Raw genomic sequence first — 112785 nt, forward strand, 5'->3', positions numbered from 1 at the left:
GCACCTCGACACGCGCGTCGTCGACGGCAAGACGTACCTGATGTTCGGCCCGTACGCCGGGTTCAGCCCCAAGTACCTCAAGAAGGGTTCGCTGCTGGACCTCTTCACCTCGCTGCGGACCCACAACATCGGCTCGATGCTCGGTGCGGGCCTCAAGAACATCGACCTCACGCAGTACCTGATCGGCCAGCTCGTCGCGAGCCCCGAGGCCAAGTTCACCGCGCTCCAGGCGTTCATGCCCACGGCGCACCCCAAGGACTGGGAGAAGATCACCGCGGGCCAGCGCGTCCAGGTCATCAAGAAGGACCCCAAGAAGGGCGGCGTGCTCGAGTTCGGCACCGAGGTCATCGCGGCCGCCGACGGCTCGATCGCCGGGCTCCTGGGTGCCTCGCCGGGCGCCTCGACCGCGGTCCCCGCGATGATCGACGTGCTCGAGCGCTGCTTCCCGCAGCAGTTCGCCACGTGGCGCCCCGCGCTCGGCGCCATGATCCCGAGCCTCGGCCAGGCCGCGTGGGAGGCCACCGAGCTCGACGCGCTCTCCGCGACCGCCGGCCCCTCGGAGGAGGCGGTCGGCGCCCGCTGACCCCGACGTCGCAGGACGCACCGGCGCCCCGGCCTCCGCACGGAGACCGGGGCGTCGTGCTGTGCGGGACGCACCGACCGGGGGGTCGTCGCGCCCGGGCACCGCCGGGCCCTCGCGCCCGGGCCGCAGCTACTGCCTCGCCTCCGCGAGCACCGCGTCGACCGCGTCCCAGAAGTCGACGCGGGCCTGGTGCGTGGCGCCCGGCGTCGCCCCCGGTTCGTCGAGGCCGAGCGGCCGGTAGGGCGCGACCACGAGGAAGTGCCCGGCATCCTCCTGCTCGACCGCCGTGACCAGCCCCTGGTCGTCGAAGCGCGGCCTCACGTCCCGCAGGAGCCCGCACGCGTCCCACTGCGGACCCGCCGTCCCGCAGGCCAGCACGACCGGGCCCTCGACAGCCTCGACCGGCACCTGGGTCTCGGGCGGCGTGCCGACCGCGCTGCCCGGCTCGCACGGCAGACCCACCCCGTCGAGCGTCCAGGCCGACACCCTCCAGTTCGGGTAGCCGCAGTACAGGCTGCCCGCACCAGTCGGTGCGAACGCGCCATGGACCTGGTCCGGATGGTTGGCCGCCAACCACAGGGCCATCTCCCCACCTCGTGAGACGCCGAACGTGAAGACCCGGTCGGTGTCGACCCCCGGCTGCTCGCGCAACCAGGAGAGCCCGGTGAGGAAGGCCTCGACCGGCACCTCCGCGAGCTCGGTCGGCTGTCCCGGGCTCTTGAAGTAGCTGATCGCCAGCGCGGGGTAGCCGAGCGCCGCGATCGACACGGCCGCCGTCCGGGCGCCGTCGAGGCCACCCTCCGACCCGCCGAACACGAGCACGGCGGGTGTGCGGGCCTGCGTGGCGAGACCGTCCGGAACCGCGTACGCGGCGACCATGCCGTCGTCGGTCACGTCGCGGACCTCGACGTCCGTCCTGTGCCCCGTCCGCTCGACGACCGTCTCGGCGAGGGGCTCGCCGTCGGCGCTCAACGACAGGGTCACCGAGTGGTCCGCACCTGCTGCCTCGACTCCGAGCCTGCTGCCCGTCATGGACCAGAACGGTCCCATGGCGTCGGCCGTCGTCCACGACCCCTCGGTCGGGGCGGTCGTCGCGAGGTCGACCCGACCGTCCTCGTCGGCCACGAACGTCGCCCGCGACGACATCGCCGACCCGTCGATCTCCGTCGTCGCGACCAGCCGCACCTCGCGCCCCGCCCCGAGCCCGGCCAGCGTGATCGCCAGGGGGTCGAAGGCACCGTCCTGAGGGACGACCTCGATCGCCGGGTCCCGTTCGGGAGGCGCCGAGCACGCCGCGAGGGTCACCAGCGAGGCAGTCAGCAGGAGGGCAACGGCAGGGACATGGTCACGTCGTCGGCAGGCCATGCGCAAATGTCCCGTACCGCACCGATCGTGCACAACCCACCGCGCCGGGGCGGCCCGCCCGACCGACGCCTCACCCCCCGCGTCACCCCCGACGAGCCCGCGCGCCGACGACGTCGACCTGCCGGCGCGGGTCGCCCCGTCCGCCTGGCGGCAGGGTCCATCCGTCGTCCGTCCCTGCCGGGAACCGTCCCCCGACCGGCGGGCGCCGCACCGCCAGCACCACGAGCGGCGCCACGAGCGCCGCGATCACGACCAGCCTCATCACCAGCTCCACGATGTCCATGTCTCCACCCTGGTCCGGCGCCGCGCCCTCCACGAGTGGCAGGAGAGACAGGTGTCGACAAGATCCTGCCACGGGCGTAGCGTCGAAGGATGTTGCGCACAGTGGCGGCCGTCGTCGCCGACGGAGTGGCCCCGTTCGAGCTCGGCGTCGTGTGCGAGGTCTTCGGCCTCGACCGCACGGACGACGGCGTGCCCGCGATCGACTTCCGCGTGTGCGGACCCGTCGCGGGCGAACCCGTCCGCACGAGCATCGGTGCGTCCCTGGTCCCCGACCACGGCCTCGACGCGCTCGAGGACGCCGACCTGGTCGCGGTCCCCGCGCTCCGCATCCGGGACGAGTACCCGCAGGAGATCGTCGACGCCCTGCGTGCGGCCCATGCCCGCGGCGCGGTCCTGCTGAGCGTCTGCTCGGGCGCCTTCCTCCTCGCCGCGGCGGGGCTCGTGGACGGGCGTCGCATCACGACGCACTGGCGCCACACGGACGAGCTCACGGCACGGTTCCCGCAGGTCGAGGTGGACCCGGACGTCCTGTTCGTCGACGACGGCGACATCGTCACGAGCGCGGGCACGGCCGCAGGGATCGACGCGTGCCTGCACATCGTGCGCAAGGAGTTCGGCAGCGCGGCGGCCAACGCGATCGCGCGCCGCATGGTCGTCCCTCCCCAGCGCGACGGCGGCCAGCGCCAGTACATCGACCGCCCCGTGCCGCAGTGCGAGGAGCAGAGCATCCGCGACGTGCTCGCCTGGATGGACGAGCACCTCGACGAGCCCCAGACCGTCGAGGACCTCGCACGCCGCGCCCACCTCTCGACGCGCACGTTCGCGCGGACGTTCGTCGCCGAGACCGGGACCACCCCCATGCAGTGGCTCGCGACCCAGCGCGTCCAGCACGCGCGCACGCTGCTGGAGGAGTCGGGCCTCGACCTCGAGGAGATCGCGCGCCTGAGCGGGTTCGGTTCGGCCGCCCTGCTGCGTCACCACTTCCGACGGGCGGTCGGCGTCCCGCCCACGGACTACCGCCAGACGTTCCGCCACGCGTCCTGAGTCTCTCCCTGGGCGAGGCGCGCACCCGGGGGCGCGGCGCCGTCGGGCACGGTTCTCCACGTTGCACGACGGCGTCACCCGCCTAGGGTCGAGAGGGTCCGGTCCCGTCCGACGTGAGGCGCGCTCCATGACCATCCCCACCACCCTGCTGTCCTCCGGCCACCCCATGCCCCTGCTGGGCCTGGGCACGTGGCCGCTCGACGACCACGCCTCGGCGCGGGCGGTCGAGAGCGCGATCGGGCTCGGGTACCGGCTCGTCGACACCGCGTCCCGGTACGAGAACGAGGTGGGCGTAGGGCAGGGCCTCGCCGCGTCGGGCGTGGACCGCGCCGAGCTGTTCGTCACGACCAAGCTCCGCGGGTCCGACCAGGGGTACGACGCCACCCGGGACGCGCTGCACGCGAGCCTCGACCGGCTGGGGCTCGACTACGTCGACCTGTTCCTGATCCACTGGCCGCTCCCCCGCCTCGACCGGTACGTCGAGTCCTACCGCGCGATGATCGACCTCGCCGCAGAGGGCCTGGTCCGCAGCATCGGCGTCTCGAACTTCCGTGAGCACCACCTGGACCGGCTCATCGCCGAGACGAGCCACGTCCCGGCCGTGAACCAGATCCAGCTCTCGCCCGCGCTCGCACGCACGGACCTGCGGCGGTACCTCACCGAGCGCGGCATCACCGTCGAGGGCTGGAGCCCGCTCGGGCTGGAGGAGGGCGTGCTGACCGAACCCGTGATCCAGGAGATCGCCGCGGCCCACGGCCGGTCCGCCGGGCAGGTCGTGCTGCGCTGGCACGTCCAGCAGGGCATCGTGACGATCCCCAAGTCCGCGAGCGCCGAGCGCCAGCGCTCCAACGCCGAGATCTTCGACTTCGCCCTCACCGAGGACGACATGGCCCGGATCGCCGGGCTCGACCGCGGCGAGGACGCCGCGCGCGACTCCGACGAGCACGAGGAGTTCTGATGAGCGACCTGTCGACCGTCACGGTGCTGGGCACCGGGACCATGGGGACCGCGGTGGCGCACTCGCTGCTGCGCGAGGGCTTCGACGTCACGGTGTGGAACCGCACGGCGTCGCGCGCCGCTCCGCTCGCCGACGCGGGGGCGCTCGTGGCCCCCACGGCCGCGCAGGCGGCCCACGGGGCCGACGTCGTGCTGAGCATCCTGTTCGACGCGGCCGCGGTCCTCGAGGTCCTCGACGCCGCAGGGCCCTCGGTCGGCACGGGAGCCGTGTGGGTCCAGGCGTCGACGGTCGGGCGCGACGGCACGGCGCGGATCGTCGAGCGCGCGCGACAGCTCGGGGTGACCCTGGTCGAGGCCAACCTGCTCGGCACCAGGCAGCCCGCCGAGGAGGGACGGCTGGCCGTGCTCGCGGCGGGGGACCCCGACGTCCTGGCCGGCATCGCCCCGGTGCTCGACGCGATCTCGGCCAAGGTCGTGATCGCGGGCACCGAGGTGGGCCAGGGCACCGCGCTCAAGCTCGCGTGCAACGCGTGGCTCGCGACGATCACCGCAGGCACGGCACAGTCGATCGCCCTGGCGCGCGCCGAGGGGATCGACCCCCACCTGTTCCTGGAAGCCATCGCCGGCGGCGCGTCCGACTCCCCCTACGCCCACCTCAAGGGGGCCGAGATGATCGCGGGCGAGTTCGCGCCGCAGTTCGCGCTCGACGGGCTCCGCAAGGACATCGGTCTCATCTCCGAGGCAGCGGCCCAGGCGCACCTCGACCCCGCGCTGCTCGACGCGCTGGCAGACCTCTACGCGAGCGCGGCCGCGCGCGGGCACGGCGGCGACGACATCGCGGCCGTGTACACGGCATTCGGCACGGCCCGCGCGACGCCGGCGCCTCACGCCTGACGGGCCCGGTCTGCAGCGCGTCGGCGTGCCGACCGGGCCGCACGACGCCTCCGGTCCGGTGCAGACCTGGTCGGGTCCGCACCGGACCTTCGTCCTTTCTCCACGCGGATCGTGAAGTCGCACGTAGACTCGGTCCATCTGTACAACGGGCAACTCGCTCACCTCCGCGGCTGGGAAGTCGAACCCGGCCCCTGTGAGGGACTATGACCGACACTGCCGTCCGCCCCGGATTCCGCCCGACCAAGCCACGTACCGGCGACGGGACCAGCGTCACCAGCACCTACACCGAGCTGTCCAAGCGCATCCGTGAGGCGGGTCTGCTCGAGCGCACGCACGGCTACTACGGCTGGGTCGCGGCGATCCTGACGGTCGCGCTGGGCGGGGCCGTCGCCGGGTTCGTCCTGCTGGGCGACTCGTGGTTCCAGCTCCTCATTGCGGGCGCGCTGGGCCTGATCCTCACGCAGTTCGCGTTCCTCTCGCACGAGGCCGCGCACCGCACCATCCTCACGTCGGGTCCTGCGAACGACCGCGTGGGGCGGTTCCTGGCCAACGGCGTCGTCGGCATCAGCTACTCGTGGTGGATGAACAAGCACACGCGTCACCACGCGAACCCGAACCGGGTCGGCAAGGACCCGGACATCGAGACCGACACCATCTCCTTCCTCGAGGAGAGCGCGGCCGAGCAGAAGGGCTTCCTCGCCCTCATCACCCGCCACCAGGGCTGGTTGTTCTTCCCGCTGCTCACGCTCGAGGGCATCAACCTGCACATGATCTCGATCCGCTCGCTGCTCGCGTCGGCGAAGAGCCGCGCCCGGACCCTGGAGCTCGTCACGATCGCGCTGCGCCTCACGCTCTATGTGGGAGTCGTCTTCTGGTTCCTGCCGATCGGCATGGCGTTCGCGTTCCTCGGTGTACAGCTCGCAGTGTTCGGTGTGTACATGGGGGCGTCGTTCGCGCCCAACCACAAGGGCATGGCGATCATCCCCGCCGACAGCAAGCTCGACTTCCTGTCCAAGCAGGTCCTGACCTCGCGCAACATCACGGGCGGGCGCGTCATGAACGTCCTCATGGGCGGGCTCAACTACCAGATCGAGCACCACCTGTTCCCGAGCATGCCCCGGCCCCACCTCGCCAAGGCCCGGCTCATGGTCCGCGAGCACTGCGCACGCCTGGGCATGCCGTACACCGAGACCAACCTCGTCGCGTCCTACGCGATCGTGGTCCGCTACCTCAACCGGGTGGGCCTCGCGGCGCGCGACCCGTTCGACTGCCCCATGTTCAACCAGCTCCGCAAGGTCTGAGCACTCCCCCGGTCCGCGCCAGGACGAGCGGGGCACGGGGCTCGTGCCTCCTGACGCGACCCGTCATGCCCCGTCGAGCGCACGCACCGGTTGCCGCAGCACCGTCCTGAGCTTCTCGGGTGCAGTCCTGCGCACGTCGCTCAGGTAGATCTCGTGGTGCGGCCCGTTGAACGTCAGCCCGTGCGCCGGCAGGTATTCGTCGTGCAGCCGCGCGAGCGTCGGCGCCTCGTCGTCGTACGAGCCGACGTGCAGGACCTGCACCGAGTCGCCCTCGTCGTACGTCACGAACCGGACCCGGTCGAGCGCGGGCAGCCCCTTCTTGCGACGCGTCGCCCGGGCCACGTCCGCGACGAACGCGTCGGTGAGCCAGTCCGGCTGCAGGATCATGAGCGTCCAGGACCACGCGTCCTTCTCGCGACGCACGAACGTCCCGGGATCCTCCGCGGTCCACAGCCCCTCGAGCGGCCCGACGACGTAGTCCCTGCCCAGGTCCTTCTTGCTCGCGAACTTCACGGCGTACGCGAGCGGGAACAACGCCTCGACCGCCTCCGTGTGCGCCGGAGCCGTGTTGGGATCCCCCTCGCCGTCGATCTGCAGGTAGCGCAGCGGCGGGACCACGACCCGCACGAACTCGCGCGGCGGTGAGTACAGCTCGCGGTGCACCGCGCGCAGGTCGACCTTGTCCATGGGGTCCTCCGGGCTGTCGGGCTGTCGGGACCATGCTCACCCCGTGCGGACGGCACGGCGAGCGGACGGCCCGCGGTGGGCGCCGCCGTCGGGCCGTGGACTCCCGGAGGACGTCGAAGAGGTGAGCCACGTCGCCCTGCCTGACGACGTCGCTCACCTCCTCCCCCTTGCGTCCGGCGCGGGTTCGCACTCCCGCGCCGGACCTCAGAGCGCCTGGATGATGTGGTCGACCTGATCCTTGGCGTCTCCGAAGAGCATCGCGGTGTTGTCCTTGAAGAACAGCGGGTTCTGCACGCCCGCGTACCCCGTGGCCATCGACCGCTTGAACACGATGACCTGCTTCGCGTGCCAGACCTCCAGCACGGGCATGCCCGCGATGGGCGAGCCCGGATCGTCGAGCGCGGCCGGGTTGACCGTGTCGTTGGCCCCGATGACCAGGACGACGTCGGTGTCCGACAGGTCGTCGTTGATCTCGTCCATCTCGAGGACGATGTCGTACGGCACCTTGGCCTCGGCCAGCAGCACGTTCATGTGCCCGGGCAGGCGCCCCGCGACGGGGTGCACCCCGAAGCGCACGTCGATGCCGCGCTCACGGAGACGACGCACCAGGTCCGCGACCGGGTACTGCGCCTTCGCGACAGCCATGCCGTAGCCCGGCGTGATGACCACGGAGCGCGCGTGCTTGAGCAGGTCCGCGACCTCGGCCGCCTGCACCTCGCGGTGCTCGCCGTAGTCCTGGTCCGAGGCGACGACCTGCCCGCCCTCGGCCCCGAACCCGCCCAGGATCACGCTGATGAACGACCGGTTCATGGCCTTGCACATGATGTAGGACAGGATCGCGCCGGACGAGCCCACCAGGGCGCCCGTGATGATGAGCAGGTCGTTGCTGAGCATGAAGCCTGCCGCGGCCGCGGCCCACCCGGAATACGAGTTGAGCATCGACACGACGACCGGCATGTCGCCGCCGCCGATCGAGGCGACCAGGTGCCAGCCGAGCGCGAGCGCGACCACCGTCATGAGGATCAGCGGCAGCAGGCCGTGGCCCGCGATGAACCAGGCCATGAGGCCGCCCGAGGCGACGAGCGCCCCGAGGTTCCACCAGTTGCGCCCCGGCAGCATGAGCGGGTTGGAGCGGATGCGCGCCGACAGCTTGAGGTACGCCACGATCGAGCCCGTGAACGTCACCGCGCCGATGAGCACACCGAGGTAGACCTCCACGAGGTGCACCACGTCGCCCTGCTCGGTCAGGTACGAGTTGAAACCCACGAGCACCGCGGCGAGGCCTACGAAGCTGTGCAGGAGCGCGATCATCTCGGGCATCTGCGTCATCTCGACGCTGCGAGCCCGCCACGTCCCGACGACCGCGCCGATAACGAACACCATGGCGATGAGCAGCAGCGTCACCATGACCTGCCGCTCGCTGTCCTGGAGCGCGAGGGCGACCGTGGCCACGAGGGCGAGCCCCATGCCGGTCATGCCGAGCAGCGACCCGCGACGGGCCGTCTCCTGCTTGGACAGGCCCGCGAGGCTGAGGATGAACAGGACGGCCGCGATGACGTACGCGGCCTGGACCAGGGAGGTCAGCACCGGTCAGGCCTCCTTCCGGAACATGCCGATCATGCGGTAGGCCACGAGGAACCCACCGAAGATGTTGATGGAGGCCAGCGCCGCCGCCACGAAGGCGATCGACGTGACGACCCAGCTCGAGTCGCCGATCTGCAGGAGCGCGCCGACCAGGATGATCCCGGAGATCGCGTTCGTCTGGGCCATGAGGGGCGTGTGCAGCGAGTGGCTCACGTTCGAGATGACGTAGTAGCCCACGACCACCGCGAGCGCGAACACCGTGAAGTGCCCGACGAACGCCGGGGGCGAGAACGTGATGGCCAGCGCGGCCAGGACCGCGGCGAGGGCGTACCCGACCGCCCGGCGCGTGCCTCGCCGTCGGGCGTCGTCGAGGGCGGTGGCCGCGTCCCGCGCGGCCTGGGCCTCGTCGACCACTGGAGCGGCCGGGGCCGCGGGGGCCGCGGCCGAGACCGCGACCGGGGGCGGCGGCCACAGGACCTCGCCCGCGCGCGCGACCGTCATGCCGCGCAGCACCTCGTCGTCCAGGTCGAGGACGACCTGGCCGTCCTTGCCCGGCGTGAGGAGCTTGAGGAGGTTGACGATGTTCGTGCCCACGAGCTGCGAGGTGTGCTTGGGCATGCGGCTCGTGAGGTCCGTGTACCCGAGGATCACGACGCCGTTGTCCGTCACGACGCGCTCGCCCGGGACCGTGAGCTCGCAGTTCCCACCGCCCGAGGCCGCGAGATCCACGATCACGCTGCCGGGCCGCATCGCGGCCACCATGTCGGCGCTGATCGTGCGCGGCGCACGGCCCCGCACGAGGGCGGTGGTGATGACGATGTCGGCGCGCACGCTCTCCGCCGCGTACATCTCGGCAGTGAGGCGCTCCTGCTCGGCGGTCAGCTCGCTCGCGTACCCGTCGGTGCTGACCTCCTGGCGTGCGCCCTCGGCCTGGACGAACTCCGCGCCCATGGACTCGATCTGCTCGCCGACCTCGGGCCGCACGTCGAACGCGCGCACCTGCGCGCCCAGGCTCGCGGCCGTGCCGATCGCCGCGAGACCCGCGACGCCCGCACCGATCACGAACACGTTCGCGGGCGCCGTCTTCCCGGCCGCGGTGACCTGCCCGGCGAACATGCCGCCGTACTCCTCCGCGGACTCGATCACCGCGCGGTACCCGGCGACGTTCGACATCGCGCTGAGCACGTCGAGCGACTGCGCGCGCGAGATGCGCGGCACCGCGTCGAGCGCCAGGGCCGTCACGCCGCGCTCCGCGAGCTGGCGGACCAGGTCCTCGTTCGAGCCGGGGGCCAGCATCGCGATCAGCATCTGGCCTTCGGTCAGCGCCGCGGCCTGCTCGGCCGACGGGGCGTTGACGACCGTGACGACGTCCGCGCCCCACGCCTGCGCCGCGTCCCCGAGGGTCGCGCCCGCCTCGACGTACGCGTCGTCGGGACAGCTCGACCGCTCCCCCGCACCGCGCTCGACCACGACGTCGTACCCCAGGCCCACGAGCTGGGCCACGGTCCTGGGCGTCGCGGCCACGAGCCGCTCACCCGGACGGGTCTCTCTGGGCACGCCGATGCGCATGCTGACCTCCTTGCTCGGATGGGTGCACGGTATCGGCACGGCAAAGAAAACGCCGCGAGGCACGCATCGTGGACGAATGTCGTCCACGCGGATCACGGTCCGGCGGGCGAGACGGGCGGCCCCGCGCCCGCTGCCCGACGACGTCAATCACCTCGCGTCTCCCGCTCGCCCCTGGCTAGGGTCGCCGCATGAGTAGATCCGGCCCGCCCGACGCGCGCGGGCGACTCGTCGAGGACCCGTTCGACCACCGCGTCACGGCGTCCGGGACCGTCCTCGCCTACCGGGGCGGGCGGCTCGTCGCGACCATCTCCGGCGCCCGGGCCGCACGGCTGGTCGCGGCTCTCGAGACCGCCGACGAGGACCGGGTGCAGCATCTGCTGGCGCGGGCGACGGGGAACTACCGTCGGGGGAACGAGCGGCGGTGACGTCGGCGGTGCTGCCCCGACCGCCACGGCACCACACGGCAGGTGTCCGGTCGACGAGGGTCAGGCCAGCGCCGCGAGCACCTCGTTGAACCCCTCGGTCGAGGACGGGTGGGTATAGATCGCGTCGCGCAGCTCGGCGGCGCTGACGCCGTGCCGCATCGCGAGCGCGACCGTGTTGATCAGCTCCTGGGAGTCCACGCACAGGAGCGCGGCGCCCAGCACGAGGCCGCTCCCTGCGTCCACGACGAACTTCATGAGCCCGTCGGTCTGCTCGACGATCCGAGCCCGAGGCATCGCCGCGAGGGAGGCGACCGCCTTGCTCGCCACGAGCACGTCGTGGCCCGCCGCGCGTGCCGCCTGCTCCGTGAGGCCCACGCGCGCGAGCGGCGGCGAGATGAACACTGTGTAGGGCACGGCGTCCCGGTCGGCGGTCGAGCGCTCCCCCGTCCCGTAGAGCTGGTCGAGCACGATCCGTGAGTCGTCGAGCGAGATGTACGTGAATTGCGGGCCGCCGTTGACGTCCCCGACGGCGTACACCCCGGGGACGCTCGCCCGCAGGTGCTCGTCGACCTCGACCGCACCCCGGTCCGTGGTGCGGATCCCCGCGACGTCGAGCCCCAGCCCTGCGGTGACGGGACGCCGCCCCGCGGCGAGCAGGACCAGGTCGCCGGTCACCGCGCCGCCCGCCGTCGCACTCGGCGTGCCCGACGACGGCGCCGCCTCGTACGTGACCGTCGCTCCGTCGTCGGCGTCGTGGATCGAGGTCGCCCGTGCGCCGGTGAGGAACGTGACGCCCTGGCGTTCCAGGATGGCGCGCGCGGCATCAGCGACGTCGTCGTCCTCCCGGCCGAAGAGCCGGCCCGCCGACTCGAGGACCGTGACCTGCGAACCGAACTGGGCGTACATACCTGCCAGCTCGATCCCCACGTACCCGCCGCCGACGACGACAAGCCGCGCCGGGAGGTCCTCGGTCGCGATGAGCTCGGTGCTCGTCACCACCCGCGAGCTCCCCTCGACCCCCGGGATGTCGGGGATCACGGGCTCGGAGCCCGTGTCGATCACGACGGTCTCAGCGTCGATCCGCAGGACGTCGCCGCCCGCTCGGACCTCGGCCTCACGCGGCCCGACGAACACGGCCCGCCCGGTCACGACGGTCACGGAGTCGATCACGTCGAGCATGTCGAAGTTCTTGCCCCGCAGCAGCGCGGTCAGGTCGGCCTTGCGGGTGACCGCGCGCGCATACCAGTCCGCCGGAGAGTCACCCGGTCGGCGAGACTCGGCGTCGTGGACCAGCGCCTTGGTCGGCACGCACCCGACGTTGATGCACGTCCCGCCGCACATCTGCTCGGACTGCTCGACCATCGCCACGCGCAGCCCGCGCCGACCCGCCGCGGCGGCGATCGTCTTGCCACCCTTGCCGAAACCGATGACGAGCAGGTCGACGTGCACGGTGTCCATGAGGCTGCCTCCTTGGCGAACGCTCGGTGGCGAACGCTCGGTGGCGAACGCTCGGTGCCGTGTCCACGGCCCCGTCCACCCGAGTCAACCAGGAAGCCCGTGAGCGGGCAGCCTCTACCCGAACCCTTCTCGATGAAGCCCCGAGATCGCGCCTTCCTCAAGGTTGATCGTGCCGGCGTCTGCCATCTTCAGGAGGTCTGCCCGGACGGATGCGTAATTGACGTGGGCGGGCACATCGATCGCCCAGAGGAAGATTCCTTGCGGGCCAACCTCCCACCCGCAGTCCGCAGCACGCAGCATGGCACCAACCTCCCCTTCTGGCTGCGCCCCCCTGAGGATGATGCGCATCGTCGAGTTCCCGGACTCGGCGAGGAGCTCCTCGAAGACGAACTCCCTGCGCTCATGGTCGGGCCTGACGCGCACGACATCACCGAAGGCGATGCCCCTCACGTAGAAGGGGACGTTCAGGACGCGCATCTCTAGCCTGCCTGACTTCTCGGCCCAGAGCCGCTCCACGCCGATCCCGGTACTGCACGCAATCCGTTCCTGCAGGTCGAAAACCACGCGGTACAGGCGCTCGCTCATCCGATTCCCCTACTCTCCAGCCGTCGTCCGCTCGCACCGCTCAGAGCCAACTCAAGCGTTTCCGGTCGGTGGGACCCATCACTTCTAGCCCGTCGGGCCCGGACTCCAGGATCATTGGATGGCGCCGCGACGCCGCGGGAGCGTTTGGTCAGCACGACGTCACGCCCACGGGTCGTCGCTGGTGAGCGAGGCCGGCGGGCGAGGCTCGTCCATCCGGCTTCCGTCGAGCTGTCCAGCCACCCACGAGACGGATCGTGGGCGCTCCCCGGAGTCCTCCATAACGAACTCGGCCAGCACCTCCCGTACCTGGCTGATCGGCAGGACGCTTCGTTCGGAGAAGAACGTCGGGACGTGCGGGTCCGCCACGACGGCCGTGCGCACAGGACCCGGCGCACCACCGTCCGGCACCCAGACCTGACCAGTCGTGGCGCCGTGCCGCTCATGCGCCGTACCTGCCATCCACACGATCCCGCCCGACAGAGTCTCGCAGTTGGCACCCACGCGCAGCAGGCCAAGATCGACACCGAGAGGCATCTCCGGGGAGTCCGCCCGCGGCGCTGGTGAGGGGGCCGCTGCCACCCACAGCCACGCGTCGGACCACAGCTCGAACCCTCGACCACGACGAACGGGCGGCCTCATCACGTGCGCCAGAGCAACATCAGCCAACCGACGCCGGCCGCTCCACGTCACCGCCGAGCGCCAGACGTCTCCGCACAGCAGGTAGATCACCGCCCCCCCTCTTCCACCGCTTCAACGCACTACTGCCGCCAAGACTCCTCATACCCCTCCTCGGAGGGGTTCCAGGGCAGTCTATGAGACGTCAACCTGCTCACACTCTGACGCGGACTCCAGGGTTCAGATCGCCTCCTAAAGTTCCCAGCCGCCAAGTTTGGCAAACACCTCTATGGAAGGAACCAGCTGTTCGGCAAATACGCGTGCAGAATCCCGTGCTCGGTTTGCCACCAAGCGCCTGGCCCTGCCCTGGGTGGAACTTTCTGCCCCCCGAGACAAGAGAGCAAGCACCGCCAGCTCAGCGTCAATCTCCATGTGAACCAGCTGCCCCGGAGGAGGAGGACCCTCTCCACGCCTCACAATTACTGGGACTTCTCCTGACAACTTGAAGTCGACCATGGAGAGCAATGACCTGAGGGTATTAATGGACATCTCCGCCTTCGAGACTGAAGGCCTCAAGGAGACAGCAAGAGCATTGCCCACGAGCCCTACCGCCTGAGTCACATGGAACTCCGGCCGAGAGGAGTCATCCTCGCCATCCTGAGGTTCCATCTCCAGCTCATCCAGTGCTTCGAAACACTCGTCCTGGACAGGCTCGCCAGCAGCCGCCGCCCAAGCAAGCTCAAGTGACGAATCAACCCACGCCAGATGCCCCGCAACCAAAACCTGACAGAAAGCCACCCCCCGTTCCGCGACAGCAGCACAGATCAGCATCAGATCAGAATCCGAAGCGTTTGCAATTGCCTGAAGTTCTGACGAAGTCTCCATGTCCCCCTAGCCTCAAGTGGCCCAAAGGTCTGCAAATAGGAAGTCCTGTGCGCCCTAACCGCGGATCCCCGCGCCACCCGACGCCAGCGACTGGGGTGGAGTGCAATCAGTCAAGGCGAGGATGCAAGTTCCAGAATTGAGGGGTCCACCAGTAGAGAACAACTCTGTCCTTCGGCCAGGGGCGCCAGCTTTCAAGCGTCGCTTCGAAGATGTCCCGAGACAAATCGATGACCCGCCAGCCCGGAGAGCGGGACTCGCATTTCTCGGCAATTCTAACCTTCGTCAGAAACCTCTCCTCCGAGGCCCCGAGAAGCTGATAGTTCGCCTGAGCCTCCACCAGCGAGACCTTATTAGAACAGCCTGCAAGTAGCGGCCAGCGGAGCTGCATTTCGTCATCTTCCCAGAAGCACACCGGGCAGATCGACTGGGAGCCCGGCCTACTCTCGAAGACTAGGTATCCGCAGCACGGGCAGGGGAAATTCTCAGGACGAGCGGACCCGACAGTCATTCCATCACTCCATGAACGCGAGATCGACAGCACGCCCGCACGTCGGTGGAACACCGGTTCGCCAGTGTCCGAAACCACTCGCGAGTCCTCGGTCGGTGGACTGGGGTTGTCCGAGACCCACACAGAGTCGAACACGTCACCGGACTCAGGATGAGCATCGCACACGAACCAGATCAACGCACCATATCCGGTCTCCCGATTGGCGGAAACTCGCAGAAAGCTGTTCGGCACCGCTCCCTCGCCACCGAGCCTCACGTCGGAAAGCACCAGCCAAACATCGCTTCCCGGGTCACAGAAGCGGCTACGCCCTCCAGCCACCCACGAGACAGACTGCGGTCGTTCCCCGGAGTCCTCCATGACGAACTCGTCAGCACCTCCCGCACCTGGCTGATCGGCAGGATGCTTCGTTCGGAGAAGAACGTCGGGACGTGCGGGTCCGCCACGACGTCCGCACGCAGAGGACCCGGCCCACCACCGTCCGGCACCCAGACCTGGCCAGCCAGGGCGCAGTGCCGCTCGTGCGCCGTGCCGGCGATCCACACGACCCCGCCCGACGGCGGCACCGAAGCCATGAACGGCCTCTTCGAGCTCTGCTGCCGCGTCGCCCGCGACTTCCGCAACCGCGACCACTACCTGCCACACACGTCCGCTCATCGGCGACGGACTGACCCACCCCACCTCAGACAGGAAGAGCCGCGTTAGCGTGGGGCATGGGGTGGGTACTTCGCACGGACGGTTGTAGAGGTACGTCCATCCTGCGCCCCAAGGCCTACCCGTCACCAGCGCCACGCCAGTCAGTTCGCATGCCCAGCAACACTGCGAGCGCCTCCAAAGGACGTTCATCCAGGGCAGCCGCCTCAAGATGAATCAGGATCGAGATTTGAGGAAGTTCCCCTAGCTCGGTCACGAGCGCGTTCAGGGAAGTTCGGACTGCCCACTCCACCCACTCCCCGTAGCCAACTTCCTCCGCGATCAGGTTCCCCTCCGCGTCAATCTCGCGAGGGGGGACGGCGACAATTACAGGAGGCGCCCCGTCCCCGCGATCATTCACCAGCACTTGAGCAACGTGCCGCGCAGGGTCAGCACCGTATCGCTCACACGACAAGGGGAAATTGACCAGAGCAACGTCACACCCCCTCGCAGTTTCAGCGAGCCCCCCGAAACGAAGTTCGAGTGGAAACTTCGAGTCAATCGCCGCGCGAACCTGCTGAAAGCGCCTCGCGTCACCAATAGCAATCACAAAATCCATCAGCAAACTCCCGCACCCTGGATCCCACCTGGCATGATTGACGGACGCCCGAGCACTTTGAGCTGGTCGTTACTGAGCGCAACACCTCCCCCCTTCACATCGGTGGTGTATGCCATACGAGCATCGTCGGGCAGATCGCTCATCCTGACAGTGGTGCGGATCATTGTATACGCACCTTCGTGCGGGTAGGCGCTGTACGCCCTTCGGGCATACTCAGCGGCCGACGCCTCCGAGAATGCGAAGTACTTGACCCCTTGCGGGCTGTGCCACTGACGAGTGCTGGAGATGTCAGACAGCTCGGCGCCCGTGACCGCGCGCCAGAGGTACGCGTCCTCGGGTCCTGGCCGCCCGCTATTGTGAACCAGCACCCCGGTGAGTCCGACATGGTCGGAATGCGCACCCGCAACCGTCAGATTGTAGGCTGAGCCCCTCTCGTGCGCCCGAAGATCCACAGGGCGCGTTACGGGCAGAACATTGCCATCCGCCCCAAGGACAAGCTCACCTCGTCCAAGCGACTGCGTCCCCTCCCACGTCTGGTCAGTTACCGACCAGAAGGGGTGGTCCTCAGTGGTGACGATCAGCTCACCATTCACCTCGAACTCGAACAGGTCATCCTCGTGGACCCAGACGTGCGTAACTGGCATCGCAGCCTGCTTGGCGGTCAGAGGATCGGTCGCGATGACTTGGTCACCAACCTCGATGTCCTCGATGGCCTTGTGCTCTCCGCTGGCCATGAGAACTGGCGTGGCACCGGCAAACGAACACTGTCCTGTCGTCTGCCCCTTGGTGTGGGCCGTTTGTGGGTTCTTGACCGGGGCAGTCGGCCGCGCGTTCGATGTACCAGATGGTGCCGTCGGCGGCTTCGGCTTGTTGGCTGGGATCGGCTTCGTCCCCGCGACCTGTGCCGCGCTGTTACGCGACTGGCTCACGGTGCCGCGCGCCGAGGACGCGACGGCCTGCCCACCACGCGAGGTGCTCGCCCGGACTGCCGACACGGCTCCTTGTACCGCACGGTTCGCCACCGGTGCGATCCACCGTGAGGCGACCGCCCCCACCCCTAGGACCACGGCGCCGAACACACCACCGATCACGGTTTCGGTCGCGAACGACCTCCACGAGAACGGTTTGCCGGAACTCGACTGGCGGACTGCGTTCGTGATCGCTCCGGCCAACGCCCCACCAGCCACGGCACAGGCCACAGAGCCCAACCCGGCAGTAAAGACGGCACACCCGACCCCCACGACAGTGCCCACGACACCGCCGATGATCTCGGCCTTGTTCTTGCTGATCCACTTCCCGGCGGCCGACGCCCCCTTCTTGATGCCCGACCACGCGCCCTTCCAGGACAGCAGCCCCGTCGGGTCCGACCACGTCACCGGGTTGTTGTTCGCGTAGGTGTAGGCCGACCACTGCTGCGGGTCACCCAGGTCCATCACCGGGTCGACCGACACGAACCGGCCCACTCCCGAGTCGTAGTACCGCGCCCCCACGCTCGTCAGCCCCGTGGTGTCCTCGACCTTGCCCAGGAACCCGCGGTCCCCGGGGGTGTCCAGCACCTCGCCACGGCGACCGCCGAACGGGTCGGCGAAGTTGCGGGTCAGCGTGTACTTCGTGTTGTGCACCACGGCGAGCGCCGTGCCGTGCACGTCGTTGACCAGGCTGGACACCCCGCCCAGGCCCCTGCCGTCACGCACGGCGACCGTCTGGCCGCCGAACCCGTAGTACCGGGTCGCGGTCGTCGTGCCCGCAGCCGAGCCGGCCGTGTGGTTCGTCAGCTCCTGCCCGCCAGGCAGGTACAGCGTCGTCCCCGACGCGTCCTTGCGGACGAGCCGCTCGCCGTCGGCAGAGTAGACGAACGACGCCTCACCGGCGGTCAGCTGGTTCTCCCCGGCGCCTCCGGTACCGGACGTGACGATCTGGGCCAGACGCCCCTCACCGTCCCACCCGAGCACCTGGGTGCCTGTGCCGAACGGCCGGTTGACGGTGTTGCCCGCGGCGTCGTAGACGTACGACGCCGTGGTCGACGCACCGCCCGCCGTCGTGGTCGCGACCCCTGTCAGGGCGTGGACCCCGGCGTCGGGGTCCGCCGTCGACGGTCCGTAGGTGTAGGCGGCCGTGACGTCACCGCTCGCCCGGTGCGACGTCATCGACGTCCGGTTGCCGACCGTGTCGTACGCGTAGTCGGTCCAGTACGCTGCCGGACCGCCCAGCGCTCGGGTCGAGGGCGCCGCGGAGCACGATCCCGTGGACGGTGTCCACGCCGACGTCAGCCGTCGCAGCGCGTCGTACGTGAAGCACTGGTTGTCGTCGGCGGTGCCGGCAGCGGTCGGGTCGTCCTTCGCGGAGAGGATGTTCCCCGCGACGTCGTACCCGTAGCGCACGTCCAGCTCGGTGCCGTTGACCCGCTCACGGTCGAGGCCGATCCGCACCAGGCGGTGCGTCGCCTGCTGGTACTCGTAGGAGACGACCGTCCCGAACGTGTTGCCCAGGTCGAGGACCGACTTCTCGCCGAACGCGGTGTACCGCGCGTCGGCGACGTACGCGCCCCAGCCGAACCCGGACCCCATCCACTCGGGCATCCCCCGCTCGTCGTACCGGGTCGTGACCTCCTCCGCGCCGAGACCACCCGCCGCGGGCAGGGTCACCGTCTCCGGGAAGCCACCTGCGGTGTAGGAGTACGCGGTCGTGAACGACGACGTCCCGGCCGCGCCCCCGAGCACCGAGGCCGGGACCGTGACCGTCTGGCCCAAGGGCCGGTAGGCGACGTCGTACCCCGTGACCGCGGTCGTGTACCGCGCGCCGTCGAGGACCCGCGTCGAGGACGTGGCCAGGCCCGAGCAGATGAGGGAGCGGCGATCATGACCTACGTCACACCTGCTCCGTCGCAGGGCGAACCTCGTCGCTCGAGAACGACGAAAGCCGCCTCCCTGAGGGAGACGGCCTTCGTGTCGGGTGGAGCTGAGGGGACTCGAACCCCTGACCCCCTGCATGCCATGCAGGTGCGCTACCAGCTGCGCCACAGCCCCGAGAACCATTGCTGGTCCCGCACTTCCTTGAGGTTTTCCCCCTCGGAAGCATCGCTAGTTTATGCCGAAGTCGGCTGGAAAATCCAATCGGGTCCGGAGCTCCACTCATCGAGCGAAAAGTCCGCCCCGACGTTGTGCGCGACGAGCCTCCACGCGGGGTGGGCGTTCGCTCCCGAGCGCTGCAGCTGGGACCAGTGGACGTTGTTCAGTCCCGAGATCCCCCGCCAGCCCGTCGGGTCCAGACCGAGCATGGCCGTGATGGCCAACGTGATCGCCGCACCGTGCGAGACGACGACGAGCGTGTCCTTCTCGTCCAGTGCGTCGGCGTGCTCGGTGACGGCCGCGACCATGCGCGCCGCGACGTCGGCCCGCGACTCGGCGCCCGCACGAGCGGGCTCCTCGCCACGGCGCCACGCCGCGTACTCGTCGGGCCAGCGCTCGGAGAGCTCCTCGCCCGTCATGCCCTCCCACTCGCCGAACCCGCGCTCGCGCAGACGCTCGTCGAGGGAGACGGGCATGCCCGTCGCCTTCCCGTAGTACCCGGCCGTCTCGGCCGCACGCGTCAGGTCCGACGCGACGACGAGCGTCGGGGAGTGCGCGGCCGCGAGCGACCGTGCCCCCTGCTCGGCCTGCCAGTGCCCGACGGCGTCCAGCGGGATGTCGACCTGCCCCTGGAGGCGCATGGCCGCGTTGTACTCGGTGCGCCCGTGGCGCAGGAAGACGACGGTGCGCGCGCTCACGCCTGCGAGTCCTCCGCGAGGTAGATGGCGCCGTCGTCCGCGGCGTCGGTGACGTCGGTGCTCGACGTCCCCTCTCCGCCCCGTGCGTCCTCGGGGAGCTCGATGACCGGGCAGTCCTTCCAGAGGCGCTCGAGCGCGTAGTAGACCCGGTCCTCGGCGTGCTGGACGTGCACGACGATGTCGCCGAAGTCGAGCAGGACCCAGCGGGCCTCCGACTTTCCCTCGCGGCGGATGGGCTTGACCCCGACCTTGTGCAGCTCTTCCTCGACGGCGTCCACGATCGCGGACACCTGCCGTTCGCTCGTTCCCGAGGCGATCAGGAAGACGTCCGTGAGCACGAGCTGCTCACTGACGTCCAGGGCGATGATCTCTTCGGCCTTGCGGTCCGATGCGGCGCGGGCCGCGATCACCGCAAGCTCGACAGCGCGTTCCGTTGCAGTCACGACTCTCCGTGGGGTTGTCTCGAGGCCTGTCAGAAGGACAGGCCGTGGTGGTTCGTGGGGCTCGAGGTCAGGGCCTCGAGACCGACCGGTGCGAGCGCCTCGGCGACGCTCGCACTGTCACCCAGCAGCAACCGCCAGATCAGCAGCCCGAGCACGAAGGCCACGGCGATGAGGATCAGGTAGTGCAGCCAGGTGTACGCGTGCCCGGGCGGGCGCTCGTCGTACGCGTCGTCCTCGTCGTCGTCGGCCGTCCGCGACGCGGGGCCAGGACGCGTGGCACCCGCGACGGGGAAGGGTGAGTCCTCGACGGCCCCGGGGAAGGGTGACGCCTGGGCGGCCGCCGGGGTCGCGGCCGGCGGCTGCGTCTCCCACGGGAGGGCAGGGCGCGCGGACTCCGGGGCCTGCTGGGCGAGGGAGCTCGGCGCGGTGCCCTGCTCCCACGGCAGCGGCGCGGGGGCCGGTGCCGGGGTCGCGGCGGCCCGCGGGGTGTCCGGGGCGGGGGTCCGCGACGACACGGACTCTCGCGCCGGTGCCGACTGCGCGGGCGGGAAGGGTGAGGGCTGCGCCGGGGGGAACGGCGCCGGCGCGCTCTGGGGCGCGGGCTCGGGAGATGCGGGACGAGGGGCCGCGCCGAACGGCGAGGGCGCCGTCGACGGGGCGCGCATGCTCTGCCGCACGGGCGGGGTCGTCCCTGGGGGCGGCGACTGCGCGGGGCGGAGCGGGACGCGCTCGGCGGTCTCCTGGATCGGGGTGAGGCGGCCGGTCTCGTCGACACCGCGCATGCCCCCCGTCATCGACGGAGGCCGGACGACGGGCGCCTGGTTCGAGTACCCCTCGGAAGGGGTCGGGGCGGAGACGTCCCGCATCGATCGCCGTGACGGCGGCGGGGCAGCAGGAGCTGCGGGTGCGGGCGGGGTGTACCCGCCCGGGGCGGACGGTGCCGCGCCTGCGGCCTGCTCGGCTGCGGCGGCCTCACGCTCCCGGATCTCCCGGCGCGTCAAGGGGCGGACGGGCTGCATGCTCCCGTGCTGATCACTCATGATGCTGATCCTCTGTACAGGCCGTGCTTCGCGATGTACTGGACGACGCCGTCCGGCACCAGGTACCAGACCGGTTGGCCGGTCTCCGCCCGTTGTCGACAGTCGGTCGACGAGATGGCGAGGGCCGGGATCTCCAGCGTGGAGACGACTCCGGGCGGCAGACCGTCGACGTTGAGCCGGTGTCCCGGACGGGAGACCGCCACGAAGTGTGCCATCTTCCAGAGGTCGTCGGCATCCTTCCACGTCAGCATCTGCTCGATCGCGTCGGCGCCGGAGATGAAGTAGAGGTCCGCCTCGGGGCGTTGCTCACGCAGGTCGCGCAGCGTGTCGACCGTGTAGGTGAGCCCCGGCCGGTCCACGTCGACCCTGCTCACCGTGAAGCGCGGGTTCGAGGCCGTCGCGATGACCGTCATGAGATAACGGTGCTCGGGCGCGGTGACCTTCTGGTGCTGCTTGAAGCTGGGCTTCCCGGTGGGGACGAAGATGACCTCGTCGAGACCGAAGCGGGCCGCAGCCTCGCTCGCCGCGACGAGGTGCCCGTGGTGGATGGGGTCGAACGTGCCACCCATCACCCCGAGCCGGGGGCGTCTGCTCGCCGTCATCTCCGCAGGATCCACCAGGGCCGGGGTCAGTGGCGGGTACCGACGCTACGGAAGGCGTAGGTCACGAGGAGGAGGCCGACGAGCACCCCGAAGGCGACGATGCCGAACCCGACGGGCGGGATCGGGAGGTGGGTGACGGCTTCGGTGTTCTCCTGGGCGACCTGGACGGCAGCAGCGAGCACGATGTCCTCCTACGAGTTCTTGAGCGTGGTGCGTGGGACGGCGGGTGATCAGGCCGGGCGCTGATCGTCGTCCAGTCTCTCACGGTCGTGCTGGACGACGAGCAGCATGTGATCAGGGACGCACGTGGCCGTCGCCGTGCACGACCCACTTGGTCGTCGTCAGCTCCGCGAGCCCCATGGGGCCTCGCGCGTGGAGCTTCTGGGTCGAGATGCCGATCTCCGCGCCGAGCCCGAACTGGGCCCCGTCGGTGAAACGGGTCGACGCGTTGACCATGATCGCGGCGGAGTCGAGCTCGGCGACGAAGCGCTCGGAGGCGGCCAGGTCGCGCGTCACGATGGCCTCGGTGTGCCCCGAGGTCCAGGTGCGGATGTGCTCGATCGCGGCGTCCAGGTCCGGGACGACGCGCACCGCGATCTCGGGAGCGAGGTACTCGCGTGCCCAGTCGTCGTCGGTCGCGTCGAGGACGGGGACCCCCTCGGGCGCGAGCGCGGCGGTCCGGGGGTCGCCGTGCAGCACGACGCCGGCCGCGTCGAGGGCCGCGAGGGCCGCCGGCAGGAACTCGGCTGCCGCGTCGGTGTGAACGAGCAGCGTCTCGGCCGCGTTGCAGACCCCGACGCGCTGCGTCTTGGAGTTGAGCAGGATCTCGAGGGCGCTCGTCAGGTCTGCCGAGGCGTCGACGTAGACGTGGCAGTTGCCGACGCCGGTCTCGATCACGGGCACCGTGGACTCGCGCACGACGGTCTGGATGAGGTCGGCTCCCCCGCGCGGGACGAGCACGTCGACCAGGCCGCGTGCGTGCATGAGCGCGACGGCGCCGGGACGGCCGTGGCGGTCGATCGACTGGACGAGGTCGGCGGGCAGCCCCTGAGCGGCGAGCGCCCGGCCCAGCACGTCCACGATGACCTCGTTGGAGGCTGCGGCGGCCGAGCCGCCGCGCAGGATCACGGCGTTTCCGCTCTTGAGCGCCAGGCCGGCCGCGTCCACGGTCACGTTGGGGCGCGCCTCGTAGATCATGCCGACGACCCCCATGGGCACGCGCACCTGGCGCAGGCGCAGGCCGTTGGGGAGCGTCGAGCCGCGCACGACCTCGCCGACGGGGTCCGGGAGCGTCGCGAGCTCGCGCAGCGCGTCGGCGATCGCGACGATCCGCTCAGGAGTGAGGGCGAGCCGGTCGAGGAGCCCGGCCGAGGTCCCGTTCTCCCGGCCGCGCTCGAGGTCGACCGCGTTGGCCGCGACGATCTCCGCGGTGGCCTCGACCAGGGCGTCGGCCAGCGCGTGGAGCGCGGCGTCCTTGGTGGCCCGCGTCGCGGTCGCGAGGGTGCGCGAGGCCTTCTTGGCGCGCCGCGCGGTCGCCTCGACATCCTGCGCGACCGAGCCGTCCGCGGCGGACGACGCGACGGTGGGCGCGGCGGGCGGCGTCTGCGGGCCGCCGGTCGCGGTCGTCGCGGTCGGGTCGAGGTCGGAGGCGTGGCTGAGCGCAGTCATGCGACGAGCCTACGTCGCACGGGTGGCGTGTGTCTGCGGCGTCCGAGGACCGAGGCGGGCCCGACGGCGTCACGCACGTTCCGGCGTCGGGCCCGCCCTGAGCGACCCGCCGGGCGTGCTCGCGGGGTCCCCTCAGGACGCCTTGCGGCGGCGCCCCACGAGCACGAGGTCGTCGCGGTGCACGATCTCGCGGTCGTACCCCTCGCCCAGCCGGTCGCGGAGCTCGTGCGTCGAGCGGCCCAGCAGGTCCGGGATGTCGCTCGAGTCGAACGCGACGAGGCCCCGGGCGACGACGCGTCCGTCGGGGGCGACGAGCTCGACGGGGTCGCCCGCGTCGAAGTCCCCGGTGACACCGACCACGCCCGCGGGCAGCAGGGACGCGCGTCCGCCGAGGACCGCGGCGACCGCGCCCTCGTCGAGCTCGAGCCGGCCCCGGGTGCGCGCGGCGTGCGCGAGCCACAGGCGTCGGCGCGTGGTGCGCTTGCCCGTCACGGCGAACCACGTCCCGACCTCACGACCCGCGAGGGCGCCCTCGGCGTTCGCTGCCTTGGTCAGGACGACCGGGATGCCCGAGCCCGTCGCGATGCGCACGGACTCGAGCTTGGTGAGCATGCCGCCGGTCCCGATCGAGCTGCCGCGTCCCGTGACCTCGATGCCCTCGAGGTCCAGCGCGGACCGCACCTCGCGGATGCGCTGGGTGCCGGGGCGCGAGGGCGGTCCGTCGTAGAGGCCGTCGACGTCGGTCAGCAGGACCATGACGTCGGCGCGGACCAGGTGCGAGACGAGCGCGGCGAGGCGGTCGTTGTCGCCGAACCGGATCTCGTCCGTGGCGACCGCGTCGTTCTCGTTGACGACGGGCACGATCCCCAGGTCGAGGAGGCGTTCGAGCGAGCGCTGCGCGTTGCGGTAGTGCCCGCGGCGGATGGTGTCCTCGGCCGTGAGGAGCACCTGGCCCACCCGGATGCCGTACTCGGCGAAGGCCTGCGCGTACCGGGCGACCAGGAGTCCTTGCCCCACGGAGGCCGCTGCCTGGGCCGTCGCGAGGTCGCGCGGTCGCGCGCTGAGGCCCAGGGGGCCGATCCCCGCGGCGATGGCCCCCGACGTCACGAGGACGACCTGCCCGCCCGCGGCGTGCCGCGCAGCGATGACCTGCACGAGCGCCTGGAGGGCCGGGACGCTGAGGTGCCCGTCCGGTCCGGTCAGGGACGAGGAGCCGATCTTGACGACGACCCGGTGAGCCGTGGCGACCTGGGAGCGTGCGGAGAGCGCATTCACGGTGCCATCATCCCGCGGGGAGCCCTCGGAGGGCGTGTCGTTCCACCGTGTGACACCTCACGGTGGGACGCGGCGACCGGCCGGTGACGGGTCCCCCGGCCCGACGACGTCGCTCCCCTTCCCGCCCGGCTCGCCCCGGCGCCGGGTCGGCACCGTCCGGGGACGCCGCAGGGCGGGCACGACCCGAGGGCCGTACCCGCCCTGCGGGCGGAGCACGCTTCTCCGACGGAGGTGGTCCGCCGGTCGTCCGGCGGGCCGTCGGCCGTGCGCGGGTGGTCAGTCCTGGTCGGGGTCCGTCCAGTGCCCGGACTCGCGCTCGGTCCAGAGCTCGGCGCGGGCCTCGGCCTTGGCGTCCATGCGCTCGGTGTACTCGCGGCGCTTGTCCGAGCGCGTGGGGCGCGAGGTGTCCTCGAGCCGCAGGTCGGACCCGCGCGGTCCACCGAGGAGCTCGGAGCCCGTGATGAGCGTGGGCTCCCAGTCGAACACGACGGCGTTCTTGTCCGAGCCGATGCGCACCTCGTCCCCTGCGACGGCGCCGGCCTTGAAGAGCCTCTCCTCGACACCCAGGCGGGCGAGGCGGTCGGCGAGGTAGCCGACGGCCTCGTCGTTCGAGAAGTCGGTCTGGCGGACCCAGCGCTCGGGCTTGGAGCCACGCACCTCGAAGTAGAAGCCGGTCTCTGCGCCACCCTTGCGGGTCACGGTGAAGCCTGCGTCGTCGACCGCCTTGGGGCGCAGGATCGTGCGGGCCGGGGCCGGAGCCGGGGCGTCGCGGCGGGCCTTGTCGACGAGCTCGGCGAGCGCGAACGTCAGGGGGCGCAGGCCTTCGTGGCTCGCGGTCGAGATCTCGAAGACCTTGAGGCCGCGGGCCTCGAGGTCGGGCCGTACGAGCTCGGCGAGCTCGCGGGCCTCCGGGACGTCGATCTTGTTGAGGACCACGAGGCGCGGGCGCTCGTTGAGCGGCACCCGGGCGCCCTCGATGTCGAGGTCGCCCGCGTAGGCGTCGAGCTCGGCCTCGAGCGCCTCGAGGTCGGAGATCGGGTCGCGGCCGGGCTCGAGCGTCGCGCAGTCGAGGACGTGCACGATCACGGCGGTGCGCTCGATGTGGCGCAGGAACTCGAGCCCGAGCCCCTTGCCCTCGCTCGCGCCGGGGATGAGCCCGGGGACGTCGGCGACGGTGAAGCGTGAGTCGCCTGCCTGGACCACGCCGAGGTTGGGGACGAGCGTCGTGAACGGGTAGTCCGCGATCTTGGGCCGAGCAGCGGAGATCGCGGCGACGAGCGAGGACTTGCCCGCGCTCGGGAAGCCCACGAGCGCGACGTCGGCGATGGACTTCACCTCGAGGACGAAGTCGGCCTCCTCGCCGGGCTCACCGAGCAGCGCGAAGCCGGGGGCCTTGCGGCGCTGGGACGCGAGGGCGGCGTTGCCGAGCCCTCCGCGGCCGCCCGCCGCGGCGACGAACTCGGCGCCGTCACCGACGAGGTCCGCGAGGACGTTGCCGTCGAGGTCCTTGATCACGGTGCCGTCGGGCACGCGCAGGACGAGGTCGCCACCGTTGGCGCCCGCGCGGTGGTCGCCCATGCCCTGGGTGCCGGAGGTCGCGTGGCGGTGCGGCGAGTGGTGGTAGTCGAGGAGCGTCGTGGTCTGTGCGTCCACGACGATCCGGACGCTCCCGCCATCACCCCCGTTGCCGCCGTCGGGGCCGGCGAGCGGCTTGAACTTCTCCCGGCGGATGGAGGCGCAACCGTTGCCGCCGTCACCGCCGGAGGCGTGCAGGACGACGCGGTCGACGAACGTGGCCATGGAAATGGTCCTCTCAAGCAGGGGGGAAGAACACCAGGAGGGGCGCACCGCGTCGGTGCGCCCCTCCTGTCAAGCGTGCTGCGTCGTGGATCAGGCCTCGGCCGAGACGATGTCGACGACCTTGCGTCCGCGGCGCGTACCGAACTGGACGGCACCGGCGGTCAGGGCGAACAGCGTGTCGTCGCCACCGCGACCGACGTTGTTGCCCGGGTGGAAGTGGGTGCCGCGCTGGCGGACGATGATCTCGCCGGCGCTGACGACCTGGCCACCGAAGCGCTTCACACCGAGGCGCTGGGCGTTGGAGTCACGACCGTTGCGCGAGGAGCTCGCGCCCTTCTTGTGTGCCATGTCGAACCTGCTTTCGTGCTGGAAGAAGAGGGGGTGGGATCACCTGCGGCGACTCTCACGAGCCGCCGAGGGAGGTCACTTGATGCCGGTGACCTTGAGGCGCGTCAGCTGCTGACGGTGCCCCTGGCGCTTGCGGTAACCGGTCTTGTTCTTGTACTTGAGGATCGTGATCTTCGGGCCCTTTTCGTCCCGGACGACCTCAGCAGTGACCTTGACCTTCGCGAGCGCCGCAGCGTCGTGGGTCACCTTCTCCCCGTCCACCAGCAGGATCGCAGGAAGCTCGACGGACTGTCCGGCACCGGCCGACAGACGGTCGACGACGACGATATCGCCGACGGACACCTTCTCCTGGCGGCCACCGGCCTTGACGATCGCGTACACCACGTTGTTGCTCATCTCTTCTAGTCTTGGCGTGCTCGCCATGTCCGGTCGTCTTGGCAGGACTCAACACACCGTGGCGTGCGAGTGCGACCTGACCATGGGCACACGGGACCAGTGCGCACCGAGCGCACCGACGTTCAAGGTTACGGAATCCCTGACGCAGGGTCAAATAGCCGCCCGCCGGGCCGGGGGTCAAGTCGGCGCGCGGTGCGGGGCCCCCGTCAGTCGAGGACGAACGTGACCTCGAGCGCCACCTGCCAGGCGACGATCTTCCCGTCCCTGACCTCGACCTTCTGCTCCTTGACCCACGCTCCGGTGAGGTTGCGCAGCGTCGCGCTCGCCCTCTCGATCCCGGTCTTGACCGCGTCGTCGAAGCTCACGTCGGACCGCGCGCTGATCTGCGTGATACGTGCCACCGAGCCGCTCATGGCGTCCTCCGCCGTCCAGGGCGGACGCCTCGTCGCGTCCGCGCACCCCTCCACGATCCCCCGTGGGGTGCTGGTCCGCCAGCCCTGCGCCGCCGGTCGACGGTCTCGTCCGCCGACGCCGTCGGCCGCACGGCAGGACGTCCGGCAGCGCCGCGGAGGGACCACCCGCCCGGCACGAAGAAGGACCCCGGCCGGGGCCGGGGTCCTTCGGTGAGGCTGCGCGGTCGATGCGTCAGGCGTTGGCCTGACCGTTCGAGCCGGCGGCCGTCGCCTTCGCGATCTGTGCGCGGACGTCGTCCATGTCGAGGCCCTTGACGGCCTCGACGACCTGCTCGAGCGCGGGTGCGGGCAGCGCACCGGGCTGCGAGAAGACGAGCACGCCCTCACGGAACGCCATGAGCGTCGGGATCGAGGTGATGTTCGCCGCGGCCGCGAGGCCCTGCTCCGCCTCGGTGTCGATCTTGCCGTGGACGACGTCGGGGTGGTTCTCCGAGGACGCCTCGAACACCGGGGCGAACTGGCGGCACGGCCCGCACCACGATGCCCAGAAGTCCACCAGGACGATGTCGTTGTCCTTGATGGTCTGCTCGAACGTGGCGCCGGTGAGTTCCTGGGTTGCCATGAAGGTCCTTCCTGAGGGGTTCACCAGGTGCAGCAACGGGTCCCCGGGAGGTATTCCCGGCCCGCGGGCGAACATACGCCCGGTCCCCGGGCGGCGCCTCCCGAGCGCAGGTCTCCTCGACCTCCCCGACGGTGACGGAGGTCACCTCTAGGCTGTGGCGCGTGGAACGCCTCAGGCCGCGCACGATCGCGGGATATGCCATCGGCTCGGTCGGCACGGGTGGGTTCGGCACCCTGCCCGGCCTCATGCTGCTCTACTACCTGACGGACGCCCTCGCGGTCCCGGCCGCGGTCGCGGGCCTGGTCGTCACGGGCGCCAAGGTGTGGGACGTCGTGATCGACCCGTTCATCGGGTACGGCAGCGACCGCGACCTGGTCCGGACGGGCTCGCGGCGGCGTTTCATGACGATCGGCGCGGTCGCGATCCCGGTGTTCTTCGCGCTGACGTTCGCCGTGCCGGCAGGGGCGTCGACCGTGGCCGCCTCGATCTGGGTCCTGGTCGCGTTCCTGCTCGCGGCCACGGCGTTCTCGATGTTCCAGGTCCCGTACATCGCGCTGCCCGCGGAGATCGCCCCGACGTACGACGAGCGCACGCGCCTGATCAGCTGGCGCGTGGCGACGCTCGCGTTCGCGATCCTGCTGTTCGGGGCCGGGGGCCCGGTGCTGCGCGGCGAGACGAGCTCGCTGTCGGGCTACCTGACGCTCGGCGTGGTCGCGGGCCTGGTCATCGGGGCGGGCATGCTCGTCGCCTCGCGGGTGGCGCCGCGCGGTGCGCGGGGTGCGAGCCCGACGGCGGCGCTCCCCCCGGGTGCGCACGCCGCGGCTCCTGCTGCGGCGGGCTCCGCGCTCGGTGCGTTCCGTCTGGCTGTCGCCGAGGCCGTCGCGACGCTGCGCCGCAGCCAGCCCTTCCGCGTCCTGCTCACGGCCTTCGTCCTCCAGGCCCTCGCGACGGGTCTCATGCTCGCGGCCGCGAACTACGTCGCGACGTACGTGCTCGAGTCGGACCTCGCGGTGAGCCTGCTGTTCGCGGCCCTCATCGCCCCGGCCCTGCTCGTGATGCCGCTCTGGAACCGGCTCGCGCGGCGGGTCGGCAAGGAGCGCAGCTTCGTCCTGGCGAGCTCGCTGTTCGCGCTCGCGACGCTGTGCATGGTGCCTCTCGCGTGGGCACCGGGCGCGTGGGTGTACCTGCCGACCGCGCTCGCGGGCATCGGGTACGCGGGTATGCAGGCGCTGCCGCTCGCCATGCTGCCCGACGTGATCGCGCACGACGCCCGCACGACGCCCGTGACGGGCCAGGGCGCGTCCGATCGCGGCGGGGCGTTCAGCGGGGTGTGGACCGCGGGCGAGACGACGGGCATGGCGTTCGGCGCCGGGCTGCTGAGCCTCGTGCAGTGGGCCACGGGCTACCGGTCGTCGAGCGCGGGCGTCACGCCCGAGCAGTCCGCGGCCGCCGTCGACGGCATCGCGCTGTCGTTCTCGCTGGTCCCCGCGCTCCTGGTCGCGCTGAGCCTGCTCGCCCTCGTACGCTATCGACTGCGCAGGGGCGACATCGACGTGCCCACCGAGGAGCCCGCTGCGCATGAGCGCCCATGACGTCACCCCCCTGCCCGCTTCCCCCGTCCTGCGGACCGAGGGCATCCTCGACCGCCTCGCAGCGCTGCGTGCGGCCGACGCCCCGACGCACGGCGGCCGTGTCCTGTCCTACGTCTACGACCCGGACCTCAGCGAGCTCGACGTGCTCGCGGGCGAGGCCATCCGCGCGGTGCAGCCGCTCAACGGCCTCGACCCGACCACGTTCTCGTCGGTCGCGGTCATGGAGCGCGAGCTCGTGGCCTTCGCCCGCGACGTCCTGCACGGGAGCGGTGCGCAGGACGCGAGCGGCGTCGTCGGGACCGTGACGTCCGGCGGGACGGAGAGCTGCGTGCTCGCCGTGAAGACGGCCCGTGACGCGTTCCTCGCGGCGCAGCCGCCGCTGCCGGACGGCGCGCCGCGCACGCTCGCGACGCTCGGGTTCGTGCCGAGGGTCGTGGCCCCCGCCACGGTGCACCCCGCGTTCCACAAGGCCGCGGCCTACCTGGGGCTCGACCTCGTCCTGGTCCCCGTGGACCCGACGACGTGCCGGGCGGTCCCCGCCGCCATGGCCGCGGCCGTCGGCGACGGGCACGACGTCGCGCTCGTCGTCGTCTCCGCGCCGTCGTACCCGCACGGGGTCGTGGACCCGGTCGAGGAGGTCGCGGCGTCCGCGAGCGCCGCAGGCGTCCCGGTCCACGTGGACGCGTGCGTGGGCGGGTGGGTGCTGCCCTTCTGGCCCGACGACGCCGGGAAGGTCCCGCTGTTCGACTTCCGCGTCCCGGGGGTCACCTCGATCTCGGCCGACGTCCACAAGTACGGCTACTCCCCCAAGGGCGCCTCGCTGCTCCTGACGCGTGACCGCGACCGGCAGCGTCACCAGCTCTTCGCGACGACGCGCTGGCCGGGCTACCCGGTCGTGAACTCGACGATCATGGGGTCCAAGTCCGCGGGCCCGCTCGCCGCGGCCTGGGCCGTGACGCAGGCGCTGGGCGTGTCGGGGTACGGGGCGGTGACCGCGCGCTGCGCGGCCGCGACGGGCAGGTTGCGCGCGGTGCTCGACTCGGTCGAGGGTCTGCGCGTGGTCGGGACGCCGGTGGGACCGCTCGTCGCGGTCGCCGCCGACGAGTCGTTGCCCGCCGACCGGCAGGTCGACCCGCACGTGTGGTCGGACGCGGTGCGCGCGAGCGGGTTCGTGCTCCAGCCGCAGCCGGGGTACACGCAGCCGGACGGCTCGCGCCTGCCGCACACGACGCACCTCACGGTGACCCCGGTGACGGCGGGCGTGGTCGAGGAGCTCGGTGCGGCGCTCGTCGCGGCGGCCGACGCCGTGCGCGGGGTGCCGCGTCCGGACCCGCACGAGGTCCTGGGCGCCCTGGTCGCGACGCTGGCCCCGGGCGTACCGACCGGGGAGGTGCTCGCAGCCCTCGGGTCGCTCGACTCCCGGGCGGCCTGGGACCTCGTGCAGGCGGCGGTGCTCGGCGGAGAGGACCGGCGCGGCGGCGGTGCCCCCGAGCCGGGGACGGGGCCCATGGCGCCGCTGCTGGCCCTGGTCGAGGCGCTGCCCGCGACCGTGAGCGAGCGTCTGCTGGTCGAGCTCATCGCGCGGCTCGCCGAGCCCGTGGACCAGGCGCCGAGCCTGCCCGGGGAGCGGTCGGCCACCCCCTGACCTCGTCGTCGGCCGGGACGCGGGGCAGGCGGCGGGTGCGCTGCGGGGTGAGGGCGGGCGGGCCGCGGGCGGGGCGACGTCCCGCGCACCGCCGCGCCCGCCGGTCGGGCGCGAGTCCGGGCCGTGGGTGGTAGAACAGTCAGGTGACGGACACCGCCGACTTCCCGCCCGACGACTACTCCCGCGAGATCCCCCAGCCGGCCGGGTGGCTGAGCGCGGAGGACCTCGCGGCCGCCAGGTCTCAGCTGCCGCTCGTCTACGTGGACGCGGTCCCGGTCCGGGTCGACGACTCGGGCGACGTGGTCGCCGTCGGGCTGCTGCTGCGGGTGACGCCCGAGGGGCAGATGACGCGGGCGCTCGTGTCCGGCCGCGTGATGTACCACGAGCGCATCCGTGACGCCCTGCTCCGCCACATCGAGAAGGACCTGGGCCCGGTGGCGCTCCCCCGCATCCCCGCGTCCCCGCAGCCCTTCACGGTCGCCGAGTACCTGCCGACCCCCGGCATCACGGGGTACCACGACCCTCGCCAGCACGCGGTCTCGCTCGCGTACGTCGTGCCGGTCGCGGGCGACTGCCAGCCTCAGCAGCAGGCGCTCGAGCTCGCGTGGCTCACGCCCGAGCAGGCGTGCAGCGACCAGGTGCAGCTCGAGATGCACGGCGGGCAGGGCACGCTCCTGCGCCAGGCCATGGCGTACGTCGGCCGCCTCTCGTGACCCCGGACGCCCCGACCTCGCGGGCAGCGACCGGACGGGGCGGACGTCTGCGCGGGACGGTCGCGGCCCGCTGGTGGCACGGCGTCGTGGCCGCCATGGCGCTCACGGGGGTCGTGTGGGAGCTGTTCGGGACCCTCGGGCGCGGGCCGCTCCCGGGAGGCACGACCACGGACGTCGTCGTGCACTTCTTCAGCTACTTCACGATCCTGTCGAACATCCTGGTCGGGGTCACGTGCCTCCTCCTGCTCGTGGATCCCCGGCGGGACGGACGCGTCTTCCGCGTCGCGCGGCTCGACGCGCTCCTGTGCATCGCCGTGACCGGCATCGTCTACAACACCGTCCTCGCGGGACTCCAGGAGCTCAGCGCCGCCGGGCTCGTCACGAACCTCCTGCTGCACCAGGCCGGTCCCCTGCTGGCCGTGCTCGGGTGGCTGGTCGTGGGGCCGCGACCGCGCATCGACGCCGCGACGATCTGGTGGTCGGTCGTCGCGCCGCTCGCGTGGATCGTCTACGTGTTCGCCCAGGGCGCGTTCACCCGCTGGTACCCGTACCCCTTCATGGACGTGACCGAGATCGGCTACCCGCAGGCGTTCCTCAACACGGGCGTCGTGGCCGTCGTGTTCCTGCTGCTCGCCGCGGCCCTGGGGTGGGTCGACCGGCGCCTGCCGCCCGCCCCGGCCTCGCCTCCCGTCCGGGGCTGAGCCCCGGCCCGCGGTTCGTCGCACCTGCCGCGCCCGCCACCGAGGCGGTAGCGTGACGCCATGTCGCAGACGACGAAGAAGAAGTCGAAGAAGACGAAGAAGGGCCAGCAGCCCTCCCTCCCCCGCGCAGTCTACGAGGCCGAGCTGTTCCGGCTGCAGGCCGAGCTGGTCAAGCTCCAGCAGTGGACCCAGGCCACCGGGGCCCGTGTGGTCGTGATCTTCGAAGGGCGTGACGCGGCCGGCAAGGGGGGCGTGATCAAGCGCATCACGCAGTACCTGAGCCCTCGCGTCGTCCGGATCGCAGCGCTGCCCACGCCGACCGACCGCGAACGGTCCGAGTGGTACTACCAGCGCTACATCGCCCACCTGCCCGCCGCGGGCGAGATCGTGCTGTTCGACCGCTCCTGGTACAACCGGGCCGGGGTCGAGCGGGTCATGGGCTTCTGCACGCCCGAGGAGTACGACCTCTTCATGCGGCAGACCCCGGCCTTCGAGCAGATGCTGATCGACGACGGGATCCTGCTGCGCAAGTACTGGTTCTCCGTCTCCGACGCCGAGCAGCTCAAGCGCTTCCGCTCCCGCCTCTCGGACCCCGTGCGCCAGTGGAAGCTGAGCCCCATGGACCTCGAGTCGATCCACCGGTGGGAGGACTACTCGCGCGCCAAGGACGACATGATGGCGCACACCGACGTTCCGGAGAGCCCCTGGTTCGTCGTCGAGTCGGACTCCAAGAAGAACGCGCGGCTCAACATGATCTCGCACCTGCTCTCGACCATCCCGTACGTCGAGGTGCCGCACGACAAGGTCGTGCTGCCCGAGCGCCCACCGGCGTCGGGCGGCTACGTGCGCCCTCCGCGCGAGCTCGCGAACTACGTGCCGGACCACGTGGCCCAGCTCCTGGGCGACCCCGAGAACGGGTTCTGAGCGGCGCCGACCGTCCGCCGACGGCTCGAGCTCCCCGCGGCAGAGCCGGTCGACCTCCCGGAGCGCGACCGGGATCCGATGGTCGCCCGCCATGCCTTCGCGCTAGAGCTCGAGCGTGGGCCAGTCCGCGAAGTCCTCGCGCATCCGGCGGTCGTGGGTCGCGACGACCACGGCCGCAGGGGTGACACGCAGCGCCTGGGTCAGCTCGTCGACCAGGTCGATCGAGAGGTGGTTGGTCGGCTCGTCGAGCAGCAGGACGTGCGGCACGGCGAGCAGCGCGCGGGCCAGGTCGAAGCGACGCCGCTGCCCGGCGGACAGCTCGCGCAGCGGCCGGTCCAGGTCCTCCTCGGTCAGCAGCCCGAGGAACGCGACGGGCACCAGGTGGTCCGGGTCGAGCGTGCCCGCCGAGAGCAGGTCGAGCGCCTCCTGCGCGTACTCCTCGAACCCTGTGCGCTCCTCGGCGCCCGCGGGGAGCGCGGGCCCTTCCTGCGCGACGATCCCGACCCGCACGCCCTCGGCGACGGTCCGCGTGCCGCGGTCGAGCCGGACCGTGCCGGCGAGCGCCGCCAGCAGGGTCGACTTGCCCGAGCCGTTCGGCCCGGTGATCAGCAGCCGGCCCGACGGCGGTATCGCGATGCGCGTCCCGGGCAGGTCGAGCCGTGCCCCGGTGACGGGTGCGCCCGCGGGAGCGACGTCGTCGGGCAGGTCTCCTGGTGCGTCTCCCGGGGTGGCGGCGACGCGCGGGCTGCGCACCTCGAGCAGCGGATGGTCGGGTGACCACCCTGGCGACATGGCCAGCAGGTCCGGGAAGCGCAGCTCGAGCGGCGGGACGGGGACCTCGATGGCCTCGGCCTCGAGCTTCTGCACGAGCCGGTCGGCGGCCTTGACGTGGATGCGCGCGTGCGTCGCGCGACGGTGCTTCTGGCTGCCCTTGGCGGGACGCCACTCGTCGGACAGACCCTCGTAGGACGCGTCGAGGCGCTCGGCGAGCTTCTCGGCGCGCTTGCGCTCGGCCCGGTAGCGCTGGCGCCACCGGTGCAGGGCCTGGTTCTTGGCGAAGCGGTAGGCGAGGTAGCCCGGCTGCCCGTACAGGACGGGCTTGCCGTCCATCGCGGGGTCGAGGTCGAGGATCTCGGTCGCGACGTCGTCGAGCAGCTGGCGGTCGTGCGTGACCATGACGATCCCGCCGCCCCACGCCACGATCTCGCCCGTGAGGAAGTCGATGCCGCTCGTGTCGAGGTGGTTGGTCGGCTCGTCGAGGAGCAGCAGGTCGCTGCGCTCGGCCAGGCGGCACGCGAGGCGAACGCGATAGCGCTCGCCGACCGAGAGCGTCGCGAGCTCACGGTGCGGGTCGCGGCAGGCGCCCAACCGGGACAGCGCGACCTCGACGCGACGGTCGGCGTCCCACACGGCCAGGTGCTCGGCTCGCGCCAGCACGTCCGAGAGCTCGGCGAGGCTGCCGTGCTCGTGGTCGAAGTCGCGCGTCACGGCGTCGAGCTCGGCGCCCACGGCCCGCACGGTCGCGAGGCTCTCGCGGACCAGGTCGCCCACGGTCTGACCGGGCAGCGGGACGAGCTCCTGCTCGACGACGGCGAGCGAGCCCTGACGACGCACCTCGCCCCCGCTCGGGGTCAGCGTCCCGGCCAGGACGCCCAGGAGCGTCGACTTGCCCGTGCCGTTCTCGCCGACCACACCCAGGCGCGTGCCGGCGCCCACGCGCAGCGAGACCCCCGAGAGGACGGGGCGTCCGGGGTAGGAGAAGGAGAGGTCGTCGACAGCCAGGTGCACAGGTCAACCCTAAAGGGAGCGGGTGGACGGGCGCCCCACCCCGCTCCGAGCCCTGCGTCCCGTTCCCCGGACGCGGTACGCGCACCACCTGGCCCGCGCGGGCTCGGGGGCCGTGCTCCGGTAGCGTCGTGGCCATGACCTCGACGCCCGCCACCGCCCCGAGCCCGCCCCGCCCGACCGTCCGGACGGGCGTCGTCGCCCTGGCCGTCGTGCTCGACGTCGTCGCGGTCCTCGCGTTCGCGACCGGCGGGCGGGCGACGCACTCCGCCGACAGCCCCCTGACCGCGATCCTGACGATCGCGTGGCCCTTCCTCGTGGGGCTCGCGGTCGGGTGGGTCCTGCTGCGCGCCTGGCGGTGGCCGCTCGCGGCCTGGCCGACCGGGGTCGTGCTGTGGGTCACGACGTGGGTCGTGGGGATGGCGCTGCGCTGGGCCACGGGCGAGGGGCTCGCGACCGCGTTCCTCGTGGTGTCCGCGGCGTTCCTGCTCGCGACGCTCGTGGGTTGGCGGCTCGTCGCCCTCCTGGTGCTCAAGGTGCGCGGGCGTCTCTCGACGTCCTGAGCCCCCCTGGTGCCGAGAACGAGGTTGAGGTCGTTCTGCCCGCCTTGGCGACCGCAACCTCGTGGTCGAGCGCACGGAACGTCGTTCTCGACGTGCGGCGCGACGCCCGGGCGAGCGCGACCCGGAGGTCACGCTCGCTCGGACGTCCTCGGCCGATCCGTCCAGGGGTCTGGCACGGGCCACCACCTGGATCAGGCCGGACCCGGCCGGGAACCGCTCAGGCGAGCGGCTGGGCCTGGGGTTCGTCGACCGTCGTCCCGGTGAGCACCGCGACGACCTGCGGCGCGATCGCACGGAACGCCTTGCCGCGGTGGCTGATGGCGTTCTTCTCCGCGGCCGACAGCTCGGCGGCCGAGCGGGTCTCGCCGTCGGGCAGGAGGATCGGGTCGTAGCCGAACCCGCCCTCGCCGCGCGGAGCGGTCAGGAGCGTGCCGCGCATCTCGCCCGTCCGCACCCACTCCTCCCCGTCCGGCGTCACGAGCGCGGCCGCGCACACGAAGCCCGCGGCGCGGTGCCCCGCGGGGACGTCGCCCAGCTGTGCGAGCAGCAGGTCGAGGTTCGCCTGGTCGTCGCCGTGACGACCGCACCAGCGCGCCGAGAAGATGCCCGGTGCACCGCCCAGGACGTCGACCGCGAGCCCGGAGTCGTCGGCCACGGCAGGCAGACCGGTCGCCGCGGCGAGGGCCCGGGCCTTGATGAGCGCGTTCTCCGCGAACGTCACGCCGTCCTCGACCGGCTCCGGGGCGCCGACGTCGCGCGCCGAGACCACGGCCTCGGGCGGCAGGTCCAGACCGGGCTGGGCCGAGAGGATCGCGCGCAGCTCGGCGAGCTTGCCCACGTTGTGGGTCGCGAGGACGAGCCGTGCCCCCGCGGGGACGGTCACACCGGGCGCGGCGCTCATCGCGACGCCTCGTCGAGCGCGAGCTGCTGGATGATCGCGAGCTCGGAGGTCCCGTGGAGCGCGAGGTCCAGCAGGACGTCGAGCTCGGTGCGGTTGAACGGCGCGTGCTCGGCCGTCCCCTGCACCTCGACGAAGTCGCCCGAGCCCGTGACCACGACGTTCATGTCGGTGTCCGCGCGCACGTCCTCGACGTAGGGCAGGTCCAGCATGGGCGTGCCGTCGATGATGCCGACACTCACCGCCGAGACCGAGTCCGTGAGGACCTTCTTGCCGCCCTTGATCGCGCCGTGCTTCTTGCCCCAGGTCACGGCGTCCGCGAGCGCGACGTACGCGCCCGTGATGGCCGCGGTGCGCGTGCCGCCGTCGGCCTGCAGGACGTCGCAGTCGAGCACGATCGTGTTCTCACCGAGCGCGGAGACGTCGATCACCGCGCGCAGCGACCGGCCGATGAGGCGCGAGATCTCGTGCGTGCGCCCGCCGATGCGGCCCTTGACCGACTCGCGGTCGCTGCGTGTGCTGGTCGCGCGCGGCAGCATCGAGTACTCGGCCGTGACCCAGCCCTGGCCCGAGCCCTTGCGCCAGCGCGGCACGCCCTCGGTGAACGAGGCGGCGCACAGGACGCGCGTGCGCCCGAACTCGACGAGCACGCTGCCCTCGGCGGCGTCGAGCCAGTTCCGGGTGATCGTGACGGGACGGAGCTCGTCGGGCGCGCGGCCGTCCGCGCGGACGGTCTGGGAGGTGGAGGCTGAAGTCATGGAGCCAGCCTATCCGGGGCTCAGAGCGTGAAGACCCGACCCGTCGCGGCGAGGTCGACCGGGCCGGCGTAGACCGCGGTGGCCTCGTCGCGGGCCGCCTGCCGGTCGTTCCAGGCCGGCAGGTGCGTCAGGACCAGCCGCCGGGCACCGGCTGCGGTCGCGACCTCGCCCGCCCGCTTGCCCGTCAGGTGGATCCCGCGGTCGACCGCGTCGTCCCGGCCCTCCTGGAACGCCGCCTCGGCCAGCAGCAGGTCCGCGTCGCGCGCGAGATCGACGACCCCGTCGCACGCGTCGGTGTCCCCCGTGTAGGCGAGCGTGACGCGCTCGCCCGGGACCAGGCTCGACGGTCCCGTGACCCGCATGCCGTACGCCTCGACCGGGTGGTAGACCCGGTACGGCTCGATCTCGAGCGGGCCCACGGTCACGACCTGCCCCGGCTGCCACGTCCGGAAGTCGAACTGGGAGTCCATGGACTCACCGGCCTCCAGGCCGTACGTGGCACCGATGCGGTCGGCCGTCCCGGACGGCCCCCAGACGGGCAGCACGCCGTGGGCTGCGTGGGCCGCCGGGTGGTCCGGGCCGCGCGCGGGGTCGGCCGCTCGGTCGGGGTGGTACTTGAGGTAGACGTACAGGCCGCACACGTCGACGAAGTGGTCGGGGTGCAGGTGCGACAGACCGATCGCGTCGAGACGGCGCGGGTCGACGACCCGCTGCAGCGCACCCAGCGCGCCGTTGCCCATGTCGAGCAGGAGGTTCCACTCCCGCCCGTCCGGTGAGACGCCGTCGGGCACCTGGACGAGGTACGAGGACGCCGGGGACTCGGGGCCCGCGAACGAGCCCGACGAACCGACGACGACCAGGCGCATCAGCGGGCCTCCACGAGCGAGACCTCGGGTCCGAGGAAGCGGCGCGCGAGGCGGTCGAACGGCTGGGCGCTGCCCGTCGCGCGGAAGCGGTGCTGCGGCGCCCCCGCCTCGCGCGACCGTTCCAGGCCGTGCGCGACGAGCGTGCGGTACACGTCCTTCGCGGTCTCCTCGGCGCTCGAGACGAGCGTGACCTCGTCACCCATGACGTAGGAGATCGCTCCCGCGAGCAGGGGGTAGTGGGTGCAGCCGAGCACGAGGGTGTCGACCCCCGCCGCCCGGACCGGCGCGAGGTACTCGTGCGCGATCTCGAGGACCTCCGGCCCCGACGTCACCCCGGCCTCGACGAGGCGCACGAACTCGGGGCACGCCTGGGACGTCAGACGCAGTCCGGGCGCGACCGCGAACGCGTCGTCGTACGCGCGCGACTCGATGGTCCCCCGCGTCCCGATGACACCGATGTTCCCCGTGCGGGTCGCGGCCACGGCGCGCCGTGCCGCGGGCAGGATCACCTCGATCACCGGCATCCCGTAACGGGCCGTGTACCGCTCCCTGGCGTCGCGCAGCACCGCGGACGACGCCGTGTTGCAGGCGATGACCAGCATCTTGACGCCCTCGTCGACCAGCTGGTCCATGATCGAGAGCGCCATGGCTCGCACGGCGGCGAGCGGCTTGGGCCCGTACGGGCTGTTCGCCGTGTCCCCGATGTACAGCAGCGACTCGTTCGGCAGCTGGTCGAGGATCGAGCGGGCGACGGTGAGTCCCCCGACTCCCGAGTCGAAGATGCCGATGGGTGCGTCGTTCACGGGACCGAGCCTAGTGCGGGTCGCCCGGATCGGGTGGCCCGACCACCCCGCCGGACCTGTGCGTCCCACCACAGCACACCGCCCAGGTCCCCGCAGCGTGCGTGCCCGGACACGACGAAGGGCGCCGCACCTGCGTGCGACGCCCTCGGTCCGGACCACCGGGCCGCCAGCCGTGAGGCGGCGGCCCGGAGACCTAGACCCTCGCCTTGCCCCGCCCGATCAGCCCCAGCACGAGGCTGACGACGAGCACGATGATGCCGATCCAGATCAGGAACTTCGCTGCTTCGACTGCCACACCGAACACGAGCAGCACGACTCCGACGAGCAGGATGATGAGCCACGTAGGCATGGTGTTCCTCTTTCTCTCGGCCAGGACGCGGACGTCCCGGTTCAACCAGGACAATCGTGGCACTACTTCACCCCGCGCGCATCTTGACACAAAACGAGCGAGAGACGTATAAGCGTGATATCCGGGCTGCGGGCGAGGTCGGGACGCCTCACCGAGGGGCGCGACGCACCTCCGCGAGCATCAGCTCGACCAACGACTCCTGCAGCCACCCGGACATGAGGAACACGCTCGCCAGGAAGCGACGCGCAGCGTCCGGAGCCTCCTCGTCAGGCTCGGAGCCCTGCTCCTCGCGGGACAGGACCTCGTCGTGCAGCTCTTCGACCTGGTCGTCCGTGCGCAGGTCCAGACGTTCCGCGAGGACGACGCGCACGTCCGTCAACGCGCCCGCGACCCGGCGCGCGTCGTCGTGCCGGACGATCAGAGGAGTGAGCGCCTCCGCGTCCTGGGGGTCGCCCGCGAGCAGCAGGTCCGCCAGGAGCAGCAGTCGTTGTGCCTTCTCGGCCGCGAGGTCCCCCTGCGTGAACCGCCGGAACTCCGTCGAGACCTCGGCGTCCTCGCGTGACGCGTCCGGCAGGAGCCGACGCACCGCCGGGTCCGCGGGCACGCGCACCTCGTCCGGAGGAGCCGACAGCGGGGCGACGCCCTCGATCCGGCAGGCGTCCGAGCCCTCCGGCGGGACCGTCGCGGTCTGCTCCTGCAAGAGCTCGACGACGTCGCCCACCACGTGCGCGAGCACGAGCCGCTCCGAGGCGCTCAGCTCCGCCACGTACCCGCGCCGCGCCCGGCGGAACGGCCGCACTACTCCCCGCTCCGCTGCATCGTGGCCCACAGCCCGAACTCGTGCATCGCCTGGACGTCCACCTCGACCTTCTCCCTGCCGCCCGAGGAGACGACCGCACGCCCCTCCTGGTGCACCTGCAGCATGAGCGTCCTCGCCTTCTGCTGCGAGTACCCGAAATAGCTCTCGAAGACGTACGTCACATAGCTCATGAGATTCACCGGGTCGTTCCACACGAGAGTCACCCAGGTGTCCGCGAGGGAGAGCGCCTCCCGCGTGTCGATCTCCTCGTCGAGGCGGGGCCCCGCGGTCGCCGTTCCAGTCACTCCCCCACTCTATGGGGTGGGTGAAGTCCGGCCACGCCGTGTCCACCGCCTGGTGGCCCGGGCCGCGTCCACCAGCGGCCTTCCGCCCGCCGCAGCGTCGCCCTCTGCCCTAGGTTGGGCACATGAGTTCCGCAGACCACCCGGGCACGGGCGCCCCGGCTGCCCCGCACGCCCAGCCCGCCCCGTTCGCCCCTTCCGCGCAGACGTCGCTGCTCACGGACCGCTACGAGCTCACGATGCTCCAGGCAGCCCTCGCCGACGGGACCGCGGACCGCCACTGCCTGTTCGAGGTCTTCACGCGCCGCCTGCCCGCCGGCCGGCGCTACGGGGTCCTCGCCGGGACCGGCCGCGTCCTGGAGTCGCTCGCCACGTTCCGCTTCACGGACCTCGAGCTCGACTGGCTCCGTGAGGCCCGGGTCGTCGACGAGCGCACGCTCGACTACCTCGCCGGCTACCGGTTCACCGGATCGATCACCGGCTACGCCGAGGGGGACGTCTTCTTCCCCCAGTCCCCCGTGATGGTCGTCGAGGGCACGTTCGCCGAGGCCGTGCTGCTCGAGACACTGATCCTGTCGATCCTCAACTACGACTCCGCGGTCGCGTCGGCCGCCTCCCGCATGACGAGCGCAGCCGTCGACCGGCCGTGCCTCGAGATGGGGTCGCGCCGGGCGAGCGAGACGGCGGCCGTCGCCGCAGCCCGGGCGGCCGCGGTCGCGGGCTTCGCCGGCACGTCGAACCTCGAGGCCGGGCGCCGGTACGGCATCGACACGATCGGCACCGCCGCGCACGCCTTCACCCTCCTGCACGACGACGAACCGTCCGCCTTCGCGGCACAGGTCGCCTCGCTCGGGGTGGGCACGACCCTGCTCGTCGACACGTACGACGTGCGCCAAGGAGTGCGGAACGCCGTCGCCGCCGCCGGGACCGACCTCGGCGCCGTCCGCCTCGACTCGGGGGACCTCGGCATCCAGGCCGTCGAGGTCCGCAAGCAGCTCGACGGGCTCGGGGCGACCGGCACCCGCATCACGGTCACCTCCGACCTCGACGAGTACGCCATCGCCGCGCTCGCGGCCGCGCCCGTCGACTCCTACGGCGTGGGCACCTCGCTCGTCACGGGATCGGGCGCACCGACGTGCGGCATGGTCTACAAGCTCGTCGCACGCTCCGACGCCGACGGCGTGCTGCAGCCGGTCGCCAAGGCGTCGACGCTCAAGACCAGCACGGGCGGCCGCAAGTCCGCGGCGCGGCTGTTCGGCGACGACGGACGGGCCGTCGCGGAGGTCCTCGTGACCGGGGCCGACGACGTCGTGTCCGCCTGGGAGCCGGGCGACGACGAGGACCTGCGCCCCCTGCACGTCCCGCTCGTCGTCGACGGCGCGGTCGACTCCCGCTGGATCGGCGCCTACGGGGTGCACAACGCCACGCAGCGGCACGCCGAGGCACGGGCCGAGCTGCCCCGCGGAGCGCGCCGGCTCTCCGCCGGGGACCCCGCCCTGCCGACCGTGACCCGCCGGGTCGACTGACCTCCGTGCGGCTGCCGCCCCCGCAGGGCAGGGACGGTGTCGCCCGTGGAGGTACGCGTGAGGCCTGCACCCTCGTCGAGGGTGCAGGCCTCACGCGTACCTGCGGGTGTCGGGCCGACCTGCCCCGGCTACTTCTTGCCGACGAACCAGCCGCGCAGCACGGCGACGCGCGCGTCGAGCTGGGCCACGGTCGCGAGCGGCACCTCCGGGCCCCCGCACCGACGCCGGAGCTCGGTGTGCACCGTGCCGTGGGGCTGCCCGCTGCGTCGCGCCCACGCGCCCACGAGCTGCGACAGCTCCTTGCGCAGCTCGGCGGCACGACGGTGGTCGAGCTCGCTGCGGTCCACCTCCGCCCCCCTGGCCTTCTTGGACCGGGCCGACATCTGGTCCGCCTGACGCTGGCGCAGCAGGCTCGTCACCTGGTCCGCATCGAGCAGCCCCGGCAGTCCCAGGAAGTCCTGCTCCTCGTCCGAGCCGACGTCCGCCTCGGTACCGAACTCGCCCCCGTCGAAGAGCACGCGGTCGAAGGACGCCTGCGCCTCGAGCGCCTGGAACGTCCCCTGCATCCCGTCCGCGAGGCCGTCGGACGCCTTGTCCTCCCGGTTCGCCGCGGCCATGAGCGCGTCCTCGGGGTTGTACATGTCCCCCTGCTCCTCGGCCGTGAGCGGCCGGTCGAGCGCGTGGTCACGCTCGAGCTCCAGGCCGTTCGCGAGCGCGAGCAGGTGCGGCACGCTGGGCAGGAAGACCGACGCCGTCTCTCCCCGACGCCGGGCGCGGACGAACCGCCCCACGGCCTGCGCGAAGAACAGGGGCGTCGCGGTCGACGTCGCGTAGACACCGACGGCGAGCCGGGGCACGTCGACCCCCTCCGAGACCATCCTCACCGCGACCATCCACCGACCGTCGCCGTCGGAGAACTCGTCGATGCGACCGCTCGCACCGTCGTCGTCCGACAGCACGACCGTCGGCGACCTGCCCGTGATGCGGGCCAGGTGCCCGGCGTAGGCGCGCGCGTCGGTCTGGTCGGTCGCGATGACCAGGCCACCCGCGTCCGGGATCGCCCGGCGGACCTCGGTCAGGCGCTTGTCCGCCGCAGCGAGCACCGACGGGATCCACTCGCCGTCCGGATCGAGGGCCGTGCGCCAGGCCTGGCCCGTCATGTCCTTGGTCAACGCCTCGCCGAGCCGAGCGCTGACCTCGTCGCCCGACTTGGTGCGCCAGCGCATCTGGCCCGAGTACGACAGGAAGATCACCGGACGCACGACATGGTCGCGCAGCGCGTCACCGTACCCGTAGGTGTAGTCCGCGGCCGAACGACGGATGCCGTCGGCACCGCGCTCGTAGGTCACGAACGGGATCGCGGCGGTGTCCGAGCGGAACGGCGTACCGGTCAGCGCGAGACGCCGCGTCGCGGGCTCGAACGCGTCTCGCACGGCTTCACCCCAGGACAGCGCGTCACCACCGTGGTGGACCTCGTCGAGGATGACCAGGGTCCGCTCGGCCTCCGTGCGCGCCGTGTGGAGCGCTGGCTTGGCCGCGACCTGGGCGTACGTCAGGGCGACCCCGTCGTAGCTGGAGCCGTGCCGCCCCTGGCTGTTGCGGAAGTTCGGGTCGATCCGGATACCGACGCGCGCCGCCGCATCGGCCCACTGGTGCTTGAGGTGCTCCGTGGGGGCGACGACCGTCACACGCCGGACGACCCCCTGCTCGAGGAGCTCGGTCGCGACACGCAGGGCGAACGTCGTCTTGCCCGCGCCCGGGGTCGCGACGGCCAGGAAGTCACGAGGGGCGCGGACCCGGTAGAGCTCGAGCGCCTCGGCCTGCCAGGCGCGCAGCTTGGAGGCCGTACCCCACGGGGCACGGCGCGGGAAGGCGGGCGACAGGTGCGAGGCAGCGGCCGAGGAGGCCCCCAGCGGGGCCGAGGGTGGGAGGTTCGAGGACGGGCGAGCGGACGAGTTCGAGAGAGGCTGCCCACTCACTTGCCGGAATCACCCTCGCCGTCCTGCGGGGCACGAAGGCCGTCGTAGATCTCCTTGCAGGTGGGGCACACCGGGAACTTGTTGGGGTCACGGCCCGGAACCCAGACCTTGCCGCACAGCGCGATCACCGGCTTGCCGGACAGGGCCGACTGCATGATCTTCTCCTTGCGCACGTAGTGCGCGAACCGCTCGTGGTCCCCGGGCTCGACCTCTGCCGTGGTCTCCGTGCGCTCGAGGACGCTCGTCGACGTCCCGCCGTTCGGGTCGGTGTCCGGGACGATCGGTTCCGGTCCCGACGGGCTGCCTGCCGCGGGTCCGTCGGTGGGGAGGGTCAAGGGTTCGATCATGAACTCGAGTCTACGTCGGGGAACGCGAAACCCGTCGGCTCCGACCAGGGGCGTGGTCGGAACCGACGGGCGGCTGAGTGCTCGCACGGGCCGGTCGGCCCGTCGAACGAAAGGGCTACAGGCCCTGCCACTCCGGCTTGGAGAGGAAGGTCTGACGGTAGTAGTCGCCGAGCTGCAGGCGAGACGCCGCGGCGTCGTCCACCAGGACCGTCGCGTGCGGGTGCATCTGCATGATCGTCGCGGGCCACATCGCCGACACGGGGCCCTCGACGAGCTGGTGGACCGCCTCGGCCTTGCCCTTGCCCGAGGCGAGGAGCACGAGGTGCTTGGCAGACATGATGGTCGCCAGCCCCTGCGTGAGGCAGTGCTGAGGCACCTGGGCGAGGTCGTCGCCGAAGAAGCGGGCGTTGTCCTCACGGGTCTGCGCGGTCAGCGTCTTGATGCGCGTCCGCGAGGCGAGCGACGAGCCGGGCTCGTTGAACGCGATGTGCCCGTCGGTGCCGATGCCGAGGATCTGCAGGTCGACGCCACCGGCGTCGACGATCTTGCGCTCGTAGTCGGCGCACGCGGCGACCAGGTCCTCGGCGTTGCCGTCGGGCCCCTGCACCGCACCGGGGGCGAAGTCGACGCGCGAGGCGATCTCCTTCTCGATGACGTTGCGATAGCGCTCCGGGTGGTCCTCCGCGATGCCGACGTACTCGTCGAGCATGAAGGCCCTGGCCTGCGCGAACGAGAGACCTTCCTCGGTGTGGCGCCGGACCAGCTCGTCGTAGACCTTCAGCGGGCTCGAGCCGGTGGCCAGGCCGACGACCGCGGTCGGGGTCGCGCGGACCAGCTTGTCGATCGCTTCTGCGGCGAGCACCGCGAGCTGATCGGCGGGGGCAATGACAACTTCCATCAGGACACCTTCCTACGGCCGGCGATGGCTGCTCCCACCGCGGCAACGGGCACATCACTCGGAGCCAGAGAGACACGCTTCTCGAGCTCCAGGGAGGACAAGAACGGCGACGTGCTCGACTGCGCGACGAGCGCGCTGCGCACCACGTCGAGGAGAGGCTGGCCGAGACCGGTGACCCCTCCCCCGAGGACGACGTGCCGGACGTCGACCGTCAGCTCGAGGATGCGGATCGCGCTCGCCACCGCTGCGGCGAACTCGTCCCTGATCCTCAGCGCTTCCGAGTCTCCGGCCGCTGCCGCCTCGAAGAGCTCCGCGGGGGCCGGGCGACCGAACCTCGAGGGCCACCGCGCACTGAGCGCGGTCCCCGAAGCATAGGTCTCGACGCAGCCCCGCTGACCGCACGCGCACAGGGGACCCTCTGGATTGATCGGGATGTGTCCGATCTCACCAGCAGCCCCGCTCACGCCTCGTCGGAGCTCACCCCCCAGGACGATGCCTGCCGCGAGCCCCGTCCCCAGCGCGAGGAACGCCAGGTCCTGACCTTCGGGGCCCATGGCGTGCGAGGCACCCAGCGCGGCGACGTTCAGGTCGTTGTCCACGTCCACCGGGATCCCGCCGAAGAGCGCCGAGAGCTCGCGGGCCAGCCCGAACGGCTCGCCCTCGATCCCGAGGTTCACCGCGTGCATCACCGATCCGCTCTGCGGGTCGACCAGCCCGGGCACGCCCAGGCCGAGGCCCGCGAGCGCGGCGGGCGCGAGGCCCGCCGCGTCCGTCAAGGACCTGACGGCCTGGGCCGCGCTCGAGACCACGCCCTGCGGGCCGCGGACGGTCGGCAGCTTGACCGACCCCTCGATCGCTCCGTCCGGTCCGAGCAGCACGCCCAGGACCTTGGTCCCGCCGACGTCCAGCCCGACCGAATGGCCGCCCGGCAGTGCGGCTGCCTCGCCGAGCGACGAGGCAGCCGTGCTCACCTCGCTCACGTCAGCCCTTCACCGCACCTGAGACGAGACCGCCGGTCATCCGCCCCTGGACGATGAGGAAGAAGATGACGACCGGGATCGCGATCAGCACCGAGCCAGCCATCAGGCCGCCCCAGTTGGTGGCCTGCGTGGCCTGCTGGAACGTGCGCAGCCAGAGCGGCAACGTCATGGACTCCGGACGGGTCATGATGATCAGCGCCATCACGAACTCGTTCCAGGCCTGGATGAACGCGAAGACGCCGGTCGCCACGAGGCCCGGTGCCAGCAGCGGGAACGTGATCCGCCAGAAGGCCTTGGCGCGCGAGCAGCCGTCGATCATGGCTGCCTCCTCGAGCTCGGCCGGGACCCCGGCGACGAACCCGCGCAGCGTCCAGATCGTGAAGGGCAGGACGCCCGACAGGTAGACGATGCCCAGGCCGATGATCGAGTTGAGGAGCTGCCACCCGTCGATGATCCGGAAGATCGAGATCATCATGGCCTCGCCCGGGATCATCTGGACCGCGAGGATCGCGATGATGAACGCCTTGCGGCCCTTGAAGTTGAACCGGGTCACGGCGAGCGACGCCAGGAACGCCAGGACCATGGACACGATCAGCACGAAGAACGTGACCAAGACCGAGTTGCCCAGGGCGGGCAGGAACGGCGCGCGCTCCTGGTTGAAGATCGCGTTCTTGTAGTTGTCGATCGTGAACGAGGAGCCGGGGAAGAACGTCAGGTCCGTGCTGCGGATCATGTTCGTCGGCAGGAAGGACGAGTTGATCATCCAGTAGACCGGGAACGCCGAGGCCGCGAAGACGATCACGGCGATCACGCTGTAGACGACGTTCGAGACCTTCTTGCGCTGTCCCTCACGGGTCTTGCGCGGGCCGCTCCCCGAGGACCGAGGTGCCGTCGTGGCGGTCCCCGCGACGGTCGGGTTGAGGGTGCTCACAGCTCTTCCTCCTTGACGGTCTGGCGCACGTAGTAGTACGAGATCCCCATCATGATGAACACCAGGATGACCGCGATGGCGCTCGCGGTGCCGTAGTGCCCCTGGGCCATGCCCATCTGGTAGATGTACACGCCGATGGTGTTGGTCTTCTCGGCGATGCCACCGATGCCCTGGAGCACGAAGATCTGGGTGAAGACGCGCAGGTCCCAGATGATCGACAGGATGATGAGGACGACGATGATGCTGCGCACGTAGGGGACCATGATCAGTCGGAAGCGCTGGGCCGGCGTCGCACCGTCGAGCGAAGCGGCCTCGAGGACCTCACCGGGAACCTGGGTCAGGCCGGCGTACATCGTGAACGCCACGAACGGCACGCTCTGCCAGACGATGATCAAGGCAGCCACGATGTAGAACATCAGGGGGTTGATGAGCCACGAGTGGCCCATCCAGTTGTCCCCCGTGATCTTCGTCAGCACGTTGTTGACCACGCCGTACTGGGTGTCGAAGATCCAGCCCCACACGATCACCGCGGCGAGGGCGGGCATGGCCCAGGCCAGCAGCAGGCCGATCGAGACGAGCAGACGGAAGAACTTGTTGAGGCGCATCATCAGCAGGGCGAGCAGGATGCCGATCGCCATGGTGAGGAACACGCAGACCACCATGAAGGCGAAGCTGCGGGCGAGGACCGTCCAGAACACCGGGTCGGTGAGCGTGTCGGTGTAGTTCTGGAAACCCACCCATTCGGCGGGGACTCCCATGAGCTGGGCGCGCTCGTACTTCTGGAACGACATGATGAAGAGGTTGACCAACGGGTACCCGACCATGATGGCCAGGACCAGGAGGCTAGGGGCCAGCAAGAGCCAGGGCAGCTTGGATGACCGCTTCTTCGGGGGCTTGAGAGTGTCCTTCAGCTCGACCGCTGGGGACGACTCGAGGGTGGATGAGCTCATTTTCTCACTCCGTCGAGGGCTTGCACGGTTCGAGCAGGACCGTGCGGAGGCAGGTGGTGCGAGGGTGTCCAGTCATGCCGAGGGGTGGGAGCTCCGCGGAACTCCCACCCCTGCGGCACCTGGTCGGTGATCCTCCCTCACGGAGGATCACCTGGGATCAGCTGTTGAGCGTCGACTCGATCTGCTCGTCGAGCTTCGTGGCGATCGCCTGGACGTCCCCACCCTGAGCGAGCTGGACGAACGCGTCCTGGAGGTAGCGCTTGGCCTCGACGTCGGCCCACTTCGGGGAAGCCGGGGTCAGCTTGGCAGCGGCCGCGGCAGCAGCACCCGCCTGCGTGATCTCGTCGTCCGGCAGGAACTTGGCCTGCGAGACCTTGGCCGGGATCAGGCCGTTGGTGGCCATGATCTCCTGGTAGCCGTCGCTCAGCATGATCTCGAGAGCGCTGAGGGCGAGCTCCTGGTTCTGGGACTTGGTCGCGACGGCGATGTTCGAGCCACCGGCCATGACCTGGGCGGCCGTGCCGGCCTCCTTGCCCGGGAGGGCGAAGGCGTGCAGGTCCGAGCCGTAGGTCGTGGCGCAGCCAGGCGCCTCGGCCGTCTCCTCAGCCTTGATGGACCACTGAACCCACGTCGGCGCGGAGAGGAAGCCGATGTTGCCCTCGCAGAAGGGGATCTGCTGGTCGGTCTCCTGGCCGTCCTTCGGAGCCTTCGAGGCCGTCAGCATGACGTCCTGGATCTGCTCGAGGCCCTTGATGCCGCCCTCGGAGGAGAAGCCGGCCTCCCACTTGTCGCCCTTCTTCTCGGCGATGAAGCCACCGTTCTCCCAGATGTAGGGGAGACCGTTGTACCAGTCCTGGCCGGGCCAGTAGATGCCCGAGCGCGTGTCGGTCGTGAGGGCCTTGCCCTGCGCGACGTAGTCGTCGAGGGTCTCGGGGGCGACGAAGCCGTCGCCGACGATCTGCTGCGAGTAGAAGACTGCACGCGCACCGGAGTAGTACGGGGCCGCGTAGAACTTCTCGTCGTACGTGCCGGCCTCGACGAAGCCGGGGAGCAGGTCGTCGCCGCCGAGCGCCTCGTACTTGTCCGTCAGGTCGGTGAAGAAGCCGGCCGAGGTGAAGGCGGCGGCCTGCGTGTTACCGACCTCGACGACGTCGGGGCTGTCGGAGCTGGCGAGCGAGGTCGTGAGCTTGTCGACCAGACCGGTCCAGGACTGCTCCTCGATCGTGAGGGTAGAACCGGGGTTCTCCTTCTCGAAGGTCGTCTTGAGGTACTCGCGAGCGTCCGCGGGCGTGTCGGTGCCGACGAGCCAGACGCGGATGTCGCCCGTCTTGGCAGCGTCGCCAGAGGCGCCGTCGGAGCCGGAGTCGCCGGAGCCACACGCGGTGAGCGCGAGCGCCAGGGTGATCGTCGAAGCCACCGTGGTGGCGACGAGGCGGTTCCTCTTCACTGGGGTACTTCCTCTCGGTAATTCGAAGTGGCGGCGTCGATGACACCACCTGAGGTGATACGGGAGGTACTGCGGTACTGCTACTGGGATTACTGCAGGACCGGGTCGGCCGGGCGACGACCGTGAGCCGAGCTCACGAGACGCCCAGCTGGCCGGACAGGATGAGGACGGCTGCCCCCGCGAGGACGACGTCCTCGTCGAGCGAAGCCATCCGGAGCTCGAGACCGGCGTTGATCGCCGGCATGGTCCGAGCGTTGATGGTGTCGATCGCCGCATCACGGAGAGGACCGTCGAGCAGGTCCGCGGGACCGCTGATGAGGATCTCGCCGAGGTTGAGCGCTGAGACAACAGGAGCGAGGGCGATGCCCAGGAGCCTGCCGACCGACGCCAGGACGGCATCGGAAGCTTCTTTGTCGAGCCCTTCGACCGCACGGCGGAGAGCCGGCACGGACAGGACGGTCTCGAGGCAGCCCGTGCGTCCACAGGCGCAGGGCAGTCCGTCGTCGACGACGGTGACGTGCCCGAGCTCACCGGCTGCGTCGACCGCGCCGCGCACCCTGGACCCGTCGAGCATGATGCCGGCCCCGACGCCCTCGCCGACCGTGAGGACCATGAGTCCCGTGCCGTCCGCGCCACCGAAGGTGAACTCGCCGAGCGCGGCGATGTTCGCGTCGTTCGCGACGTGGACGGGAAGTGCGAGGCTCTCCGCGAGCTGCTCGGCGAGGGGCACGTCGTACCAGCGGCGGTTCGGGGCCTCGATGACACGGCCCGCGGTGTCGACGACACCGGGCGAACCGATGCCCACGCCGAGGACCGGTCGCGTCGCGACCGCGATGAGCCCGCGGCAGAAGCGCGTGAGGAGGTCGACCAGCTCGGTGCCGGCACGGCCCTCGATCGCGAGGCTCTGGCGGACCACGAAGTCGCCTGTGAGCGACATGACCGCGCCGCGCATGAGCGCGTCGTCCGTCAGGTCGACCGAGACGATCTGGTAGGCGCTCGTCCGCATCCCGATGAGGATCGCGGGCTTGCCCACACGCTGGCCGGGACGGATGCCCAGCTCCTCGACCAGGCCCTCGGCGATGAGCACCGAGACCAGGTCGGAGATGGTCACCCTCGTCAGCGAGGTGGCGCGGGCGAGGTCTGCGCGCGAGGTGGGGCCCTCGTGGAACAGGTGCTGGAGGACCAACGACCGGTTGTGCGCACGAGCGTGCTCGGGGAGCACCTTGGAGGTGGGTCGGAGGCCTGTGCTCAGCCCCCTCCGTGCTGCTGCACTTCTCGTGACTGCCGTTGTCATGTTTGTTAGTAGACCTCCTTTACTAAGCGCATGTCAACCCGCCCGGGGCGTCGTGTCCAAACCGTTGTACTTCACCCCCGGAGGGGCCCGCCCAGGGTCGGACGACTTGAGGTCAGGCCACACGGGATCAGCACGATCCTGCCGATCACGGCACGCCAGGAGCCCCTCACGCCCCGATCCAGCCCCGCGCTCCCTCGTACGTCACCGAGCGCGACGCGACGACAGCGGCCGCCGACAGGGCGCTCGCAAACGACCTCCCCCGAGCCACCTCGGCCGCGAAGGCGCCGTGGAGCACGTCGCCCGCGCCCAGCGTGTCCACGACGGCCGCGGCATCCACCGTCGGCGCACCGACGCTCGACCGGCGCCCGGCGTCGAGCACCTCCAGGGGAGCCGGCCCGCGCGAGCGGGCGACGAACGAGGGGCCGAGGCGGGCGACGGCCTCGAGCGTGCCGTCGGCCGCCACCCCCAGCATGCGGAAGTCGGCCGAGAGCACGACCGCGTCGCACAGCGCGACGAGGTCGGCGCTGCCGGCCTTCCAGGAGCCGCCGTCGAGCACGACGAGGAAGCCCGCCTCGCGCGCGCTGGACGCCAGGGCGAGCGCGAGCGGGGCGTGATGACCGTCGAGCAGGAGGACGTCGCGCCCGGACTCGCCACCGGTGCCCGCGTCCACCCCCGCGCGGGACCGGGACGGCCCGGACGGCCCGAGCGCGCGGTCGACCACGGTCCGGTCCGTCACGGCAGCGGGCCGGTCGGTGGCGTTGGTGCTCACCACGGCCCGCTCCCCCGTCCCCGCTGTCACCAGGACGGTCGAGACCGCAGGTCCGGTCGCCCGCGAGCCGTCCCCCGCGCTCCGCGCGGTCGTCACGTCGAGCAGCTCGACCCCGGCGTCCGCGATCTCTGCACGGACCACGTCGGCGAGGACCCCCGCTCCGACCGCCGTGACGAGCCGGGTCTGCACACCGAGCGCGACGGCCGTCGCGGCCGCGTTCGCCGCGGGCCCGCCGAAGGTCGCCCGCTGCGAGGTCGCGACGACCTTCTGGTCGGGCCCCGGCAGGGCGTCGACCACCTGGGTGATGTCGAGGGTCGTGAGGCCGCAGCAGATCAGCACGCCTCATCCTCGCGCACCGGACGAGGAATATCTCCCCGCTCCATGCGTTTGCATCTACATGCGACTCGGCTTCTACACCTTCGGCGACAACGCCCCCGACCCGACGACCGGCGAGCAGATGCCGGTCTCCCGACGCCTGCGTGACGTGCTCGAGCGGATCCGCCTCGCGGACGAGGTGGGGCTCGACTACGCCGGCATCGGTGAGCACCACCGACCCGACTACGCGATCTCCTCCCCGTCCACGATGATCGCCGCAGCGCTCGCGCAGACCGAGCGGATCACCGTGGGCAGCGCGGTGACTGTCCTCTCGACCGAGGACCCCGTCCGCGTCTACCAGCAGTTCGCGACCATGGACCAGCTCTCGGGCGGGCGCATCGAGCTGCTCGCCGGGCGCGGCTCCTTCATCGAGTCCTACCCCCTCTTCGGCGCCGACCTGGACGACTACGACGCGCTCTACGACGAGAAGATCGTCCTGCTGCGCCTGCTCGACGAGGGCAACCCCGTGACCTGGTCGGGGAAGTTCCGCCCGCCGCTCGAGGACGCCGTGATCCTCCCCCGGCCGTTCGACAAGCCCGGGCGGGGAGAGCACCTCGACATCGCGATCGCCACCGGTGGCAACCCGCAGTCGTCGGTGCGCGCGGGCGTCCTCGGCCTGCCCGTCAACTACGCGATCATCGGCGGCAAGCCTGCGCAGTTCGCGCCTCTGGTCGATCTCTACCGTCGAGCCGCCACGCAGTCCGGGCACGACGCCGCGGGCCTCGAGGTCTCGGTGTCGACCATGGGCTTCCTCGCCGACGACGGCAAGAAGGCCCGCGACTTCTTCTACCCCTACTACCTGCAGAACATGAAGAAGATCTCGGCCGAACGCGGCTTCCCGATGCCCAACCGCGTCTCCTACGAAGCGACCGCCGCACGCGGCGGGGCCTACTTCATCGGCGCGCCCGAGGAGATCGCCGAGCGGGTCGTCGAGCTGCACGGAGCCCTCGGCCACGACCGTCAGATCTTCCAGATGGACCTCTCGGGGGTGCCGCAGAAGGAGTCGTTGCGCGCGATCGAGCTCCTCGGGACCGAAGTCGCCCCTCTGGTCCGCGAGGCGCTCGGCTGACGGCCCCGTAGGTCGTGCCCTGCGGGAGCACCACAGCCCGACTCTGACATGGGAGCGTTCCCGCAGGTCAGGGGCGTCCCGACGCCCCTGGCCCGCGGCGCGCACGGAACCCGGTCCCGTGTCTCGGTGCGGTGACGGCGAGTTCACAACACGGTCACGATCCGCACGAACCCTCCCTCTTCGGACGGCGCCCCACCTAGGGTCGGTGCATGCGCTCCTCGCCCCGCACACCGACGATCGTCGCGATCGCCCTCCTCGGCAGCCTTCTGCTCGCGGGGTGCTCCTCCACCGACGGCGAGGCCGAGGTCTCCGACGCCGCAGGCTCGGCCGACCGTGCGAGCCTCGCGATCGAGGCCGAGGACTCCGCAGCGGGCGCGTCCGGTCTGCAGGTCGGCTCGTCCGCCCCGGGCGAGGACCGGGAGATCATCACGACCGGCGCGCTGACCGTCGTGGCTGCCGACCCGCGGGCGGCCGTCCAGTCGATCAGCGAGCTCGTCGAGGCGGCGGGCGGCCGCGTCGAGAGCCGTGCGGAACGGGTCGGCGAGGACGAGCGTGCCGTCGGGAGCCTCACCGTCCGGGTCCCCGCCGACAAGGTGACGGCGACCGTCGACGCCCTGGACGGGATCGGCGAGGTCCGGGACGTCTCGCTCGACGCCGAGGACGTGACGGCGACGGCGATCGACCTGGACGCTCGCATCCAGGCGCTCGGCACGTCGGTCGGGCGCCTGCAGACCCTCATGGCGGAGGCGTCGACAACGGCCGACCTGCTCGCCGCCGAGAAGGAGCTCACGGTCCGGCAGGCCGAGCTCGAGAGCCTCCAGTCGCAGCGCGCATCGATCAGCGACAAGGTCGACATGTCGACCCTCACGATCGAGGTGCTCTCGCAGGCGCCCGCCGCCCAGATTCGTCCTGGGGGATTCCTCGGGGGGCTCTCGGCGGGCTGGGGGGCGCTCCTCGTCGCCCTCAACGCCGTCGTGGTCGCCGCCGGCGCCCTGCTCCCCTGGCTCGTGGCCGCCACCCTCGTCCTGCTCGTCGTGCGGGCCGTGCTCCGCGTGCTGCGTCCGGGCTCGAGCGGGGCTCCCCGCAGCGGCCCCGGGTCCCCGCCGTCCTCCGACGGCCCCGCCGGGCCGGACGGCCCCGGCGACGACTCGGGCCCGCAGGAGACCGCCCCCCTCGTCGGGTCGGGTGGCCGCCGTGGATGAGCCGGGCGCACGCCTGGACCCGCGGCTGGAGCCCTACCGGCGGCGCATCGGTCGCCTGTACGACGACCACGGCGCCGTGGGCCACCTCGTCACCCGGGTCTGCACGCACTGGGAGACGGTGGGACCGCACTCCTTCCCGTCGTACGTCAATCCCGAGGAGCGCCTGCAGTGGAGGGTCCACTTCGACGACCCGGACCGTGCGGACGCTTTCAGCGACGACGGCGACCAGGACACCACCGTGATCCGGGGCCGCGAGACCGACACCTGGGAGGACGAGCGCCTCGAGATCGCGGGTCGTTCCCTGCGCATCGAGTGGCTCGACGGCGACGACGCGGCGGTGGCCTGGCGGACGAACGGCTGGTGACGGCCCCACCCGAGGGCGCCCGCGACCGGAGGGCCTGCGGCGTGGCTCCGGCGTAGCCTGGGGATGGAGACCCGGGACGGACCCGAGGAGGACACTCATGCGTCGACGAGACGCACGACCGGAACGGTCCGTCGAGTTCGACCTGACGCGGGCGCTCGACGACGGCGGAGAGGTCCTCCTCCCCGCCACCGGACCGTCCTCGGTCCCCGGGACCACGGCACCGGTCACGGGCTGGCGCGCTCGCACCGCCGTGGTCCTCGCAGCGGTCGGTGGCGCCCTCGCCGGTGCGGTCGTCACCTGGGGCGTCGTCCACCTGGCGTCCGGCTCGCCGGTCGTGACCGAGTCCGCGGAGGTCACCGCCCTGCGCCAGATCGAGCGCGCGCGGCTCGAGGACCTGGTCGGCGCCGACGAGGACGCGACAGGGTTCGCGGGCCGCCTCGCCGAGGACTTCGTCCTGGTCGACGTGTCGGGCACCGACATGAGCAAGAGCCAGCTGGTCGAGGCGGTCGCCGCCGGCGAGCTCGACTTCAGGTCCTACGATCCCGCCGAGGGTGTCGACGTCCGGCTCCACGGGCCGACCGCAGTCGTCCAGCACCGGTCCGACGTCGAGATCGCGCTCGAGGGGGTCGGCACGTTCCGTCACCCGATCGTCACGACCGTCTTCTACGAGCAGCAGGACGGACGGTGGCTCGTGGTCCGCGAGAGCAGCACCTCGGTCGGCCCGCTGCCCGAGCCGGTCCAGGACTAGGCCCCCCGCCGGCGCCGCGACTGGCCGACCGCCATCCCCGACGGGTCGACCGGGCACGACGAAGGGCCGCCCCGGTGGGGCGGCCCTTCGTCGTGACAACTGGGGTGATGCGCCGTCCGAGGACGGCGTGGTGGAGGTGCGGGGAATCGAACCCCGGTCCGGTGACGCAAATCCAGGTCTTCTCCGGGCGCAGTCTGCTGTTGATTTTCTCGGCCCCAGCACTCACGCAGACGAGGTGCTGACGGGCTCAGTCATCTAAGAGTCCCTACGCCGCCAATGACGAGCGTCGTAAGCAGTGGCTCTCTGTCTGACGCCAGGAACCGGGGCGAGAGCAACCCCGGGCTGACGGACTTCGAAGACTCGCTCAGGCGGCGAGTGCGAAGTCGGTGCGCTTGGAATCGGCACCTATTGGTTTGCAGACGTCGTTTACGAGATAAGTCTGCATCCTCGGCCCGCTTCTCCTCGAAGCACGACCACCGTCGAAACCGATCACCCCCTGTGCAGTTGTCAATCACCGACCCAGCCCGCCACCCGTCCGCCGAGGCGTCCGGCCGTGCACCGGGTCAGTGGTACCAGCCTACGGGATCAACACCGCAGCGGGCGAACCTATTTCCTGGGCTACTTCTTGCGGGTCAGCGCGTCGACCAGCAGGCCGCCGGCGATCCCCAGCAGGAAGACGTCCTTGGCGAGGCCGACTCCCTGAGGAGTCGGTCGGATCCCGTCCTTCTCGGTCATCCCCGGCGTCTTGAGGTACATCGCGACGAGGCCCGCCGAGAAGGTGCCGAGCCCGAGCGCGACCACGCCCGTCGGGACGAACGGGACGAGCAGGGCCGTGCCCAGGGCGATCTCGGTCGTGGAGAGCGTCTTGGTGAACTGCACCGGGTCCTGGTCCTCGAGGAAGGGGAACGTCCCGGCGGCCATCCCGTGGATCCCCTGCGCGGTCGCCTCGTCGGCGCCCCGCTTCGTGAGGCCTGAGTTGAGGATGAACGCGCCTGCTGCGACGCGCGGGATGTACTGACGGAGCTTGACCACGGTGCCTCCTCGGGAAGGTGACGACGACTACCCTGCGACGCTACGTCGTCGGGCAGGAGCTTGCATCCTCATCCGGCGTGTCCCCGGCCACGTCCTCGTCGCACGGCGCTCCCTGCCCGACGGCGTCGCTCACCTCGCCGGGCAGGTCACCTGTTCTGGCGGTGACGCATGGCGCGCTGCGCCTCACGGTTGTCCTGCTGCTCGCGCAGCGCCTGACGCTTGTCGTACTCCCGCTTGCCCTGTGCGAGGGCGATCTCGACCTTCGCGCGACCGTCGAGGAAGTAGAGCGAGAGCGGCACGATCGTGTAGCCCTTCTCGCGAGACTTCGCCTCGAGCCGCAGGATCTCCTCCTTGTGCAGCAAGAGCTTGCGCTTGCGGCGAGGGGCGTGGTTGTTCCACGTCCCCTGCGAGTACTCCTGGATGTGGACGTTCTCGAGCCACGCCTCACCGCCGTCGACCGCCACGTAGCCGTCCAGCAACGACGCACGGCCCTGACGCAGGGCCTTGACCTCGGTGCCGCTCAGGACGAGCCCGGCCTCGAACACGTCGACGATGAGATAGTCATGGCGGGCCTTGCGGTTGCTGGCGATGATCTTGCGGCCAGTCTCCTTCGCCATGAGGGCAACATCCGATCTGCTCGTGCTCCGTGGTGCACCCATTCCGGGCCCACCCGCGCCGTGGGGCGCGACGTCCCAGGTTACGCGATGTCGTCCCACGACCAGAAGGTGATTACTATCCCAGCCACTTCGCCGGGTCGGCCGGCGTGCCGTTCTCGTAGACCTCGAAGTGCAGGTGGCAGACCTGGCTCGTGCCTGTCGTGCCCGAGTAGCCGACGAGGGTCCCCTTCGAGACGCTCTGCCCGGAGGACACCGCGAACCGCGAGAGGTGGTTGTAGCTCGACATGAGGTTCTTCCCCCCCACAGTGCCGTGGTTGAGCACGACCTGGTTGCCGAGCCCCGCGATGAAGCGGGAGAACTGGACCGTGCCGCCCGCCGCAGCGTAGATCGGGGTCCCGCAGTAGGCACGCAGGTCCATGCCGGCGTGCAGCCGGGTCACGGGGAGGAAGGGGTGCTTGCGCATCCCGAACCTCGAGGTGATGTGCGGGACCGCGGTCGGGTAGGACAGGAAGCCGTTCGCGACGGCGCCACCTCCACCACCACCAGCGGAACCACCGCCACCGCCACCGCCCGACCCTCCGGACCCGCCGCCCGTCGCGGGCGGCGGAAGCTTCGCCGCTTCCTCCGCGGCCTTGCGGTCACGCTCCGTCTGGGCCGCGATGATGCCCTGGAGCTCGCTCGTCAGGTCCGTCTGGGCCTTCTCGTTGACGGCGATCTGGGCGAGGGCCGCTTCCTTGCGCGACTCGATCGTGACCTTCTTCGCCTCCTGCTCGACGATCAGACTCTCGATCTCCGCCTTGCGCTCCGCAGCAGCGGCGCGGGCGGCGTCCGCCGCGACGACGTTCTGGTCTGCCTGGACCTTGAGGTCTGCGATCGTCTCGCGGATCGCGGTGAGGCGGGCCTCCCGGTTGCGCGCGATCGACTCCGCCTCCTGCAGGTCCGTCAGCGCGCGGGCCTGTGTCCGGGCCGCGGTCGAGGTCATGGCGTACTGCTCGATGAAGTCCTCGGTGCTCTGCGCACCGGTCACGATGCCGAGCCCGCTGACCTCGCCCTGGCCTCGGTACGCCTGCCGGGCCATCTCCGCGATGCTGGACTTCGCCGAGCTGACCTTGCCCGCGGACTTCTCGATGTCCTCGTTGATCGCGGCCTCCTCGGCCTGCGCGTCCTCGAGGCGGACCTCCAGCTGGGCGGCCTCGCGCTGCGTGCGCTCGAGCTCTGCCTCCGCCGTGTCGAGCTCTGCCTGGGCCACCGGCAGCCGCCCCTCGATGACCTGCAGGTCGAGGATCGCCTGGGCCAGCTCCGCGTCCGTGCCCTCGAGCTCGGACTCGAGCCCTTCCCGGGCCGCCCGCGCCTCGCTCTGCCGACGCTCGGCGGCCGCACGCTGGTCGTCGAGGTCGTCGGCCGTCGCGGCGACACCGGTCCCCAGGAGGAGCAGGAGCGCGGTACCGCCCGCGGCGAGGCGTCTGGTCAGCTGGGACATGTCACACCCTCGTGTATCGGCTGAGCGTCACGACCGACGAGATCGCCGCCAGGAAGAACGCGATGAGGAGCAGGAGCGGGGCGATCCGCAGGACGTCCGCCTCCGAGATGTACGCGATCCAGCTCACCGAGCTCTGGAGCCAGTCCGTCACGAGGTACTTGACCCCGAGCCAGAGCCCCCCGACCGCGAGGAACGCTCCGACCACCGCGGCGATCGCCCCCTCCAGGATGAAGGGGAGCTGGATGAAGAGCTTGGACGCCCCGACGAGCTTCATGATCTCGGTCTCGCGCTGACGGCTCATGGCGGACAGCCGGATCGTGGTCGTGATGAGGAGCACCGCGGCGAGCATCATCACGACCGCGAGCCCGCCGGACATGAGCGAGGCGCGGTTCAGGGCCAGGAACAGCGAGTCGAAGATCCGCCGCTGGTCCTCGACGGCCTCCACGCCGGGTCGACCGGTCACGACGTCGTTGACGACCTCGTAGTTCTCCGGGTTGGTCAGCTTGAGGCGGAACGAGGACTGCATGTCGTCGACCGTGAGCTGGGTTCCGTTGTACCCGTCGGGGAACCGCTCCTCGAAGGAGGCGAACGCGTCCTCCTTCGACTCGAAGTACACCGTCTCGACCTCGTCGCCGAGCTCGCTCGCGAAGAGCGTCTCGAGCGCCTCGACCTGCTCGGGCGAGGCCTCGCCACCCGCGCACGTCGGGTTGGGAGAGTCAATGGGGCACAGGAAGACCGAGACCTCGACGCGGTCGTACCAGTCGTCCTTGAGCTTGCCGATCTGGAGCTGCAGGAGCGCGGACGCACCGACGAAGGTCAGGGACACGAAGGTCACGAGGATGACGGAGATCGTCATCGCGAGGTTGCGGCGCAGGCCGGAACCGATCTCGGCCAGGATGAACTGGGCGCGCACCAGCTACCACTCCCCCTGGCTCGACGGCTGCACCCGCACCGTGCCGGTGACGCCCTGGGCGTGCGCCGGCGACTCGAGAGCCGGCACCGGCCGAACCTCGACGGGCGGCGACCACGGCCGTTCCGCGAGGTGACCCGACGGCTCACGGAGAGCGTCGTCGTCGGGCATCGGGACCCCCGCACCGTAGACGCCGTCCTTCTGGTCGCGGAGCACGACGCCGTTCGAGAGCTCGATGACCCGCTGGCGCATCTGGTTGACGAACCCCGAGTCGTGCGTGGCCATGACGACCGTGGTCCCCGTGGCGTTGATCCGCGACAGCAGGTTCATGATCCCGAGCGAGGTGTTCGGGTCGAGGTTTCCCGTGGGCTCGTCCGCGAGGAGGATCGACGGTCGGTTGACGAACGCGCGCGCGATCGCGACGCGCTGCTGCTCACCGCCCGAGAGCTCGTGCGGGCGCCTCTTCTCCTTGCCCTGCAGACCGACCGTCTCGAGGACCTCGGGGACCGTCACGGCGATCATGTGGCGTGGCTTGCCCGTGACCTGGAGCGCGAACGCGACGTTCTCGAAGACCGTCTTGTTCTGCAGCAGCCGGAAGTCCTGGAAGACCACACCGATCTGTCGCCGCAGCGACGGTACCTTCCAGCTCGACAGGGTCGACAGGTCACGGCCGGCCACGAAGACCTTGCCCTGGGTGGGCCGCTCCTCGCGCAGCGCGAGGCGCAGGCAGGTCGACTTCCCGGAACCGGACGCGCCGACGAGGAAGACGAACTCGCCACGCTCGATCTCGGCGGACATGCCGTTCAGGGCAGGTCTGGCGCCACGGGCGTAGACCTTCGAGACGTTCTCAAAACGGATCACAAGGCTTGACCAGTCTCTCGTTGGGGGAAGCGAAAATCGTTCGCTGGTCGCCCACGAGAGTAGGCACGTCCGAAACCCCTGACCCCGCTGACACGCCGGGTGCGGCCGGATCGGACGTGCCGGTCGACCGATTCACCCCGGGACCCGTGACCGCCGGGGAACGCAGTCCCCGGAGGCGCCGTCAGGCCTGGTCAGCGCTGCGACGCCACCGGATCCCGGCCTCGATGAAGCCGTCGATGTCGCCGTCGAAGACGCCCGAGGTGTTGCCGACCTCGTACTCCGTGCGCAGGTCCTTGACCATCTGGTACGGGTGCAGGACGTACGAGCGCATCTGGTCGCCCCAGCTGGCCTTGATGTCACCGGCCATGGCCTTCTTCGCCGCGCTCTCCTCGGCCTGACGCTGCAGGAGCAGGCGCGACTGGAGCACGCGCAGGGCGGCCGCACGGTTCTGGATCTGCGACTTCTCGTTCTGCATCGACACGACGATCCCCGTGGGGATGTGCGTCATGCGCACGGCCGAGTCGGTCGTGTTGACGGACTGGCCGCCGGGGCCCGACGACCGGAACACGTCGACCTTGATCTCCGACTCCGGGATCTCGACCGAGTCCGTCTGCTCGATGAGCGGGATGACCTCGACCGCCGCGAACGACGTCTGGCGGCGCCCCTGGTTGTCGAACGGCGAGATGCGCACCAGGCGGTGCGTGCCGGCCTCGACCGACAGGTGCCCGAAGGCGTACGGCGCCTTGACCTCGAACGTCGCCGACTTGAGCCCCGCCTCCTCGGCGTAGGACGTGTCGAGGACCTGCGTCGGGTAGCCGTGGCGCTCGGCCCAGCGCAGGTACATGCGCATGAGCATCTCCGCGAAGTCGGCCGCGTCGACGCCGCCCGCGCCCGCGCGGATGGTCACGACCGCCTCGCGCGCGTCGTACTCGCCCGAGAGCAGGGTCTTGACCTCGAGCACCCCCAGGTCCTTGCGGATCTGCTCGAGCTCGGAGGCCGCCTCGGCGAGGGTCTCGGCGTCGCCGTTGTCCTCCGTGGCCATCTCGACCAGCGTCTCGAGGTCGTCGATCCGGTCGCTCATGCTCGTGATGCGGTCGAGCTCGGACTGGGTCTGCGACAGCGCGGTCGTGACCTTCTGGGCCGCGTCCGGGTCGTCCCAGAGGTCCGGCGCCGACGCCTTGTCCGACAGCTCGGCGATCTGGACGCGCAGGGCGTCCGGGTCGCTCACGGCGCTGATGGTCGCGAGGGTCGAACGGAGAGCGCGGATCTCGTGCGGGAAGTCGATGGTGGCCACGGTCCTCAAGGTTACGCGACGCGGACGGACCGCACGGTCCCGTCCTGCGTCCGGGGTCCGTCCGGTGGGCGGTCAGCCGCCCGACGGCGCCGCCCGGGGCCCGTCCGGGACGTCGCCGCCGGTCGCGGCGACCGCTGCGGGAGCGGGATCGACGACCGCCGCCGGATCAGGCTCGGCGGCCCCGGTGCCGGCCGGCGAGGCCGCGGTCGTGGGCGCGGTCGTGGGCGCCGTCGGGGCCGCTGCGGGGGCGGGACGCGCGGTTGCCGCCGCGAGCCCCTCGGCGCGCGCCTTCGCCAGGAGAGCCTCGAGGCGCTGCTTCCTGCGCTTGCGGTTGTCCCGGACCCCGAGCACGACGAGCACCGCCACGGCGACGAGGAGCAGGTGGACCCACGGGATCGCCCACGTCGTGACCGACACGACCACCGGCGCGAGGTCCGCCGTCGGGACGTCGGTGGCGCCTGCCGCCGTGTCCGTCGAGACGGGCGTCGGCGTGACGACGACCTCGGTCGTCACAGGGCCGACGGGCCAGATGCCGGCGACCGTGACGGTCGTCGTGCGTGAGGTTCCCGGGATCAGCTCCTCCACGCCCTCGACGCCCCGGTCGACCGTCGTGTCGCCGATCCCGAAGACGCCGGACGAGCGGACCGACTGCTCGGCGCCGACCGTCAGGTTGCCGTCGTTGGTCACCTCGTAGGCGACCCGGACGTCTCCCGGGGCGAACGGGTTCCACGAGGGCGTGTAGGTGGCCGTCACCCGGTCGAGCGCGATCGAGGGGACCACCTCCCCGGGTACCCGCAGGTTGACCCGCACCCCCACCCTGCTCTCGACCCCGACCCCAGGACCTGCCGCCGAGGAAGCGGTCGTGACCGTCGCGACAATCCCGGCAGGATGGTCGCCCGGTGTCACGTTCTCCGGCACGGTGATGGTGAAGGGCACGACCACGGTCTCCCCCGCCGGGACGTCGACGGTCGGCTGGACCTCGAACCAGCCACCGGAGTCCTGCGGTTCCTGGTCGGAGGTCCGGATGTCGAAGTTGCCCATGGGCGTGAAGATGCCGTCGTTCGTCACCATCGCGAACGTCACGGGGACGGCCCCGTGGTTGGAGACGGCGACCTGGTCCTGGATCTGCGCCCCCGGCTCCGCGACGAAGTCGAAGATCCGGCGGTCGTCGGGCCCGTCGGGAGAGGCGGTGCTGACCGAGAACCGGATGTCCCCCGGATCCTGCTCGCCCGCGTGCGCCGTGCCGACCGCACCCAGGAGCGCGAGCGTCAGGGCGCCCACCCCCGCGAGCCCTCGACGCAACCTGCCGGGTGGCCGACCGCCCGACTCACGTGCCTTCTTCATGTCCTTGCTCACCGCGACTTCCGATCCACCTCGAACGGGCACCCTGCTCCGGAGACGCTACAGGGCCGACGGGGTTCCGCCGGCCCTGCAGCGCCTCTGTCCATGACACGAGGTCACGGAGAACTGTCAGCCCTCCATGAGCGTGAGCGTCAGCGTCGACGCGTACGCACCCGAGGGCGTGTTCTTCGGGACGGTGAGGTTCAGCCCGGCCTTGACGCCGAACGACTGGCCGTTCGCCTCGGCCGAGTCACCGGCCGAGACCAGGAGGTCACCCACCTGGATACCGCCCTCGAGCCAGCTGCCACCGGGGCCCGGCTCGTCCGGGACCTCCTGGAGCTCGCCGGCGACCGGCAGGCCGGGCGAGACGTTGAAGTCCCCGGGGACCGGGTTCGCCAGCTCGGGGACCCAGCCCAGGTGGTCGTGGGTGATGTCGGGCAGGCCCGCCGCGGTGAAGTCGCTGACCTGGCCCGTGACGGCCCAGCCCGCGCCGTCGGCCACGTCGTTGCGGTCGTCGCTGACGCTGACGCCGTCGAGGACGCCCGTGAACTCACGGTTCCCTGCAGCCCAGATCTCGGGGCTCGTCGACTCGCCGAGGGTCACGGACGGGTTGGCGACGTTGAGCGTGAGCGCCCCCACCGGCGTGACGGCGACCTCGATCTGGACGTCCTCCTCACCGTGGGTCACCTCGTCGGCGGTGGCTGCAGAGGCCATCGCCACGGACCCCAGGAGCATCGCCCCGAGGGCTCCGCCCGCGATCCACTGCTTCTTTGCACGTACGTTCATGTAAGTCTCCGTCGTTGGAGGGGTGTCGGACCGGATCACCATAGCGGCGAAGTGTAAGTTTTCGCAGCCACCAGGCAAAAGGTGCATTTTTTGTTAACAAAGTGAACGATCGGGCGGCCGATCACAGGGGGGTCCACCGGTCGCGACGACGCGTCGGCCACCCGCTCCGCTCACCAGGCACGCGCGCTCGCCCGGGCCTGCACGACGATGCCCTCGGACCACGCCTGCGTGACCCAGCTGACGAGGACGGGCCGAGACCATCCGGCGAGGCGGACCTCGGCGGTCCGCCCGTCCGGCGTCGACGCCTCGACGATGGTGACACCGTGCAAGCCGTCCAGCATCTCGGGGTGCGCGGCCACGAACGACTCGACCGAGGCCCGCACCTCGACGTCGCTCAGCACGAGCACCGCCTCCCGCTCAGGGTCGGCCATCCCGCCCTCGTAGAACGTGTCCTGCCCCATCGAGTCCGCGGCATCGAGGGCGGCCGCGTCGGCGACGTCGAACAGGCGCTTGCGATCGAGATGGACCCCGGTCGCCGAGACCACGACCGTCACGAGAAGGAGCGCGAACGCGACGAAGGCACTGGTGAGGAGCATGATCTGCCCGCTCTCCCCCGCTGCTCGGGAGGCTCCCACGCTGCACGACCGCAGGTCCCGGCCGCGGAGGAGCCTCACGAGCGCACCCCCGCGTAGACGTCGACGGGAGACACGTGGACCGCCTCGACCGGGACCGCCAAGGGCACCCACGTGCGGACCGCAGGAGGGACGAACGGCAGGGGGACCTCGTAGCGGACGACCGTCGTGACCTCGGACCCCGGGGCGAGGCACCGTGTGCTGGAGCACGAGATGGTCAGCACGTCAGCCGGACGGACATCGGCGAACCCTTGGTCGTCCAGGGCCAACGAGACCGCGATCCCCGCACGCGCCTCCCCCTGCGCGACGGAGTCCGCCGTCACGAACGCCCGGCCCGACTCCTTGGCCGCGCCCTCGACGGCGAACATCGCCGCCTGGATCCGGCCGAGCGTCAGCGCGAGGTACATCACCGGCAGGAGGAGGATGAGCGCGGCCCCGAGGAACTCCACGATCGCGTTCCCCTCCTCCCTCCCGCGACGGCGTCCGGTCAACCGCCGGGCGGCCCTGGCGTGCGCCGCGCGCACCCCCCGGAGACCCGAGATCCTGGGCGCCTCAGGTGCGGTGCGCCCCCGCCGCGAGGCGCACGGGCGAAGGGACATCGTCCCCACGGCGCCGTTCACCGCTCCTCCTTCAGCGCGTGGCCCTCCACCGTGACGACCCCGGCCGGGCCCAGCAGGCCGACCACGGGGAGCGGTGTCGTCACGGTCACCTCGATGACACGCACACCCTCGTGATCGATCTCCCGCGCCGTGACGTCCTGCGAGAAGCGCTTGGAGAGCGAGGCGTCGATCAGCGCGCGGGTGCGCGCCACCCCGTCCGCCGGGTCCCCGCCCGCCCGACCCGCGACCCGGGCCCCCTCGGCCGCGCTGTCGATCACGACCGCCCGGACGTGGACCGCGAGGACGACCTGGAGGATGCCGAGGAACAGCACGAGCAGCAGCACCGAGACGAGCACGAAGTCCACGACCGCCGAGCCCTCCTCCCGCTCGGGGGGCGCAGAGCCGCAGACCGGGGCACGGCGTGGCGGCCGGTTCGTCACGGACCGCCGACGCTCTTGATGGCGTTCGTGAAGGTCGAGGTCAGCGCGGGGCCCGCGACGGCCCACAGCGCGATGACCAGCCCGGCCGTCATCAGGGTCACCAGGACCCAGCCCGGGACGTCCCCCCGCTCGGCTCCGTTCGCGACGAGGCGGCGTCGGCCGCGCTCGATCCAGGTCGTCAGGTGTCTCGTCATCATGCTCCTCGTCGGTCGGCCGCGTCGTTCGACGCGTCGGTGGTCCAGGTCGTCCGTCCGCCGTTCGCGGGCGGGGCTTCTTGTGCGCAGCAGGCGGTCCTTACCCGGCCCTCCGCTCGGCGTCCGCCCGGTCAGAGGCCGACCTGCAGCGTCGTGATCGACGGGAAGATCGCGAACACGACCGTCACCGGGAGGATCAGGAAGACCACGGGAATCATCATGAGCACCTCCTTGCGCCCTCCCGATTCCATGAGGGAGCGTCGGCTCGCCTCCCGAACGTCCTGCGCCTGGGCACGAAGCACCTCCGCGAGCGGGGTACCCCGCTCGACGGCCACCGCGACGCCCTCGGCGAAACGCGTGAGGCTGGCCAACGACGTCCGGTCCGCGAGCCCCTCGAGCGCGCGGGCCAGGGGCACGCCCGAACGGACCATCGAGAGCGTCGTCGACAGCTCTCTCGACATCTCGCCCCGCGCCATGGCCGCGACACGCTCCATCGCTGCGACAGGACCCTCCCCGGCGCCGACCGACAGGGCGAGCAGCTCCGCGATCGTGGGGAACTCCATGAGCATCCGCTCCTCGCGACGGGCGACCTGCCGTGAGAGCAGGTGGTCGCAGCCGAGGAAGCCTCCCAGACCGCAGAACGCGACGAGCGCCACCAGGGCGACGGGTGACGACCCGCGGGTCGTGGCCAGGAGCAGGGCGACGAGCACGCCTCCGACGAGTCCCAGCACGGCCCAGACCACCTGCTGCGCGCGGAACTGGTCGACGCTCTCGGTACGTCCTGCCTGGTCGAGCCGACGGCGGAGAGCCGGACGCGTCGAGCCGAACCTCTCGAGGGTCCTCCCGACCTCCGTGAGCCACGGCCCGACGAGGCGGTCGAGGGTCGGGAAGGTGGGACGCGCCGTCGACTCCTCGAGCAGCGCCGACGTCGTCCCGAGCACCCGCAGGTACGGGCCGACGCGCTCGTCGAGACGAGCCCTCCTCGCCGCGAGGCGACCGACGACGACCAGGACCCCCCACGCGAACATCGCCCCCGCGACGGCCCCGAGCCACTCGAGCAGGCTCGGCCCGGCGCCGCTCACCGCAGCACCCGCACTTCCTCGGGCAGTCGCCCGATCCGGCGCATGATCTGGTAGGCGACGACGGACGTGAGCGCACCGCAGCCCAGCACCACGGCGCCCTGGAGAGAGTTGTAGGCCTGCGCCGTCTCCGGCCTGGTGGCGAGCAGCGCGAGGACCACCCACGGCCCCGCCGCAGCGAGACGCGCGCCGTTCACGGTCCACGACTGTCGCGCCTCGAGCTCGCCCCGCGTCCTCGCGTCCTCGCGCAGGAACGTCGCGAGCGTCCTCAGCAGCCTGCCGAGGTCCGTGCCGCCCACCTCCCTCGTCATGCGCAACGACTCGACGATCCTGTCCGCGACAGGGTCCGCCAACCGTGCCTTCAAGGCGTCGAGGCAGTCACCGAAGCGCCCGCTCGCACGGAAGTCCTGCGCGAACCTGCTGAACGGCTCGCGCAGCTCGACCGGTCCCCGCTCCCCGAGCTGCCCCACCGCCTCCGGCAGCGAGAGACCTGCGCGCACCCCGGACGCCAGGTGGTCGACGACCTCTGGCCACACGTCGCGCAGGCTCACACGTCGGCGACGGGCCCGCGAACGCACGAGCGCGGTGGGCAGCGCAGCGGCCATCGATGCGAAGCACGCGGCCACCGGCAGGGCCCGGGTGAGCGCGAGCGTGACCAGGAGGACCAGTGCTCCGAGCACCGTGCTCGCGGTGACCAGCGCGCGTGGTGTCAGCGAGGGGACGCCTGCGAGCACCAGGAGGTCCTGCGTCCTCGCCGACCACCCGTCGGTCCGACGAGGTGCACGCGGACCCGGTTCCCACCAGGACCACCAGACGCAGAACGCTCCGACCCCGAGCAGCAGGCCCGCCGCGACGCCCATCTCAGCCCGCCTCGCCGGCTCGTGGACCCGCCATCAGCGCGGCGAGGTCGATGCCGGCCCGAGCGAACCGGTCGCCGGCCGGCGGGAACCCGTCGCCCCGCACGAGGGCACCGGAGGCCCGGTGGAAGAGGTCCGAGACCTCGACCACCCCTTGCTCCACCCGGCCGGGGACCCCGACGATCTCCCGGACCTCCCGCCGACCGTCCACGGTCACGCCCAGGTGGACGACCACGTCCACGGCACCCGCCACCGTCGGGACCACGAAGCGGTCGGAGACGTTCTCCCCCGCGAGCAGCGGCAGGGTGCACATCTTCGAGACCGCCTCGCGGGCGGAGTTGGCGTGGATCGTGCACATGCCTGGAACCCCCGCGTTCAGAGCGATGAGCAGGTCGAAGGCCTCCGCCTCCCGTACCTCACCGATGACGATCCGGTCCGGACGCATGCGCAGCGCCTCCTTGACGAGGCGTCGCAGCGGGATCTCGCCCGTGCCCTCCAGGCTGGGCTGGCGGCACTGCATCGAGACGAGGTCCCGCACCGCGAAACGCAGCTCGAACACCTCCTCGCACGTGATGACCCTCTGGTTCGGTGGGATCGATCCGGCGAGGGCGTTGAGCATGGTCGTCTTGCCCGCCTGGGTGGCACCCGCCACGAGGACGTTGAGGCCCGCCTGGACCGCGGCGTGCAGGAACGCCGCGGCGTGCGGCGTCAAGGATCCGAGCCTGACCAGGTGCTCCAGGTGCGAGGCCCGCACCACGTGCTTGCGGATGTTCACGGCGAAGTGCTCGCGGGTGACGTCCGGGATGACCACGTGCAGGCGTTCGCCCCCGGGCAGGGCCGCGTCGACGAACGGGCTCGAGAGATCGAGGCGCCGACCCGAGGACTTGAGCATCTGCTCGACGAGGTCGCGCACCTGGGCGGTCGTGAGGATGGTGGACGTGAGCTCGGCGTCCCCTCCCCGGGCGACGAAGACCTGGGCGGGCGAGTTGATCCACACCTCCTCGACCTCCGGGTCGTCGAGGTACTTCTGGAGGGGGCCGAGCCCGGCGACCGCGTCGAGGACCGCGCGCACCGCGCCTGGGACGTCGGCGAGCGGTGGGACGGCGCCGAGGGCGGACCGGGTGTCGTAGTCGGCCAGGGCGTCGGCGACGAGCCGTTCGATGCCGGGCTTGTCCCGCAGGGGATCGACGCCTCGACGGCGGATCAGCTCGCGGACCTCGCCCTCGAGGATCGCCACTCCTGCGGTGCTCATCGTCGCGCCACGCTCCCCTGCGTCCCTGCGCGCCCCCCGCGCAGCACGACCACCCGGCGGGGTGGCTGCGCGCCGAGACTAGGGCACGACCGCCGGGGCGCGCACGCATCCTGTGGAAAAGTTCGGCAGATCCGCAGGATCCCGCGGTTCGGCCTCGGGCACGCGTCCAGGATGTGGTCAGTGTCGTCGTCGGCCGCAGGCGGCGGCCTGCCGTACCCGGCACCCGGCACCCGGCACCCGGCACCCGGCACCCGGCACCCGGCACCCGGCATAGGGTCGTCGCATGTCCTCGACCACCCCCGCCAGCGACGATCGGCCCCAGGACCCGCAGCAGCAGGACCTGTCGGACGCGCCGCGCCAGGCCCAGCCGCGCCAGGCCCAGCCGCGCCAGGCCCAGCCGCGCCGCGCCCAGCCGCGCGACGCCCAGCCGCACCAGGCGCCCCGTCCCCAGGTGCCCGGCCGCTGGCGCACCGCAGCCGCCGCGACGGGCCTGCTGCGTCCCGACGGCACGGTCGCGTCGACGATCTTCGCGGAGATGACGAACCTCGCGGCGCGCACGGGCGCGATCAACCTGGGCCAGGGCTTCCCGGACGTGGACGGCCCGCACGCGATCAAGGCGGCCGCGATCCGCGCGATCGAGCACGGGCACAACCAGTACCCGCCCGGCACGGGCACCCCCGAGCTGCGCCGCGCGGTCGCGGACCACCAGCGTCGGCGCTACGGCCTGGACGTGGACCCGGACACCGAGGTCCTCGTCACGACGGGCGCGACCGAGGCGCTCGCCGCGACGATCCTGGCGCTCGCCGGGCCGGGGGACGAGGTCGTGACCCTGGAGCCCTTCTACGACTCGCACGCGGCGTGCATCGCGCTCGCGGGGGCCACGCACGTGACCGTGCCGCTCCACCCGACCCCGGACGGGTTCCGCCTCGACCCTGCCCAGGTGCGTGCCGCCGTCGGGCCGCGGACGCGGCTGGTCCTGGTCAACACGCCGCACAACCCGACCGGGACCGTCCTGACGTGCGCCGAGCTGCAGGTTGTCGCGGACGCGGCCCGCGCGGTCGACGCGATCGTCGTGACGGACGAGGTCTACGAGCACCTCGTGTACGACGACGCGGTGCACGTGCCCGTCGCGTCCTTGCCGGGCATGGCCGAGCGGACGATCACCATCTCGTCGGCGGGCAAGACCTTCTCGTTCACGGGGTGGAAGGTCGGCTGGCTGCACGGTCCCGCGCACCTCGTGGAGGCGGTGCGGACGGTCAAGCAGTTCCTGACGTACACGTCGGGTTCACCGTTCCAGCCCGCGATCGCCCAGGCCCTGGCCGACGACGAGGCGCCACGGGCCCTGGCCGCGTCGCTCGCGACCCGGCGCGACCTGCTGTGCGAGGGGCTCGTGTCGGCGGGCTTCGAGGTCGTCGTGCCGCGCGGTACGTACTTCGTGGTCGCGGACGGCGCCCCGCTGGGCTTCGACGACGGCGTCGAGCTGTGCCGCCGGCTGCCCGGGCTCGCGGGGGTCGTGGCCGTCCCGGTGAGCGCGTTCTGCCGTGCGCCCGGCACGGACGAGGCGTCCGGCCCGACGGCGGCGCTCGCCCTGGCGTCGCGGGTCCGCTTCACGTTCGTCAAGCGCGAGGACGTGCTGCGTGACGCCGTGCGGCGGTTGGGGGCCCTGCGCTCGACGTGAGCGCAGGACCTCGACGATCAGGTCTCGCAGACGCCGGGCAGGCGGGGCGCGTCCTGCTCGACCGGTGTGGCCGGGGTCTCGGTCCCGGTGCCGGTCTCGCCCGTCGCGGCGCCGGTGTCCCCTCCGGTCGCTGCACCCGTCGTGTCGCCACCGGTCGCCGTGCCGGTGTCGCCACCGGTGGCAGCGCCCGTGTCGCCACCGGTCGCCGTGTCGCCACCGGTGTTCGGGGTCGTGGCGTCGTCGCGCGGGTCGGCGGGTGCCTTCTCGTGGCCGGGCGGCGCCTCGTCGGCGGCCATGCGGTCCCAGATCGCCTGGGCGTCCTTGGTCCACACGACACGGTTCTTGTTGGACGGCGCCTGGACCACGGGCAGCTCGGTGAAGACGATCTCGTTGGTGTCGATGTCCTTGAGGGAGAACGCGAGGCCGGCGAGGGAGTCGAGGCCGGCCAGGGACGGGCTCGCGCTCACCGATCCGAGCACGGCCTTGATCGTGGCGTAGAGCTGCGGCGCGTTGGTGATGACGTTCTTCGACAGGACCTCGCGCAGCATCGAGTCGATGAAGGCCTGCTGGCGCGGGATGCGCGTCAGGTCGCTGCCCATCTCGAGCCCCATGCCCTTGCCGTGGCGGGCCCGCAGGTAGCTGATCGCCTGGTCGCCCGTCAGGGTGGTCTCCCCCGCGGGGAGGTCGAGGGTCCCGTACCTCGGGTTCTCCTTCATGGCCTCCGGCAGGCACATCCGCACGCCGCCCAGCGCGTTGACGACGTTCACGACGCCGTTCATCTTCACCACGACGTGGTCGGTGATCTCCAGGCCGGTGAGCGACTGGACGGTCGTGATGGTGCAGGCCGCGGCACCGATCATGTTCTCGTCGTTCCCCGCGCCGATCTGGAAGGCCTCGTTGAACATCGCGCCCCTGCGCGGCTCCGTGGTCGAGCCGTCGGCCAGGTTGCACGAGGGGATGTCGACGAGCGAGTCGCGCGGGATCGAGACGACCTCCATGCGGCTGCGGTCGCCCGAGACGTGCACGACGAACGTCGTGTCCGAGCGCATGCCGTCTTCCTCGCCCGCGATCGCGGCGTTCTCCGCGTCGCGGTAGTCCGTGCCCATGACGAGGATGTTGAGGGCCTTGCCCGCGAACGGGTCGTCAGGGTCCCGGGGCTCGGCCGACCCCCCTGCGACGAGGCCCGAGACGTCGCTCACGTCGAGCGAGTTCTGCATGTCCGCGTACGTCGCCACGGCGCCCGTCCCGACGAAGGCGAGTCCGGCCGTCGCCACCATTCCGACGACGCGGGACACCGCGTGCGAGCGTTGCGAGCGCGCGTGATGAGGGCCGCTCTTCGGGGCGGTCTTCGGGCTGGGCATGGGATGAGCCTAGGCCCACCACAGGGGTGCAGGCTTCGCGTCGTGCAAAGGAACTGTGAAATGTCCTGACGAACCGGGGTGATTCCTGGCCGAGGACCGGGTCACGCCGGCATGTGCCAGCCACCCTTGCGGAAGGCGGGTGTCGCCAGCCCGAGCACGAGCAGGGACGCCACGACTGCCCCCAGCATGACGGCGCTCATCGCGATCTCGTCGCCGCCGAGCACACCGACGAGCGGGCTCACGAGACCGGCGACGCCGGCCTGGAACGCCCCGATGACCGCGGCCGCGGTGCCCGCCCGCTCGCCGTGACGGGTCAGCGCGAGCGCCGACGCGTTGGCCGGGATGAGGCCCTGGAGCGCGAGGGTGAGCCACAGCGCGACCAGGAGCCCGATCAGGCCACCGGCGCCCGTGAGCGCGACGACGAGCAGCCCCACGGCGAACACGCCCTGGAGCACCAGGGCCGTGCGCAGGATCCGGATGGGGGCGACCCTGCGCACCAGCGAGGCGTTGACCTGTGCGGAGATCACCAGGCCGATCCCGTTGACGGCGAAGAGCACCGCGAACTGCTGGTGCGTGAGCCCGTAGCCCTCCTGCAGCACGAACGGCGAGCCGACGACGTAGCTCATGAGGACGGCCATGCCGAGCCCGGGCAGCACGGCCAGGGCGAGGAAGTGCCGGTCCTTGAGGAGCGCGCCGTAGCCGCGGAAGACGCTGCCGACCCCGCCGGTCTGGCGGCGCTCGGTCTCGAGGGTCTCGGGCATGAAGCGCAGCACGATCAGTGCGAGCAGGGCCCCGAGCACGGCGAGGACCCAGAACACCCAGCGCCACGTCCCGTGCGAGGCGATGAGCGACCCGAACGAGGGGGCGAGGAGGGGCGCGAGCCCGATCACGAGCATCAGGCGGGACAGGATGCGGGCGGCGTCCGAGCCGGTGAACCGGTCGCGGATGACCGCGATCGAGACGACCTGGGCCGAGGCGTTGAAGAAGCCCTGCAGCACCCGCAGCGCGACGAGCCACCCGATGCCGGGCACGACCGCGCAGAGGATCGACGTGACGACGTGGAGAGAGAGCCCGATGATCACGGGCGCCCGTCGGCCGTAGCGGTCGGACAGCGGCCCGATCACGAGCTGGCCGAAGGCGCCGCCGACGAGCATCCCCGCGAGGGTGAGCTGCGCCATGGCGGGGCTGGTCCCGAGGTCCGTCGCGACGTCCGGCAGGAGCGGCAGGTACATGTCCACCGTGAACGCCGGGAGCGTCGCGAGCGCGCCGAGCAGCAGGACCCACTTGACGGTCGACCGGCCGGGGCGTCCGTTCGTGGCAACGGGTTCCGGGGTGGAGCGGGGGGCCGGCGGGGTGGGTGCAGTTCCTGCCGGGGGTGTCTCCATGGGTTCGATCATAACGATTCGACGGACCACCGACCCCCGGATTCGGCCCCAGGTTTCGTGACGTGCCCGACGCCGCAGCTCGGCCCGCGCCCCGCCCCTCGCCGTTCAGTCAGCGGCCGGCGGCGCCCAGCGGCGCCCACCCGCGGCCGGCGGCAGCGGCTGCCAGCGCCGACCGGCGGCGGCCAAGCGGCACCGGGCGCCGAACCTGGCGCCGCGGATCGTGTGCGGGCGCGCACGGCGTGGGTGGCACGGGGCATCCTGGGAGACATGTGCGGACGCTACGCCTCCTTCCGGGACGCCCAGGACCTCGCCGACGAGTTCGCGATCGCGGACCTCGCCGACGACGCGCGCCTCCTGCCGCCCTCGTGGAACGTCGCCCCGACCGACCCCGTGCGGATCGTGGTCGAGCGCGCGGCCAAGGACACGGGCGAGGTCCGGCGGTCGCTGCGCGTGGCCCGCTGGGGCCTCGTGCCGAGCTGGGCCAAGGACCCGGGCGTCGGGGCGCGCATGATCAACGCGCGCGCCGAGTCCCTCCTGGACAAGCCCGCGTTCGCCAAGCCGTTCGCGGCCCGGCGCTGCCTGGTGCCGGCCGACGGGTACTACGAGTGGCGCCGTATCGAGACTCCCCCTGCCCCGGGATCCACCGCCCGCAGGCCCACGGTGACCAAGCAGCCGTTCTTCATCCACCCGGACGGGCCGACGGTCGCGGCCTTCGCGGGCCTCTACGAGTTCTGGCGGGACCCCGCCAAGGCCGACGACGATCCCACCCGCTGGCTCGTCTCGACGACGATCATCACGACCGACGCGGCACCGGCGCTCGCCTCGATCCACGACCGCATGCCGCTCACGCTCGCCCCGGACCGGTGGGACGCGTGGCTCGACCCTGCGGTCGGCAAGGACGAGGCGGCCGGGCTCCTGGTCGCCCCCGAGGTCCGCATGGAGGCCCAAGAGGTCGCGCCGCTCGTCAACAGCGTCGCGAACAACGGACCGGAGCTCGTGCGCGCGCTCTGACGCCCGTCCAGGGCCGGCCCCCGTCCAGGACGGACGGGCGCCCAGGAACGGCGAGCGCCGCGGCTCCGGTCTCCCTCAGCCCTTGTAGGCCCACTGGAGGCGCACGGGCTCGATCACCCCGAGCCCGTGGACCTCACGCTCGGGCTGCGCCGTGAGCGCGAAGCGCGTGTCGCCCGCGAGCAGGGCCGCGGTCTCGCGGTCCATGAGCACGGTCGTGGGCTCGGCGATCTCGGTGAGCCGGGCGGCGAGGTTCACGGACGGGCCGAACACGTCGCCGAACCGCGACAGCACGCGCCCCCAGACCAGGCTCACCCGGACCGGCGGCACCTCGACCCCGCCGCCGGCGCGTTCGCCCTCGCCCGCGAGCCCCAGCGCGACCTTCGCCCCCGTCGCGACGTCGTCGGCGACGTAGAGGACCGCGTCGCCGATCGTCTTGACGACCCGGCCGCCCGCAGCGGTGATGATGTCGCGGGCTCTCGTCTCGAACAGCTGCACGAACTCCGCGAGCTCGCTCGACCCCAGCCCGGCCGTGCGCTTGGTGAACGACACGATGTCCGCGAACCCCACGGCTCGCGGCAGCGGCAGCGCCCCGGCGTCCGGGACGTCCCCGGCGCGCGCCTCGGAGAACTCGACCGTGAACCGCGCGGCGACGGCCGCGAGCTGGCGCCGCCAGGCGTGGCGCAGCTGGGTCTCCAGGACGGGTGCGAGGTCCGGGAGCCGGTCGAGGACGAGCAGCCGCGCGCTCGTGTCGTCGAGGCCGAACCGTGTGGTCATGTGCTCGACGAGCGCCTCGACCTGCCAGAGCACGAGCCGCTCGGTCGTGTGCCCCATGGACCGGATGAGCGTCGTGAGCGACCGGTCGTCGAACTTCTCGCGCTCCGCCACCGAGTAGATCTCCTCGAGGGCGACCGCGTCGTCCTCGGTGAACATCTGCTCCTGCTCCTCGGTGATGGGCAGCCCGAGGGCCTGCCAGTAGGAGCGCACCTGCCGCTCGGTGAGGCCGGCCCGTTCGGCGAGCCCGTCGACCGTGAGCGCCCGGGGACCGCCCAGGAGCGCCTCGTCCAGGTCGGCCTCGACGGTCGTGGGTGCGGAGGGGGACGCGGGGTTGTCGGTGGCCGAGAGCTCGGACAGCCCGGTCCCTGCTGCTCGGCCTTCCGGCCGGCTCTCCCCCGCCGCCTCGGACGTCTCGGTGGTCGCTTCGGCTGTTTCGGGGATGTCGTGCGTCACACCCTGATCCTAGAGCAGCGGTCCTGACGATCCGTCGCGCTCAGCCCGCCGGGACCTCGCTGCCCGACGTCGGGCCCGTCGCGGCGGGGGCGCCGTCGCGCAGGCGCAGGTGGCGCACGTCGCCGCTGTGCAGCACGTGCGTCGTGCCGTCCGCCGCGCGCACGAGGAGCGAGCCGTCCGCCCCGAACCCGCAGGCCTCGCCCGTGACCCGGCCCCCGCCGGTGAGGTCGACCCGCACGTGCGCCCCGAGCGTCGCGCTGACCTCGACGCACTCCTCGACGAGTCCGGCCTCCGCCGCGTCACCGGCCGCGTCCTGCCACCGGCCGAGGATCTGCGCGAACGACTCCTCGAGCGCGGTCAGCAGCACCTCCCGGTCCGTCGTGGCCGCCCCGACCAGGGCGAGCGACGTGGCCGTGGCGACCGGGAGCTCCCTGTCGTTCTGCAGGACGTTGAGCCCGACGCCCACGATCGCCCCGCCGTCGGGCAGGAGCTCGCACAGGATGCCCGCGACCTTGCGGTACGTGCCCCACCCCGCCTGCTCGACGGCGGCCCCCTCGTCCGCACCCGGCGCCGGGACCAGGACGTCGTTGGGCCACTTGACCACGGCCTCCACGCCCGCGGTCGCGCGCAGGCACCGGACCGTCGCGAGGCCCGCGAGCAGCGGCAGCCAGCTCAGGCGCTCGCGCGGCACCTCGGGGCGCACCAGGAGCGACCCCGTCAGCGCGGTCCGCGCGGGCGTCTCCCAGCCGCGCCCCGCCCGACCTCGTCCGGCGACCTGGTGCTCGGCCACGAGCAGCGCGGGCGCGGGCCAGGCCTGCGGGTCGGCGGCCACGGCCGCAGCGAGCTCGGTGTTCGTCGAGGTCGACTCCTCGACGACCTCGAGCCGGGCGAGCGGGCCGTGCGGGGCGACGAGCAGGTCCCGCAGGAAGCCGGGGCGCAGCGCAAGGTGGTCGGCGGTCGTCATGCCCCCATCATGCCCGGGCGCACCCCGCCCGCGGCAGCGGGGCCACGACGCGCCGTGCACCCAGGTGCGTGCGCACGGGCCCGCGGGGCCCGCCGCACACCACCCACGCCACGTTTGTCGGAACCCTCCAACGTCCGCGCCGACGCCGGTGCGATCCCTCGCACCCTCTTGGCGCCACCCACCAACTAGGCTCGGCTGCGTGAACGAACCTGTCGCCGGCACCACCCCGGCCCCCACCGGTCAGCTCATCGGCACCGCGGCGAAGCTCGCCGACCTCGACCGTCGTCGCGCCGAGGCGTCGGTGGTCCCCGAGGAGGCCGCTCGCACCAAGCAGCACGCCCGGAACAAGAAGACGGCCCGCGAGCGCATCGAGGCGCTCCTGGACGAGGGCAGCTTCGTCGAGCTCGACGCGTTCGCCAAGCACCGCTCGGTCAACTTCGGGCTCGAGAAGAAGCGCCTCGCGGGCGACGGCGTGGTCGTGGGGCACGGGACGGTCGACGGGCGCCAGGTCTGCATCTACTCGCAGGACTTCACGGTCTTCGGCGGGAGCCTCGGCGAGGTGCACGGCCAGAAGATCACCAAGGTCCAGGACCTCGCGCTGCGCACGGGCGTCCCGCTGATCGGGATCTCGGACGGCGGGGGCGCGCGCATCCAGGAAGGGGTCGCGGGCCTGACGCAGTTCGCGGAGATCTTCCGCCGCAACGTCGCCGCCTCGGGCGTGATCCCGCAGATCTCGCTCATCCTCGGCCCGAGCGCGGGCGGCGCGGTGTACTCCCCCGCGCTCACCGACTTCATCGTCATGGCCGACCAGACGTCGAACATGTTCATCACGGGCCCCGACGTGATCCGCGCGGTCACGGGCGAGGACGTGGGCTTCGAGGAGCTGGGCGGGGCCCGCACGCACAACGAGCGTTCGGGCGTCGCGCACTACATGGGCACCGACGAGGACGACGCGATCGACTACGTCCGCCACCTCATCGGCTACCTGCCGCAGAACAACCTCTCGGACGCCCCGAGCTTCCCGCCCGAGGACACCGAGCTCGAGGTCACCGACGAGGACCTCGCGCTCGACGCGCTGGTCCCCGACTCGGACTCGCAGCCGTACGACATGCGCACCGTGATCGAGCACGTCCTGGACGGGGGCGACTTCCTGGAGGTCCAGCCGCTGTTCGCCAAGAACGTGCTGATCGGGTTCGGGCACGTCGAGGGCCAGTCGGTCGGCGTCGTCGCCAACCAGCCCCTCGCGATGGCGGGCACCCTCGACATCGACGCCGCCGAGAAGGCCGCGCGGTTCGTGCGCACGTGCGACGCGTTCAACATCCCCGTCCTGACCCTCGTGGACGTCCCGGGCTTCCTGCCGGGCGTCGACCAGGAGCACCAGGGCATCATCCGCCGCGGCGCCAAGCTCATCTACGCGTACGCCGAGGCCACTGTCCCGCTCGTCACGCTCATCACGCGCAAGGCGTACGGTGGCGCGTACATCGTCATGGGCTCCAAGCAGCTCGGCGCGGACGTCAACCTCGCGTGGCCCACGGCCCAGATCGCGGTCATGGGTGCGGGCGGCGCGGTCAACATCCTCCAGCGCGGGGCCCTGAAGGCCGCAGCCGACCAGGGGCTCGACGTGGACGCCGAGCGGGCCCGCCTGGTCGCCGAGTACGAGGAGGCCATCGTGAACCCCTGGGACGCGGCCGAGCGCGGCTACGTCGACGCGGTCATCCGCCCGTCGGAGACCCGCGTGCAGGTCGTGCGCGCCCTGCGTGCCCTGCGCACCAAGCGTGCGAGCCTGCCCCCCAAGAAGCACGGCAACATCCCGTTGTGACGCCATGACGCCCGGGCCGCCACCGGCCCTGGCCCCGGCACCACCACCGAACGACCACCGAACGACGAGACCCACCGCGAGGACGACATGCCCGACGAGCAGCACGGCGACGACCACGCAGGCCACGGCCACGAGCACCCCGACAACGGGCACGACGCCGCCTCGCACGGCACCGAGCCCCTCGGCCCGGTCGACGAGGCCCCGATGCACGCGGCCGTCGACGCCCTGGCCGCTGCCCTGCACGAGTACGTCGGCACGGCCGTCGGGGTGCGGGCCGAGTTCGGCGCCTCGGAGGCCGACGAGGACCCGCGCGTCCTCGCGCTCGAGGCCGCGATCGGCTCGCTCAACGCCCAGCTCTACGATGCACTGCACGGCTCGCTCGGGATGCACCCGGACCTGAGCTCGCTCGTGTGGGCCTCCGACGAGGAGCTCGGTGCGGGGGCAGACGCCGACGCACCACCCGCCCCCGAGGTCGCCGAGCCGTTCTACCTGGGCTTCGTCGTGGGCCCGGGCCGGACGCCCGACACGTCGCTCGACGCCGTGATCGACTTCCTCGACAACGCGGGCGAGCAGGTCGTGGCCGCGCTCGTCGAGTCGGGCTTCGACGTCCCCGAGTGGGCCGCGTCGCGCGGTGAGGCGGCAGACTTCGAGGGGTACGGCGACGCGGGCGACGACCCCACGGGCGGTGCCCTGTGAGCGGGACCGGGGCTGCGTCGTCGGGCCGGGAGCTGCGCGTGGTGCGCGGCGCGCCCGACGACCTCGAGGTCGCTGCGCTCGTCGCGGGTCTCGCGGCCGCCGCGGCGGCGTCGCACGTGCCCGACGACGAGGCGCCCCTGCCCGAGTGGACCAACCGCTCGCGCGGCCTGCGCGGCACCGGCGCGGGTGCGACGGCCAAGAGCTTCGGCGGACGCTCGGGCCGGCACAACGCCGACGCGTGGCGGTGGAGCCTGCAGTCATGAGCCAGACCACGACCGTCCTGCTCGAGCTCGCCGACGACCCCGCGGACGTCGAACGCCCCCTCACCCCGGACACGCTGCCCCCGCTGGCCCCGCGGACGGGCTGGCGCCGGTGGGCGTGGATCGTCCCGACCGTCCCGGCGGTCGTGCTCGTCGCCTACCAGCAGCTCGCCCCGTCGCAGGGCTGGCCCCTGCCTGCCGCGGTGCTGGGCGTCCTGACCGTCCTGCTCCTGCTCGTCGCGGTCCTCGCGCTCGCGCGCTACCTCGACGACCGCGACGCACAACGTGAGACCCGCGCACGCGACGCCCTGGCCTCGGCGGCCGAGCGCACCACGGGCTCGGTGCTCGTCGACGAGGTCGATCCGACGGGTCCGGGCGTCCTGCCCGACGGCGCCACGCCCCTGAGCGGCCGGCTCACGTTCTCGGTCGACCACTTCCCCGTGCGGGCACCGTTCACGGTGACGGTCCCCGCGGGGACCGCCGGGCCGCGCTCGGGAGACCCCGTGGCCGTCTGGTACCCGCAGGGCACGGACGGCCGACCGCGCGTCGTGCTCGTGCGCTACCAGCGCGACTGGGCCGACGACCTGCTCGCGGCGATGAGCCCTCACGCCGACCGTCTGGCGCCCGCCGTGGCCGCCGGCTCCGAGGCGGACCACGGCGCCGCGTCCGAACCACCACCGGTCGACCACCAGGAGTTCCTGCTGGACCTCGGCCGAGCGGGGACCGAGCACCCACGTCTGGCCGCCGAGGTGGTCGCGCCCACGGATGCGTGGCGGACCGTGCGCGTCGACCTCTCCCTCCCGGGTGCCCCGCGGTCGGTCCTCGTCTTCGAGGACAACGACGAGGTGGCGCTCATCGGACCCGACGGCGGCCACCCCGTCCCGCTGGACACGCTCGACCCGGCACGAGTCCTCGACCTGGCGGAACGACTCCTGCGCCAGCACTGATCCCCCTCACGGACGACGGTCCTGGCGCTGCGGGTACCACGCAGTAACCTCTACCGGGTGACCTCACCCACGTCGCCGGCCGAACCCGGCACCCCCAGCACCAGGACCCCCCGCACACCCTCGGCGATCGACGCGATCGCCGACGCGTACGTGCGCACCGTCGCCGACCTGAACCCGCTCGCCGCCACGGCCATGGGACTCACGGGCTACGACCACCTCATGACCGACCTGTCACCCGCCGGGTACGAGGCCCTCGCGGCCGCGGACCGGGCCGTGCTGGCCCAGCTCGCGGACGCCGAGCCCGTCGACGACGTCGACCGCGTCACGCTCGCCGCGATGCGCGAGCGCATCGGGCTCGCGCTCGAGCTGCACGACGCCGGCGAGGACCTCGCGATGCTCAACAACATCGCCTCGCCGCTCCAGGAGCTGCGCGACGTGTTCGACCTCATGCCCACGGGCACGGTCGAGGCCTGGGAGAACGTCGCGTCCCGTCTCGTGGCCCTGCCCGGCGCCATGGACGGCTACATCGCGTCGCTGACCGCCGCAGCGGCGCGCGGCAACGTCGCAGCGGTCCGCCAGGTCCGCGAGGGCGTCAAGCAGGCCCGCGAGCTCGCCGACCCCGAGACCTCGTTCTTCGTCGAGCTCGTCAGGGGCGAGGCCGCCGCGGCCGTCCTCGACGAGTCCTCGGCGTGCTCCCTGGTCCGCAAGGAGCTCGAGCTCGGCGCCGCCGGCGCCCTGGCCGCCTACGCACGGCTCGCGGACTTCCTCGAGAACGACCTCGCCCCGCAGGCGCCCACGGCCGACGGCGTGGGGCGCGAGCGCTACGCCCGCGCCTCGCGCGCCTTCCTCGGCGCCGAGGTCGACCTCGAGGAGACCTACCGCTGGGGCCTCGAGGAGCTCGCGCGCGTCGTCGCCGAGCAGGAGGCCGTCGCCGCCCAGATCGCCGGGCCCGGCGCCACGGTCGAGGAGGCCGTCGCGCTCCTCGACGCCGACCCGAGCCGCAAGCTGGACGGCACCGACGCGCTGCGCGCCTGGATGCAGGAGACGTCCGACGCCGCGATCGCCGCCCTCGACGGCGTGCACTTCGACATCCCCACCCCGGTCCTGGACCTCGAGTGCATGATCGCCCCGACCCAGACCGGCGGGATCTACTACACGCCCCCGAGCGACGACTTCTCGCGCCCCGGGCGCATGTGGTGGTCCGTCCCGCCGGGCGTCACCGAGTTCAACACGTGGCGCGAGAAGACGACCGTCTACCACGAGGGCGTCCCGGGCCACCACCTGCAGTGCGGCCAGGCCGTCGCCGCGCGCGACACGCTCAACTCCTGGCGCCGCCTCGCGTGCTGGGTCTCGGGGCACGGTGAGGGCTGGGCCCTGTACGCCGAGCGTCTCATGGCCGACCTCGGCTACCTCGACGACCCGGGCGACCGGCTCGGGATGCTCGACGGGCAGCGCATGCGCGCGGCTCGCGTGGTGCTCGACATCGGGGTGCACCTAGGGCTCGACGCGCCCGAGGAGTGGCGCGGCGGCTCCGAGGACCCCCGCTGGGACGCCGACAAGGCCTGGGAGTTCCTCAAGGCCAACGTCAACATGGACGAGTCGTTCGTGCGCTTCGAGCTCAACCGCTACCTCGGGTGGCCCGGCCAGGCCCCGTCGTACAAGGTGGGTCAGCGCCTGTGGGAGCAGACGCGCGACGCCGCCCGCGCGGCAGCCGAGGCCCGCGGCGAGGAGTTCGACGTCAAGGCGTTCCACGAGCGCGCCCTGAACCTCGGCTCGGTCGGCCTCGACGTGCTGCGCGAGGCGCTCCAGTGAGCGCAGACGCGGCAGGGACGACGACCTCCCCGACGCTCCGTCTCCTCCTGGCCTCGCAGTCGCCGGCGCGCCTCGCGACCCTGCGCTCGGCGGGCGTCACGCCCGAGGTCCGGGTCTCGGGCCTCGACGAGGACGCCGTCCTCGAAGCGGCTGCCGCCCGGTTCGGCGCCCTCGACCCCGCCGACGCCGTGCTCGTCCTCGCCCAGGCCAAGGCCGAGGAGGTCGCCCAGGTCGTCACGCGCGAGGCGCACGAGCGCGACGAGGCGGGCGACGGCGTCGGGCCGGAGGAGGTCTCGCCCGTCGTCGTCGGGTGCGACTCCATGCTCGAGTTCGCCGGAGCCGTCCACGGCAAGCCCCGGGACGCCGCCGAAGCCACCGAGCGCTGGCGCGCGATGCGCGGCAAGGCCGGGGTGCTCCACACCGGCCACTGGGTCGTCGACCTGCGCGACCCGCAGGACGGCGGCAGCGGGGCGACCCTCGGGGCGACGAGCTCCACGACCGTCCACTTCGCCGACCTGAGCGACGCCGAGATCGCGGCCTACGTCGCCACGGGCGAACCGCTCGCGGTCGCCGGGGCGTTCACGGTCGACGGCCTCGGCGGCGCGTTCGTCGAGAGCATCGAGGGCGACCACCACGGCGTGGTCGGGATCAGCCTGCCGCTCGTGCGCGAGCTGCTCGGCGAGATCGGCGTCACCTGGACGGACCTCTGGTCCTGACGTCCTGACCCGCCGGGCACCCCCGGGCCCGCTCGGGGTCCGGGAGGGCCCGGCCCGACGACGGCCCGCCCGCTCCCCCACCCCCGCGCTCCGGCGGGGCGGCAGGAGAGCGCGGCGGGCCGCCCGCTTGTCGGGGGCGTACAACCCTGACGCGCTCCGGCCCGCTGCACCCCGCCGACCATGGAGGGTTCCTACAAACGACCCCGGTGAGCCTTGGCCTGATCTCCAATCTTGTCCGGTACCGGTGGTCGGAGCGTGAACCCAGGGCGCCCGACGCGCTACCGTGAGCCGTGCCCGAGAACTCCACGAACCCCGCGACCAGCCCGACCCGACGCCTGTCGAAGGTTCTCATCGCCAACCGCGGCGAGATCGCGGTGCGCATCGCGCGCGCCTGCGCCGACGCCTCGATCGCGTCGGTCGCCGTGTACGCCGACTCCGACCGAGAAGCCCTGCACGTCCGCCTCGCCGACGAGGCCTTCGCGCTCGGCGGCACCCGCGCCGCGGACACCTACCTCGACATCGCCAAGCTGCTCGACGTCGCCCGCCGCGCGGGCGCCGACGCGGTGCACCCCGGCTACGGCTTCCTCGCGGAGAACGCCGGGTTCGCCCAGGCCGTCATCGACTCGGGCCTCGTCTGGATCGGCCCTCCGCCCGCCGCGATCGACGCGCTCGGTGACAAGGTCAGCGCGCGGCACATCGCCCACCGCGCGGGCGCCCCGCTGGTGCCCGGCACCGCCGACCCCGTCGCCGACGCGACCGAGGTCCACGCGTTCGCCGCGGAGCACGGGATGCCCATCGCGATCAAGGCGGCCTTCGGCGGCGGGGGCCGCGGCCTCAAGGTCGCGCGCACGGTCGACGAGATCGACGAGATGTTCGACTCCGCGGTCCGCGAGGCCACGGCCGCGTTCGGCCGCGGCGAGTGCTTCGTCGAGCGGTACCTCGACACCCCGCGCCACGTCGAGACCCAGTGCCTGGCGGACGAGCACGGCACGGTCGTCGTCGTCTCGACGCGCGACTGCTCGCTCCAGCGCCGCCACCAGAAGCTCGTCGAGGAGGCCCCCGCGCCGTTCCTCACGGACGAGCAGCGCGCCGAGCTCTACAAGGCCTCCGAGGCCATCCTGCGCGAGGCGGGCTACGTCGGCGCCGGGACGTGCGAGTTCCTCGTCGGCGCCGACGGCACCATCTCGTTCCTCGAGGTCAACACGCGCCTGCAGGTCGAGCACCCCGTCACCGAGGAGGTCTCGGGCATCGACCTCGTGCGCGAGCAGCTGCGCATCGCCGCGGGAGAGCCGCTCGGCTACACGTCGGTGGCCACGCGAGGCCACTCGATCGAGTTCCGCATCAACGGCGAGGACCCGGCCGCGAACTTCCTGCCCGCACCGGGACGCATCACGCGCCTGCACTTCCCGAGCGGGCCCGGCGTGCGCGTCGACAGCGGCGTGACCGAGGGCGACGTGATCTCGGGCGCCTTCGACTCGATGATCGCCAAGATCATCGTCACGGGTGCCACGCGCCGCGAAGCCGTCGAACGAGCCCGCCGTGCGCTGCGCGAGACCGTGGTCGAGGGCATCCCGACCGTCCTGCCGTTCCACCGGGCCGTGCTCGACGCCGAGGACTTCGTCCCGGCCGACGGGTCGACGTTCCGCGTCCACACGCGCTGGATCGAGACCGCGTTCGTGGACGAGCTCAAGGGCCTCGCGCCCGCCACCCCCGCGCAGTCGCCCGAGGAGGACGAAGCCCCCGCGACCGAGCGCGTCGTGGTCGAGGTAGGCGGCAAGCGGCTCGAGGTCGTGCTGCCCGCAGGGCTCGGCATGGCCGCGGGGCGCGCCCGCTCGGCCAACGCCGCGCGCCGCCCCTCTCGCCGCTCGGCCCCGCAGCCGGGCAACGGCAACGGCACGACGCTCGCGTCGCCCATGCAGGGCACGATCGTCAAGGTCGCCGTGTCGGAGGGCGCGGTGGTCGCCGAGGGCGACCTGGTCGTGGTCCTCGAGGCCATGAAGATGGAGCAGCCGCTCGTGGCGCACCGCGCAGGCCGGGTCACGGGCCTGACGGCCGGGGTCGGCGCGAGCGTGAGCTCGGGCACCGCGATCTGCGAGATCGTCGACTGACCCCTCTCCGACCGGTGCCGAGCCCGAGGTCCGTCAGGCATCCCCCACGGGTAGCCTGACGGACCTCGGGTTCGGCGTCTCCCGGGCGCTACCCGGTGGTGCTGTGCGCGTCGGCCGCGTGCATCGCCCGACGGCCCGAGGGGACCAGCACCGCGACCGCGATCACCAGGAACATGAGCGCCCCCGACACGACGAGGAGCGACTCGACCGAGAACCGGTCCGCGAGCGGACCGAAGATCAGCATGCCGAGCGGCATCGCGAGCGCCATGACGATCCCGACGAAGCCGAAGACCCGCCCCTGGCGGTCCGGCTCGACCGTCTCCTGCAGGACCGTCATCGAGGTCGTCGCGAAGGCCGGCACCGCGACGCCGAGCAGGAACATGAAGGCGAAGAAGACCCACATGTTCGTCGAGAGGCCCAGGCCGACGGACAGCACGCCGAACACGAACGTGGCACCGACGATCATCGCGACCCGGTTCCGCAGCCCGCCCCACGTCGCGAGCAGCACGCCTCCCACGATCGCCCCGGCGGAGAACGCGAGCTCGTTGGCCGTGAGCTTCCAGACCTCGTCGCCGAACGTCCGCACGACCATGAGCGGCGTGAGGTAGGAAGGGGCGACGATCAGCAGGAACACGACCGCGTAGAGGCCCAGGACCCACCGGACGAACGTGTGGCCCCGCAGGTAGCGCAGTCCGCCGACGAGGTCGTCGAAGTACCCGACCTGCTCGCCCTCCGCCACGTCGGTGCGCAGCACCTTGGTCACGGGGATCATCGCCAGGAGCCCGATGCCGATCACGGCCGTGACGACATCGACGAAGAAGATCGCGACGATCGACGAGCTCGCGTAGACGGCCGCCGCGACGGCGGGAGCCAGCAACGTCATGGCCGACTGGATCGAGCCGTTGATCCCGTTGACCCGCATGAGCCGGCTCGTGGGCACGAGCTGCGGCAAGAGCGAGGACACCGCGGGCATCTGGATCCCGGCGCCGGCCGAGCGGATCGCGAGGGCGGCGTAGACGAGCCACAGGTCGTCGGTCCCGGAGAGCATGAACAGCGCGAGCGCGAGCGTCGTCACGGCGATCGAGGCGTCCGCCGCGATGATCAGGACCTTGCGGTTCAGCCGGTCGGCCCAGACCCCGCCGAAGATCGACACCACCGCCTGCGGCAGGAACCCGAAGACCGTGGCGAGCGCCAGCACCGACCCGGACTTCGTCTCGAGCGTCAGGTGCCACATGATCGCGTACTGCACGAGCATCGACCCGAACAGCGAGACGGTCTGCCCACCCAGGAAGATCGTGGCGTCACGACGCCAGCGCGGCTTGTCGTTAATGTCGTCAATGTCGCCGGTGGCGCCGGTGGCGCCGGTGGCGGACGGCCCTACGGGATCGGCGGGATCGGCGGCGACATCCTCAGCGGTCGGGTCGGACACGGCGTTCGGCTCGGGATGGCTCACCGGTCCATGGTGCGGGCGCGGGAAGGCGCGCGTCCAGGCAATTCGTGCGCGCCGGAGCCACCTGCCCCGGGCGCCGGACCGCGCCGGCCCGGACGCCGGCGATCCGTTGCAGCTGTCCCGTTCAGCCGATATGTTCTCCCCGCCAACCGTCGCTGATCGGCGACGGTCCGAGGAGGGGGAACGCACGATGAAGAAGACTCTCAGGATGTTGGTCACGGTCGCGCTGGTGGCGGGCGGGTTGCAGGTCGTCGCCCCTCCGGCCGGTGCCGTCTGGATGAGCATGAGCTACTGCGGGTTCGAGGCGAGCTACCCGTACCCGCAGGCCAAGACCTCCTCGGTCCACTGCACCAAGGCGCAGCCGCGCATCGTGTACCGGTCAGCGGGGGGCACCATCGGCTATGCGGCGGGCACCCTCAAGTCCGGGAGCTCGACGTCGCCGTCGGTCTTGTCCCCGCTCGCCGTCGTCCGCGTGGAGGCTCGGGGGTACTACGAGGTCCCCGGCTTCACCGAGACGAGCGGCTGGATGCGGTTCGCGTGAGCAGGCACGACGACCGTCGCAGCACCCTCGTCTCGATCGGGGTCGCCGCGCTGGTCATCGTGCTCACGGGGTGCGCTGCCGGCGAGGACGCGCCTCGGAGCCCCTTCCAGGCCGACTTCGATCAGGCGATGACGACGACGACCGAGTTCCAGCGCAGCGTCCTCGAGGACTACGAGATCACCGATGCCGAGTACTCCGAGGCGCGCAACAGGTTCAAGGCGTGCGTCGAGGACGAGGGGTACACGCTCCTCCTCGAGGCCGACGGCACCCGGATGGAGGGCATCCAGGACGGGCAGGAGGCCGCGGCCGACGCCGTCTTCACGCGGTGCCAGGACGAGAACCTGGGCTTCGTCGAACCGTTCTACTACGAGCTGCGGGAGAACCCGCAGAACGAGGACCGCACGGTTCTGCTGGTCGACTGTCTCCAGCGGGCCGACGTGCTCGACGAGAGCGTCGACGCGGACGACGTCCTCGCCGACCCCGGCATCGTCCCCGCGGAAGATCCACGGGTCACCGAGTGCGACGCAGATCCGAAGAACGCGTTCCCCGAGTGAAGGGACCGTCGCTCGCCCCCACCGCCCTGGTCGCGACGGCACCGGCGACGACGGCACCGACCCGTTCTCCGTGGCGCCGGCAGGGAGCTGCGCTGTCCTGGTCCCCTGAGGGTGGCAGGGTGGGACCGTGACGATCCCGACCGAACCCACCCCGCCCCTCTCGCCCGACGACGCCCCGCGCGCGCCCCGACACCTCCAGCCCGGCGACGGCTGGGTCGAGTGCACCTGCGGGCGGCGGCACTGGGGGCTGGCCGGTGCGGCTGGGCTGCTCGTCGCGCGGCGAGGCCAGGACGGTCGTGTGGGCCACGTGCTGCTCCAGCACCGCGCGCCGTGGAGCGACCAGGGCGGCACGTGGGGTGTGCCGGGCGGCGCGATCCACCCCGACGAGACGCCCGAGCAGGGTGCGTTGCGCGAGGCAGGAGAGGAGGCGGGCGTCGACCCGACGCTCGTGGCCGTCGTGGGCGAGCGGGTGCTCGACCACGGGCCCTGGCGGTACACGACCGTGCTCGCGGAGGTCGTGCCCGGTGCACATCTCGAGGCTCGTGCGACCGACGCGGAGAGCCTGGAGATCGCGTGGGTCGCGGTCGAGGACGTCCCGTCGCTCCCCCTGCTGGGAGCGTTCCGGGACGCGTGGCCCGAGCTCCTGGGGCGGTTCGCCGAGCGCACGTGACGCCGTGCGCGCGGGGCACCCGGGCCCGGCCGACGACGGCCCGCGACCGCCCGCACCTGCGGGTGTGGTCACGGGCCGTCGTGTCAGGTCCTGCCCGGGCCCTAGCCGTCGACCTGAGCCCCCGAGGGGTCAGCCGACGCGGGCTTCTTCGCGGGTCCGTGCGGGACGAGCTTGAGACCCACGACCGCGGCGATGATGCCCGCGATGAACACGACCTTGCCGACCGAGGCGGACTCGTCGCCCGTCCAGATCGCGTAGGACACGGTCAGGGCCGCGCCGACGCCGACCCACACCGCGTAGGCGGTGCCGATCGGGATGTGCTTCACGGCCCAGCCGAGCCCGCCCATGCTGAGGGCGAGAGCGACGAAGAAGACGATCGACGGGGCGAGCTTCGAGAGACCGTCGGACTGACCGAGGGCGGTGGCCCAGACGGCCTCGAAGACTGCGCTGACGAGCAGGACGATCCACGGCACGTCAGCTCACCACCTTGAGGCCGACCACGGAGCCGACGAGCAGGACCAGGAGCAGCCCGCGCAGCCAGGTGAAGGTCTCGGAGCCGGTGATGAATCCCCAGACGACCGTGAGGGTGGCGCCGATGCCGACCCACACCGCGTAGGCGGTGCCGGTGGGCAGGGTGGTCATCGCCCAGGCGAGACCGACCATGCTCAGCGTCAGCGACAGGAGGAAGACGACCGTGGGCCGTCTGCGGGTGAAGTTCTCGGATGCGGACAGTGCCGTCGCCCAGACGGCCTCCAGCATCCCGGAGAGGACGAGGACAACCCAAGCCATGACAAGTAACCCCTCTGAGTCAGTCTTGTCCGTGCGGGTACTGCTCCCTCGTCCGCTGTTCCTCGTCCGAGGAACCTGCACAAGCGTACCTACATCACGTCCGGACCGCCAGAGCACGGCGTCGCCCCCGACCACCCCACCGCCCCGCCTTCACACGATCTTCCCCGGCGCTCCCGACCGGCCTCACCCTCGCCCGGCGACCGGCATCCAGGATCGACGGATGCCGACTCTCTTCGAGCTCACCCCGCCCGACGACTACCTGGTGCGCCTCGCAGCCTCCGACCTGGGCCGGGGCTACAAGGCGCTCGCGACGCGCGAGCTCGACCTCCACGCCGGGCTCGACGTGCTCGACCTCGGCTGCGGGCCAGGCGCCGACCTGGCGGCGTACGCCGGAGCCGTCGGCCCGACCGGCTCCGTCCTCGGGCTCGACCACGACCCCGACGCCCTCGCGCAGGCCCGTGCACTGACGCGCGAGCTGGAACAGGTGCGGGTGCAGGAGGCCGACGTCCACCACCTGGCCCTCGGGGACCGGAGCATCGACCGCGTACACACCGACCGGGTGCTCCAGCACGTCGCCGACCCCGCCCAGGTCCTCGCCGAGATCCACCGGGTGCTGCGACCCGGCGGCCGGGCGGTGCTCGCCGAACCGGACTGGGGGACCCTGGTCGTCGACGGCCCCGATGCCGCGACGACCGACGCCTACGCGCGCTTCGTCGTCGTGATCGTTCAACGAGAAGTCTGGCCCGGACGTCACGGTCGGTGCCGAGCCCCCGGTACGCAGGTGCAGGTCGCGCAGCTCGGGGAAGCGAGCGTGGCGGTCGGCGATGCGCTGCGCGACCGTCGCCCCTCGTGCGGCCTCCCCTCGACGCAGGGCGGCCTCCGGGGCGGCCCCAGGGGAGATGAGGGGCGAGAGCGCGTCAGCCAGGTCCGGGATGCCTCCTGGGTAGTCGTCCCCGGGCACGTCGCGGTGCTTCTGGTGGGCGAACCTGGCGTCGACGAACTGGTCGTCGACGGTCTTGCGGAACCTCCTCGGCAAGACCGAGCAGAGCGAGCTCGACACTGTCGAGTACGACTTCACCTTCGCCCGGCGCGAAGAGTTCGAACTCGTTCCGATCACCGGCCCGTTCGACTTCGAGCGCCTGAAGGAGACGCACCGCCGTCTGTTCCAGGACGTCTACGACTGGGCCGGACAGGTGCGCACGGTCGAGATCAGCAAGAACGGATCCGCGTTCCATCACGCGCGGTACATCCCCACGGCGGCCGAAGACACCTTCGGCTGGCTGCATCGGACCCGGTTGCTCGACCCGAAGGTCGACGATGAGACCTTCGTGGTCGACGCAGCCCGGGTAGGTGTACGGATCGACGAACCCCTTCGGCCCGGTCACCGCGCCCTTGCCCGTTCGAGCAGATCTGCGATGGTCAGCTTGCCGTCAACGTAGCCGCGGATCGAGTCCAGTGAGCGCTCGTCGGGCTCCATGCCTTCCATGGCCCACGAAGCCATCGTGTCGATGGCCAGGTCTCGACGGCGCTCACGGGTCATGCCTTGGTTCAGGTCATGGTGGGGCGTGACGGTCATGGTCGGACCCCTCATTTCTGTTGGTCTTCCTAGGGAAATTGTATCGGGGCAGGTCTCAGGGGGCAGCAAGAAGGCGCCCCGCTGGGCTCCGAGCGCTCAGGGTGCGGGAGGTCGCAGCGAAGTGTGACCGAGCTGGGTGTCGGTCGTCTGGTCGTACCTGGCGGGGCGGATGTCGTCGGTGCCGCCGTCGACCCAGAGCGCGCGTGTCGCCCGAACTGACACCGGGAATCCGCTCATGGGGGCACGGCAGACGGGTCAGAACCGGGCGGAGCGCGCCGGTACACTCCTCGCATGACCGCCGAAAAGCCTGCAATTCCGCCGATTCCCACCAAGCGTCCGGCGGCTCCGAAGCCCCCGCCGTCGTCGACCGGGCTGATCCAGTGGGGCGTCGTCGCCCTCATCGTGGGGCAGATCCTCTACAACGCCGGACGCCAGTCCCAGCTCAGCGCCGCGATGAACCCGTACGCGACCGACAGCGGCTCCGGGCCGCTGATCCTCATCGGAGGCCTCATCACGCTCGCCGGGCTCGTCCTGGCCGTCAGGGGACTGCTGCGCGTCGCATCCCGGATCGACTTCCTGTACCACCGCAACGGCGGACAATAGTGACATAACCGCTATTATCGGCCTGATTTTGGGCAGACTTCTCCCTACCCATCAGTAGAGGTGCGTTTGCTACTTGCTCTGCGGACGCTGCGCCTTGGCGAGTCGGACTGCGCGCTCGTTTGCACGATCCGAGACCAGGGGCAGCACACGGACCACGAAGGACGTGGCCGCATAGAGCAGAGCGGTAGTCGCAGACAGGATCACCGCAGGCGCGGAGATGACGTCCATAGCGCAACCTTTCTCTGGTGGGACCCAGCTAAGGGCTGGGCGTGACCGCAGCGCAGATGCTGCGGAAATCTGGGGGCACAGAAGAAGTGGCACGTGTGGGGCCCGAGCGTTGCGCGCCGATGTTCGTCAGCTACCGCATCTGGATACGACAAAGCCCGGCGCTGGAGGCCGGGCGTAAAGGATCTTCGATCGCGGGCGCTGGGTTGCTCAGCCGCCGCGTCGAGGGTGGCGGCGTGCGACGCGCAGGACTTGCATGGGGTCGAATCTGTGGGCGTGCCCTGGGGCTTCGAGCGGGCGAAGCAGGCCGCGGTGGACCCAGACTCGGATAGTCGACGGTAGGACCCCGGCGAGAGAGGCCGCCTCGGCGGTCGATACTGACCGTCGCGTCAGGGCAGGTCGGACCAGGAAAGGTGCTGGAGGCTGCCGGGTGTTCCGCTCCGCCTCGCGCCGTGCACTCTTGAGGTCTCCTCGTCGGTAGAGGTGCGCCCGGCCGCGAACTCCCACGGCCCTGAGATACCCGCGATGGACCCACTGGCGCACGGCTCCTGCGGAGACGCCTAGTTCATGCGATGCCTGCTTCGCGGTCAGCTCGTCATCCTGTGAGGGCACTTCGTGCCACGGGTCATCGTCGTACGGTCTCCCAGGTCTGAGGGGCGGTCGGACGCCCGAAGGAGGCTCGAACGGATTGGGGCCACGGTTGCGCAGTGAAGGGCGTGGGTCCGTGCCTCTCATCCCGAAGGTCTCGCGCAGTCGGCGAACCTCGTCTGGCTCGAGGGGAGATGACGCCGAGCGCGGAGAAGCTCCGAGTTGCTTCGCCGAGGCGAGAACCTGGCTGGCGCTGACGCCAAGCTCTCGCGCGAGTTCATACACGCGCACACGTGCCATGGTCCAAGTGTGACACTGTCGCGATAGGGGTGGCGGTCAACTACGCGTGAACGCGTTCTTAGCCTTGTGATGGCAACAAAAAAGCTCCGAGGCAATCTCGGAGCTTTCTGGTCTAGGGCGTGTTAGTACCCACAGGGCGTGACGTTACACGAAAAATCTGGCTCACCGCAAGTGACTGCGGGCTCGCGCTCTGATTCGCAGCGCGGGGAACTTGCAGGCAGCGACCGCGAAGGGGAGGTCGTCGGTGTTCGTGGACTTGGGCATGAAGATGACCCGTAACCGTTGCACAGCACGGTAGCGCGTTCTCATCACCCGAGTCAGTGTTGGAAGCCGCAGTCGGGTACGTTCGAGGCCAAACCGTCACTGCCCGGCACGGCCTGGCCGGAGTGTTGTTGCGACCTGTGATGATGGCGTGATGAGCGCGAACGAGGTCGAGCCGGACGGGTATGGCGAGCTGCTGTCGCGGCTCAAGGAACACGGGTGAGCCGGGTGCGGGCGGCCCGGGCGGCGAACATCGAGCTGATGCGGCTGTACTGGTCGATCGACCGCGACATCCTCGATCGCCAGGAGGCCGCGGGCTGGGGCACGAAGGTCGTCGGCCGGCTCGCGGCGGACCTGCGGGCGGAGTTCCCCGACCAGCGGGGCTGGTCGCGTACGAACTTGATGTACATGCGCCGGGTCGCGGAGGTCTGGCCGAGCAAGCAGTCGTTTGTCCAACAGGCTGTTGGACAATTGCCGTGGGGTCACGTGACGGTGCTTCTCGACCGGCTTAGCGAGACAGAGCTGCGGGAGTGGTACGCAGCCCAGGCGGCCGAGCACGGCTGGTCCCGGGCCGTCCTGGAGAACCAGATCGCCTCGCACGTCCACCGGCGCATCGGCGCGGCGCCGTCGAACTTCGTCGAGCACCTGGTGCCCGCCGACTCCGAGGTCGCGCAACAGCTCGTCCGTGACCCTACGTCTTCGACCACCTGGGACTTAGCGACCGCGTCCACGAACGCGACGTCGAGCAGGGCCTCATGGACAAGCTCCAGGAGATCGCCTCGCCCTCTAGGCGGTGCGCCCCGCCTCCTCGGCGCCGTCGCGCAGCGGGACTGACTCGATTCCGGCTGGCCATCCGCCGGCCGACGGCCGTCGACGGGAACCCATCACACCATCCTGGTCGAGCACTTGTTCGACGATCCCAGGCCGATCTTGGACCGGAGATCGTGTTGGGCGGCGGTGCGATTCGCCAGCGAGGGATCTCGCAACTGGTTTGGTCGTAGGCGTCCAGGGCCTCGCGCACGATCGCGCTGGTCTTGACGCCTCGGGTGGGGGCCAAGGGCTTGATGCGGGCTTACAAGAACTCGTGAACCGCGACGTTCACCCGTGGCGACCGCGTTCCGTTGGGTGCAGTGAGGTCCAGGCGCGGTCGGCCTCGTCGTTCATGCTCCTACCGCCCGCTGACGGTCCTCACGACGACGCAGGACCGAGGCCACGCCCAGGAGCACGAACGAGGTCAGCAGCAGGGCGAGCGTGACGACGGTGACTGGCATCCACCACGCGGACTCCATGCCCAGCAGGTGCGCCGCGAGGGCCCCGAGCGAGGTGAGGAAGGTGGCGCCGATCCCGTAGAACGACACCCAGGTGCTACGCAGCATCGCGCGTCTCCTTCACGAGGAAGTACTGCGTCAGGGTGTCGCCGTGCTCGTCCACGGACACCCGGGGCGCCGGCGCGGCCGCGACCTGCCAGCCCTGCTCGCCGAACCGGCTCAGGATCTCGACCAGCGGCGCCGACTCGCGCACCGAGCGCGGGATGCGATTGCGCGCGTCCTCCACCCGCCAATCGTCCTCCAAGGTGGCCTGCCCAAGACGCTCCCGTAGGAGGATGTACCCGTACTGATAAGTGGTCATGGCCGGAAGCATCCCACGTAGCACGACGACAAGGGGGTGAGTGACACCGTGCTCACGATCGGGCACGATGCAGGCTCATCAACCACAGGAGGACTGCCCCATGCCCTACACCCTGACCCTGACCGACGGCTCGACGTCTCAGATCGATGCGAGCATCTGCCTGATCGACGGGCAGAACAATCTGCACTTCGAAAAGGGCGGCACGATCGTGACCATCGTCGCCAGCGATTCATGGCAGCGCGTCGACCAGGCGCCGGCGTCGACCACTCCCGGGACGCCGGGCGAGACCGTCGCCGTGCCGGACTGGATCGGCAAGTTCCACGAGGTCGACGAGAGCGTTGACGGCGCTCCGTACCGCGGCAAGCTGTTCTTCGTGAACGCCACACGCGCACCGAAGCCTGGCGAGACCTTGTGGGACATCGTCGAGCTCGACCCCGCACCGGGCACCGTCGTCCCTGTAGGAACCCACGTCACGAAGTGGATCGCCGACCCGAACCTGGTCCCCGCGACTGCCTGAAGGTTGTCGACGTCGAAGCCCCGTCCACGGCGGTGGGCGGGGCTTCGGCGCGCCCGCTCCCCTGACGTACCTTCGCCTGGCGCCCTGACCTGCGTCCCAGGCATCTATGATCGAGATTGGGCGAGTATCCGTTCAATATTGGTAGCAGAAAGTTGAAATTCTCTGCCCCAGGTCACATAGTGGAGGCATGTCCTCCCGCACAGTCACCACGCACGCCGAAGCGATCCGTCTGGACCTGCCCGACCTCGTGCAGGTGCTCATCGACAACCTCGGCCCCTCGACCGTCGCCGCCCTGTCCGGCGCGGGCTCGCGCTCGCTCCCGAAGAAGTGGGTCGAGGGCACGAAGCCCAGCCAGGACAAGGTCGACCGCCTGCGCCTCGGCTACCGCGTCTGGAAGACGCTCGACGACGCCGAGGGCAAGAACATCGCCAGCGCGTGGATGCTCGGGGCGAACCCTCGCCTGGGAGAGGTCACCCCGGTCACCTGCATCCGCGAGCTGCGTGCCGTCGAGGTGCTCGGCGCCGCCGAGGCGTTCGTGAACGACGTCGCCGCGTGATCGAAGTGCCCGGGGCGCGCACCTGCGCCAAGACGGGTGTGCGCCTCGTGCCTGCCGACGGTGCGCTCGTGTACCGCGTGGCCCAGGACAAGTACACGTTCCGCTCGGGGCCGCTCTCCTCCCCCGTCAACAAGGTCGTCGGCTCGCTGCCCGACGGCGAGATCGAGAGCCGCGGCCGGTTCGACACGGTCGGGCGCACGGTCTACTTCGGCGACACCCCGGAGGTCTGCTTCGCGGAGACGCTGCAAGGCTTTCGCCTGAACCGTCAGGCGCTCGTCGCTGATGCCCAGGCCGCCGGGCAGGACGTCGACGAGTTCATCCGCGACGTCACGAGCGACGCCGTCGCGGGCGACAGGGACACGCCGTGGGCCGTCGGCGGTGACTGGCAGCGCGGCCGGTCCCTGCTGTACATCCGTCTCCCCCTCGAAGGGTGGTGGGTGCAGATCGACCACCCCGCGACGCTCAACGCCCTCCATGACGCCCTCGCGGCCGAGCTCGCGGCCGCCGGGGTGCCCCTGCTCACCTTGAGCGCTGCGACCGGCGAGAACCGGGCCGCGACGACCCTCCTCGCCCAGTGCGTGCGCGACCTCGTCCTCGACGACGGCTCCCTGCCGCTCGGGATCTCCTTCCCGTCCAAGACGGCGTACGGCCGCTGCCTCGCCTGGTGGAACCGCCGCGAGGACGACGACCTGATGCCGAGCGACACCGGCCCCCGCATGGCCGGCGAGAGCGACAACGTCGACACCCCCGCATTCCGGAAGGTCTGTGAGGAGTGGGGCCTGCCGATCCTCGACGGCCGCCTGGCCTACTGAGTACCCGAACCTATGAATCTCCCGCGGAGATTCATAGGTTCAGGCACCCGTGCGGCGTCACACCGCTGGGGGGTTCGCTACCGTCAGCGCATGGCTCACACCTAGGGCTAAGCCCGCATCTCGACGACCGCGCGGTCTGCACCACACTCATCGCCATCACCGCAATCCTCGCCTGGCTCACCGCCACTGGCCACGACATCCAAGGAATAGTGGCCCTTGTCGCCAGTTCAGCCGTCCCGGCGATTACCTTGTCTGCTGTCGACCAAGCATTACGAGCGCACGCCGAACTCGAATTCCTCGCTCACGGCGGACCGTGAAGGTTCCACAGATCACCAGTGGCCCCCTAGCGAGAAGAGGGAAGTCGGGCGGACCATACGGTGCGCCCCACTCCCCTCTTCGCCTCTAGCGCTCGTGGCCCACTTGGACTGTTGGAAGCTACTTCGCGACGGGTGAGAGCGGGTTCACCGAGACCGGATTTGGACCATTGGGCGCCCAGATCGAGACTTGCGAGTAAGTCTTAGTGGCGATCGAAAAATTGAAGCAGGTCGAGAGGTTGTCCGGGTATCCGCCGCGCCACGTGGACCATGCCTTATTGCCATTAGCGTAGTGCGCGTAGATCCGCCCCGTCTGAGGGCCAGGACACACTCCGAGGACATCGGTGTGCATGGGGACGACGCTGATCGTGCCGGCTCCGGAGTAGCAGAAGCCGCGCCACGCGGGACCCTCAGCAGGGTACCGCGCGACGACCTTGTAGCGCGTACTGTTGCAAGAGACGGACGCCGTAAACGGCGAGATCGTGCTTATATCTGGCAACGCAGCAGATCCTGCCTCGATCAGCCCTGCCTGCTCACTCTGGAAGGCGTCGTTCACCGCTGCGCGCTCTGAATCGTCGTACATGCGGATACTGCCGTCAGGCTCGATCGAACCGACCCAGGTCAGCTCCTCAGGCTCAACAACCTCGGCCCCCGTGGCACGGATCTCCTGCCCGATCAACGCCTCCTGCTCCACCCGAAACGCGTCGTTTACCGATCGACGCTCCGCGTCGTCATACACGCGAGTCGTACCATCAGCATTCTCAGTCCCGACCCAGGTCAACTCGTCCGGGTCGACAACCTCGATACCCGCCAGCTCATCGGCGCCGGCACTCGCGCTTGCAGTCGAAATACCCGCCATCGCAAGCCCTGCGATCACCGCAGGCACCGTGATCCGGCGTACATAGACAGCCTTCAAGACTCCCCCTTTAAGAGTGCGACCAACGCCTCATTGCTTGGCCCGAAGGCGGAACGATCGGTCTTGTCCTAGGCCCGCCCATCCTCGGTGGCTGGACGATACACCACACTCAACGGCACGTCAAGCCAAAGCGGGTCGTCGGCAGAATCTGGACCGATTCACCTTGTCTCGTGCCGAGGATATTGACGGGGATCGGCGATTGCACTGGGATCGAATGTTGCCTTGGTTGGCGAGGGCGGTGATCTGACCGGGCCGGATACCGCTTCACGACTCGTCACCCGTGACAACGACCCGGGCCTGGCGGTAGCCAAGGGCGCTACCTGCTCTAGCGCGGCGACGTCGATTCTGATGCCTCGGCGCACGCAATCCCCCACTTGTCGAGCACCCGGTAGCTAGCGTCACAGGCCACACAAATCGGCTTGCCTACACGGTGATCGTGATTTGCTGGCTGGTCATGATGCCCCCACGTCGTCATTCGGTCCGTCCCTCCAAGCACGGCGAGTGGGTTGAGGTGCCCGGGTGGCCTCGCTAGGCTCTCGGCCGACCTCAGCGACGAAGTAGCACAACCGCGCATTTCGCGGGCGGGCGGGTCGAAGCGCAGCGGCGCCGACTGGCGTCCTGGGGCGGCCGCGGTTCGAGTTCGGTGTGATTAGTTCGGCCGGTACTTGGGGACGTCTTCCTCACCTTGGTCTTAGCCGAGTGGCCGTCCCACGCGGAACTCGGCGCCGTTGGGCGGGAAGGGCTCGCCGTCGTTGAACTCCCCCGCGAGGCGTTCGAGCTCGCGTGCGAGGGCCCCGTTCACGAGTGCGGCCATGGACTTGTAGCCGCCGGGGAGCCCGCCGGTGCGCAGCACCGCGGTCTCTGCGGTCTTCACGAGCGTGCGCGGCATGAGGAAGGTGCGGGCGATCTTCGCGTCATCAACCGGCACCTCAGGTGTGACCGAACGGACCGGCTTGCTACGCGTCGCCGTGGCGCGCGGCTTCTTGACGGGCGCAGCCGGCTTGGCCACGGCAGCCGCGGGCGCCGCAGCTGGCTCGGGGGCCGGTTCCGGCGTCGGGGCCGGAGCGGGGGTGACCGGGGTGGCGGGCGTGCTGACCGCTTCGACTTTCGGTGTGAGCCGGATGGGGCTCTGGCTGCCGGGCGAACGGGCGGTCCGGAACGGGCGGATCGGGCGCAGGCTCGCGGGGCTCGCCGAGCGCAGCGGCCTCGCGGTCGATCGCGTCGTCCCGGTGACGGCGGTGTTCCGCGACGTGCGCGAGGCGGACCAGGTCCTCGGGCTCGCACGCGTCGCACGCCGGGCCGTCGAGGCCGGGTACCTACGCGAGCGGGCGGAGGGACGGTGGACCGAGCACCTGGCGACACAGCCGTTCTTCGCGTCGGTCACCTTGTTCGTCGTCGTGGTCGACCGGCCGCGGGGCTGACGACGACCGCCCCACGGCCGCAGGGTGTGGGCCTGGTCACGTGGGCACCGGTTCCGGCACCGCGACGGCAGGAGTACTGTTCTCGCGGAGGAAGGTAAGCCTCACCAAACTTGGACCTGTGTTCCATATTGGCCTCGGCTCCACCGCGACGACCACCGGCCGCCCCGGCCTCCGGCTCCCGGGCTCCTTGCCCCGCCACCCGTCGAAGGACTCCCGTGTTCGCCAACTTCCTCATCGGCCTGCGTGAAGGCCTCGAAGCAGCGCTCGTCGTCAGCATCCTCGTCGCCTACCTGGTCAAGACCGGGCGACGCGACCTGCTCCCCTTCCTCTGGCTCGGCGTCGCCGTCGCCGTGACCGTCTCGATCGGCTTCGGCGCGGCCCTCACCTACGGGCCGCAAGGACTGACCTTCGAGGCCCAGGAGGCCATCGGCGGCACGCTGTCGATCGTCGCGGTCGGCCTCATCACGTGGATGATCTTCTGGATGGGCAGGACCGCCCGTCACCTCAAGGCCGACCTGCAGCACAAGCTCGACGACGCCGTCGCCGCCGGGAGGTGGGCCGTGGTCGTCATGGCGCTGCTCGCCGTCGGGCGCGAGGGCCTCGAGACCGCCCTCTTCCTGTGGGCGGGAGCCCAGGCCACGGGCACCACGACCAAGCCCTTGCTCGGAGCCGTGCTCGGGCTGGCCGTGGCCGTCCTGCTCGGCTGGGCCGTCTACAAGGGCGCCGTCAGGCTCAACCTGCGCGTCTTCTTCGCCTGGACCGGCATGTTCCTGATCGTGGTCGCCGCAGGAGTCCTCTCCTACGGCGTGCACGACCTCCAGGAGGCCGGCATCCTGCCCGGGCTGCACGACCTGGCGTTCGACGTCAGCGCGCAGATCCCGCCGTCGAGCTGGTACGGCACGGTCCTCAAGGGCGTCTTCAACTTCTCCCCCGCGACCACCTGGCTCGAGCTCGCCGCCTGGTGGCTCTACCTCGTCCCCACGCTGTTCTTCTTCGTCCGGACCGTCTGGTTCAGCGCGCCTCGCAGCAGTGCCCCCGCGCAGGCCAGCACCCCGGCAACCACCGTCACGACTCCCGGAGGAAACCGATGACCCGCTCACGGGCCACCCACGCCGCAGCGCCGCTGCTCGCTGCCGCTCTTCTCGTCCCGCTCCTCGCTGCGTGCACGCCCAACGACCCGGCCGCCGCCGGCTCGGACGGCTCGGCCGCCGGCTCCGCGAAGCTCACGGTCGACTCGTCGGCCGACGCGTGCACGCTCTCGGCCGCCGAGGCGCCGTCGGGCAACATCGTCTTCACCGTGACCAACACGGGCGACGACGTGACCGAGTTCTACCTGCTCGCCGAGGACGGCCTGCGGATCGTGTCCGAGGTCGAGAACATCGGTCCGGGCATCAGCCGCGACCTGGTGCTCACGGCCAAGCCCGGCGAGTACGTGACCGCGTGCAAGCCCGGCATGATCGGCGACGGCATCCGCTCCGACTTCACCGTGACCGACTCGGGCAAGGACATCGAGCCCACGGGGGCGGTCGCCGACCAGATCGCCCTGGCCTCGACCAACTACGTCGCGTACGTCAAGGACCAGACCGAGCAGCTCCTCGAGGGCACCCAGGAGTTCGTGGCCGCCTACGAGGCGGGCGACGACGAGGCCGCCAAGGCCCTCTACGCCCCCGTGCGCGTGCACTGGGAGCGCATCGAGCCCGTGGCCGAGTCGTTCGGCGACCTCGACCCCAAGATGGACCTGCGCGAGGCCGACCTCGAGGAGGGCCAGGAGTGGACCGGCTGGCACCTGCTCGAGAAGGACCTGTGGCAGCCCGCACCCGAGGCCAACGGGGGCGAGACCTACGTGGCCCTGACCCCCGAGCAGCGCACGCAGTACGCCGACCAGCTCCTCGCCGACACCCAGGAGCTCTTCGACCGCACGCACGAGGCGTCGTTCGCGGACGGCATCGACGCGCCCGCGATCGGCAACGGCGCCAAGGGCCTGCTCGACGAGGTCGCGACGGGCAAGGTCACGGGCGAGGAGGAGATCTGGTCGCACACCGACCTGTGGGACTTCCAGGCCAACGTCGACGGCGCCAAGGTCGCCTACGACGGTCTGCGCGACGTGGTCTCGGCCAAGGACGAGGAGCTCGCCACGACGCTCGACGAGCGCTTCGCGACCCTCCAGGGCCTGCTCGACGAGCAGAGGCAGGGCGACGGGTTCGTGCTCTACACCGACCTCACGCCCGAGCAGGTCAAGGCGCTGTCGCAGGCCGTCGACTCGCTGAGCGAGCCGCTCTCGCAGCTCACCGCCGCCGTGGTGCTCTGAGGACCGACGCACCATGACGACCGCTCCAGACCAGCCCGACGCCGACGCCCCCAAGTGGCCCGACGCACCCCGTGGGACCACCGGACCCGGTGACCCCACGCGACCGACCGAGCCGCCCCGGGAGGCGCGCCGCATCTCGCGGCGAGCCGTCCTGGGGATGGCCGGCGTCGGGCTGGCCGGGGCGGGGCTCGCGGGAGGCTTCCTCGCCGGGAGCGCCGCGGCCCGCACCGCGGCGCCGAGCGCGGGTCCCGCGGAGGGCGACGGCGCGTTCGCCTTCACGGGCGAGCACCAGGCCGGGATCACGACCCCGGTCCAGGACAGCCTGCACTTCGCGACCTGGGACGTCACGACCCAGGACCGCGACGAGGTGGTCGCGCTCCTGCGCGCCTGGACGCTCGCGGCCGCGCGCATGACGCAGGGCCTGCCCGCCGGGGAGTTCGGGCCCGTGTCCGGACCGTACGACGCGCCGCCGGACGACACGGGCGAGGCCGAGGGCCTACCGGCCTCCGGGCTGACGATCACGTTCGGGTTCGGCCCCTCGTTCTTCACGGCTGCCGACGGGTCGGCCCGGTTCGGCCTCGACGGGCGCAAGCCAGACCTCCTCGCCGACCTGCCGCACTTCCCCGGCGACATGCTCGAGGACGCGCGCTGCGGCGGCGACCTCGCCGTCCAGGCGTGCGCGAACGACCCGCAGGTCGCGGTCCACGCGATCCGCAACCTCGCGCGCATCGCGTTCGGCACCGCGTCGGTGCGCTGGAGCCAGCTCGGCTACGGGCGCACGTCCTCGACCACGACCGCTCAGCCCACGCCCCGGAACCTGTTCGGCTTCAAGGACGGCACGGCCAACATCACGTCGGAGGAGTCCGCAGCGACCGACGAGCACGTGTGGGTCGCGCCGGGCGACGGGGCCGACTGGCTCGCGGGCGGCTCGTACCTGGTCGCGCGCCGCATCCGCATGACGATCGAGACGTGGGACCGCGCGCCGCTGCGCGAGCAGGAGACCATCGTGGGGCGCACCAAGGGGTCGGGGGCGCCGCTGTCCGGCGGCGACGAGCGCACCGAGCCCGACTTCGAGGCCGCGGGCCGCGGCGGCGTGCCGCTCATCGACGCCGCCTCGCACGTGCGGCTCGCGCACCCCACGAGCAACGGCGGCGCGCGCATGCTGCGGCGCGGCTACAACTACACCGACGGCTCGGACGGGCTGGGCAGGCTCGACGCGGGGCTTTTCTTCCTCGCGTACGTGCGCGACCCCGCGACCCAGTACGTGCCCATGCAGAACGCCCTCGCCAAGCACGACCTCATGAGCGAGTACCTGCGGCACACGGGCTCGGGGATCTGGGCCGTGCCGCGCGGGATCGCCGAGGGCGCCACGCTGGGCGGGGACGAGGGGGCGTTCGTGGGTCAGGAGCTGTTCGCCTGACCCACCGGCCGGGGGTCACTCCCGGACCCGGCCCGCCTCCTGGACCGCGGGACGGACCAGCTCGCCGTAGGCCTGGAGCGTCTCGTCGTTCGCGTCGTGCTGGAGGTAGAGCGCGAACTGGTCGACGCCGAGCGCCTTGAGCTCGAGCAGCCGCTCGACGTGCCGCGCGGGCGGCCCGACCAGGCAGAACCGGTCCAGGATCTCGTCGCTCACGAACGCGGTGTGCGTGTTCCCTGCGCGCCCGTGCTCGTTGTAGTCGTAGTCGACCCGCCCGGCCACGAAGTCGGTCAGGGCCGCCGGGATTCCCGCACCGGCGGTCTCCCCCGCCCCGTAGCGCGCGACGATCTCCGCGACGTGGTTGCCGACCATGCCCCCGAACCAGCGGCACTGGTCGTAGGCGTGCGCGAGCGAGCGCCCTGCCCCGTCCGCGGGCCCGTCCCCACCCGTGCCCGACGGCGTCTCGTCCGTCACGTACGCGGGTGCGGCCACGCAGATGGTCACCTCGGCCGGGTCGCGGCCGGCCCGCTCGGCGGCCTGGCGCACCGCGTCGATCGACCAGGCCACGATGTCCGGGTCGGCGAGCTGGAGGATGAAGCCGTCCCCGACCTCGCCCGCGAGCGCCAGCGCGCGCGGGCCGTAGGCAGCGACCCAGACGGGGGTGCGGCTGTCGGGGGCCCAGGGCAGGTGCAGGGTCGTGCCGTGGTACTCGACGGACTGCCCTCCGGCGAGCCCTCGGACGGTCGTGACGGCTGCCCGCAGCTCGGCGAGGGTCACGGGCTTGCCGTTGGTCACCCGGACCGCGGAGTCGCCGCGACCGATCCCGCAGACCGTGCGGTTGCCGAACATGTCGTTGAGGGTCGCGAAGAGCGAGGCGGTCACGGTCACGTCGCGCGTCGCGGGGTTGGTGACCATGGGGCCGACGGTCACGCGGTGGGTCGCGGACAGGATCTGGGAGTAGATGACGAACGGTTCCTGCCAGAGCAGGTGGGAGTCGAACGTCCACACGTGGCTGAACCCGTGGAGCTCGGCGCGTCGTGCGAGGTCGACGACGCGCCACGCGGGCGGGTTGGTCTGCAGGACGACGCCCAGGTCGAGGCGGTCGGCCGTGCCGGCGGCGGTCATGGCTGCTCCCGGCCCGTCATCGCAGGTACGCCGAGGTGCTGCGGCGCAGGTACCGCCCGTGCCCGGGGTGCCCGTGGTACTCGCCGTCGGAGACCAGGACCGTGCCGCGTGAGATCACGACGTCGACGTGCCCGTCGATCTCGAACCCCTCCCAGGCGGAGTGGTCCATGTTCATGTGGTGGGTCTTGCGGTTCCCGTGCGCGGTGTCCGTGTCCGAGGTGTACCCGATCGACGTGTGCCCGGCGGGGTCGTAGACCACGACGTCGGCGTCGGCCCCCGGGGCGAGCACTCCCTTGCGGCCACCCAGCCCGAACATGCGCGCCGGCGTCGCGCAGCACAGCTCGACCCAGCGTTCGAGCGAGATCTTCCCGTCGACGACGCCCTGGTAGACGAGGTCGAGGCGGTGCTCGACGCCGCCGATCCCGTTGGGGATCTTGGAGAAGTCGCCGAGCCCGAGCTCCTTCTGCTCCTTCATGCAGAACGGGCAGTGGTCGGTGCTCACCACGGACAGGTCGCCCGTGCGCAGGTAGCGCCACAGCTCGTCCTGGTGGCCCTCGGCCCGCGAGCGCAGCGGGGTCGAGCAGACCCACTTGGCACCCTCGAAGTCGCCCCACTCCTCGCTCCTGGCTCCGAGCTGTTCCTCGAGCGACAGGTACAGGTACTGCGGGCACGTCTCGCCGAACACGTTCCAGCCGTCGTCGCGGGCGCGGGCGAGCGTGGCGACGGCCTGCTTGGCCGACATGTGCACCACGTAGAGCGGGGCGCCCGCGAGCCGCGCGAGCATGATCGCGCGGTGCGTGGCCTCCTCCTCGGTCTCCCACGGGCGCGTGGTGCCGTGGAAGGCCGGGGCCGTGTCGCCGCGGTCGATCGCCTGGCGCACCAGGACGTCGATCGCGATGCCGTTCTCGGCGTGCATCATGACCAGAGACCCGTTGGTCGCGGCCTTCTGCATGGCTCGCAGGATCTGGCCGTCGTCGCTGTAGAAGACCCCGGGGTAGGCCATGAAGAGCTTGAAGCTCGTGATGCCCTCGGTCACGAGCTCGTCCATGGCCTTGAGCGAGTCGTCGTCGACGCCGCCGAGGATCTGGTGGAAGCCGTAGTCGATCGCGCAGTTCCCCTCGGCCTTGGCGAACCAGGCGGCGAGCGAGTCCTGGACCCGCTCCCCGGTGCGCTGGACCGCGAAGTCGACGATCGTCGTCGTGCCTCCCCAGGCCGCGGCGCGCGTCCCGGTCTCGAAGGTGTCCGAGGCGGCCGTGCCGCCGAACGGCAGCTCCATGTGGGTGTGCGGGTCCACGCCGCCCGGGATCACGTACTTGCCGGTCGCGTCGACCACGGTCTCCGCGACCGAGGCGAGGTCCACGCCGAGCGACGTGTCGCCCGGGCGCAGCAGCGCGGCGACCTGCTCGCCGTCGAGCAGGACGTCGGCGCGCGAGCGCCCCGTGGGCCCGACGACGGTGCCTCCCGTGATGAGGGTCAGTGCCATGACGTGCGTCCTCTCGTTCGTCGGTCGGTCCGGCCGGAGCCGGCTCCGGGCGGTCGGAGCGCCTGCTGGGCGCCGCCGTCAGGGCGCCGTCAGCGGTCCGTACGCGTCGGGCCGGCGGTCGCGGTAGAACTGCCAGCGGTTGCGAACCTCGGTCAGCAGGTCGAGGTCGAGGTCACGGACCACGAGCTCCTCCTCGTGGTCGTCGGCCGTCCCGCCCACGAACGCGCCCTCGGGGTCCACGAAGTAGCTCGTCCCGTAGAAGTCGTTCGACCCGAGCTCCTCGAACCCGACCCGGTTGATGGCTCCGACGAAGTACTCGTTGGCCACGGCCGCCGCGGGCTGCTCGAGCCGCCACAGGTAGTTCGACAGCCCCCGGCTCGTGGCGCTGGGGTTGAAGACGACGGTCGCTCCCGCGAGGCCCAGCGCCCGCCAGCCCTCGGGGAAGTGCCGGTCGTAGCAGATGTAGACCCCGATCCGCCCGACCGCGGTGTCGAAGACCGGGTACCCCAGGTTGCCGGGGCGGAAGTAGAACTTCTCCCAGAACCCGGGCAGGTGCGGGATGTGGGTCTTGCGGTACTTGCCCAGGTAGCTGCCGTCGGCGTCGATCACGGCCGCGGTGTTGTAGAGGATCCCGGGCTGCTCGAGCTCGTACACGGGCAGCACGACCACGATCCCGAGCTCCTTGGCGAGCGCCGCGAAGCGCTCGGTCGTCGGGCCGGGGACGGACTCGGCGTAGGAGTAGAACGCGGCGTCCTCGACCTGCGGGAAGTAGGGCGCGTTGAACACCTCCTGGAAGCAGATGACCTGCGCCCCCTGGTCGGCGGCCTGGCGGGTGAACCGCTCGTGGGCCGCGACCATGGACTCCTGGTCGCCGGTCCAGCGGACCTGGGTGAGGGCGGCTCGCACGATCATGGGTTCTCCTCGGGTGTGCGGGGCGGGGCGCGGCGGGGGCGGTGACCGTTGTGCTCGGCCGGTGACCCGGGCCGTCCGTGGGCGGAGGGTTCGACGACGTACCGGTCGGCGACGTCGAGCGCCGCGTCAACGACGTCGAGGCCGTGCTCGAGGTCCTCGACGGACGTGATGAGCGGCGGGGCGAGGTGCAGGCGGTTGACCTGCGGGAAGGGCCAGACGCCGCCCGCCGTCACGGCCCGGGTGACCTCGACCATGGGGGCGTTCTGCTCCGCGGTCCCCTGGAACGGCACGAGGCGCTCGCGCGTGGCGGGGTCCCGGACGAGCTCGATCGCCCAGAGGAAGCCGAGCCCGCGCACCTCGCCCACGCTGGGGTGCCGCGACGCCATGTCACGCAGCCGCGCTCCCAGGACCCGCTCGCCGAGCGAGCGCACCCGGTCGAGGATGCCCTGCTCCTCGAACACGTGGATGCTCGCAACACCGGGCGCGCACGCGAGGGGGTGCCCCGAGTAGGTGAGCCCGCCGGGGAACGCCGCGTGGTCGAAGCTCGCGGCGACGCGTTCCGCGATGAGCACGCCGCCGAGCGGCACGTACCCCGAGTTGACGCCCTTGGCGAAGACGACGAGGTCCGGCACCACGCCCCAGTGGTCGACGGCGAACCACTCCCCCACGCGCCCGAACCCGACCATGACCTCGTCGGCGACGAACAGGATCCCGTGCTCGTCGCACAGCTCGCGGACCCCGGCGAGGTAGCCGTCGGGCGGGACGAGCACCCCGTTGGTGCCCACGACGGTCTCGAGCAGGATCGCGGCGATCGTCGCGGGCCCCTCGAGCTCGACGACCTCGCGCAGGTGCCGCAGCGCCGCGGCGCACTCCTGGGCGTCGGTCGTGGCCCCGAACGACGAGCGGTAGGTGAACGGCCCGAAGAAGTGCCGCACACCGGGGTCGACCTCGTTGGGCCAGCGGCGGGGGTCGCCCGTGGCGCTCACGGCCGTGCCGGTGTTGCCGTGGTAGGAGCGGTAGGCGGCCAGGACCTTCTGCCGGCCCGTGTGGCGCCGGGCGAGCCGCACCGCGTTCTCGACCGCGTCGGCCCCGCCGTTGGTGAAGAACACGCGGTTCAGCCCGCCGTCGGCCCCGCCCGGGGCGCGCTCGACGATCAGCCGCGCGAGCTCGCTGCGCACCGGGTTCGCGAACGACGGCGCGATCGTCGCCAGCCGTCCGGCCTGGGCCTGGACGGCACCCACGAGCGCGGGGTGCTGGTGCCCCAGGTTGAGGTTGATGAGCTGCGACGCGAAGTCCAGGTAGCGGCGCCCGTCGGTGTCCCAGAACCAGGCTCCCTCGCCGCCCGCGACCGTCACGGGCCGGACGAGCTCCTGCGCCGACCACGAGTAGAAGACGTGGGCGTCGTCGCGCTCGCTGCGCGCCGTCCCGCCCGCGGTGTCCGCCATCAGGTCCTCACCACCCTTCGTCCGGGCCCGTCGCTCACCGCGTCCGCGGGAAGCCGAGGTCGATGCTGCTGGTCGCGGGGTCCGGCCACCGCGAGGTGACGACCTTGGTGCGGGTCGCGAAGTGGATGCCCTCGGGCCCGTACATGTGGGAGTCCCCGAACAGCGAGCCCTTCCACCCGCCGAACGAGTAGTAGCCGACGGGCACCGGGATGGGGACGTTGACGCCGATCATCCCGGCCTGCGCCTCGACCTCGAACCGGCGGGCCGCGCCCCCGTCGCGGGTGAAGATCGCGGCCCCGTTGCCGTAGGGGTTCTCGTTGACGAGCCGCAGGGCGTCGTCGAACGCCTCGACGCGCACGACCGAGAGGACGGGCCCGAAGACCTCCTCGCGGTACACGGTGTGCTCGGGCCGCACGTGGTCCACGAGGCTCGGACGCAGGAAGAACCCGCCGCTGGTGTCCTCGCCGCCCGGCCCCGGCCCGACGGGCGGGCCGTCGCGTCCGTCCACGACGAGGCGCGCGCCCTCCTCGAGAGCGCTGCCCACGCGCGCCGCGACACGGTCCCGGTGCTCGGCCGTGATGAGCGGCCCCATCTGGGAGGCGGGGTCGTTCCCCGGCCCGACGACGAGCCCCAGCACGCGCACGCGGATCGCCTCGACCAGGGCGTCGGCCACGTCGCCGACCGCGACCACGACCGAGATCGCCATGCACCGCTCCCCCGCCGACCCGTACCCCGCCGATACCGCAGCGTCCGCCGCGGCGTCGAGCTCGGCGTCGGGCAGGACGACGAGGTGGTTCTTCGCCCCACCCAGGGCCTGGACACGCTTGCCGTGGCGCGTGCCCGTCTCGTACACGTGACGTGCGACGGGGGTCGAGCCGACGAAGCTGACCGCGGCGACGTCGGGGTGCTCGAGGAGCCGGTCGACCGCGACCCGGTCGCCCTGGACCACGTTGACGACCCCGTCGGGCAGCCCGGCCTCGGACAGGAGGCGCGCGACGAGCAACGAGGCCGACGGGTCGCGCTCGCTCGGCTTGAGCACGAACGTGTTGCCGCACGCGATCGCCGTCGGGATCATCCACAACGGCACCATGAACGGGAAGTTGAACGGGGTGATGCCTGCCATGACCCCCAGCGGCTGCCTCACTTCGTGCACGTCGACCCCCGTCGAGACCTGCTGGCTGAAGCCGCCCTTGAGCAGGTGCGGGATCCCGGCCGCGAACTCGACGTTCTCCAGGGCGCGCGCCACCTCGCCCTGGGCGTCGCTCACGACCTTGCCGTGCTCGGCCGAGACCAGGTGCGCGATCTCGTCGCGGTGCGAGCGCAGGAGCTCGTGGAACGCGAAGAGGATCTCGACGCGACGCGACAGCCCCGTCCGGGACCAGCCGGGGAAGGCCGCGAGCGCCGCGGCGACGGCGGCGTCCACGTCCGCTGCCGAGGCGAGCGCCACGCGCCCCGTGACGCGGCCGGTCGACGGGTCGTGGACGGGACCGTGCCGGTCGGCGTCGTCCACCCGTCGGCCCCCGACGACGTGGCCGACCACCCCGGGGTCCTGCACGGGGGTGCTGCTCGTCATGCTGGCCTCCCTCCCGGGCACGGCACGGTGAGCGGCGGCCCGGGTCGTCGACGACTGAGTCTCAGTGTGGCACGAGCGACCCGTTCGTGTGAGGTCGGTCACAGTCGGCCGGTGTGTCGGTCGGGCGAAGCCACCCGTCGCGTCGCGTGCGTCCCGTGCGCCACTGTCGCAGCGCCACCGGCCCCGGGTACGGTCGGGCCGTGACCGACGAGCACCGCACGAACGACCCCGACCCCGGCGACCGCCGATCCCCGACCGGCCCCCCTCCCACCGGGCGCGAGGCCGACCCCGCCCGGCCCCTCACCCGCGCCGAGCGCCGCGCCGCCGAGCAGGCCGCGCTCGAGCGCCAGGCGGACTCGTCGTGGCAGCCGTCCCCCTCGACCGGGACGCTGCCGGTCTCCCGCCCCCGGACCGCGGCGCTGCCCCTGCCCGGGGCGCCCACCGCCGGCCCGCCCGCGACGGGCGGCGCGGCCGGCCGGGTCACGGCACGCACCACGGCGGTCCGGGCGGACACCGGCACCGGGCCGGCACAGGACACCGTGGCCACCGCCCGGGAACAGGCACCGGCGGGTGCCGCCGCGTGGGAGCGGGTCGAGGTGCCGACCGAGACTCCGACGCCGGTGCCGGTCTCCGCGTGGCGCGAGCGCGCGGCACGCTTCGCCCTGGCCCAGCCCGCCAAGGGTGGCGCGACCCCGCCCGCCGAGCACGCCGCACCGGCCACCCCCGCCGTCGCGGCCGCGGCCGAGCGCCCGGCCGCCCCCGCAGTCGCCGTCGGCACCGTCGGCCCTGTCACGGCCCCGGCGGCCACCCCCCTCGTCGCCCCCACGCCGACCGGCGCCGCCCCCGGGGCCCTGGCCACCCCCGATGCGGTCGCGCCCCTGGCCGCCCCCGGCTCCGGCTCCGCGACGCCGTTCCCCACGAGGCGCCAGCTCTCCCACGCGGCCCGCCACGTGACCCGCCTCGGCCGCGGCAACGCCGCCCGCCTGCTCCTGCTCACCGTGGTCACGGCGCTCGCGGTCGAGATGATCCGGGCGAGCGGCCCCCTGCTGGACCGTGCCTTCTCCGCGGGCGTGGTCGTCGCCGCCGGGACCGCCCTGGTCACCTACGCGGCACCGGCGCTCGCGGTGACGATCATCGCGGCCCGGCTCCCGATCTCCGGCCGGGTCACGCTCGGCGCCGTCCTGGCCCTCGTGGCATGGCGCCTGGGGCTGCAGGGCCTCGGCATCGCGGCCGGGTCCGAGGGGACGCTCGGCTCCGCCCGCTACGGGCTGGGGCTCGGCGGTACGGCCCTCGCGGTGGCCACCCTCGTCATCGTGGCCGGCTTCGTGAGCGGCGTCCGTCCCGTCCCGGGGGACGACTCCCCCGAGAGGGTCGGCGGCGCGTGGTCGCCGCTCGCGAACGGACGCATGGTCGCGCTGGGCGTCGCACTGGGCGTCCTCGGTGCCGCGGGCGTGAGCCTGCTGTACGGCACGTGGGACGCCTACTGGCGCACGGGCCTGCTCGCCTGGGCGGGCCCCCTCGCCCTCGGCGGCCTCGCCGTGGTCGCGGCGTGGCTGCTGCGCCGTGACACGGCCGCGCCCGGGGCCCGCGGTCTCTGGGTGCTCGGCCCGTACCTCGCGCTGGGCATCATGGTGTTCGGCAACCCGTCCTTCGTCTCCGCGCAGACGGGCCTCCCCCTGACCGTGGCTGCCGGAGGCGTCGCGGTCGCCGCGCTGCTGGTCGGCCTGACCACCGTCCGGGGGACCGCACGGTCCAGCCGACCGGGCGGCAGCGCCGTCCTCGCGCTGCTGGGCAGGGTGGCCGACCTCGTGGCCATGCTCGCCGTGACGGTCGTCGTGTTCGTGCTGCCGGGCCGGACGGAGGAGGTCGACGGATTCCTCTCCTGGGCCCTCCTGATCTGCGTCGTCGGCCTGGCGGTCGCCTCGACCGACGCCGTCGTGCACGCCCTGACCCGGCCTGCCCGGGACATCGGCTGGCTGCGCCTGGCCGGGGCGAGCACCGCCGTCGGGCTGGGGCTGATCCTCCCCCTGCTGGTCTACCAGCTCGACTACGACGTGCCCCTGCCCGTGCCGAACGCCGTGGTGCCGGTCGCGGTCGCGCTCGTGCTGGCGCTCGCCGGGCTGCGCCGCACGCCGCCGCTCCCTGCGTCCGCGGCGGGCACCGCGGCCGCCGCGCGCGTCGCGCCGCCGAGCGTGCGGGTAGCCCTCCCGGTGGTCGCCGGCGTCGCGGTCCTGGCCGCGGGCGGGGTCGTCGTGCAGTCGATCGACCTGCCCGACGACGCCCCGGCAGCCGCGACGAGCACCGAGCAGGGACTCGTCGTCCTCGACTGGAACCTGCACTACGGGGTCAGCGCGACGCCGTCGGTCGAGCTCGACCAGGTCGCCGCGACGATCCGGGGATCGGGCGCCCAGGTCGTGGCCCTCCAGGAGGTCTCGCGGGGCTGGGTGCTGGGCGGCGGCGTGGACATGGCGACCTACCTCGCCCGCGCCACCGACATGGAGGTCGTGTTCGTCGGCGCGGCCGACCGGCAGTTCGGGAACGCGATCCTGTGGGACCCCGCGAGCGTCACCGTGGCCGACGTCTCGCGGCTCGCACTGCCCTACGGCGCCGGGCCCCAGTACCGGTCGGCGATCTCCGCGACCGTGACACCCGTCGACGGGTCCGACGCGACCTGGTCCGAGGGCGTGCGCGTGACCTCGGTGCACCTGCAGCACCGTCGCGAGAACACGCCCACCCGGCTCGACCAGCTCGACGCCCTCTTCGCCGCCGAACCGGTCGACGGGCCGTTCGTGCTCGCCGGCGACCTCAACGCCGAGCCCGGCTGGGAGGAGATCGACCTGGTCGAGTCCCAGGGCCTGCTCAGCGGGCAGGACGACGCAGGGAACGCGGACGACCTCACGTCCCCCGCCACGGCGCCGCGCCACCGGATCGACTGGGTCTTCGGCTCGGGACTCACCTTCGAGCGCTTCCAGGTCCTCGACGACGTCTCGTCGGACCACCGCCCGCTCGTGGCCGTCGTCCGGCCCGGGGAGGAGAAGGAGGCGGCCGCCCCGGAGACCACGGGCTGACCGGGCAGCCCGGGCATCTCGGGCAGCCCGGACTCAGCGCGCAGCGCGCAAGGCCTCGCCGATCACCCGGGCGGCCTCGGGAAAGCGGTCCGGGTCAGGACCGGCATAGCTCAGCCGGACGCAGGGCCCCGGGGCCTCGGCGGGGAACCACTCCCCGCCCGGGGCGACGAGCACGCCGCGGGCCTCGCACTCCCGCACGAGCAGGTCGAGGTCGGTCCCGTCCGGCAGGCGCAGCCACAGGTTCAGCCCACCGGCCGGCACCCGGTCCAGGGTGGCCTCGGGGACGTGCTCACGCAACGCCTCGGCGAGCAGGTCGCGGCGCGCTCGGAGCCGGGGGCGGACGCCACGCAGGTGGCTGCGCCAGGCGGGCTGGGTCACGACGTCGAGCGCAGCCGCCTGCAGGAGCCCGCTGACGTACATCGAGGTGGCTCCG

General features: G+C 71.6%; 114 protein-coding genes, 1 tRNA gene, 1 other RNA gene, 2 pseudogenes and 1 riboswitch (2 of these 119 running past the window's edge). Of the genes and pseudogenes, 41 read left to right on the forward strand and 77 right to left on the reverse strand.

Annotated elements, in window-relative coordinates; translation table 11 throughout:
- A protein-coding gene (locus H9623_RS06495; RefSeq protein WP_193719253.1) for a malate:quinone oxidoreductase crosses the window boundary here: on the forward strand, positions 1-583 show its final stretch. Its footprint begins 923 nt before the window's first position; 583 of the gene's 1506 nt are visible here — the last part of the coding sequence; its start codon lies beyond the left edge, outside the window; the stop codon is at positions 581-583.
- Positions 584-712: 129 nt separating this feature from the next.
- Here H9623_RS06495 and H9623_RS06500 read toward each other — a convergent pair whose 3' ends face one another.
- Together H9623_RS06500 and H9623_RS06505 are read right to left on the reverse strand one after the other, a co-directional pair.
- Entirely contained in the window at positions 713-1888 is a 1176-nt protein-coding gene (locus H9623_RS06500; protein WP_193719254.1) for an acyl-CoA thioesterase/bile acid-CoA:amino acid N-acyltransferase family protein, read from the reverse strand.
- 142 nt (positions 1889-2030) lie between these two features.
- Positions 2031-2231, reverse strand: a complete 201-nt coding sequence (locus H9623_RS06505) for a hypothetical protein (RefSeq protein WP_193719255.1) — start codon at positions 2229-2231, stop codon at positions 2031-2033.
- Positions 2232-2320: 89 nt separating this feature from the next.
- Here H9623_RS06505 and H9623_RS06510 point away from each other — a divergent pair, with 89 nt between their 5' ends.
- From H9623_RS06510 to H9623_RS06525, 4 genes are all read left to right on the forward strand, one after another.
- Positions 2321-3274 carry a helix-turn-helix domain-containing protein gene (locus H9623_RS06510; RefSeq protein WP_193719256.1) on the forward strand — a complete coding sequence of 318 codons (954 nt, stop codon included), beginning with the start codon at positions 2321-2323 and terminating at the stop codon, positions 3272-3274.
- Positions 3275-3401: 127 nt separating this feature from the next.
- Positions 3402-4232, forward strand: a complete 831-nt coding sequence (locus H9623_RS06515) for an aldo/keto reductase (protein ID WP_193719257.1) — start codon at positions 3402-3404, stop codon at positions 4230-4232.
- Complete coding sequence (locus H9623_RS06520) at positions 4232-5125, forward strand: NAD(P)-dependent oxidoreductase (protein ID WP_193719258.1); 894 nt, start codon at positions 4232-4234, stop codon at positions 5123-5125. Before H9623_RS06515 ends, H9623_RS06520 begins: the two co-directional genes overlap by 1 nt.
- A gap of 203 nt (positions 5126-5328) precedes the next feature.
- Positions 5329-6426, forward strand: a complete 1098-nt coding sequence (locus H9623_RS06525; RefSeq protein WP_193719259.1) for a fatty acid desaturase family protein — start codon at positions 5329-5331, stop codon at positions 6424-6426.
- Between the two features lie 63 nt (positions 6427-6489).
- On the opposite strand, the gene H9623_RS06530 is transcribed toward H9623_RS06525, so the two are convergent.
- The 3 genes from H9623_RS06530 to H9623_RS06540 form a co-directional block, all read right to left on the reverse strand.
- A complete protein-coding gene (locus H9623_RS06530; protein WP_193719260.1) occupies positions 6490-7113 on the reverse strand; it encodes a GyrI-like domain-containing protein in 624 nt (207 codons plus the stop codon).
- Positions 7114-7317: 204 nt separating this feature from the next.
- On the reverse strand, positions 7318-8700 hold the full coding sequence (gene pntB / locus H9623_RS06535; protein ID WP_193719261.1) for a Re/Si-specific NAD(P)(+) transhydrogenase subunit beta: 1383 nt from the start codon (positions 8698-8700) through the stop codon (positions 7318-7320).
- 3 nt (positions 8701-8703) lie between these two features.
- A complete protein-coding gene (locus H9623_RS06540) occupies positions 8704-10266 on the reverse strand; it encodes a Re/Si-specific NAD(P)(+) transhydrogenase subunit alpha (RefSeq protein WP_193719262.1) in 1563 nt (520 codons plus the stop codon).
- 188 nt (positions 10267-10454) lie between these two features.
- Between H9623_RS06540 and H9623_RS06545 the strand changes: the two genes are divergently transcribed.
- Positions 10455-10691 (forward strand): hypothetical protein, encoded by a 237-nt coding sequence (locus tag H9623_RS06545; RefSeq protein WP_193719263.1) that lies wholly within the window; start codon positions 10455-10457, stop codon positions 10689-10691.
- A gap of 60 nt (positions 10692-10751) precedes the next feature.
- Here H9623_RS06545 and H9623_RS06550 read toward each other — a convergent pair whose 3' ends face one another.
- The 19 genes from H9623_RS06550 to trxA form a co-directional block, all read right to left on the reverse strand.
- Positions 10752-12149, reverse strand: a complete 1398-nt coding sequence (locus tag H9623_RS06550; protein ID WP_193719264.1) for an FAD-dependent oxidoreductase — start codon at positions 12147-12149, stop codon at positions 10752-10754.
- 114 nt (positions 12150-12263) lie between these two features.
- Positions 12264-12734 (reverse strand): DUF4265 domain-containing protein, encoded by a 471-nt coding sequence (locus H9623_RS06555; RefSeq protein ID WP_193719265.1) that lies wholly within the window; start codon positions 12732-12734, stop codon positions 12264-12266.
- A gap of 159 nt (positions 12735-12893) precedes the next feature.
- The gene (locus H9623_RS06560) at positions 12894-13268 is read right to left on the reverse strand and encodes an Imm1 family immunity protein (RefSeq protein WP_407671855.1); all 375 of its coding nucleotides are present in this window, start codon (positions 13266-13268) and stop codon (positions 12894-12896) included.
- 333 nt (positions 13269-13601) lie between these two features.
- Positions 13602-14234, reverse strand: a complete 633-nt coding sequence (locus tag H9623_RS06565; protein WP_193719267.1) for a hypothetical protein — start codon at positions 14232-14234, stop codon at positions 13602-13604.
- 106 nt (positions 14235-14340) lie between these two features.
- Positions 14341-15009, reverse strand: a complete 669-nt coding sequence (locus tag H9623_RS19975) for a CPCC family cysteine-rich protein (protein WP_321575317.1) — start codon at positions 15007-15009, stop codon at positions 14341-14343.
- A gap of 981 nt (positions 15010-15990) precedes the next feature.
- Positions 15991-18420, reverse strand: coding sequence for an RHS repeat-associated core domain-containing protein (locus H9623_RS06575; RefSeq protein ID WP_193719268.1), 2430 nt, complete (start codon positions 18418-18420; stop codon positions 15991-15993).
- Between the two features lie 524 nt (positions 18421-18944).
- Positions 18945-19017 (reverse strand) — tRNA-Ala (locus tag H9623_RS06580).
- A gap of 59 nt (positions 19018-19076) precedes the next feature.
- On the reverse strand, positions 19077-19757 hold the full coding sequence (locus H9623_RS06585; RefSeq protein WP_193719269.1) for a histidine phosphatase family protein: 681 nt from the start codon (positions 19755-19757) through the stop codon (positions 19077-19079).
- The gene (gene rsfS / locus H9623_RS06590; RefSeq protein ID WP_193719270.1) at positions 19754-20200 is read right to left on the reverse strand and encodes a ribosome silencing factor; all 447 of its coding nucleotides are present in this window, start codon (positions 20198-20200) and stop codon (positions 19754-19756) included. Before rsfS ends, H9623_RS06585 begins: the two co-directional genes overlap by 4 nt.
- A 29-nt stretch (positions 20201-20229) precedes the next feature.
- Entirely contained in the window at positions 20230-21240 is a 1011-nt protein-coding gene (locus H9623_RS06595) for a hypothetical protein (protein WP_193719271.1), read from the reverse strand.
- On the reverse strand, positions 21237-21842 hold the full coding sequence (gene nadD / locus H9623_RS06600; protein WP_193719272.1) for a nicotinate-nucleotide adenylyltransferase: 606 nt from the start codon (positions 21840-21842) through the stop codon (positions 21237-21239). Before nadD ends, H9623_RS06595 begins: the two co-directional genes overlap by 4 nt.
- A 26-nt stretch (positions 21843-21868) precedes the next feature.
- Entirely contained in the window at positions 21869-22024 is a 156-nt protein-coding gene (locus H9623_RS06605) for a hypothetical protein (protein WP_193719273.1), read from the reverse strand.
- A 112-nt stretch (positions 22025-22136) separates the two neighbouring features.
- Positions 22137-23510: a glutamate-5-semialdehyde dehydrogenase gene (locus tag H9623_RS06610; RefSeq protein ID WP_193719274.1), complete on the reverse strand. Its 1374-nt coding sequence runs from the start codon at positions 23508-23510 to the stop codon at positions 22137-22139.
- Between the two features lie 132 nt (positions 23511-23642).
- Positions 23643-24785: a glutamate 5-kinase gene (proB, locus tag H9623_RS06615; RefSeq protein WP_193719275.1), complete on the reverse strand. Its 1143-nt coding sequence runs from the start codon at positions 24783-24785 to the stop codon at positions 23643-23645.
- A gap of 276 nt (positions 24786-25061) precedes the next feature.
- Entirely contained in the window at positions 25062-26585 is a 1524-nt protein-coding gene (gene obgE, locus H9623_RS06620) for a GTPase ObgE (protein ID WP_193719276.1), read from the reverse strand.
- Positions 26586-26675: 90 nt separating this feature from the next.
- Entirely contained in the window at positions 26676-26933 is a 258-nt protein-coding gene (rpmA, locus tag H9623_RS06625) for a 50S ribosomal protein L27 (protein WP_030151568.1), read from the reverse strand.
- Between the two features lie 75 nt (positions 26934-27008).
- Complete coding sequence (gene rplU, locus H9623_RS06630; protein WP_191789147.1) at positions 27009-27317, reverse strand: 50S ribosomal protein L21; 309 nt, start codon at positions 27315-27317, stop codon at positions 27009-27011.
- Positions 27318-27535: 218 nt separating this feature from the next.
- Positions 27536-27742 (reverse strand): dodecin family protein, encoded by a 207-nt coding sequence (locus H9623_RS06635; protein WP_193719277.1) that lies wholly within the window; start codon positions 27740-27742, stop codon positions 27536-27538.
- Between the two features lie 232 nt (positions 27743-27974).
- Positions 27975-28364, reverse strand: a complete 390-nt coding sequence (gene trxA / locus H9623_RS06640; RefSeq protein WP_193719278.1) for a thioredoxin — start codon at positions 28362-28364, stop codon at positions 27975-27977.
- 161 nt (positions 28365-28525) lie between these two features.
- Between trxA and H9623_RS06645 the strand changes: the two genes are divergently transcribed.
- The 5 genes from H9623_RS06645 to ppk2 all read left to right on the forward strand — a co-directional run bounded on the left by H9623_RS06645 (position 28526) and on the right by ppk2 (position 33939).
- Positions 28526-29956 carry an MFS transporter gene (locus H9623_RS06645; protein ID WP_321575318.1) on the forward strand — a complete coding sequence of 477 codons (1431 nt, stop codon included), beginning with the start codon at positions 28526-28528 and terminating at the stop codon, positions 29954-29956.
- A complete protein-coding gene (locus H9623_RS06650; protein WP_193719279.1) occupies positions 29943-31601 on the forward strand; it encodes a pyridoxal phosphate-dependent decarboxylase family protein in 1659 nt (552 codons plus the stop codon). The genes H9623_RS06645 and H9623_RS06650 overlap by 14 nt, the downstream gene beginning before the upstream one ends.
- Before the next feature lie 143 nt (positions 31602-31744).
- Positions 31745-32314 carry an NUDIX hydrolase family protein gene (locus tag H9623_RS06655; RefSeq protein ID WP_193719280.1) on the forward strand — a complete coding sequence of 190 codons (570 nt, stop codon included), beginning with the start codon at positions 31745-31747 and terminating at the stop codon, positions 32312-32314.
- Positions 32311-33015: a Pr6Pr family membrane protein gene (locus H9623_RS06660; RefSeq protein ID WP_321575319.1), complete on the forward strand. Its 705-nt coding sequence runs from the start codon at positions 32311-32313 to the stop codon at positions 33013-33015. The genes H9623_RS06655 and H9623_RS06660 overlap by 4 nt, the downstream gene beginning before the upstream one ends.
- Before the next feature lie 60 nt (positions 33016-33075).
- Positions 33076-33939, forward strand: a complete 864-nt coding sequence (gene ppk2 / locus H9623_RS06665; RefSeq protein WP_193719281.1) for a polyphosphate kinase 2 — start codon at positions 33076-33078, stop codon at positions 33937-33939.
- Positions 33940-34041: 102 nt separating this feature from the next.
- Here ppk2 and H9623_RS06670 read toward each other — a convergent pair whose 3' ends face one another.
- Positions 34042-35727 carry an ABC-F family ATP-binding cassette domain-containing protein gene (locus H9623_RS06670; RefSeq protein WP_193719282.1) on the reverse strand — a complete coding sequence of 562 codons (1686 nt, stop codon included), beginning with the start codon at positions 35725-35727 and terminating at the stop codon, positions 34042-34044.
- A 134-nt stretch (positions 35728-35861) separates the two neighbouring features.
- Between H9623_RS06670 and H9623_RS06675 the strand changes: the two genes are divergently transcribed.
- The gene (locus H9623_RS06675; protein WP_193719283.1) at positions 35862-36287 is read left to right on the forward strand and encodes a DUF3054 domain-containing protein; all 426 of its coding nucleotides are present in this window, start codon (positions 35862-35864) and stop codon (positions 36285-36287) included.
- A gap of 217 nt (positions 36288-36504) precedes the next feature.
- On the opposite strand, the gene rdgB is transcribed toward H9623_RS06675, so the two are convergent.
- The 7 genes from rdgB to clpS form a co-directional block, all read right to left on the reverse strand.
- Complete coding sequence (gene rdgB / locus H9623_RS06680) at positions 36505-37188, reverse strand: RdgB/HAM1 family non-canonical purine NTP pyrophosphatase (protein WP_193719284.1); 684 nt, start codon at positions 37186-37188, stop codon at positions 36505-36507.
- Positions 37185-37943, reverse strand: coding sequence for a ribonuclease PH (rph, locus tag H9623_RS06685; protein WP_056650494.1), 759 nt, complete (start codon positions 37941-37943; stop codon positions 37185-37187). The genes rdgB and rph overlap by 4 nt, the downstream gene beginning before the upstream one ends.
- Before the next feature lie 20 nt (positions 37944-37963).
- Positions 37964-38809: an MBL fold metallo-hydrolase gene (locus H9623_RS06690; RefSeq protein ID WP_193719285.1), complete on the reverse strand. Its 846-nt coding sequence runs from the start codon at positions 38807-38809 to the stop codon at positions 37964-37966.
- Complete coding sequence (gene murI, locus H9623_RS06695; protein ID WP_193719286.1) at positions 38809-39612, reverse strand: glutamate racemase; 804 nt, start codon at positions 39610-39612, stop codon at positions 38809-38811. Before murI ends, H9623_RS06690 begins: the two co-directional genes overlap by 1 nt.
- A 193-nt stretch (positions 39613-39805) precedes the next feature.
- The gene (locus H9623_RS06700) at positions 39806-39961 is read right to left on the reverse strand and encodes a hypothetical protein (protein WP_193719287.1); all 156 of its coding nucleotides are present in this window, start codon (positions 39959-39961) and stop codon (positions 39806-39808) included.
- A 148-nt stretch (positions 39962-40109) separates the two neighbouring features.
- Positions 40110-40790, reverse strand: coding sequence for a DUF2017 family protein (locus H9623_RS06705; RefSeq protein ID WP_321575320.1), 681 nt, complete (start codon positions 40788-40790; stop codon positions 40110-40112).
- Positions 40760-41023 carry an ATP-dependent Clp protease adapter ClpS gene (clpS, locus tag H9623_RS06710; protein ID WP_407671859.1) on the reverse strand — a complete coding sequence of 88 codons (264 nt, stop codon included), beginning with the start codon at positions 41021-41023 and terminating at the stop codon, positions 40760-40762. The genes H9623_RS06705 and clpS overlap by 31 nt, the downstream gene beginning before the upstream one ends.
- A 164-nt stretch (positions 41024-41187) precedes the next feature.
- On the opposite strand from clpS, the gene H9623_RS06715 reads away from it, so the two are divergent.
- Positions 41188-42588, forward strand: a complete 1401-nt coding sequence (locus H9623_RS06715) for a nicotinate phosphoribosyltransferase (protein ID WP_193719290.1) — start codon at positions 41188-41190, stop codon at positions 42586-42588.
- 128 nt (positions 42589-42716) lie between these two features.
- On the opposite strand, the gene H9623_RS06720 is transcribed toward H9623_RS06715, so the two are convergent.
- From H9623_RS06720 to H9623_RS06760, 9 genes are all read right to left on the reverse strand, one after another.
- Positions 42717-44501: a DEAD/DEAH box helicase gene (locus H9623_RS06720; protein ID WP_227748300.1), complete on the reverse strand. Its 1785-nt coding sequence runs from the start codon at positions 44499-44501 to the stop codon at positions 42717-42719.
- 62 nt (positions 44502-44563) lie between these two features.
- Positions 44564-44914: a DUF3039 domain-containing protein gene (locus tag H9623_RS06725; protein ID WP_193719292.1), complete on the reverse strand. Its 351-nt coding sequence runs from the start codon at positions 44912-44914 to the stop codon at positions 44564-44566.
- A 115-nt stretch (positions 44915-45029) separates the two neighbouring features.
- Positions 45030-45812 carry a glucosamine-6-phosphate deaminase gene (gene nagB / locus H9623_RS06730; RefSeq protein WP_191803601.1) on the reverse strand — a complete coding sequence of 261 codons (783 nt, stop codon included), beginning with the start codon at positions 45810-45812 and terminating at the stop codon, positions 45030-45032.
- A complete protein-coding gene (locus H9623_RS06735; RefSeq protein WP_318244522.1) occupies positions 45812-46792 on the reverse strand; it encodes an ROK family protein in 981 nt (326 codons plus the stop codon). Before H9623_RS06735 ends, nagB begins: the two co-directional genes overlap by 1 nt.
- A 1-nt stretch (position 46793) precedes the next feature.
- The gene (locus H9623_RS06740) at positions 46794-47723 is read right to left on the reverse strand and encodes a carbohydrate ABC transporter permease (protein ID WP_377622534.1); all 930 of its coding nucleotides are present in this window, start codon (positions 47721-47723) and stop codon (positions 46794-46796) included.
- Positions 47720-48673, reverse strand: a complete 954-nt coding sequence (locus H9623_RS06745; RefSeq protein ID WP_056650470.1) for a carbohydrate ABC transporter permease — start codon at positions 48671-48673, stop codon at positions 47720-47722. The genes H9623_RS06740 and H9623_RS06745 overlap by 4 nt, the downstream gene beginning before the upstream one ends.
- Positions 48674-48830: 157 nt before the next feature.
- On the reverse strand, positions 48831-50120 hold the full coding sequence (locus tag H9623_RS06750) for an extracellular solute-binding protein (RefSeq protein ID WP_191803603.1): 1290 nt from the start codon (positions 50118-50120) through the stop codon (positions 48831-48833).
- A 133-nt stretch (positions 50121-50253) separates the two neighbouring features.
- A complete protein-coding gene (locus tag H9623_RS06755) occupies positions 50254-51414 on the reverse strand; it encodes an ROK family transcriptional regulator (protein ID WP_193719293.1) in 1161 nt (386 codons plus the stop codon).
- A 166-nt stretch (positions 51415-51580) separates the two neighbouring features.
- Entirely contained in the window at positions 51581-52522 is a 942-nt protein-coding gene (locus H9623_RS06760) for a PfkB family carbohydrate kinase (RefSeq protein ID WP_193719294.1), read from the reverse strand.
- A 58-nt stretch (positions 52523-52580) separates the two neighbouring features.
- Here H9623_RS06760 and H9623_RS06765 point away from each other — a divergent pair, with 58 nt between their 5' ends.
- From H9623_RS06765 to H9623_RS06780, 4 genes are all read left to right on the forward strand, one after another.
- On the forward strand, positions 52581-53627 hold the full coding sequence (locus H9623_RS06765) for an LLM class flavin-dependent oxidoreductase (RefSeq protein ID WP_193719295.1): 1047 nt from the start codon (positions 52581-52583) through the stop codon (positions 53625-53627).
- A gap of 209 nt (positions 53628-53836) precedes the next feature.
- Positions 53837-54829, forward strand: a complete 993-nt coding sequence (locus H9623_RS06770; RefSeq protein WP_193719296.1) for a DUF4349 domain-containing protein — start codon at positions 53837-53839, stop codon at positions 54827-54829.
- A complete protein-coding gene (locus tag H9623_RS06775) occupies positions 54822-55193 on the forward strand; it encodes a hypothetical protein (RefSeq protein WP_193719297.1) in 372 nt (123 codons plus the stop codon). Before H9623_RS06770 ends, H9623_RS06775 begins: the two co-directional genes overlap by 8 nt.
- A 97-nt stretch (positions 55194-55290) precedes the next feature.
- Complete coding sequence (locus tag H9623_RS06780; protein ID WP_193719298.1) at positions 55291-55941, forward strand: nuclear transport factor 2 family protein; 651 nt, start codon at positions 55291-55293, stop codon at positions 55939-55941.
- 128 nt (positions 55942-56069) lie between these two features.
- Here H9623_RS06780 and ssrA read toward each other — a convergent pair.
- The 16 genes from ssrA to H9623_RS06860 form a co-directional block, all read right to left on the reverse strand.
- Positions 56070-56438, reverse strand: a transfer-messenger RNA (tmRNA) gene (gene ssrA / locus H9623_RS06785).
- Between the two features lie 121 nt (positions 56439-56559).
- On the reverse strand, positions 56560-56973 hold the full coding sequence (locus tag H9623_RS06790) for a hypothetical protein (RefSeq protein ID WP_193719299.1): 414 nt from the start codon (positions 56971-56973) through the stop codon (positions 56560-56562).
- A gap of 146 nt (positions 56974-57119) precedes the next feature.
- Positions 57120-57590, reverse strand: a complete 471-nt coding sequence (gene smpB / locus H9623_RS06795; RefSeq protein WP_193719300.1) for an SsrA-binding protein SmpB — start codon at positions 57588-57590, stop codon at positions 57120-57122.
- A 115-nt stretch (positions 57591-57705) separates the two neighbouring features.
- A complete protein-coding gene (locus H9623_RS06800) occupies positions 57706-59070 on the reverse strand; it encodes a M23 family metallopeptidase (protein WP_193719301.1) in 1365 nt (454 codons plus the stop codon).
- Between the two features lies 1 nt (position 59071).
- Positions 59072-59983, reverse strand: coding sequence for a permease-like cell division protein FtsX (gene ftsX, locus H9623_RS06805; protein ID WP_193719302.1), 912 nt, complete (start codon positions 59981-59983; stop codon positions 59072-59074).
- A gap of 3 nt (positions 59984-59986) precedes the next feature.
- Entirely contained in the window at positions 59987-60841 is an 855-nt protein-coding gene (gene ftsE / locus H9623_RS06810) for a cell division ATP-binding protein FtsE (RefSeq protein ID WP_193719303.1), read from the reverse strand.
- Positions 60842-61022: 181 nt separating this feature from the next.
- Positions 61023-62135, reverse strand: coding sequence for a peptide chain release factor 2 (gene prfB, locus H9623_RS06815; RefSeq protein ID WP_193719304.1), 1113 nt, complete (start codon positions 62133-62135; stop codon positions 61023-61025).
- 72 nt (positions 62136-62207) lie between these two features.
- The gene (locus H9623_RS06820; RefSeq protein WP_193719305.1) at positions 62208-63491 is read right to left on the reverse strand and encodes a WxL protein peptidoglycan domain-containing protein; all 1284 of its coding nucleotides are present in this window, start codon (positions 63489-63491) and stop codon (positions 62208-62210) included.
- Positions 63492-63605: 114 nt separating this feature from the next.
- Complete coding sequence (locus H9623_RS06825) at positions 63606-64262, reverse strand: hypothetical protein (protein WP_193719306.1); 657 nt, start codon at positions 64260-64262, stop codon at positions 63606-63608.
- Positions 64263-64432: 170 nt separating this feature from the next.
- Positions 64433-64858, reverse strand: coding sequence for a pilus assembly protein TadG-related protein (locus H9623_RS06830; RefSeq protein WP_193719307.1), 426 nt, complete (start codon positions 64856-64858; stop codon positions 64433-64435).
- 74 nt (positions 64859-64932) lie between these two features.
- A complete protein-coding gene (locus H9623_RS06835) occupies positions 64933-65343 on the reverse strand; it encodes a pilus assembly protein (RefSeq protein WP_321575321.1) in 411 nt (136 codons plus the stop codon).
- A gap of 167 nt (positions 65344-65510) precedes the next feature.
- The gene (locus H9623_RS06840; RefSeq protein WP_321575322.1) at positions 65511-65858 is read right to left on the reverse strand and encodes a TadE/TadG family type IV pilus assembly protein; all 348 of its coding nucleotides are present in this window, start codon (positions 65856-65858) and stop codon (positions 65511-65513) included.
- Positions 65859-65929: 71 nt separating this feature from the next.
- Entirely contained in the window at positions 65930-66127 is a 198-nt protein-coding gene (locus H9623_RS06845) for a hypothetical protein (RefSeq protein ID WP_193719310.1), read from the reverse strand.
- A gap of 131 nt (positions 66128-66258) precedes the next feature.
- The gene (locus H9623_RS06850; protein WP_321575323.1) at positions 66259-67209 is read right to left on the reverse strand and encodes a type II secretion system F family protein; all 951 of its coding nucleotides are present in this window, start codon (positions 67207-67209) and stop codon (positions 66259-66261) included.
- Positions 67206-68066, reverse strand: coding sequence for a type II secretion system F family protein (locus H9623_RS06855; RefSeq protein WP_193719311.1), 861 nt, complete (start codon positions 68064-68066; stop codon positions 67206-67208). Before H9623_RS06855 ends, H9623_RS06850 begins: the two co-directional genes overlap by 4 nt.
- Before the next feature lies 1 nt (position 68067).
- Positions 68068-69315 (reverse strand): CpaF family protein, encoded by a 1248-nt coding sequence (locus H9623_RS06860; RefSeq protein WP_193719312.1) that lies wholly within the window; start codon positions 69313-69315, stop codon positions 68068-68070.
- A 283-nt stretch (positions 69316-69598) separates the two neighbouring features.
- Between H9623_RS06860 and H9623_RS06865 the strand changes: the two genes are divergently transcribed.
- Positions 69599-70993 (forward strand): pyridoxal phosphate-dependent aminotransferase, encoded by a 1395-nt coding sequence (locus H9623_RS06865; RefSeq protein ID WP_193719313.1) that lies wholly within the window; start codon positions 69599-69601, stop codon positions 70991-70993.
- 17 nt (positions 70994-71010) lie between these two features.
- On the opposite strand, the gene H9623_RS06870 is transcribed toward H9623_RS06865, so the two are convergent.
- Complete coding sequence (locus H9623_RS06870; RefSeq protein ID WP_227748277.1) at positions 71011-72354, reverse strand: LCP family protein; 1344 nt, start codon at positions 72352-72354, stop codon at positions 71011-71013.
- 101 nt (positions 72355-72455) lie between these two features.
- Positions 72456-73739, reverse strand: coding sequence for a multidrug effflux MFS transporter (locus tag H9623_RS06875; protein WP_321575324.1), 1284 nt, complete (start codon positions 73737-73739; stop codon positions 72456-72458).
- 267 nt (positions 73740-74006) lie between these two features.
- On the opposite strand from H9623_RS06875, the gene H9623_RS06880 reads away from it, so the two are divergent.
- Entirely contained in the window at positions 74007-74750 is a 744-nt protein-coding gene (locus H9623_RS06880; protein ID WP_193719315.1) for an SOS response-associated peptidase, read from the forward strand.
- Between the two features lie 75 nt (positions 74751-74825).
- Here H9623_RS06880 and H9623_RS06885 read toward each other — a convergent pair whose 3' ends face one another.
- Positions 74826-75977: an adenylate/guanylate cyclase domain-containing protein gene (locus tag H9623_RS06885; RefSeq protein WP_321575325.1), complete on the reverse strand. Its 1152-nt coding sequence runs from the start codon at positions 75975-75977 to the stop codon at positions 74826-74828.
- Between the two features lie 40 nt (positions 75978-76017).
- Positions 76018-76941, reverse strand: coding sequence for a biotin--[acetyl-CoA-carboxylase] ligase (locus tag H9623_RS06890; RefSeq protein WP_193719316.1), 924 nt, complete (start codon positions 76939-76941; stop codon positions 76018-76020).
- A gap of 199 nt (positions 76942-77140) precedes the next feature.
- On the opposite strand from H9623_RS06890, the gene H9623_RS06895 reads away from it, so the two are divergent.
- The 7 genes from H9623_RS06895 (at position 77141) to H9623_RS06925 (ending at position 85299) form a co-directional block, all read left to right on the forward strand.
- Complete coding sequence (locus H9623_RS06895) at positions 77141-78760, forward strand: acyl-CoA carboxylase subunit beta (protein ID WP_193719317.1); 1620 nt, start codon at positions 77141-77143, stop codon at positions 78758-78760.
- A gap of 87 nt (positions 78761-78847) precedes the next feature.
- A complete protein-coding gene (locus H9623_RS06900) occupies positions 78848-79456 on the forward strand; it encodes a hypothetical protein (protein WP_227748278.1) in 609 nt (202 codons plus the stop codon).
- On the forward strand, positions 79453-79719 hold the full coding sequence (locus H9623_RS06905) for an acyl-CoA carboxylase epsilon subunit (RefSeq protein ID WP_193719318.1): 267 nt from the start codon (positions 79453-79455) through the stop codon (positions 79717-79719). The genes H9623_RS06900 and H9623_RS06905 overlap by 4 nt, the downstream gene beginning before the upstream one ends.
- A complete protein-coding gene (locus H9623_RS06910) occupies positions 79716-80663 on the forward strand; it encodes a hypothetical protein (RefSeq protein WP_193719319.1) in 948 nt (315 codons plus the stop codon). The genes H9623_RS06905 and H9623_RS06910 overlap by 4 nt, the downstream gene beginning before the upstream one ends.
- A 57-nt stretch (positions 80664-80720) precedes the next feature.
- Complete coding sequence (locus tag H9623_RS06915; RefSeq protein ID WP_193719320.1) at positions 80721-82475, forward strand: DUF885 domain-containing protein; 1755 nt, start codon at positions 80721-80723, stop codon at positions 82473-82475.
- Positions 82472-83191: a Maf family protein gene (locus H9623_RS06920; RefSeq protein WP_193719321.1), complete on the forward strand. Its 720-nt coding sequence runs from the start codon at positions 82472-82474 to the stop codon at positions 83189-83191. The genes H9623_RS06915 and H9623_RS06920 overlap by 4 nt, the downstream gene beginning before the upstream one ends.
- A gap of 290 nt (positions 83192-83481) precedes the next feature.
- A complete protein-coding gene (locus tag H9623_RS06925; RefSeq protein WP_321575326.1) occupies positions 83482-85299 on the forward strand; it encodes an acetyl/propionyl/methylcrotonyl-CoA carboxylase subunit alpha in 1818 nt (605 codons plus the stop codon).
- 88 nt (positions 85300-85387) lie between these two features.
- Here H9623_RS06925 and H9623_RS06930 read toward each other — a convergent pair whose 3' ends face one another.
- Complete coding sequence (locus H9623_RS06930; RefSeq protein WP_321575327.1) at positions 85388-86752, reverse strand: MFS transporter; 1365 nt, start codon at positions 86750-86752, stop codon at positions 85388-85390.
- A 187-nt stretch (positions 86753-86939) separates the two neighbouring features.
- Between H9623_RS06930 and H9623_RS06935 the strand changes: the two genes are divergently transcribed.
- The 3 genes from H9623_RS06935 to H9623_RS06945 all read left to right on the forward strand — a co-directional run bounded on the left by H9623_RS06935 (position 86940) and on the right by H9623_RS06945 (position 88514).
- Positions 86940-87290: a hypothetical protein gene (locus H9623_RS06935; protein WP_193719381.1), complete on the forward strand. Its 351-nt coding sequence runs from the start codon at positions 86940-86942 to the stop codon at positions 87288-87290.
- Positions 87287-87844, forward strand: coding sequence for a hypothetical protein (locus tag H9623_RS06940; protein ID WP_193719323.1), 558 nt, complete (start codon positions 87287-87289; stop codon positions 87842-87844). The genes H9623_RS06935 and H9623_RS06940 overlap by 4 nt, the downstream gene beginning before the upstream one ends.
- 127 nt (positions 87845-87971) lie before the next feature.
- Entirely contained in the window at positions 87972-88514 is a 543-nt protein-coding gene (locus H9623_RS06945; RefSeq protein ID WP_321575328.1) for an NUDIX hydrolase, read from the forward strand.
- A gap of 101 nt (positions 88515-88615) precedes the next feature.
- On the opposite strand, the gene H9623_RS06950 is transcribed toward H9623_RS06945, so the two are convergent.
- Positions 88616-88987: a DMT family transporter gene (locus tag H9623_RS06950; RefSeq protein WP_193719324.1), complete on the reverse strand. Its 372-nt coding sequence runs from the start codon at positions 88985-88987 to the stop codon at positions 88616-88618.
- 1 nt (position 88988) lies between these two features.
- The gene (locus H9623_RS06955; protein WP_193719325.1) at positions 88989-89303 is read right to left on the reverse strand and encodes a DMT family transporter; all 315 of its coding nucleotides are present in this window, start codon (positions 89301-89303) and stop codon (positions 88989-88991) included.
- A gap of 13 nt (positions 89304-89316) precedes the next feature.
- Positions 89317-89382: riboswitch (guanidine-III (ykkC-III) riboswitch) on the reverse strand.
- Between the two features lie 141 nt (positions 89383-89523).
- Here H9623_RS06955 and H9623_RS20165 point away from each other — a divergent pair.
- Positions 89524-89904, forward strand: a pseudogene (locus H9623_RS20165) (methyltransferase domain-containing protein); the annotation flags it as partial.
- A gap of 415 nt (positions 89905-90319) precedes the next feature.
- Positions 90320-90742: a Fic family protein gene (locus H9623_RS06965; RefSeq protein ID WP_193719326.1), complete on the forward strand. Its 423-nt coding sequence runs from the start codon at positions 90320-90322 to the stop codon at positions 90740-90742.
- Here H9623_RS06965 and H9623_RS06970 read toward each other — a convergent pair.
- Positions 90685-90879 carry an antitoxin VbhA family protein gene (locus tag H9623_RS06970; protein ID WP_193719327.1) on the reverse strand — a complete coding sequence of 65 codons (195 nt, stop codon included), beginning with the start codon at positions 90877-90879 and terminating at the stop codon, positions 90685-90687. The two genes, H9623_RS06965 and H9623_RS06970, sit on opposite strands and share 58 nt — an antisense overlap.
- Before the next feature lie 291 nt (positions 90880-91170).
- Between H9623_RS06970 and H9623_RS06975 the strand changes: the two genes are divergently transcribed.
- Positions 91171-91482, forward strand: coding sequence for a hypothetical protein (locus tag H9623_RS06975; RefSeq protein ID WP_193719328.1), 312 nt, complete (start codon positions 91171-91173; stop codon positions 91480-91482).
- Positions 91483-91551: 69 nt separating this feature from the next.
- Here H9623_RS06975 and H9623_RS06980 read toward each other — a convergent pair whose 3' ends face one another.
- Positions 91552-91710, reverse strand: a complete 159-nt coding sequence (locus H9623_RS06980; RefSeq protein WP_193719329.1) for a hypothetical protein — start codon at positions 91708-91710, stop codon at positions 91552-91554.
- A gap of 207 nt (positions 91711-91917) precedes the next feature.
- Complete coding sequence (locus H9623_RS06985) at positions 91918-92595, reverse strand: translation initiation factor IF-2 N-terminal domain-containing protein (protein WP_193719330.1); 678 nt, start codon at positions 92593-92595, stop codon at positions 91918-91920.
- 480 nt (positions 92596-93075) lie between these two features.
- Here H9623_RS06985 and H9623_RS06990 point away from each other — a divergent pair, with 480 nt between their 5' ends.
- Entirely contained in the window at positions 93076-93690 is a 615-nt protein-coding gene (locus H9623_RS06990; protein WP_321575329.1) for a DUF1016 N-terminal domain-containing protein, read from the forward strand.
- Positions 93691-94016: 326 nt separating this feature from the next.
- On the opposite strand, the gene H9623_RS06995 is transcribed toward H9623_RS06990, so the two are convergent.
- Together H9623_RS06995 and H9623_RS07000 are read right to left on the reverse strand one after the other, a co-directional pair.
- Entirely contained in the window at positions 94017-94232 is a 216-nt protein-coding gene (locus tag H9623_RS06995; protein ID WP_193719331.1) for a hypothetical protein, read from the reverse strand.
- A complete protein-coding gene (locus tag H9623_RS07000; RefSeq protein ID WP_193719332.1) occupies positions 94222-94485 on the reverse strand; it encodes a hypothetical protein in 264 nt (87 codons plus the stop codon). Before H9623_RS07000 ends, H9623_RS06995 begins: the two co-directional genes overlap by 11 nt.
- A 100-nt stretch (positions 94486-94585) precedes the next feature.
- Here H9623_RS07000 and H9623_RS07005 point away from each other — a divergent pair, with 100 nt between their 5' ends.
- The 3 genes from H9623_RS07005 to H9623_RS07015 all read left to right on the forward strand — a co-directional run bounded on the left by H9623_RS07005 (position 94586) and on the right by H9623_RS07015 (position 96370).
- Positions 94586-95002: a hypothetical protein gene (locus tag H9623_RS07005; RefSeq protein ID WP_193719333.1), complete on the forward strand. Its 417-nt coding sequence runs from the start codon at positions 94586-94588 to the stop codon at positions 95000-95002.
- A gap of 187 nt (positions 95003-95189) precedes the next feature.
- On the forward strand, positions 95190-95558 hold the full coding sequence (locus H9623_RS07010) for a hypothetical protein (RefSeq protein ID WP_193719334.1): 369 nt from the start codon (positions 95190-95192) through the stop codon (positions 95556-95558).
- Entirely contained in the window at positions 95555-96370 is an 816-nt protein-coding gene (locus H9623_RS07015; protein ID WP_193719335.1) for an RES domain-containing protein, read from the forward strand. Before H9623_RS07010 ends, H9623_RS07015 begins: the two co-directional genes overlap by 4 nt.
- Positions 96371-96805: 435 nt before the next feature.
- Here the strand turns inward: H9623_RS07015 and H9623_RS07020 are convergent, their stop codons facing one another.
- On the reverse strand, positions 96806-97600 hold the full coding sequence (locus tag H9623_RS07020; RefSeq protein ID WP_193719336.1) for a hypothetical protein: 795 nt from the start codon (positions 97598-97600) through the stop codon (positions 96806-96808).
- A 691-nt stretch (positions 97601-98291) separates the two neighbouring features.
- Complete coding sequence (locus H9623_RS07025; RefSeq protein WP_043651912.1) at positions 98292-98528, reverse strand: hypothetical protein; 237 nt, start codon at positions 98526-98528, stop codon at positions 98292-98294.
- Between the two features lie 184 nt (positions 98529-98712).
- Here H9623_RS07025 and H9623_RS07030 point away from each other — a divergent pair, with 184 nt between their 5' ends.
- The 4 genes from H9623_RS07030 (at position 98713) to efeB (ending at position 102749) form a co-directional block, all read left to right on the forward strand.
- Positions 98713-99021 (forward strand): methyltransferase domain-containing protein, encoded by a 309-nt coding sequence (locus H9623_RS07030; RefSeq protein WP_193719337.1) that lies wholly within the window; start codon positions 98713-98715, stop codon positions 99019-99021.
- Between the two features lie 215 nt (positions 99022-99236).
- On the forward strand, positions 99237-100112 hold the full coding sequence (gene efeU, locus H9623_RS07035) for an iron uptake transporter permease EfeU (protein ID WP_193719338.1): 876 nt from the start codon (positions 99237-99239) through the stop codon (positions 100110-100112).
- On the forward strand, positions 100109-101329 hold the full coding sequence (efeO, locus tag H9623_RS07040) for an iron uptake system protein EfeO (protein ID WP_193719339.1): 1221 nt from the start codon (positions 100109-100111) through the stop codon (positions 101327-101329). The genes efeU and efeO overlap by 4 nt, the downstream gene beginning before the upstream one ends.
- A 13-nt stretch (positions 101330-101342) precedes the next feature.
- Positions 101343-102749: an iron uptake transporter deferrochelatase/peroxidase subunit gene (gene efeB / locus H9623_RS07045; protein ID WP_193719340.1), complete on the forward strand. Its 1407-nt coding sequence runs from the start codon at positions 101343-101345 to the stop codon at positions 102747-102749.
- 15 nt (positions 102750-102764) lie between these two features.
- On the opposite strand, the gene H9623_RS07050 is transcribed toward efeB, so the two are convergent.
- The 5 genes from H9623_RS07050 to H9623_RS07070 all read right to left on the reverse strand — a co-directional run bounded on the left by H9623_RS07050 (position 102765) and on the right by H9623_RS07070 (position 109284).
- Positions 102765-103871 carry a TIGR03842 family LLM class F420-dependent oxidoreductase gene (locus H9623_RS07050; RefSeq protein ID WP_193719341.1) on the reverse strand — a complete coding sequence of 369 codons (1107 nt, stop codon included), beginning with the start codon at positions 103869-103871 and terminating at the stop codon, positions 102765-102767.
- A gap of 16 nt (positions 103872-103887) precedes the next feature.
- Complete coding sequence (gene hydA / locus H9623_RS07055) at positions 103888-105354, reverse strand: dihydropyrimidinase (RefSeq protein WP_193719342.1); 1467 nt, start codon at positions 105352-105354, stop codon at positions 103888-103890.
- Positions 105355-105432: 78 nt separating this feature from the next.
- A complete protein-coding gene (locus H9623_RS07060; protein ID WP_193719343.1) occupies positions 105433-106266 on the reverse strand; it encodes a nitrilase-related carbon-nitrogen hydrolase in 834 nt (277 codons plus the stop codon).
- Positions 106263-107711 carry an aspartate aminotransferase family protein gene (locus H9623_RS07065; RefSeq protein ID WP_193719344.1) on the reverse strand — a complete coding sequence of 483 codons (1449 nt, stop codon included), beginning with the start codon at positions 107709-107711 and terminating at the stop codon, positions 106263-106265. The genes H9623_RS07060 and H9623_RS07065 overlap by 4 nt, the downstream gene beginning before the upstream one ends.
- A 34-nt stretch (positions 107712-107745) precedes the next feature.
- Positions 107746-109284 (reverse strand): CoA-acylating methylmalonate-semialdehyde dehydrogenase, encoded by a 1539-nt coding sequence (locus H9623_RS07070; protein WP_193719345.1) that lies wholly within the window; start codon positions 109282-109284, stop codon positions 107746-107748.
- A 200-nt stretch (positions 109285-109484) separates the two neighbouring features.
- Between H9623_RS07070 and H9623_RS19980 the strand changes: the two genes are divergently transcribed.
- Positions 109485-112352: an endonuclease/exonuclease/phosphatase family protein gene (locus H9623_RS19980; protein ID WP_193719346.1), complete on the forward strand. Its 2868-nt coding sequence runs from the start codon at positions 109485-109487 to the stop codon at positions 112350-112352.
- Positions 112353-112385: 33 nt separating this feature from the next.
- On the opposite strand, the pseudogene H9623_RS07080 reads toward H9623_RS19980, so the two are convergent.
- Positions 112386-112785, reverse strand: a pseudogene (locus H9623_RS07080) (aminotransferase-like domain-containing protein); its annotated part runs 320 nt beyond the window's last position; the annotation flags it as partial.

The sequence above is a fragment of the Oerskovia douganii genome (genome assembly GCF_015142735.1).
Classification (GTDB): Bacteria; Actinomycetota; Actinomycetes; order Actinomycetales; family Cellulomonadaceae; genus Oerskovia; species Oerskovia douganii.

Excerpts from the sequence above, each read along its gene's own strand:
- rpmA (WP_030151568.1), bottom strand. The coding sequence starts at position 26,933 with ATGGCACACAAGAAGGGCGCGAGCTCCTCGCGCAACGGTCGTGACTCC.
- H9623_RS06975 (WP_193719328.1), top strand. The coding sequence starts at position 91,171 with ATGACCGCCGAAAAGCCTGCAATTCCGCCGATTCCCACCAAGCGTCCG.
- H9623_RS06900 (WP_227748278.1), top strand. The coding sequence starts at position 78,848 with ATGCCCGACGAGCAGCACGGCGACGACCACGCAGGCCACGGCCACGAG.
- H9623_RS06830 (WP_193719307.1), bottom strand. The coding sequence starts at position 64,858 with ATGCTCCTCACCAGTGCCTTCGTCGCGTTCGCGCTCCTTCTCGTGACG.
- H9623_RS06555 (WP_193719265.1), bottom strand. The coding sequence starts at position 12,734 with ATGAGCGAGCGCCTGTACCGCGTGGTTTTCGACCTGCAGGAACGGATT.
- H9623_RS06540 (WP_193719262.1), bottom strand. The coding sequence starts at position 10,266 with ATGCGCATCGGCGTGCCCAGAGAGACCCGTCCGGGTGAGCGGCTCGTG.
- rdgB (WP_193719284.1), bottom strand. The coding sequence starts at position 37,188 with ATGAGCGCCGCGCCCGGTGTGACCGTCCCCGCGGGGGCACGGCTCGTC.
- H9623_RS06995 (WP_193719331.1), bottom strand. The coding sequence starts at position 94,232 with ATGCTGCGTAGCACCTGGGTGTCGTTCTACGGGATCGGCGCCACCTTC.
- H9623_RS07060 (WP_193719343.1), bottom strand. The coding sequence starts at position 106,266 with ATGATCGTGCGAGCCGCCCTCACCCAGGTCCGCTGGACCGGCGACCAG.
- H9623_RS06755 (WP_193719293.1), bottom strand. The coding sequence starts at position 51,414 with ATGACAACGGCAGTCACGAGAAGTGCAGCAGCACGGAGGGGGCTGAGC.
- H9623_RS06980 (WP_193719329.1), bottom strand. The coding sequence starts at position 91,710 with ATGGACGTCATCTCCGCGCCTGCGGTGATCCTGTCTGCGACTACCGCT.
- H9623_RS07065 (WP_193719344.1), bottom strand. The coding sequence starts at position 107,711 with ATGGCGGACACCGCGGGCGGGACGGCGCGCAGCGAGCGCGACGACGCC.
- H9623_RS07010 (WP_193719334.1), top strand. The coding sequence starts at position 95,190 with ATGTCCTCCCGCACAGTCACCACGCACGCCGAAGCGATCCGTCTGGAC.
- H9623_RS06800 (WP_193719301.1), bottom strand. The coding sequence starts at position 59,070 with ATGTCCCAGCTGACCAGACGCCTCGCCGCGGGCGGTACCGCGCTCCTG.
- H9623_RS06595 (WP_193719271.1), bottom strand. The coding sequence starts at position 21,240 with ATGAGTGATCAGCACGGGAGCATGCAGCCCGTCCGCCCCTTGACGCGC.
- H9623_RS06715 (WP_193719290.1), top strand. The coding sequence starts at position 41,188 with ATGAGTTCCGCAGACCACCCGGGCACGGGCGCCCCGGCTGCCCCGCAC.
- H9623_RS06530 (WP_193719260.1), bottom strand. The coding sequence starts at position 7,113 with ATGGACAAGGTCGACCTGCGCGCGGTGCACCGCGAGCTGTACTCACCG.
- smpB (WP_193719300.1), bottom strand. The coding sequence starts at position 57,590 with ATGGCGAAGGAGACTGGCCGCAAGATCATCGCCAGCAACCGCAAGGCC.
- H9623_RS06700 (WP_193719287.1), bottom strand. The coding sequence starts at position 39,961 with ATGCCTACGTGGCTCATCATCCTGCTCGTCGGAGTCGTGCTGCTCGTG.
- ppk2 (WP_193719281.1), top strand. The coding sequence starts at position 33,076 with ATGTCGCAGACGACGAAGAAGAAGTCGAAGAAGACGAAGAAGGGCCAG.
- H9623_RS06725 (WP_193719292.1), bottom strand. The coding sequence starts at position 44,914 with ATGATCGAACCCTTGACCCTCCCCACCGACGGACCCGCGGCAGGCAGC.
- H9623_RS06985 (WP_193719330.1), bottom strand. The coding sequence starts at position 92,595 with ATGGCACGTGTGCGCGTGTATGAACTCGCGCGAGAGCTTGGCGTCAGC.
- H9623_RS06910 (WP_193719319.1), top strand. The coding sequence starts at position 79,716 with ATGAGCCAGACCACGACCGTCCTGCTCGAGCTCGCCGACGACCCCGCG.
- hydA (WP_193719342.1), bottom strand. The coding sequence starts at position 105,354 with ATGGCACTGACCCTCATCACGGGAGGCACCGTCGTCGGGCCCACGGGG.
- nagB (WP_191803601.1), bottom strand. The coding sequence starts at position 45,812 with ATGGAAGTTGTCATTGCCCCCGCCGATCAGCTCGCGGTGCTCGCCGCA.
- H9623_RS06510 (WP_193719256.1), top strand. The coding sequence starts at position 2,321 with ATGTTGCGCACAGTGGCGGCCGTCGTCGCCGACGGAGTGGCCCCGTTC.
- H9623_RS06520 (WP_193719258.1), top strand. The coding sequence starts at position 4,232 with ATGAGCGACCTGTCGACCGTCACGGTGCTGGGCACCGGGACCATGGGG.
- H9623_RS06675 (WP_193719283.1), top strand. The coding sequence starts at position 35,862 with ATGACCTCGACGCCCGCCACCGCCCCGAGCCCGCCCCGCCCGACCGTC.
- H9623_RS06565 (WP_193719267.1), bottom strand. The coding sequence starts at position 14,234 with ATGGAGACTTCGTCAGAACTTCAGGCAATTGCAAACGCTTCGGATTCT.
- efeB (WP_193719340.1), top strand. The coding sequence starts at position 101,343 with ATGACGACCGCTCCAGACCAGCCCGACGCCGACGCCCCCAAGTGGCCC.
- H9623_RS06860 (WP_193719312.1), bottom strand. The coding sequence starts at position 69,315 with ATGAGCACCGCAGGAGTGGCGATCCTCGAGGGCGAGGTCCGCGAGCTG.
- H9623_RS06955 (WP_193719325.1), bottom strand. The coding sequence starts at position 89,303 with ATGGCTTGGGTTGTCCTCGTCCTCTCCGGGATGCTGGAGGCCGTCTGG.
- efeO (WP_193719339.1), top strand. The coding sequence starts at position 100,109 with ATGACCCGCTCACGGGCCACCCACGCCGCAGCGCCGCTGCTCGCTGCC.
- H9623_RS06635 (WP_193719277.1), bottom strand. The coding sequence starts at position 27,742 with ATGAGCGGCTCGGTGGCACGTATCACGCAGATCAGCGCGCGGTCCGAC.
- H9623_RS06880 (WP_193719315.1), top strand. The coding sequence starts at position 74,007 with ATGTGCGGACGCTACGCCTCCTTCCGGGACGCCCAGGACCTCGCCGAC.
- H9623_RS06770 (WP_193719296.1), top strand. The coding sequence starts at position 53,837 with ATGCGCTCCTCGCCCCGCACACCGACGATCGTCGCGATCGCCCTCCTC.
- rph (WP_056650494.1), bottom strand. The coding sequence starts at position 37,943 with ATGACTTCAGCCTCCACCTCCCAGACCGTCCGCGCGGACGGCCGCGCG.
- H9623_RS06545 (WP_193719263.1), top strand. The coding sequence starts at position 10,455 with ATGAGTAGATCCGGCCCGCCCGACGCGCGCGGGCGACTCGTCGAGGAC.
- H9623_RS07000 (WP_193719332.1), bottom strand. The coding sequence starts at position 94,485 with ATGACCACTTATCAGTACGGGTACATCCTCCTACGGGAGCGTCTTGGG.
- H9623_RS06525 (WP_193719259.1), top strand. The coding sequence starts at position 5,329 with ATGACCGACACTGCCGTCCGCCCCGGATTCCGCCCGACCAAGCCACGT.
- H9623_RS06865 (WP_193719313.1), top strand. The coding sequence starts at position 69,599 with ATGTCCTCGACCACCCCCGCCAGCGACGATCGGCCCCAGGACCCGCAG.
- trxA (WP_193719278.1), bottom strand. The coding sequence starts at position 28,364 with ATGGCAACCCAGGAACTCACCGGCGCCACGTTCGAGCAGACCATCAAG.
- H9623_RS06970 (WP_193719327.1), bottom strand. The coding sequence starts at position 90,879 with ATGACCGTCACGCCCCACCATGACCTGAACCAAGGCATGACCCGTGAG.
- H9623_RS06845 (WP_193719310.1), bottom strand. The coding sequence starts at position 66,127 with ATGACGAGACACCTGACGACCTGGATCGAGCGCGGCCGACGCCGCCTC.
- H9623_RS06550 (WP_193719264.1), bottom strand. The coding sequence starts at position 12,149 with ATGGACACCGTGCACGTCGACCTGCTCGTCATCGGTTTCGGCAAGGGT.
- H9623_RS06875 (WP_321575324.1), bottom strand. The coding sequence starts at position 73,739 with ATGGAGACACCCCCGGCAGGAACTGCACCCACCCCGCCGGCCCCCCGC.
- H9623_RS07070 (WP_193719345.1), bottom strand. The coding sequence starts at position 109,284 with ATGACGAGCAGCACCCCCGTGCAGGACCCCGGGGTGGTCGGCCACGTC.
- H9623_RS06780 (WP_193719298.1), top strand. The coding sequence starts at position 55,291 with ATGCGTCGACGAGACGCACGACCGGAACGGTCCGTCGAGTTCGACCTG.
- H9623_RS06505 (WP_193719255.1), bottom strand. The coding sequence starts at position 2,231 with ATGGACATCGTGGAGCTGGTGATGAGGCTGGTCGTGATCGCGGCGCTC.
- H9623_RS06515 (WP_193719257.1), top strand. The coding sequence starts at position 3,402 with ATGACCATCCCCACCACCCTGCTGTCCTCCGGCCACCCCATGCCCCTG.
- H9623_RS06650 (WP_193719279.1), top strand. The coding sequence starts at position 29,943 with ATGAGCGCCCATGACGTCACCCCCCTGCCCGCTTCCCCCGTCCTGCGG.
- H9623_RS07005 (WP_193719333.1), top strand. The coding sequence starts at position 94,586 with ATGCCCTACACCCTGACCCTGACCGACGGCTCGACGTCTCAGATCGAT.
- H9623_RS06690 (WP_193719285.1), bottom strand. The coding sequence starts at position 38,809 with ATGCGCCTGGTCGTCGTCGGTTCGTCGGGCTCGTTCGCGGGCCCCGAG.
- H9623_RS06745 (WP_056650470.1), bottom strand. The coding sequence starts at position 48,673 with ATGAGCTCATCCACCCTCGAGTCGTCCCCAGCGGTCGAGCTGAAGGAC.
- H9623_RS06765 (WP_193719295.1), top strand. The coding sequence starts at position 52,581 with ATGCGACTCGGCTTCTACACCTTCGGCGACAACGCCCCCGACCCGACG.
- obgE (WP_193719276.1), bottom strand. The coding sequence starts at position 26,585 with ATGGCCACGTTCGTCGACCGCGTCGTCCTGCACGCCTCCGGCGGTGAC.
- H9623_RS06870 (WP_227748277.1), bottom strand. The coding sequence starts at position 72,354 with ATGCCCAGCCCGAAGACCGCCCCGAAGAGCGGCCCTCATCACGCGCGC.
- H9623_RS06935 (WP_193719381.1), top strand. The coding sequence starts at position 86,940 with ATGAAGAAGACTCTCAGGATGTTGGTCACGGTCGCGCTGGTGGCGGGC.
- H9623_RS06825 (WP_193719306.1), bottom strand. The coding sequence starts at position 64,262 with ATGAACGTACGTGCAAAGAAGCAGTGGATCGCGGGCGGAGCCCTCGGG.
- H9623_RS07050 (WP_193719341.1), bottom strand. The coding sequence starts at position 103,871 with ATGACCGCCGCCGGCACGGCCGACCGCCTCGACCTGGGCGTCGTCCTG.
- H9623_RS06855 (WP_193719311.1), bottom strand. The coding sequence starts at position 68,066 with ATGGGCGTCGCGGCGGGCCTGCTGCTCGGGGTCGGAGCGTTCTGCGTC.
- H9623_RS06610 (WP_193719274.1), bottom strand. The coding sequence starts at position 23,510 with ATGACTGCGCTCAGCCACGCCTCCGACCTCGACCCGACCGCGACGACC.
- H9623_RS06890 (WP_193719316.1), bottom strand. The coding sequence starts at position 76,941 with ATGACGACCGCCGACCACCTTGCGCTGCGCCCCGGCTTCCTGCGGGAC.
- nadD (WP_193719272.1), bottom strand. The coding sequence starts at position 21,842 with ATGACGGCGAGCAGACGCCCCCGGCTCGGGGTGATGGGTGGCACGTTC.
- H9623_RS06560 (WP_407671855.1), bottom strand. The coding sequence starts at position 13,268 with ATGCCTCTCGGTGTCGATCTTGGCCTGCTGCGCGTGGGTGCCAACTGC.